General features: G+C 66.0%; 100 protein-coding genes and 1 pseudogene. 60 read left to right on the top strand and 41 right to left on the bottom strand.

Features of this window, described 5'->3' with window-relative positions; translation table 11 throughout:
- Nucleotides 1-126: 126 nt before the first annotated feature.
- The 9 genes from ACZ6YI_RS17750 to ACZ6YI_RS17790 form a co-directional block, all read right to left on the bottom strand.
- Nucleotides 127-825 (bottom strand): response regulator, encoded by a 699-nt coding sequence (locus ACZ6YI_RS17750; RefSeq protein WP_465779820.1) that lies wholly within the window; start codon nt 823-825, stop codon nt 127-129.
- Nucleotides 822-3479 (bottom strand): ATP-binding protein, encoded by a 2658-nt coding sequence (locus tag ACZ6YI_RS17755; RefSeq protein ID WP_465779821.1) that lies wholly within the window; start codon nt 3477-3479, stop codon nt 822-824. The genes ACZ6YI_RS17750 and ACZ6YI_RS17755 overlap by 4 nt, the downstream gene beginning before the upstream one ends.
- 142 nt (nt 3480-3621) lie before the next feature.
- A complete protein-coding gene (kdpC, locus tag ACZ6YI_RS17760; RefSeq protein WP_465779822.1) occupies nt 3622-4197 on the bottom strand; it encodes a potassium-transporting ATPase subunit KdpC in 576 nt (191 codons plus the stop codon).
- A gap of 10 nt (nt 4198-4207) precedes the next feature.
- Nucleotides 4208-5020, bottom strand: a complete 813-nt coding sequence (locus ACZ6YI_RS17765; RefSeq protein ID WP_465779823.1) for a TorF family putative porin — start codon at nt 5018-5020, stop codon at nt 4208-4210.
- A 19-nt stretch (nt 5021-5039) separates the two neighbouring features.
- Nucleotides 5040-5234, bottom strand: a complete 195-nt coding sequence (locus tag ACZ6YI_RS17770) for a hypothetical protein (protein ID WP_465779824.1) — start codon at nt 5232-5234, stop codon at nt 5040-5042.
- A gap of 14 nt (nt 5235-5248) precedes the next feature.
- Nucleotides 5249-7324, bottom strand: a complete 2076-nt coding sequence (gene kdpB, locus ACZ6YI_RS17775) for a potassium-transporting ATPase subunit KdpB (RefSeq protein ID WP_465779825.1) — start codon at nt 7322-7324, stop codon at nt 5249-5251.
- Between the two features lie 3 nt (nt 7325-7327).
- Nucleotides 7328-9049 (bottom strand): potassium-transporting ATPase subunit KdpA, encoded by a 1722-nt coding sequence (gene kdpA / locus ACZ6YI_RS17780; protein WP_465779826.1) that lies wholly within the window; start codon nt 9047-9049, stop codon nt 7328-7330.
- The gene (gene kdpF, locus ACZ6YI_RS17785) at nt 9046-9138 is read right to left on the bottom strand and encodes a K(+)-transporting ATPase subunit F (protein ID WP_465779827.1); all 93 of its coding nucleotides are present in this window, start codon (nt 9136-9138) and stop codon (nt 9046-9048) included. The genes kdpA and kdpF overlap by 4 nt, the downstream gene beginning before the upstream one ends.
- Nucleotides 9139-9425: 287 nt before the next feature.
- On the bottom strand, nt 9426-11831 hold the full coding sequence (locus tag ACZ6YI_RS17790) for a prolyl oligopeptidase family serine peptidase (RefSeq protein WP_465779828.1): 2406 nt from the start codon (nt 11829-11831) through the stop codon (nt 9426-9428).
- Between the two features lie 121 nt (nt 11832-11952).
- On the opposite strand from ACZ6YI_RS17790, the gene ACZ6YI_RS17795 reads away from it, so the two are divergent.
- From ACZ6YI_RS17795 to hemC, 9 genes are all read left to right on the top strand, one after another.
- Entirely contained in the window at nt 11953-14052 is a 2100-nt protein-coding gene (locus tag ACZ6YI_RS17795) for a prolyl oligopeptidase family serine peptidase (protein ID WP_465779829.1), read from the top strand.
- Nucleotides 14053-14119: 67 nt separating this feature from the next.
- Nucleotides 14120-14524, top strand: a complete 405-nt coding sequence (locus ACZ6YI_RS17800; RefSeq protein WP_465779830.1) for a DUF350 domain-containing protein — start codon at nt 14120-14122, stop codon at nt 14522-14524.
- A 10-nt stretch (nt 14525-14534) separates the two neighbouring features.
- A complete protein-coding gene (locus ACZ6YI_RS17805) occupies nt 14535-15074 on the top strand; it encodes a hypothetical protein (protein WP_465779831.1) in 540 nt (179 codons plus the stop codon).
- On the top strand, nt 15074-16174 hold the full coding sequence (locus ACZ6YI_RS17810) for a glutathionylspermidine synthase family protein (protein WP_465779832.1): 1101 nt from the start codon (nt 15074-15076) through the stop codon (nt 16172-16174). The genes ACZ6YI_RS17805 and ACZ6YI_RS17810 overlap by 1 nt, the downstream gene beginning before the upstream one ends.
- Nucleotides 16175-16293: 119 nt before the next feature.
- Nucleotides 16294-16845: a hypothetical protein gene (locus tag ACZ6YI_RS17815; protein ID WP_465779833.1), complete on the top strand. Its 552-nt coding sequence runs from the start codon at nt 16294-16296 to the stop codon at nt 16843-16845.
- A 49-nt stretch (nt 16846-16894) separates the two neighbouring features.
- On the top strand, nt 16895-17563 hold the full coding sequence (locus ACZ6YI_RS17820; RefSeq protein ID WP_465779834.1) for an alpha/beta hydrolase: 669 nt from the start codon (nt 16895-16897) through the stop codon (nt 17561-17563).
- A 44-nt stretch (nt 17564-17607) separates the two neighbouring features.
- Entirely contained in the window at nt 17608-18672 is a 1065-nt protein-coding gene (locus tag ACZ6YI_RS17825; RefSeq protein ID WP_465779835.1) for a sensor histidine kinase, read from the top strand.
- On the top strand, nt 18650-19360 hold the full coding sequence (locus tag ACZ6YI_RS17830) for a LytR/AlgR family response regulator transcription factor (protein ID WP_440323740.1): 711 nt from the start codon (nt 18650-18652) through the stop codon (nt 19358-19360). The genes ACZ6YI_RS17825 and ACZ6YI_RS17830 overlap by 23 nt, the downstream gene beginning before the upstream one ends.
- Nucleotides 19361-19445: 85 nt before the next feature.
- Nucleotides 19446-20366 (top strand): hydroxymethylbilane synthase, encoded by a 921-nt coding sequence (gene hemC / locus ACZ6YI_RS17835; protein WP_465779836.1) that lies wholly within the window; start codon nt 19446-19448, stop codon nt 20364-20366.
- A 110-nt stretch (nt 20367-20476) separates the two neighbouring features.
- Here the strand turns inward: hemC and ACZ6YI_RS17840 are convergent, their stop codons facing one another.
- Together ACZ6YI_RS17840 and ACZ6YI_RS17845 are read right to left on the bottom strand one after the other, a co-directional pair.
- Nucleotides 20477-21334 (bottom strand): DUF481 domain-containing protein, encoded by an 858-nt coding sequence (locus tag ACZ6YI_RS17840; protein ID WP_465779837.1) that lies wholly within the window; start codon nt 21332-21334, stop codon nt 20477-20479.
- An 88-nt stretch (nt 21335-21422) separates the two neighbouring features.
- A complete protein-coding gene (locus ACZ6YI_RS17845; RefSeq protein ID WP_465779838.1) occupies nt 21423-22352 on the bottom strand; it encodes a hypothetical protein in 930 nt (309 codons plus the stop codon).
- Nucleotides 22353-22564: 212 nt separating this feature from the next.
- Here ACZ6YI_RS17845 and ACZ6YI_RS17850 point away from each other — a divergent pair, with 212 nt between their 5' ends.
- Together ACZ6YI_RS17850 and ACZ6YI_RS17855 are read left to right on the top strand one after the other, a co-directional pair.
- A complete protein-coding gene (locus ACZ6YI_RS17850) occupies nt 22565-23557 on the top strand; it encodes a helix-turn-helix transcriptional regulator (RefSeq protein WP_465779839.1) in 993 nt (330 codons plus the stop codon).
- A 16-nt stretch (nt 23558-23573) separates the two neighbouring features.
- A complete protein-coding gene (locus tag ACZ6YI_RS17855) occupies nt 23574-24524 on the top strand; it encodes a patatin-like phospholipase family protein (protein WP_440323750.1) in 951 nt (316 codons plus the stop codon).
- An 85-nt stretch (nt 24525-24609) separates the two neighbouring features.
- Here ACZ6YI_RS17855 and ACZ6YI_RS17860 read toward each other — a convergent pair whose 3' ends face one another.
- The 5 genes from ACZ6YI_RS17860 to ACZ6YI_RS17880 form a co-directional block, all read right to left on the bottom strand.
- Complete coding sequence (locus ACZ6YI_RS17860) at nt 24610-25326, bottom strand: glycosyltransferase (RefSeq protein ID WP_440323752.1); 717 nt, start codon at nt 25324-25326, stop codon at nt 24610-24612.
- A 199-nt stretch (nt 25327-25525) separates the two neighbouring features.
- Nucleotides 25526-26254 carry a DUF3379 family protein gene (locus tag ACZ6YI_RS17865; protein WP_440323754.1) on the bottom strand — a complete coding sequence of 243 codons (729 nt, stop codon included), beginning with the start codon at nt 26252-26254 and terminating at the stop codon, nt 25526-25528.
- Nucleotides 26251-26790 (bottom strand): sigma-70 family RNA polymerase sigma factor, encoded by a 540-nt coding sequence (locus ACZ6YI_RS17870; RefSeq protein ID WP_465779840.1) that lies wholly within the window; start codon nt 26788-26790, stop codon nt 26251-26253. Before ACZ6YI_RS17870 ends, ACZ6YI_RS17865 begins: the two co-directional genes overlap by 4 nt.
- 21 nt (nt 26791-26811) lie before the next feature.
- On the bottom strand, nt 26812-27687 hold the full coding sequence (locus ACZ6YI_RS17875; protein ID WP_465779841.1) for a ParB/RepB/Spo0J family partition protein: 876 nt from the start codon (nt 27685-27687) through the stop codon (nt 26812-26814).
- Between the two features lie 9 nt (nt 27688-27696).
- Nucleotides 27697-28539, bottom strand: a complete 843-nt coding sequence (locus tag ACZ6YI_RS17880; RefSeq protein WP_440323760.1) for a ParA family protein — start codon at nt 28537-28539, stop codon at nt 27697-27699.
- Nucleotides 28540-28736: 197 nt separating this feature from the next.
- On the opposite strand from ACZ6YI_RS17880, the gene ACZ6YI_RS17885 reads away from it, so the two are divergent.
- Entirely contained in the window at nt 28737-29660 is a 924-nt protein-coding gene (locus ACZ6YI_RS17885) for an RHS repeat-associated core domain-containing protein (RefSeq protein WP_465779842.1), read from the top strand.
- The gene (locus tag ACZ6YI_RS17890; protein WP_465779843.1) at nt 29657-30040 is read left to right on the top strand and encodes a hypothetical protein; all 384 of its coding nucleotides are present in this window, start codon (nt 29657-29659) and stop codon (nt 30038-30040) included. Before ACZ6YI_RS17885 ends, ACZ6YI_RS17890 begins: the two co-directional genes overlap by 4 nt.
- Here ACZ6YI_RS17890 and rsmG read toward each other — a convergent pair.
- Nucleotides 30030-30674 carry a 16S rRNA (guanine(527)-N(7))-methyltransferase RsmG gene (rsmG, locus tag ACZ6YI_RS17895; protein ID WP_465779844.1) on the bottom strand — a complete coding sequence of 215 codons (645 nt, stop codon included), beginning with the start codon at nt 30672-30674 and terminating at the stop codon, nt 30030-30032. The two genes, ACZ6YI_RS17890 and rsmG, sit on opposite strands and share 11 nt — an antisense overlap.
- 174 nt (nt 30675-30848) lie before the next feature.
- Here rsmG and ACZ6YI_RS17900 point away from each other — a divergent pair, with 174 nt between their 5' ends.
- Nucleotides 30849-31094: an MbcA/ParS/Xre antitoxin family protein gene (locus tag ACZ6YI_RS17900; RefSeq protein WP_465779845.1), complete on the top strand. Its 246-nt coding sequence runs from the start codon at nt 30849-30851 to the stop codon at nt 31092-31094.
- Nucleotides 31095-31159: 65 nt separating this feature from the next.
- Here the strand turns inward: ACZ6YI_RS17900 and ACZ6YI_RS17905 are convergent, their stop codons facing one another.
- A complete protein-coding gene (locus tag ACZ6YI_RS17905; protein WP_465779846.1) occupies nt 31160-31594 on the bottom strand; it encodes an SPFH domain-containing protein in 435 nt (144 codons plus the stop codon).
- A 291-nt stretch (nt 31595-31885) separates the two neighbouring features.
- Between ACZ6YI_RS17905 and ACZ6YI_RS17910 the strand changes: the two genes are divergently transcribed.
- The 5 genes from ACZ6YI_RS17910 to ACZ6YI_RS17930 are packed head-to-tail and all read left to right on the top strand — an operon-like array spanning nt 31886 to nt 35796.
- Nucleotides 31886-32155: a hypothetical protein gene (locus ACZ6YI_RS17910; protein ID WP_465779847.1), complete on the top strand. Its 270-nt coding sequence runs from the start codon at nt 31886-31888 to the stop codon at nt 32153-32155.
- Complete coding sequence (locus ACZ6YI_RS17915; RefSeq protein WP_465779848.1) at nt 32155-32418, top strand: hypothetical protein; 264 nt, start codon at nt 32155-32157, stop codon at nt 32416-32418. The genes ACZ6YI_RS17910 and ACZ6YI_RS17915 overlap by 1 nt, the downstream gene beginning before the upstream one ends.
- A gap of 3 nt (nt 32419-32421) precedes the next feature.
- Nucleotides 32422-34050, top strand: coding sequence for a PepSY-associated TM helix domain-containing protein (locus ACZ6YI_RS17920; protein WP_465779849.1), 1629 nt, complete (start codon nt 32422-32424; stop codon nt 34048-34050).
- A 19-nt stretch (nt 34051-34069) separates the two neighbouring features.
- On the top strand, nt 34070-34816 hold the full coding sequence (locus ACZ6YI_RS17925) for a GNAT family N-acetyltransferase (RefSeq protein ID WP_465779850.1): 747 nt from the start codon (nt 34070-34072) through the stop codon (nt 34814-34816).
- A 53-nt stretch (nt 34817-34869) separates the two neighbouring features.
- Nucleotides 34870-35796, top strand: coding sequence for a M14 family metallopeptidase (locus ACZ6YI_RS17930; RefSeq protein ID WP_465779851.1), 927 nt, complete (start codon nt 34870-34872; stop codon nt 35794-35796).
- 88 nt (nt 35797-35884) lie between these two features.
- Here the strand turns inward: ACZ6YI_RS17930 and ACZ6YI_RS17935 are convergent, their stop codons facing one another.
- Entirely contained in the window at nt 35885-37072 is a 1188-nt protein-coding gene (locus ACZ6YI_RS17935) for an MFS transporter (protein ID WP_465779852.1), read from the bottom strand.
- Nucleotides 37073-37163: 91 nt separating this feature from the next.
- Between ACZ6YI_RS17935 and ACZ6YI_RS17940 the strand changes: the two genes are divergently transcribed.
- From ACZ6YI_RS17940 to ACZ6YI_RS17975, 8 genes are all read left to right on the top strand, one after another.
- Nucleotides 37164-37751: a TetR/AcrR family transcriptional regulator gene (locus ACZ6YI_RS17940; protein ID WP_465779853.1), complete on the top strand. Its 588-nt coding sequence runs from the start codon at nt 37164-37166 to the stop codon at nt 37749-37751.
- 300 nt (nt 37752-38051) lie between these two features.
- Nucleotides 38052-39044, top strand: a complete 993-nt coding sequence (locus ACZ6YI_RS17945; RefSeq protein ID WP_465779897.1) for a LacI family DNA-binding transcriptional regulator — start codon at nt 38052-38054, stop codon at nt 39042-39044.
- A 232-nt stretch (nt 39045-39276) separates the two neighbouring features.
- Nucleotides 39277-42300 (top strand): TonB-dependent receptor, encoded by a 3024-nt coding sequence (locus ACZ6YI_RS17950; protein WP_465779854.1) that lies wholly within the window; start codon nt 39277-39279, stop codon nt 42298-42300.
- A gap of 220 nt (nt 42301-42520) precedes the next feature.
- Nucleotides 42521-44017, top strand: coding sequence for a glucoamylase family protein (locus ACZ6YI_RS17955; RefSeq protein ID WP_465779855.1), 1497 nt, complete (start codon nt 42521-42523; stop codon nt 44015-44017).
- Nucleotides 44017-45300, top strand: a complete 1284-nt coding sequence (locus tag ACZ6YI_RS17960) for a sugar ABC transporter substrate-binding protein (protein WP_465779898.1) — start codon at nt 44017-44019, stop codon at nt 45298-45300. The genes ACZ6YI_RS17955 and ACZ6YI_RS17960 overlap by 1 nt, the downstream gene beginning before the upstream one ends.
- Nucleotides 45297-46178 (top strand): carbohydrate ABC transporter permease, encoded by an 882-nt coding sequence (locus ACZ6YI_RS17965; protein ID WP_440326184.1) that lies wholly within the window; start codon nt 45297-45299, stop codon nt 46176-46178. The genes ACZ6YI_RS17960 and ACZ6YI_RS17965 overlap by 4 nt, the downstream gene beginning before the upstream one ends.
- On the top strand, nt 46175-46996 hold the full coding sequence (locus ACZ6YI_RS17970) for a carbohydrate ABC transporter permease (protein ID WP_440326186.1): 822 nt from the start codon (nt 46175-46177) through the stop codon (nt 46994-46996). Before ACZ6YI_RS17965 ends, ACZ6YI_RS17970 begins: the two co-directional genes overlap by 4 nt.
- Nucleotides 46997-47087: 91 nt before the next feature.
- On the top strand, nt 47088-49862 hold the full coding sequence (locus tag ACZ6YI_RS17975) for a discoidin domain-containing protein (protein WP_465779856.1): 2775 nt from the start codon (nt 47088-47090) through the stop codon (nt 49860-49862).
- Nucleotides 49863-49954: 92 nt separating this feature from the next.
- Here ACZ6YI_RS17975 and ACZ6YI_RS17980 read toward each other — a convergent pair whose 3' ends face one another.
- The 8 genes from ACZ6YI_RS17980 to ACZ6YI_RS18015 all read right to left on the bottom strand — a co-directional run bounded on the left by ACZ6YI_RS17980 (nt 49955) and on the right by ACZ6YI_RS18015 (nt 56819).
- Nucleotides 49955-50314 carry a hypothetical protein gene (locus tag ACZ6YI_RS17980; RefSeq protein ID WP_465779857.1) on the bottom strand — a complete coding sequence of 120 codons (360 nt, stop codon included), beginning with the start codon at nt 50312-50314 and terminating at the stop codon, nt 49955-49957.
- A gap of 208 nt (nt 50315-50522) precedes the next feature.
- The gene (locus ACZ6YI_RS17985; protein WP_465779858.1) at nt 50523-51353 is read right to left on the bottom strand and encodes a pirin family protein; all 831 of its coding nucleotides are present in this window, start codon (nt 51351-51353) and stop codon (nt 50523-50525) included.
- Between the two features lie 189 nt (nt 51354-51542).
- Complete coding sequence (locus tag ACZ6YI_RS17990) at nt 51543-52214, bottom strand: YecA/YgfB family protein (protein WP_465779859.1); 672 nt, start codon at nt 52212-52214, stop codon at nt 51543-51545.
- A complete protein-coding gene (xth, locus tag ACZ6YI_RS17995) occupies nt 52211-52978 on the bottom strand; it encodes an exodeoxyribonuclease III (protein ID WP_440326298.1) in 768 nt (255 codons plus the stop codon). The genes ACZ6YI_RS17990 and xth overlap by 4 nt, the downstream gene beginning before the upstream one ends.
- A gap of 60 nt (nt 52979-53038) precedes the next feature.
- A complete protein-coding gene (locus tag ACZ6YI_RS18000) occupies nt 53039-55087 on the bottom strand; it encodes a M3 family metallopeptidase (RefSeq protein ID WP_465779860.1) in 2049 nt (682 codons plus the stop codon).
- Nucleotides 55088-55224: 137 nt separating this feature from the next.
- A complete protein-coding gene (locus ACZ6YI_RS18005) occupies nt 55225-55764 on the bottom strand; it encodes a gamma carbonic anhydrase family protein (RefSeq protein WP_465779861.1) in 540 nt (179 codons plus the stop codon).
- A 71-nt stretch (nt 55765-55835) separates the two neighbouring features.
- The gene (locus tag ACZ6YI_RS18010; protein ID WP_440326302.1) at nt 55836-56144 is read right to left on the bottom strand and encodes a hypothetical protein; all 309 of its coding nucleotides are present in this window, start codon (nt 56142-56144) and stop codon (nt 55836-55838) included.
- 141 nt (nt 56145-56285) lie between these two features.
- A complete protein-coding gene (locus ACZ6YI_RS18015) occupies nt 56286-56819 on the bottom strand; it encodes an energy transducer TonB (protein ID WP_465779862.1) in 534 nt (177 codons plus the stop codon).
- A 207-nt stretch (nt 56820-57026) separates the two neighbouring features.
- On the opposite strand from ACZ6YI_RS18015, the gene ACZ6YI_RS18020 reads away from it, so the two are divergent.
- From ACZ6YI_RS18020 to ACZ6YI_RS18030, 3 genes are read left to right on the top strand one after another with little or no spacing between them, the layout of a single operon-like run.
- Nucleotides 57027-57485, top strand: a complete 459-nt coding sequence (locus ACZ6YI_RS18020; RefSeq protein WP_465779863.1) for a DUF4126 family protein — start codon at nt 57027-57029, stop codon at nt 57483-57485.
- A gap of 9 nt (nt 57486-57494) precedes the next feature.
- A complete protein-coding gene (locus ACZ6YI_RS18025; RefSeq protein ID WP_465779864.1) occupies nt 57495-58109 on the top strand; it encodes a LysE family translocator in 615 nt (204 codons plus the stop codon).
- Nucleotides 58110-58140: 31 nt separating this feature from the next.
- A complete protein-coding gene (locus tag ACZ6YI_RS18030; protein ID WP_465779865.1) occupies nt 58141-58506 on the top strand; it encodes a VOC family protein in 366 nt (121 codons plus the stop codon).
- A gap of 2 nt (nt 58507-58508) precedes the next feature.
- Here ACZ6YI_RS18030 and ACZ6YI_RS18035 read toward each other — a convergent pair whose 3' ends face one another.
- Both ACZ6YI_RS18035 and aroE read right to left on the bottom strand, forming a co-directional pair.
- Nucleotides 58509-58769, bottom strand: a complete 261-nt coding sequence (locus tag ACZ6YI_RS18035) for a YkgJ family cysteine cluster protein (protein ID WP_465779866.1) — start codon at nt 58767-58769, stop codon at nt 58509-58511.
- Nucleotides 58769-59605: a shikimate dehydrogenase gene (gene aroE, locus ACZ6YI_RS18040; RefSeq protein WP_465779867.1), complete on the bottom strand. Its 837-nt coding sequence runs from the start codon at nt 59603-59605 to the stop codon at nt 58769-58771. The genes ACZ6YI_RS18035 and aroE overlap by 1 nt, the downstream gene beginning before the upstream one ends.
- Nucleotides 59606-59746: 141 nt before the next feature.
- Here aroE and ACZ6YI_RS18045 point away from each other — a divergent pair, with 141 nt between their 5' ends.
- Nucleotides 59747-59965 (top strand): hypothetical protein, encoded by a 219-nt coding sequence (locus tag ACZ6YI_RS18045; protein ID WP_465779868.1) that lies wholly within the window; start codon nt 59747-59749, stop codon nt 59963-59965.
- 79 nt (nt 59966-60044) lie between these two features.
- Here the strand turns inward: ACZ6YI_RS18045 and ACZ6YI_RS18050 are convergent, their stop codons facing one another.
- Complete coding sequence (locus ACZ6YI_RS18050; RefSeq protein WP_465779869.1) at nt 60045-61529, bottom strand: RimK family protein; 1485 nt, start codon at nt 61527-61529, stop codon at nt 60045-60047.
- A 218-nt stretch (nt 61530-61747) separates the two neighbouring features.
- Between ACZ6YI_RS18050 and ACZ6YI_RS18055 the strand changes: the two genes are divergently transcribed.
- From ACZ6YI_RS18055 to rbsB, 14 genes are all read left to right on the top strand, one after another.
- Nucleotides 61748-62218 carry a GNAT family N-acetyltransferase gene (locus ACZ6YI_RS18055; protein ID WP_465779870.1) on the top strand — a complete coding sequence of 157 codons (471 nt, stop codon included), beginning with the start codon at nt 61748-61750 and terminating at the stop codon, nt 62216-62218.
- Nucleotides 62219-62262: 44 nt separating this feature from the next.
- Entirely contained in the window at nt 62263-62532 is a 270-nt protein-coding gene (gene lptM / locus ACZ6YI_RS18060; RefSeq protein WP_465779871.1) for an LPS translocon maturation chaperone LptM, read from the top strand.
- 7 nt (nt 62533-62539) lie between these two features.
- A complete protein-coding gene (gene dapF, locus ACZ6YI_RS18065) occupies nt 62540-63367 on the top strand; it encodes a diaminopimelate epimerase (protein WP_465779872.1) in 828 nt (275 codons plus the stop codon).
- 58 nt (nt 63368-63425) lie between these two features.
- Entirely contained in the window at nt 63426-64112 is a 687-nt protein-coding gene (locus ACZ6YI_RS18070) for a DUF484 family protein (RefSeq protein WP_440327938.1), read from the top strand.
- A complete protein-coding gene (locus tag ACZ6YI_RS18075) occupies nt 64109-65020 on the top strand; it encodes a tyrosine recombinase XerC (protein ID WP_465779873.1) in 912 nt (303 codons plus the stop codon). The genes ACZ6YI_RS18070 and ACZ6YI_RS18075 overlap by 4 nt, the downstream gene beginning before the upstream one ends.
- A gap of 66 nt (nt 65021-65086) precedes the next feature.
- Complete coding sequence (hslV, locus tag ACZ6YI_RS18080; protein WP_247330809.1) at nt 65087-65620, top strand: ATP-dependent protease subunit HslV; 534 nt, start codon at nt 65087-65089, stop codon at nt 65618-65620.
- A gap of 5 nt (nt 65621-65625) precedes the next feature.
- Nucleotides 65626-66963, top strand: a complete 1338-nt coding sequence (hslU, locus tag ACZ6YI_RS18085) for an ATP-dependent protease ATPase subunit HslU (protein WP_465779874.1) — start codon at nt 65626-65628, stop codon at nt 66961-66963.
- 54 nt (nt 66964-67017) lie between these two features.
- Nucleotides 67018-67635, top strand: coding sequence for a hypothetical protein (locus ACZ6YI_RS18090; RefSeq protein WP_440327941.1), 618 nt, complete (start codon nt 67018-67020; stop codon nt 67633-67635).
- A 99-nt stretch (nt 67636-67734) separates the two neighbouring features.
- On the top strand, nt 67735-68088 hold the full coding sequence (locus tag ACZ6YI_RS18095) for a gamma-butyrobetaine hydroxylase family protein (RefSeq protein ID WP_440327942.1): 354 nt from the start codon (nt 67735-67737) through the stop codon (nt 68086-68088).
- Between the two features lie 90 nt (nt 68089-68178).
- Entirely contained in the window at nt 68179-69075 is an 897-nt protein-coding gene (gene rbsK / locus ACZ6YI_RS18100) for a ribokinase (RefSeq protein ID WP_465779875.1), read from the top strand.
- Entirely contained in the window at nt 69072-69470 is a 399-nt protein-coding gene (gene rbsD, locus ACZ6YI_RS18105) for a D-ribose pyranase (protein WP_440327944.1), read from the top strand. Before rbsK ends, rbsD begins: the two co-directional genes overlap by 4 nt.
- Nucleotides 69470-70951 carry a sugar ABC transporter ATP-binding protein gene (locus ACZ6YI_RS18110; RefSeq protein WP_465779876.1) on the top strand — a complete coding sequence of 494 codons (1482 nt, stop codon included), beginning with the start codon at nt 69470-69472 and terminating at the stop codon, nt 70949-70951. The genes rbsD and ACZ6YI_RS18110 overlap by 1 nt, the downstream gene beginning before the upstream one ends.
- A gap of 1 nt (nt 70952) precedes the next feature.
- Entirely contained in the window at nt 70953-71897 is a 945-nt protein-coding gene (locus tag ACZ6YI_RS18115) for an ABC transporter permease subunit (protein ID WP_440327946.1), read from the top strand.
- A 20-nt stretch (nt 71898-71917) separates the two neighbouring features.
- Nucleotides 71918-72853 carry a ribose ABC transporter substrate-binding protein RbsB gene (gene rbsB / locus ACZ6YI_RS18120; RefSeq protein WP_465779877.1) on the top strand — a complete coding sequence of 312 codons (936 nt, stop codon included), beginning with the start codon at nt 71918-71920 and terminating at the stop codon, nt 72851-72853.
- A gap of 35 nt (nt 72854-72888) precedes the next feature.
- On the opposite strand, the pseudogene ACZ6YI_RS18125 reads toward rbsB, so the two are convergent.
- Both ACZ6YI_RS18125 and ACZ6YI_RS18130 read right to left on the bottom strand, forming a co-directional pair.
- Nucleotides 72889-74499 (bottom strand): annotated as a pseudogene (locus tag ACZ6YI_RS18125) (DNA translocase FtsK); the annotation flags it as partial.
- A gap of 1135 nt (nt 74500-75634) precedes the next feature.
- A complete protein-coding gene (locus ACZ6YI_RS18130; RefSeq protein WP_465779878.1) occupies nt 75635-76429 on the bottom strand; it encodes an SDR family NAD(P)-dependent oxidoreductase in 795 nt (264 codons plus the stop codon).
- Nucleotides 76430-76508: 79 nt separating this feature from the next.
- Between ACZ6YI_RS18130 and ACZ6YI_RS18135 the strand changes: the two genes are divergently transcribed.
- Entirely contained in the window at nt 76509-76946 is a 438-nt protein-coding gene (locus ACZ6YI_RS18135) for a winged helix-turn-helix transcriptional regulator (RefSeq protein WP_465779879.1), read from the top strand.
- Nucleotides 76947-77059: 113 nt separating this feature from the next.
- Here the strand turns inward: ACZ6YI_RS18135 and ACZ6YI_RS18140 are convergent, their stop codons facing one another.
- The 3 genes from ACZ6YI_RS18140 to ACZ6YI_RS18150 form a co-directional block, all read right to left on the bottom strand.
- Nucleotides 77060-77818, bottom strand: coding sequence for a DUF6624 domain-containing protein (locus ACZ6YI_RS18140; RefSeq protein WP_465779880.1), 759 nt, complete (start codon nt 77816-77818; stop codon nt 77060-77062).
- Nucleotides 77819-77851: 33 nt separating this feature from the next.
- Nucleotides 77852-79033: an MBL fold metallo-hydrolase gene (locus ACZ6YI_RS18145; RefSeq protein ID WP_465779881.1), complete on the bottom strand. Its 1182-nt coding sequence runs from the start codon at nt 79031-79033 to the stop codon at nt 77852-77854.
- Between the two features lie 114 nt (nt 79034-79147).
- Nucleotides 79148-80200 (bottom strand): NAD(P)-dependent alcohol dehydrogenase, encoded by a 1053-nt coding sequence (locus tag ACZ6YI_RS18150; protein ID WP_465779882.1) that lies wholly within the window; start codon nt 80198-80200, stop codon nt 79148-79150.
- Nucleotides 80201-80310: 110 nt separating this feature from the next.
- Here ACZ6YI_RS18150 and ACZ6YI_RS18155 point away from each other — a divergent pair, with 110 nt between their 5' ends.
- The 4 genes from ACZ6YI_RS18155 to ACZ6YI_RS18170 all read left to right on the top strand — a co-directional run bounded on the left by ACZ6YI_RS18155 (nt 80311) and on the right by ACZ6YI_RS18170 (nt 83533).
- Complete coding sequence (locus tag ACZ6YI_RS18155) at nt 80311-81201, top strand: LysR family transcriptional regulator (protein ID WP_440327954.1); 891 nt, start codon at nt 80311-80313, stop codon at nt 81199-81201.
- A gap of 157 nt (nt 81202-81358) precedes the next feature.
- Complete coding sequence (locus tag ACZ6YI_RS18160) at nt 81359-82585, top strand: MFS transporter (RefSeq protein ID WP_465779883.1); 1227 nt, start codon at nt 81359-81361, stop codon at nt 82583-82585.
- 94 nt (nt 82586-82679) lie between these two features.
- The gene (locus tag ACZ6YI_RS18165; RefSeq protein ID WP_465779884.1) at nt 82680-82994 is read left to right on the top strand and encodes a hypothetical protein; all 315 of its coding nucleotides are present in this window, start codon (nt 82680-82682) and stop codon (nt 82992-82994) included.
- Nucleotides 82995-83002: 8 nt separating this feature from the next.
- Nucleotides 83003-83533: a PIN domain-containing protein gene (locus tag ACZ6YI_RS18170; protein ID WP_465779885.1), complete on the top strand. Its 531-nt coding sequence runs from the start codon at nt 83003-83005 to the stop codon at nt 83531-83533.
- On the opposite strand, the gene mnmE is transcribed toward ACZ6YI_RS18170, so the two are convergent.
- The 4 genes from mnmE to rpmH form a co-directional block, all read right to left on the bottom strand.
- A complete protein-coding gene (gene mnmE / locus ACZ6YI_RS18175; RefSeq protein ID WP_465779886.1) occupies nt 83476-84819 on the bottom strand; it encodes a tRNA uridine-5-carboxymethylaminomethyl(34) synthesis GTPase MnmE in 1344 nt (447 codons plus the stop codon). The two genes, ACZ6YI_RS18170 and mnmE, sit on opposite strands and share 58 nt — an antisense overlap.
- Nucleotides 84820-84825: 6 nt before the next feature.
- On the bottom strand, nt 84826-86523 hold the full coding sequence (gene yidC / locus ACZ6YI_RS18180) for a membrane protein insertase YidC (protein ID WP_465779887.1): 1698 nt from the start codon (nt 86521-86523) through the stop codon (nt 84826-84828).
- A gap of 66 nt (nt 86524-86589) precedes the next feature.
- A complete protein-coding gene (rnpA, locus tag ACZ6YI_RS18185) occupies nt 86590-86970 on the bottom strand; it encodes a ribonuclease P protein component (protein WP_465779888.1) in 381 nt (126 codons plus the stop codon).
- Between the two features lie 14 nt (nt 86971-86984).
- On the bottom strand, nt 86985-87119 hold the full coding sequence (gene rpmH, locus ACZ6YI_RS18190; RefSeq protein ID WP_008211413.1) for a 50S ribosomal protein L34: 135 nt from the start codon (nt 87117-87119) through the stop codon (nt 86985-86987).
- Nucleotides 87120-87314: 195 nt separating this feature from the next.
- Between rpmH and dnaA the strand changes: the two genes are divergently transcribed.
- The 9 genes from dnaA (at nt 87315) to ACZ6YI_RS18235 (ending at nt 97793) form a co-directional block, all read left to right on the top strand.
- The gene (gene dnaA, locus ACZ6YI_RS18195) at nt 87315-88694 is read left to right on the top strand and encodes a chromosomal replication initiator protein DnaA (RefSeq protein ID WP_465779889.1); all 1380 of its coding nucleotides are present in this window, start codon (nt 87315-87317) and stop codon (nt 88692-88694) included.
- Nucleotides 88695-88907: 213 nt separating this feature from the next.
- Complete coding sequence (gene dnaN, locus ACZ6YI_RS18200) at nt 88908-90008, top strand: DNA polymerase III subunit beta (RefSeq protein WP_465779890.1); 1101 nt, start codon at nt 88908-88910, stop codon at nt 90006-90008.
- Nucleotides 90009-90097: 89 nt separating this feature from the next.
- Nucleotides 90098-91177: a DNA replication/repair protein RecF gene (gene recF / locus ACZ6YI_RS18205; protein WP_465779891.1), complete on the top strand. Its 1080-nt coding sequence runs from the start codon at nt 90098-90100 to the stop codon at nt 91175-91177.
- A gap of 67 nt (nt 91178-91244) precedes the next feature.
- Nucleotides 91245-93686, top strand: coding sequence for a DNA topoisomerase (ATP-hydrolyzing) subunit B (gene gyrB, locus ACZ6YI_RS18210; RefSeq protein ID WP_465779892.1), 2442 nt, complete (start codon nt 91245-91247; stop codon nt 93684-93686).
- Between the two features lie 287 nt (nt 93687-93973).
- Nucleotides 93974-95287, top strand: a complete 1314-nt coding sequence (locus ACZ6YI_RS18215; RefSeq protein ID WP_465779893.1) for a tetratricopeptide repeat protein — start codon at nt 93974-93976, stop codon at nt 95285-95287.
- A 257-nt stretch (nt 95288-95544) separates the two neighbouring features.
- Entirely contained in the window at nt 95545-96147 is a 603-nt protein-coding gene (locus ACZ6YI_RS18220; protein ID WP_465779894.1) for an energy transducer TonB, read from the top strand.
- A 53-nt stretch (nt 96148-96200) separates the two neighbouring features.
- Nucleotides 96201-96947: a MotA/TolQ/ExbB proton channel family protein gene (locus ACZ6YI_RS18225; RefSeq protein WP_440325269.1), complete on the top strand. Its 747-nt coding sequence runs from the start codon at nt 96201-96203 to the stop codon at nt 96945-96947.
- A 19-nt stretch (nt 96948-96966) separates the two neighbouring features.
- Nucleotides 96967-97380 (top strand): ExbD/TolR family protein, encoded by a 414-nt coding sequence (locus ACZ6YI_RS18230; RefSeq protein WP_331641115.1) that lies wholly within the window; start codon nt 96967-96969, stop codon nt 97378-97380.
- A gap of 5 nt (nt 97381-97385) precedes the next feature.
- Nucleotides 97386-97793, top strand: coding sequence for an ExbD/TolR family protein (locus ACZ6YI_RS18235; RefSeq protein ID WP_072323403.1), 408 nt, complete (start codon nt 97386-97388; stop codon nt 97791-97793).
- Between the two features lie 158 nt (nt 97794-97951).
- Here the strand turns inward: ACZ6YI_RS18235 and ACZ6YI_RS18240 are convergent, their stop codons facing one another.
- Both ACZ6YI_RS18240 and ACZ6YI_RS18245 read right to left on the bottom strand, forming a co-directional pair.
- Nucleotides 97952-98695 carry a pyridoxine 5'-phosphate synthase gene (locus ACZ6YI_RS18240; RefSeq protein WP_440325267.1) on the bottom strand — a complete coding sequence of 248 codons (744 nt, stop codon included), beginning with the start codon at nt 98693-98695 and terminating at the stop codon, nt 97952-97954.
- 142 nt (nt 98696-98837) lie between these two features.
- Entirely contained in the window at nt 98838-99464 is a 627-nt protein-coding gene (locus tag ACZ6YI_RS18245) for a 4'-phosphopantetheinyl transferase family protein (protein ID WP_465779895.1), read from the bottom strand.
- A 46-nt stretch (nt 99465-99510) separates the two neighbouring features.
- Between ACZ6YI_RS18245 and ACZ6YI_RS18250 the strand changes: the two genes are divergently transcribed.
- Complete coding sequence (locus ACZ6YI_RS18250) at nt 99511-102990, top strand: hybrid sensor histidine kinase/response regulator (protein ID WP_465779896.1); 3480 nt, start codon at nt 99511-99513, stop codon at nt 102988-102990.
- Nucleotides 102991-103128: the final 138 nt, after the last annotated feature.

Here is a 103128-nt window from a genome sequence, read left to right on the forward strand (position 1 = left end):
TGGCCTGAGTCCGGTTGAATACCGGACCCAGGCCCTAGCCGCCTGACCCCGCTGTCCAACTTTTGGGGGTCACCTCACAAGCGCGCTCCCACAAGGGCATTCCTACAAGGTGCTGGCCGCGGGAGCTTAGTGCGCCGGGAAGCGGTAGCCCACGCCTGGCTCGGTTTTCAGCCAGCGTGGGCTGGTCGCGTCATCGCCGAGCTTCTGGCGCAGCTTGCCCATCACGATGCGCAGGTAATGCGTGTCCTGCACGTGGGTGGGGCCCCAGATATCGCGCAGGATCTGCTGCTGGCTGACCACGCGGCCGGGGTGGCGCACGAGCATGGCGAGCACCGCGAACTCCTTGCGCGTGAGCGCCACGGCGGCGCCATCGAGGAACACCTCGCGGCGCGGCAGGTCGACCACGAGCGCGCCATCGTCGTAGCGCACGGGCGCTTCCGGCTGGCCGGCCTTCGCACTCTGCCGTAGCAGCACGCGCAGGCGCGCCATCAATTCCTGGATACCGAACGGCTTGGTCACGTAGTCGTTGGCGCCGGTATCCAGCGCCTTCACCTTCTCGGTTTCCGCGTCACGGACCGAGAGCATCACGACCGGTACCTGGCTCCACGTCCGCAGTTCGCGCAGCACGTCATGGCCTTCCATGTCGGGCAGGCCGATATCCAGCACGACGATGTCGGGGGATTGCGTCGCGGCCAGCCCCAGGCCTTCCGCGCCCGTCGCAGCGAGGACCACCTGGTAGCCCTCCGCGCGCAGGCCGATATCCAGGAAGCGCCGGATCTGCGCTTCGTCATCGATCACCAGGACACGCGGGGCGGCGGGGTTCATGCGGTTTCTTCAGGGGGTGGCGGCAGCGGCAGCGAGACCCGGATGGTCGTGCCTGGGCCGGCGTGGGGCAAGGCCTCCACGCTACCGCCGTGCGCGCCGACCATGCCGCGGCAGATCGCCAGCCCCAGGCCCGTGCCCTGTTTGCCGCGGTCACCGCGCGATACCGAATAGAACATATCGAAGATCCGCGAGCGCTCTTCTTCGGGGATGCCCGGGCCGCGATCGGCAACGTCGACCAACAGGCGGCCTGCTTCGGTGCGCACGATGACGCGCACCGGTTCACCCGGCGGGGAGAAGCGGGCGGCGTTTTCGAGGATGTTGAACAAGGCCTGCTCGATCAGCGCGGGGTGCACGTGCAGCAGGACGGTGTCGTGCGGGAGGTGCACGTCGACGCGCGTATCGGGAAACAGCTTGCGCAGGCGCGACACGGCCGCCGCGACGATCTCACCGGCGTCCACCCAATCGCGGTTGAGCTTGAGCGTGCCATGGCCCAGCCGGGTCATGTCGAGCAGGTTCTGGATATAGCGGTCGAGGCGCTGGCCTTCGCCGAGGATGGCTTGCAGCAGTTCGTGGCGCTCTTCCGCCGGCAGCTGCGCTTCGTAGCTCAGCAACGTGCCCGCGGAACCGATCATGGAAGCGAGCGGCGAGCGCAGGTCGTGCGAGACCGATGAGAGCAGCGCGCTACGCAGGCGCTCCGTCTCGCCCTGGACGCGGGCGCTCTCCAGCTCCACGGCGAGGCGGGCGCGCTCGAGGGCGAGCGCGATATCTTCGGCCATCGCCAGGGCAAGGCCGCGGCGGTCGGCATCGGGCTCGCGCGCGTTCAACGGGAAGCGCAATGCGGCGACCCCGGCGCGGCGCTGCTCCGTGCCGAGCGGCAACATCCAGCAGGACGCGCCGTTGAGCGTATCGGTGTAGCGGCCGGCGGGTTCGGCGTGTGCCTCGCACCAGTCGGCGGCGGCGCGATCCTGCGTCGACAGCGCGAACGCGTCGGGCATGGAGGCGGCGACCTGCAGATCCGCCCCGGCATCGCGGGCGAGCATGGCCACTTCGGCATCGAGCGCACGGGCGAGGGCGCGCGCGCCGGCGGTGCGGATGCTTTCCGCGTCGGCGCTCGTGGCGAGTTGCTGGCCCAGCGCGACAAGTGCGCGGCCGCGGACCTGCGCCGCACGCAGCGATTGCACCTGGCCCGCCAGGCGCGTCGCCAGCCGGCTGCACACCAGGGCGGCGACGAGGAACAGCGTCACGGCCAGCACGTCGTCGGCATTCGCGATCGCCAGCGTGTAGCGGGGCGGCGCAAAGAAGAAGTTGTAGCCGAAGAAGCAGAGAATGGCCGTGTACACCGCGACCGCCATGCGCGTGCGCGCAGCGACGATCAGCACAGCCGTGAGGAAGATCAGCGAGAGGTTGGCGACCGAGAGATAGCGGTCGGCGACGAACGACAGTGCCATGGCGATCGCTGTCGCGGCCGTGGCGAAGGCGTACTCCCTGCGCGTACCGACATCGCTGATGCGCAGGCGATGGCGCGCGCGGGCCCGCTCGGCGGGCGTGGCGACGATGGTGAGCTCGAGGTGCGCCCCCCGGCGAAGCAGCTGCTGGGTCAGCGAAAAACCCAGGCGGCGCGCGATCGGCCGCTCGCGCGTGCGGCCCACGACGATCTGGCCAACGCCTTCGCGATCGGCCCAGGCGAGCAGTTCATCGGCCACGCCGTGCCCGCGCAGGATCACCGCTTCACCACCCAGGCGGCGGGCAAGCCGCATGGCGGCATCGACACGCGCGCGGCGCTCGCCATCCACGCTACCGGTATCGACGAACAACACGCTCCACGGGCCGCCACGCCGTTCGGCGATCCGGCGGGTCATGCGGACGAGGTATTCGCTCTGCGCGTGGCCGTCGATCGCCGCCATGGTCCGCCGGCGCACCGGCATCGCACCGCCGCGGGCCAGCATGTGCTCGCGCAGGTCGCTGTCCACATGGTGCGCGACCGTCTCCACGGCGAGTTCGCGCAACGCGGCAAGATTGGTCGGGGAGAAGAACGCATCCAGCGCCACGGCCGCCGTTTCCGGCACGTAGACCTTGCCTTGCTTCAGCCGCGTGATCAGCTCGCGTGGCGGCAGGTCGATCAGCACGATATCGCGGGCGCGGTCGAGGAACGCATCCGGCACGGTCTCGCGCACGGCGACGTTGGTGATGCGGCGCACCTGGTCGTTGAGGCTTTCGAGGTGCTGCACGTTCAGCGCCGTGTAGACCTCGATGCCGGCGTCGAGCAGGTCGGCGATGTCCTGCCAGCGGCGGGCGTGGCGACCGCCGGGGAGGTTCGTGTGCGGGAGCTCGTCGACGACCAGCACGGCGGGTTTCCGCGCGAGCGCCGCCTCGAGGTCGAACTCCTGGAAGTCGCGCCCGGCGTACGCCACCGCGCGCGTCGGCAGCACCTCCATGCCCTCGAGCAAGGCCGCGGTCTCCGCGCGGCCATGGGTTTCAACGAAGCCGATCACGACATCCACGCCCTGCCGGCGTAGGTCACGCGCCGCCGAGAGCATGGCGTAGGTCTTGCCCACGCCCGGCGCCGCGCCAAGGAAGATCTTCAGGCGCTGCCCACCCTCGCCGTTGACGGCGTTGAGCAAGGCATCGGCACGCGCATCGCGGGAGTCGGTCATGGGGCGAACGATACAGGGTGGGGGGCGACGATGGCTTGCCACATGCAGACCGCTTTCGTGGGAGCGAGCTTGCGAGCGATGGGGCCGCGGAAGGGCATCGTTCGCAAGCTCACTCCCACGAGGGTACGGCGTGGGCTGGCGGTTAGCGCGAGGCCTGGTCCAGCGCCAGGTTCAACGCCAGCACGTTCACCCGCGGCTCGCCCAGGACGCCAAGCTGCCGCCCCTTCGTATTCGCCGCGACCAGCTCACGCACTTTTCCCGCATCCATGTGCCGCGCGCCGGCCACGCGCCCCACCTGGTACTCCGCGGCCGCGGGGCTGATCTCCGGATCGAGGCCGCTGCCGGAGGCCGTGACCAGGTCGACCGGGACCGGCGCGGTGTTGGTCGGATCCGCCGCGTGCAGCGTCGCGATGCGCTGCTTCGCCGCGTCGGCAAGCGCGGGATTGGTGGGGCCCTGGTTGGAACCGCTGGAGGCCCCGGCGGTATACGGATCGGGCGTGGTCGCCGACGGCCGGCCCCAGAAGTAGCCGGGCGCCGTGAAGTTCTGCCCGATGAGCGTCGAGCCGACGGTCTTGCCGCCGGCCGATACGAGGCTGCCGTTGGCCGCGTGCGGGAAGGCCGCTTGAGCCACGCCGGTGACGAGCAATGGATAGGCCACGCCGGTGACCACGGTGAGGCCGAGGAACAGGACGATGCCCGGGCGAAGAAGGTCTTTCATGGCGGGTTCCTCAGAACGTGCCCTGGAACATGACGAGGCCGCGCAAGCCACCCACGTCGCGGGTCTCGGCGGCATTCGTGTAGCTGGAGACATGGCGGTAATAGCGGTCGTTATCCGCGTACGTCGCGCCGGCACTGACCGACCAGTGTTCGCTCAGCGCGTACTTCAAGGTCGCCGAGTAGTCGCTGTAGCTGACATCGCGAACGCCATACGCGGTCGGGACCGCCAGCGACGCGGTGTAGTGCGTGTGGCCCGCGTGCAGTGCAAGCGACCACGCATCGGCCAGCGGCAGCGTGGCGTCGAGTTGCAGGTAGCCGGTGCCGCGTGTATTGCCGTCGTAGCCCTGTTCGCGGTCCGCACCGAAATAGTCGGTGAGGGCATGGTTGTATTTCAGCGTGAACTGGCGCCACGTGAGGGCGGCATTGGCTTCCACCGTATTGAAGGAACGCCGCTGGTAGCCGCTCGACTGGTCGAGGTTCGCACCCGGGTAGACGTAGCCGTACACGCCCACGCGCCACGACCAGTCGTCGTCGATCGGCTGGCCGAAGCTCGCATAGAGATCCAGCTCCATCGAACCGCCGGCGTAGCTGCGGTCGCTGACGCTCGACGCCCACGTACCGGCGGCAAAGCCACTGGCACTGGTGTAGTCGGCGCCGCCCTGGATGGCAGGATGCCCCCAGGTCTGGGTGAGGCCACGGAACATGTAATCCGACACGATCGCGACGTTGCCGGTAACCGGCGGCGTATCCGCGGCGAAAGCGGCAGGGGCGAAGGTCGAGAGGGTGGTGGCAGCCGCGCACGCGGCCAGCAGAACGGTTTTCATGGGGTCTTCTTGGTGGGGATCAGATGCCGGCGTAGCCGCCGAGCGTGTAGGCGTCATCGGTGTCATGGGTGTCGCGAGGCGCGTGGGCCCGCGGCGCGAGCGGCGTGACGGTGGCGGAGCGCACGGTCGTCGACGCCTCGGGGGCGACGACACGCACCTCCATGTCGATGTCGCCGGGATCGTCGATAAGCACGGTGAGTTTCACGGTATGCATGGGGAAACCTCGGGTCAGGCCAGTCCGCAAAGGACCAGCAACATGTCGATGAGCTTGATGCCGATGAACGGGACCACGACGCCGCCCAGGCCATACACCAGGAGGTTGCGGCGAAGCAGGGCGGCGGCGCCGAGCGCGCGGTACGCGACGCCTTTGAGCGCGAGCGGGATGAGGAAGATGATGATCAGCGCGTTGAAGATCACCGCGGAAAGGATCGCGCTCTGCGGCGTGGCCAGGTGCATCACGTTCAGCGCGTTCAACGCCGGGTAGGTGCTGGCGAACGCCGCAGGGATGATCGCGAAGTACTTGGCGATGTCGTTGGAGATCGAGAACGTGGTGAGCGCACCGCGCGTGATCAGCATCTGCTTGCCGATCGCCACGACCTCGATCAGCTTGGTCGGGTTCGAGTCCAGGTCCACCATGTTGCCGGCTTCCTTGGCCGCCTGGGTGCCGCTGTTCATCGCCACGGCGACGTCGGCTTGCGCGAGTGCCGGCGCATCGTTGGTACCATCGCCGCACATCGCGACCAGGCGGTTCTCCGCCTGCATGTCGCGGATGTACTTCAGCTTGGCTTCCGGCGTGGCTTCGGCAAGGAAATCATCCACGCCCGCTTCGGCGGCAATGGCCGCGGCGGTGAGCGGGTTGTCGCCGGTGATCATCACGGTGCGGATGCCCATGCGGCGCATCTCGGCGAAGCGCTCCTTGATGCCATCCTTCACGATGTCCTTGAGCTCGACGACGCCCAGGGTCAGCGCGCCATCGACCACGATCAGCGGCGTGGCGCCGCGGCGGGCCACGTCTTCCGCCATGCGCTTCACCATCGGCGGCATGTGGCTGTCCTGGCCATCGAGGTAACGCTCCACCGCATCGATCGCGCCCTTGCGGATGTGGCGGGTGCCCACGTCCACGCCGCTCATGCGGGTCTGCGCGGTAAAGGGCACGAACACGGCACGGGCTTCCTCCCGACGCGGACGACCAGCGATGCTGAACATCGATTCCGCGAGTACGACGATGCTGCGGCCTTCCGGCGTCTCGTCGGCACGCGAAGCGAGATCGGCGGCCTCCGCCAGTTCGCGCTCCTCGATGCCCGGCGCCGGATGGAACGCGACGGCCTGGCGGTTGCCCAGCGTGATCGTGCCGGTCTTGTCCAGCAGCAGCACGTCGACGTCGCCGGCGGCTTCCACCGCGCGGCCCGAGGTGGCGATGACGTTGGCGCGGATCATGCGATCCATGCCGGCGATACCAATGGCGGAGAGCAGGGCGCCGATCGTGGTCGGGATCAGGCAGACCAGCAGGGCGACCAGCACCGTCAGGGTGATCGGGTTGCCCGTGCCCGCCGCTTCGACGCTGTAGATCGAATACGGCAGCAGCGTGGAGCACGCGAGCAGGAAGATCAGGGTGAATTTCGCCAGCAGGATGGTCAGCGCGATTTCATTGGGCGTCTTGCGCCGCGAGGCGCCTTCCACCATCGCGATCATGCGGTCGAGGAAGCTCTCGCCCGGATTGCTGGTGATGCGCACCACGAGCCAGTCGGACAGCACGCGGGTGCCGCCGGTAACGGCGCTGCGGTCGCCACCGGCTTCACGGATCACCGGCGCGGACTCACCGGTGATCGCGCTCTCGTCGACGCTGGCGGCGCCGTCGACGATCTCGCCATCGCCGGGCACGATATCGCCCGCTTCGACCAGCACGTGGTGGCCTGTACGCAGTTCGTTCGACGGCGTGAAGACGATCTGTGCATCCCGGCGCGCGGCGAGCAGCTTCTTGGCTGCCACGTCACGGCGCGAGCCGCGCAGGGCATCGGCCTGGGCCTTGCCGCGCCCTTCTGCCAGCGCCTCGGCGAAGTTCGCGAACAGCAGGGTGAACCACAGCCACAGGCAGACCTGGAAGATGAAGCCCGCGGGGGCTTCGCCATGGCCGGCAAGCGCCTGGAACCAGAGCAGGGTGGTGAGGACGCTGCAGACGAACACGACGAACATCACCGGGTTGCGGAACTGCAGGCGCGGATTGAGCTTGGTGAAGGCGTCGCGGAGGGCGCGTGTCACCAGCGCGCGATCGAAACCGCGCGGGGCGTGGGCATGGGAAGTCATGGATCAGTGGCCCGTGAAAGACGTGAGGTGCTCGACGATCGGCCCGAGGGCCAGCGCCGGGAGGAAGGTGAGCGCGCCGACGACGATGACCACGCAGGCAAGCAGCGTGACGAACAGCGGGGTGTGCGTCGGCAGGGTGCCGGCCGAGGGCGGCACGTGGCGCTTCGCTGCCAGCGAGCCGGCCATGGCGAGCATGGCGATGGCGAGCGGGAAGCGCGCCAGGAACATGCAGATACCAAGGAGCACGTTCCAGAACGGCGTGTTGGCGGAGAGGCCAGCGAACGCACTGCCGTTGTTGTTGGCCGCCGAGGTCACCGCGTAGAGCATTTCGCTGAAGCCATGCGCACCGGGGTTGGCGATACCGGCCTTGCCGGCGGGCACCATCACCGCGATCGCCGTGCACACCACTACCAAGGCGCACGGCACCAGCACGGCGAGGCTGGCCATCTTCATCTCGTGCGCCTCGATCTTCTTGCCGAGGTACTCCGGCGTGCGCCCGACCATCAGGCCCGCGATGAACACCGCGACCACGGCGAAGGCCAGCATGCCGTACAGGCCGGAGCCCACGCCGCCGAAGACCACCTCGCCGAGCTGCATCAGCCACATCGGCACCAGGCCACCCAGTGGCGTCAGCGAGTCGTGCATGGCATTCACGGCGCCGCACGAGGCCGCGGTGGTGATGGCGGCGAACAGGCCGGAGGAGGCGATGCCGAAGCGAGTCTCCTTGCCCTCCATGTTGCCGCCGCTCTGCAGTGCCGAGGCCTGCGCATCGACGGCGAGGCCGTGCAGTGCAGGGTTACCGGCCTGCTCCGCGGCGACCAGGCCCAGCGTCAGCGGCACGAAAATGAGCAGCATGGTCGCAAGGATCGCCCAACCCTGGCGGCGGTCGCCGACCATGCTGCCAAACGTGTAGCAAAGCGCCGCCGGGATCACGAGGATCGAGAGCATCTCCACGAAGTTGGCGAACGGCGTGGGGTTCTCGAACGGGTGCGCCGAGTTGGCGTTGAAGAAGCCGCCGCCGTTGGTACCGAGCATCTTGATCGCTTCCTGCGAGGCGACCGGGCCGAGCGGAAGGCTCTGCGTGCCATGCTGCAGCGTGGCCGCATCGACATACGGCGAAAGCGTCTGCACGACGCCCTGCGAGACGAGCACCAGTGCGACGATGATGGCGAGCGGCACCAGCACGTAGAGCGTCGCGCGGGTGACATCGACCCAGAAGTTGCCGACGGCGGAAGCGCCACGGCGCACGAAGCCACGCACCACGGCGATCAGCACCGCGATGCCCGTGGCAGCGGAGAGGAAGTTCTGCACCGCCAGGCCGAGCATCTGGGTGAGATAGCTCATGGTCGATTCGCCCGCGTAGCCTTGCCAGTTGGTGTTGCTGGCGAAGCTGATGGCGGTGTTCATCGCCGAATCCGGCGTAATGGCGCCCAGGTGCTGCGGGTTCAGCGGCAGCCATTGCTGGGTTCGCTGGAGCAGGTAGACCGCGGCAAGGCCGGCTACGTTGAAGATGAGCATGGCGAGCGCGTAGCGCTTCCAGCCCATGTCCTCGTCGCGGCGCACGCCGGCAACGCGGTAAAGCAGGCCCTCGACCGGGCCACCGAAACGGGTGACGCGGTTTGGCTCGTCGGCAAACACGAGGGCCATGTACGCACCCACCGGCTTCACCAGCAGGAGCAGGACAGCGAGGTACAGGCCGATCTGGAGGTAGTCGTTCGCGGTCATTCGAACCACTCCGGCTTCAGGAGGGCGACGAACAGGTAGCCGCAAAGCGCCACCGCGAGCACGGTGGCGATGAGATAGGTAGGTGACATGGCGGCTTCCTCAGCGGCGACCGAGGCGGTCGCAGATCATCAGGAAGCCGATCGTCACCGCCGTGAGCACGACGATGAGAAGGACGTACAGGAATTCCACGGGAGCATTCCGTCATGAAAGGACGGTGCGTATTTTTTGCTCTCGTGGATATTTACGGTGTAAGGCCCAAAGGCGGCACCGTAAAGTCCGCGTAAATTTATATTGCTGCTGTGGGAGCGCGCTTGCGCGCGATGGGTGTCTGGCGCGAGCACCCATCGCGCGCAAGCGCGCTCCCACAGGGCATTGCTTACTGTCCGAGCTTGTCGTGGAACAGCTCGTCGATGCGGCGGTATTCGTCGTGCCAGGAGTCGGGGTGGACGAAGCCGTGGCGCTCCATCGGGTACAGCGACATCCAGAAGTTCTTCTTGTGCAGCTCGATGAAGCGCTGGTACAGGCGGATCGAATCGCTCGCCAGGACGTTATCGTCGATCAGGCCGTGCTCGATCAGCAGCGCATCCTGCAGCTTGTCGGCGTACTGGATCGGCGAGCTGGTGGCATACGACTCGGGGTCGAGCTGCGGGTCGTTGAGGATGGCGGCGGTGTACTCGTGGTTGTACGAGGTCCAGTCGGTGACGGGGCGCAGCGCCGCACCGGCGGCGAACTCACCCGGGGCGCGCAGCAGCGCCATCAGGGTCATGAAGCCGCCATAGCTGCCACCGTAGATACCCACCCGCTTCGGGTCCACGCCCTGGTTCTTCACCAGCCACGCCTTGCCGTCGAGCAGGTCTTCCAGTTCCGGATGACCCATGTTGCGGTAGATGGCGGTGCGCCAGTCGCGGCCGTAACCCTTCGACGCGCGGTAGTCCATGTCGAGCACCACGTAGCCGCGCTGCACCAGCAGGTTGTGGAACATCTGCTCGCGGAAGTACGAGGGGTAAGACAGGTGGACGTTCTGCAGGTAGCCCGCGCCATGCACGAAGATGACCGCCGGGCGCGATGCGGCCTGCGCGGCATCCGCGGGGCCGTAGAACTTCGCATAAACGACGCCGGCACCGTGGCTCGAAGGCACCTGCACGATCTTCGGCGCGATCCACGGATGTGCCGCGAAGCCGGGCTTCACCGTGTTGGTGAGTTCGCGCGGCGTGCCGCCATAGACGCTAACCGTCGAAAGCTGCGACGGCACGTACGGCGACGAATGCAGGACGGCGAGCTGGCGGTCATCCGGCGAAAGTGCGAAGTCATCCAGGCTCTCGTAGTTCGTCACGCGGGAGAGTGCGCCACCGCCCACGGCGACCTTGTAGATGTCGTAGCTGTACGGCGCCACCTGGTTGCTGCGGACGTAGAAGGTCTTGCCGTCCGCGCTGAGCACCGGGTGATCTACTTCGAAGCGGCCCGACGTGAGCGCGCTGGCCTTGCCACCCGGCGCGCGGGTGTAGAGATGCGAGTAGCCCGTCTCCTCGCTCAGGTACCACAGCGTGCGGCCGTCACGCAGCCAGCCGAAATCGTTGTTGTCCCAGTTGATCCAGGCCTTGTCGCTCAGGCGGTGCTGGCTGACGAGCGCGTGGTGGTCGAAGTCGACCGTGGCGATCCAGCGGTCCTTGCTGTCCACCGAGGTCAGCTGCACGGCGACGGCATGCCCGTCATCGCTCCAGACGATGCCCGGGCTGTATTCGGCGTTGACGATGACCGGACGCGTCTTCGGGGCGGCCAGCGCGTCGGCGCGGTCGTCCTTGCCCTCCTTGCGCAGCGCCGCCACGGTCTTCGCGCGGATCGCGGCCAGCGGGTCGTCGTGGATGCCGGGGAGGCCGGCGGTATCGAGGTTGTAGACCGCGTGGCCGCGCAGGTCGATCAGCTTCAGCGCCTGCGGCACCGGATCGTTGCGGCCGACATAGGAGCGCGTGGACTCCGCCTCGGCATAACCGGAGTCGGTCACGTAATGGGTGAGGTCGGCGATCTTGCCGGCGTCGGCGTCCTTCGCCTTCGTCACCACCAGCATGTAGCGGCCATCCGGCGACAGCGAGGTATCGACGATGGCGACATCCTTGCCGAGATAGAACGCCTGCGGCGCATGGCCGGGGTCGGCCGCGGCCAGCGCATCGGCGTCCGCCTTGAGCGCCTTCTCGTCGGCCTTCAGGCCGCGCAGGGTCGAGAACAGCGCTTGCTGCTGGTCCTGAAGGTCGGAGCTCTTCTCGTTCTTCGGATCGTCCTTCGCCTCGACCACGGCGGCCTGCCAGGCCGGGCCGCCCGAGGTCGCATAGGCAAACCAGTCATCGCCCGCGCGCCAGGTGAGCAGGCGGCCATCGGCGGAGAAACGCGGCGAGGTCTCGGACCTGGCCGAGCGCGTGACCTGCACGGTCGAGCCGTTACCGAGGTCGCGCAGGAATACATCCCCGTGGCGGATGAACGCGGCGTGGCGGTGCTCGCGGTCGAAGACCAGCTTCGTACCGTCGGCCGCCGCGACGGCGGCGGGATCCAGCTTCACCCCGGCGCCACCGGCGGCCGGCACGCGGTACAGGTCGCGCACCGGGCTGCCATCGCGCTTCAGCGAGTAATAGACCTGGCTGCCGTCCACGCTCCAGTAGGGGTCCTCCACGGCCTGCCCGATCCAGTCCGGGTCGGCCATGATCGTCTCCATGTCCAGCGCCGGCGGCGGCGCGGCGAGGGCCGGCGTGGCGGCAAGGGCGGCGAGGAGGGCGGTAGCGAGCGTGCGCATGGGTGAATCCGGCAGCGACAAATGCGGCGAGGATAACCGCTGCCGCTACCCAACTGGCGGCAGGGGTGCCAGGCGTCATGGGTTTGCTACGCTCGGGCGATCCCGCCCACGAGGTTGCCCCATGCGTCCCATCGTTCCCCGCCTGCTCGCCCTGAGCCTGGCCGCCGCCTTCTCCGCCCACGCCGCGACCAACCCGCCGCCCACGCCGAAGCACGAGGTCAGCGACACCCTGGGTGGCCAGCCGCGGCCCGATGCGTACCGCTGGCTCGAGAACCCGGACGGCGAAGGCGTCGCCCAGTGGATCGAGGCGCAGAACGCGTACACCGAGGCCACGATCGGCAAGGCGCCGCTCGGCAAGGAACTGAGCGCGCGCATCCGCGAACTGGCGATCACCTCGACCACGCGCTCCTCGCCCGAACTGGCTGGCGGCACGCTGTTCTATTTCGAGAACACCCCGCCGCAGCCGCAGCCGGTGCTCGTGGCCAAGGCCTGGCCGGACGGCCCGGTGCGCACCCTGGTCGACCTCAACAAGGGCGACGGCAACACCGCCATCACCGAGTACTGGCCCTCGCCGAGCGGCCGTTACCTGGCCTACGGCACCGCGGAAGGCGGCAGCGAGCTCACCACGATCCACATCCTCGATACCCAGACCGGCAAGGCCCTGCCCGATAGCCTGGCCTGGGCGGGTGGCGGCACCACGCCGCAGGCGCTCGCATGGGATGCGGACGAGAAGGGCATGACCTACGCCCGCTTCGATGCGCCCGCCAAGGGCAAGGAGCTGCGCGAGTTCGACGCGTACCTGGCCCACCACGTGATCGGGAACGGCCAGGACAAGGACACCGTCGTGTTCGGCAAGGGCTATTCGCCGATCGCCGAATACATCCTGCTGGAAGGCGAGGGCGGCAAGGCCACGGCCCTGCTCGCCAACGAAGGCGATGGCGGTCCGGCGGAAGTGTTCCTGCGCCAGGGCAACGGTGCCTTCAAGAAGGTGCTGGGCCACGAGGCCGACGTGCGCTCGGCGCACTGGGTCGGCGATCGCCTCTATGTCGTGACCTTCGCCGGCGCGCCGCGCGGCAAGGTGATCGCGTTCGACGCAAACGGCAAGCAGAGCGATGTGCTGCCCCAGGGCGAAGGCGCGATCCAGCGCGTGACCCCGATCGGCAACGGCTTCATCGTCGTGCGCAGCGCCGGTCCGGACTGGTGGGCCGACCAGTACGACAGCAAGGCCGCCTTCGTGCGCCGCCTGCCGCTGCCGGCCACCGGCATCACCATCGGCGGCATCGCCGCTGAGAAGGGCCAGGACAAGGCGCTGATCACGTACGGCGGCTGGACGACGCCCACGCACTGGGCCGAGTACGACGGCGCCAGCGGCTCGCTGAAGACGGTCTTCGAAGTGAAGCCGGCCGCCGATTACTCGAAGGTGCACGTCACCCGCATCGATGGCACCTCGAAGGACGGCACGAAGATCCCCGTCACCGTGATCTCGATGGACGGCATCACGCCGAACGGCAAGCGCCCGACCATCCTGTACAGCTACGGCGGTTTCGATATCCCGGTGACGCCGTCCTTCATCGGCCCGAACCTGGCGTGGCTGGAGCGTGGCGGCGTGCTCGCCTACGCGAACATCCGCGGTGGCAACGAATACGGCGAGCAGTGGCACGAGCAGGGCCAGGGCACGCGCAAGCAGAACGTGTTCGACGATTTCTACGCCGCGTCGCAGGCGCTCGTCGATACGAAGTGGACCGACACGAAGCACCTCGGCATCCTCGGCGGCAGCAATGGCGGCCTGCTGATGGGCGCATCGCTCACCCAGCATCCGGAGCAGTTCCGCGCCGTGGTCGCGATGGTCGGCATATACGACATCGCCCGCCACGAGACCGCGTTCGCCAATGGCCCGTACAACCGCAGCGAATACGGCTCGGTGAAGGATCCGGAGATCGCAAAGGCCATGCGCGCGTACGGCCCGCTGTACAACGTGAAGAAGGGCACGGCCTATCCGTCGGTCCTGTTCACCACCGGCGCCAACGATCCTCGCGTTGCCCCGTGGCAGTCGCGCAAGTTCGCCGCCGCCCTGCAGGATGCATCGAGCTCGGGTAACCCGATCCTGCTGCTCACCCGGATGAACGCGGGCCACGGTATCGGCGCGCCCTTCAGCCAGCGCGTCGGCAACGCCGCACTGTCGATGACCTTCTTCGCGAACGAGCTGGGACTGGGCGAGTAATTGATGGCCGCCCCGCCTTATAGTGGCGGGGCGGCCATGGGGAGCCGCCTCTTACAAGGAAGCGTTCGTGCTCATCTCGGATCTGTTTACCCTGCCCGCTTTCGTGGCCTACCTCGGCCTGGGCATCCTCTATTTCATCGCCTTCATCGTCAGCTACATCTGGATCACGCCGCAGCGGGAAATGGCGCTGATCAGCGCGGGCAACCTGGCCGCGGCGATCAGCCTGGCCGGTGCCGCCATCGGCTTCGTGCTCCCGCTCACCAGCGCCATCGCGCATAGCGTCAGCCTGGTGGACCTCGCCCTCTGGGGCCTGGTGGCCTGGGCGGTACAGCTGCTGACCCACCTCGTGCTTCGCCTGATCGTGCGCGACCTGCGCGCCAAGATCGAAGCGAACCTGTGCTCGGTCGCGCTGTTCGTCGCCGTGGTCGCCACCTGCGTGGGTGCGATCAACGCCGCCGCCATGACCTACTGAGGCCGCGGCCATGGCAAACAAGGGCAAGAAGCCGCTGGTTCGCAAACCGGGCGCGCCCGGGCAGAAACCGGACGCGAAGTTCAACCTGCCGCCGGACTACCGGCACCCCTCGTTCTACCCGAACGGCAAGGCCGAGCCACTGTTCAACCTGGGCGAGCGCGGCAAGCGCATGCGCTCGGCCGCCGTGGTCGTCGGCATCATGGGCCTGTTCGGCTATGCCGCGTGGCCGCGCACCGACGTGCAGCGCAACAGCTACAACAGCAAGGAAGACTGCGAGCAGGATTACGTGACCGGCCAGTGCACGTACGAGCAGTCGACGAGCGGCAGCGGTAGCGGGCACTACGGCGGTGCCGGCTACCGCTACTACGGCCCCTGGTACCGCAGCGACTGGCGCACGAATACCGTGGCCGGCGATCCGGGCCCCGGGCGGACGTTCCGCGCTGGCACAAGCACCATGAGCGGCTTCAACAGCCATGGCCCCACCGGATTCGACTTCGGCTCGCGCGGCGGCTTCGGCGCGCACGGCCGGGTCGGCGCGCGGGGTGGCTGATGCGGCGTGAGTCGATCGTCCCACGCCGTGACTGGCAGGCCGAAGTCGAAGCCATCGGTTTCGGGTTCCACACCATCGACGGCCAGCCTTACTGGCGCGAAGACGCGTGCTACGTGTTCGAAGCCGATGCCATCGATGAGGTCGAAGCCGCCACCGGCGAACTCCACGCGTTGTGCCTCGAAGCCGTCGACCGCATCGTCCGCGACGGCCGCTACGAGGCGCTGGGCATCGACAGCCACGCGGCCAGCCTGGCCGAGCGCAGCTGGTTCGATCGCGAGCCTTCGCTGTACGGGCGAATGGACCTGTCGTGGGATGGCGTCTCGCCGCCAAAACTGCTCGAGTACAACGCGGATACGCCGACCTCGCTGTTCGAGGCCGCGGTGGTCCAGTGGTACTGGCTGGAAGCCTGCTACCCCGATGCCGACCAGTTCAACTCGATCCACGAAAAGCTGATCGAGCGCTGGCCGATCGTCGGCGGGGGCGGCCGCGTGCATTTTGCCGCGTGCTACGACAACCCCGAAGACGGCACCACGACGGACTACCTGCTCGACACCTGCATGCAGGCCGGCCACGACGTGCAGGCGCTGGACATCGAGGAGATCGGCTGGAACGGCCGTGCCTTCATCGACCTGGCCGACCGGCCGATCGATCGCCTGTTCAAGCTCTACCCGTGGGAATGGATGCTCGACGAGGCGTTCTCTGCGCACATCGCACCCTCGCGTACGCGCTTCATCGAACCCGCGTGGAAGATGCTGCTGTCGAACAAGGCCATCCTGGCCTTGCTGTGGGAATGGTTTCCGAACCACCCGAACCTGTTGCCGGCGAGCTTGCGGCGCGAGGACATCGCGGGGCCTGCGGTGGCCAAGCCGTTCTGGGGCCGCGAAGGCGAGGGCATCAGCATCCTCGATGCAGGACAAGGCGCGGTCGTCGCAGCGCACCGCGTCTACCAGCAACTGGCGCCGCTGCCGGTGTACGGAGGCCGCCACGCGCTGGTCGGCTCATGGATCGTCGGCGACCGGCCCGCCGGTATCGGCATCCGCGAAGACAACGACCGGATCACCCGGAATACCAGTTGCTTCGTGCCGCACCTGTTCCGCTGAAGGCGTACTGAGCGGGTTATCCACCGTGTGAATTGGAAAAGTGCCGTGCGCTTCGGCAATCGGCCGACCCACGCCGCGCCTAACGTATCCGCATCACACGCCTTGCGGCCCGTCTTCCCATGAACATCGTGCTTGGCTTCCTGCCATTCATCGTTTTCGCGATCGCCAGCGCGCTGGGCTACACGGTCGCGGGCCTGGTCGCGGCCGCCCTGATCGCGGGCGGGATGCTCGCGTGGGACAAGATCGTCACCCACTGCGTAAAGCTGCTGGACGTGGGTACGACGGTGCTCTTCGCGGCACTCGCCATTTACGCGATGGCCTCGGGGGAGGCGCTATCGCTTGGCCTGGTACGCCTGTGCGTCGATGTGGGCCTGCTGGTGATCATCCTTATCAGCGTCATGGTCGGCAGGCCCTTCACCATCGACTACTCGCGCCAGAAGGTCGCCCGCGAACTGTGGTCGACGCCGCGCTTCCTGCGCACCAACCAGGTGATCTCGCTGGTGTGGGCGGGCGCGTTCGCGCTGTTCGCGCTCATCGATATCCTGCTGTGGCGGCACCTCGCCACGCCCGGCCACATCGTGCTGATGAACGCCGCGGTGCTCTATGCCGCCATCAAGTTCACGGCGTGGTACCCGGCACACGTGCGCAAACAGGCCGCCACGCCGTCGTGAGGTGCGCGGGCTGCTAGCATTCCGCAGATTCCCCTGCCGGACCGCGCCCATGCCCCTGCCCACCGTCGAACACGAAACCCGCCCTTCGCCTGAGTGGTCGGTGATCTGGCTGCACGGCCTGGGTGCCGATGGCAACGACTTCGCGCCGATCGTCCCCGAGCTGGTCGACCCGGCATGGCCGGCGATCCGCTTTGTGTTCCCACACGCGCCCGTCCGGCCGGTAACGATCAACAACAGCGTGCCGATGCGCGCGTGGTACGACATCAAGGGCCTGGCGCTGGCGGACAAGCAGGATGCGGAGGGCATCCGCCTTTCCATCGGCGAGGTGGAGGCGCTGATCGCCCAGGAAGAGGCGCGCGGCGTGCCGGCCTCGCGGATCATCCTTGCCGGCTTCTCGCAGGGTGGCGCCATGACCCTGGCGGCGGGCCTGCGCCACAGGCAGGCGCTGGCCGGCCTGCTGGTCCTATCGGCGTACCTGCCCATGCACGAGACGATCGAAGCGGAACGTAGCGGCGCGAACCATGCCACCCCGATGTTCTGGGGCCACGGCGTGGCCGACCCGGTCGTGCCGCTCGCCCTCGGCGAGCAATCGCGCCAGCTGCTGGAGAGCCTCGGCCACCGTATCGACTGGCACACGTACCCGATGGGCCACCAGGTGAGCCTGCCGGAGATTAACGATATCCGTACGTGGATGGGCGGGATCTTCGCCGGGACGTGACGCTTCGCGCGGCGGGCCAGCCGGGTATCCGGCATACTCGCCGCATGGCCAGGGGACCCAACGACCAAACCGCGACGCCGCGCGCGTCGGCACCGCTGCCGGACTTCTGCAGCCTGCCGACGCTGTTCGCGTTGCTGGTGGTGGGCACCATCACCTCGTGCCTGATGTGGCTGGCACCCGGTGGCGAACTCCGGCTCCGCTCGCTCTCGGTGGGCGTGCTCTATACCGCATGGCTCTCGGTGTTGCTGACCGTGGTGCTCTGCAAGGGCCGACCGGCCATGCAGCGCCTGCCCGGCATGCTGCCGTATGCCGCCGTGTGGCTCGTGCTCATGGCGATGGTCGGCGTCACCAGCGTCTCGGTGGCATGGATCGACCATAACCTCGGTTCGGGGCTGACCCCGGCATCGACCGCGCGCTTCGTCCGCGACACGCTGCTGGCGACAGGCCTGCTCGGCGCCGCGCTGCTGCGCTACTTCTACGTGGTGGCGCAATGGCAGGTCCGCGTGGAAGCCGTGGCCCAGGCCCAGGTCGCTGCCTTGCAGGCGCGCATCCGCCCGCATTTCCTCTTCAACAGCATGAACGCGGTGGCGGCGCTGATCCCGGTCGATCCGGAAGCGGCCGAGCGCACCGTGGAAAACCTCGCCGAACTGTTCCGCGCCGCGCTCGGTAGCGAGGGCAGTGCGCAGGGCACGCTGGGCGAGGAGTGGCGGCTGGTCGACCACTACCTCGAGATCGAGACGCTGCGCCTGGGCGAACGCCTGCGCGTGGAGCGCGACATCGATGTTCCGGAGGCCTTGCCCATGCCGCGCCTGCTGCTACAGCCGCTGGTCGAGAACGCGATCCGCCACGGCATCCAGCCATCGCGCCAGGGCGGTGTGTTGCGGCTGGGCGGGAGGCAGGCACCGGGTGGGGTAATGCTGACCGTGGATAACCCGCTTTCCGATGGGCCGACCACGCCGGGCACGGGCCACGGCCTGCGCAGCGTCCGGGAGCGCGTGCGCCTGCATTTCGGTGAGCGCGCTACCGTGAAGGCCGAAGCACGCGATGGCCGTTTCGTTGTCACCCTGTTCCTGCCGGAGGTTGCGAGTGCGCGTCCTGGTCGCCGATGACGAACCGCTGGCCCGCGCGCGCATGGCGACCCTGCTTGCGCGCCGCGCCGACGTGGAACTGGTAGGCAGCGTGGCCGATGGCGAGGCCGTGCTGGCCGCGTGCGCCAGCGAGCGGCCCGATGTGCTGCTGCTGGATGTGGAAATGCCTGGGCTTTCCGGCACCGCGGTGGCGGCGAAGCTCGCGGCGATGCCGACTCGCCCGCAAGTCGTGTTTTGCACCGCGTACGAGCAGCACGCGCTCAGTGCGTTCGACCTCGGGGCCACCGATTACCTGCTGAAACCCGTGCGTGCGGAGCGGCTGGATGAGGCGCTCGACCGCGCCGCCGCCCGCCTGGTCGCGGCACCGTCGGCGCGCGGCAGCTGGCTGCGCGCGCGCAGTGGCGGTGACGAGGTACGCATTCCGCTGGCCGATGTGTTGCTGCTGACCGCAGGCGAGAAGTACGTGACCGTGGAACACACCGGCGGCTCGCGCCTGATCGACGATTCCCTGCGCCAGCTGGAAGTGGCCCTGGGTGAGCGCGTGGTGCGCCTGCACCGCAACTGCCTGGTGCCGCGCGAGCGACTCGTCGGCCTGCGCACCCTGGCCGACGGCCGCGTACTCGCACGCCTGGCCGGCACCGAAAGCGCCCCCGAGGTCAGCCGGCGCAACCTGCCGGCGATCCGCCAGCTGCTGCGCGCCGATACCTGAGCGCTTTGCGGCGGATAGCCGCGCTGCGCCCGGGCGATGTTTTACGGGACAATGGGCGCCTGCCCCACGTGCCTTCGGAATCCCCATGACCGCACCGCTCCGCATCGCCACCCGCAAGAGTGCACTCGCCCTCTGGCAGGCCGAACACGTCGCCGCCCAGCTGCGCCAGGCGCATCCGGGGCTGGTCGTGGAACTGGTGCCGCTATCCACCCGCGGGGACGAGGTGCTCGACCGCTCGCTCGCCACCATCGGCGGCAAGGGGCTGTTCCTCAAGGAACTGGAGGTGGCGATGGCGGAGGGCCGCGCGGACATCGCGGTGCATTCGCTGAAGGATGTGCCGGCCACGCTGGAGCCGGGCTTCGCCCTCTCCGCGATCCTGCCGCGCGCCGATGCCGCCGATGGCTTCATCAGCAACGATTACGCGACGATCGCCGACCTGCCGAACGGCGCGCGGGTCGGTACCTCCTCGCTGCGCCGCCAGTCCCAGTTGCGCGCGTTGCGACCCGATCTGCAGCTACTCGACCTGCGCGGCAACGTGAACACGCGCCTGGCGAAACTGGACGAAGGACACTACGACGCCATCGTGCTGGCATGCGCGGGGGTTGACCGGCTTGGGCTGGGTGGCCGCGTCCGTAGCCGCCTGGCCAGCCCCGACTGGCTTCCGGCACCGGGCCAGGGTGCCATCACCGTCGAGATCCGCGAAGGGGATGTCCGCGTCGCCGAGCTGATGGCCGCGCTGGACGATGCCGACACGCGCCTGGCGATCGACGCGGAGCGTGCATTGAACGAACGGCTGGGCGGAAGCTGCGCCGTGGCGATCGGCGCGATGTGCGTGGTGGCGGAGTACGGCCTGACCCTGCACGGCCTGGTGGGCGATGCGCACACCGGCGAGCTGATCCGCGCGCAGGCGGATATGCGTGACGACAATCCGGTGGCCCTGGGCCACACGGTAGCCGCGATGCTGCTCGAGCAGGGCGCGGACGAGCTGCTGAAGCCGCAGCGCTGAGAGCATCGCGCGCAAGCGCGCTCCCACAAGAGAGCTGGGGATCCCGGCGAGGCAGCCTGGGATCCGGGCTGTTGTGGGAGCGCGCTTGCGCGCGATGGCAGTGCCCGAACTTAGAAGTTGTAAACCAGGTTGGTGGTCATCAGCTTATCGGTGCTGACCGTACCCGGCTGCGTGTCGCTGTTGTAGCGGATCTGGTAGCCGAGCTTCAGCGCCATCTTCTTGGTCATGCTGACCGAGAGGCCGATGTCGTTCTGGTAGTACTGGTTCTTCGAGCCGGCTTCCACCAGGAACGTATCTTCCAGCGCAGTGTTGTCGGTGAGGCGGTACTTGCCGTTGACCAGGCCACGGCCAACCACTTCGCTTTCGGCGTTGGGGGTGGTCGTCACGCTGACCACGGTGCCATCCGGCTGGGTCACGTCCTCGGTGGTCTTGGCCGGCTGGTAGCGCTTGAAACCGGGACCGATTTCGAAGGAGAGCTCGGCACGCTCGTTCTTGAGCGCGATGTAGCCGTAGCCGACCGAGACGATGCCCTGCCAGAGGTTGGCGCCGAAATCGTCATGCTCGTAACGCGCGGCGGTGACCACGTAGCTGCGCGGGTCGAACTTGTAACCGACCGATGCACCGCTGTCATAGCGGTTGGCCGTGGTGCTGAACTTGTCGACTTCGTTGCCGGCCTGGTCCGTCACGGTGACGTCGCCCTTCGAGCGCAGGCCGTTGAGGTAGAAGTTGTTCTTCCACACCTCGTTTTCCTGCGACAGGCCGAGCTTGGCGTTGGCGTTCTCCGTGCGCGAGTTACCGCGGGAGGAGGCGAAGCCGAATTCACCTGAACCGGTCCAGCCGCCGTTCTTGGAGGCGTCGGAGCTCGGGGCGCCGCCCCCGTTGGGGTTGGCGGTGGAGAAGGAGTCCTGGGCCTGGGCTGCAAATGGCAGCGCGGCAAGGACAAGCGAGGCGAGAAGGATCTTTTTCATCGTCTACCCGGATGTGGAAAGAAATTTGAATTGGGGGTGGGCCGGGGGAACGGCCCTTGGCGCACCCACGCGCCGGGGGACTGCTTGCTCAACGGCCGGCCAGCTGTGCCAGGGCACGCCCGAACAGCCGCTGCTCGAGACATTGACCGATAACGCAGCTTAACGCGGCCATACCGGCTGCCACCGCCACCAGCGGCCCCGTCGGGTGCGAGACCAGCAGCACGCACGGCAGGCCCACGGACAGCACCGCGATGCTGAAACACCAGGCCAGCAGCGTTGCCGCGCCCCGGTCAGGGGAAAGAAACGCACTGGCACCGCGTTCATCGGCCAGCTGGCGCAAGGCCCGCCAGCGCATGCCTTCGATCACGCCGAGCGCCAGCCCCATGGCCAGCATGCTCAGCCGCCAGGGATTCAAAGGCCCGACCACCGTCTCACTCTGCAGTGCGACGCATAGCCAGAACCACAGGCCCCCGCCGAATACCGCGGATACCGCACGCCCCAACGGTTGCGCGTTCACCACGGAGGCCAGCGGCGCCGGCATCTCCCGCGCCACGCCGCGCGCTGTGTAAATCAGCGTCGCGAGGCTGCAGATCATGAGTGCCGCGCCAGCCAGCCGGGTGGCCCAGAAATCGTTGTCGCCCCGAGCCAACCCGCCCAGGGCCAGCATCGGGAGGTAGTTCGCCATCGCCACCATCCCTTCCGTGGTCGGCAGCATGCGCCTGAACGGATCCCAGCCATGCCAATCCGGGGCGAACGCCAGGCGCAGGCAGGTCGCCACCAGGCCGAGGCTCACCAGCACCAGCCCAAAGGAAAGCGGCACCAGCACATCCCCACGGCCATCGGGGTAGGAACCCAGCGCCACCGCGGTGCCCAGCACCATCCACAGGCCGTACCCCGTCGCGGTCGCGGTCTGGATGACCACGGCAGGCAGGGAGAACAGGCGTTGGGCACGCGAACCGCCGTTCGGCTGGCCTTGGGGGCCCAGCGCGACGGCCGGTGCGTCGTCGGGTTGCGCCATGGTCGGGGGCTGCGGCGATGGCAAAGGCTCATTTTTGCGCCTATTCGCCCCGGGCGCAAACCTTACAGCCCGTGGCCCCCTTACCTGGCCGTCTGGCGTAGTGCGGCAACCCTTGCGGACGGCCCCCGCCAACGCCATGCTTGTTGGGCGTAGATACGGGCGTCACGCCCGCGCGGACACACTTTGCTTAGCTCCACCTGCCGGCGAGACCCATGGACCGCTACGAGCGCATTCTCACCCTGCACCGACTGCTGAAGTCCGCGCATTATCCGGTCCCGCTTTCGCGGCTCATGGATGAGCTGGAGTGCTCGCGGGCTACCCTCTATCGCGATGTCGCCTTCCTGCGCGACGCCCTGGGCGCCCCCGTGCAGAGCGTGGCCGGCGAACAGGCTTCGTTCCGCTACGAGGCGGGCGAGGGGGACAGCTTCGAACTACCCGGGCTGTGGCTGACCAGCGATGAGCTGGCCGCGCTCATGGCGCTCAACGAACTGATCGGCCGCTCCGATCCCGGTGTGCTCGCCGGCGCGCTGGCGCCGTTCAAGGCACGCATCGAGCGCCTGCTCTCGGACCACGGCAGCGGCAAGGCACTGCCGGTCGATCGCATCCGCGTCATCAGCTGGGGCGCGCGCAAGCTCGACCAGCAGGTGTTCCGGATCGTGGCTGGCGCGGTGCTCGAGCGCCGCCAGGTCACGTTCCGCTACCGCGCGCGCACCACCAACTCGGATACGCGCCGCACGGTGTCGCCGCAGCGCCTGACCCACTACCGCGACAACTGGTACCTCGATGTCTGGGACCACGATCGCGAGGCACTGCGCAGCTTCGCCGTCGATCGCATCGCCGAGCCGCAGGCCCAGGAAGCGCGTGCGAAGGACGTTGAGGAAACCGAACTCAACGAGCTGCTCGCCTCCAGCTACGGCATCTTCGCCGGCAAGCCGAAGGCATGGGCGACCATTCGCTTCTCTTCGCACGCCGCACGCTGGGTCGCGGATGAGCACTGGCATTCGCAGCAGAAGGGCGAGTGGCTGCCCGATGGCCGCTACGAACTGAAAGTGCCGTATTCGAATTCCCGCGAGCTGCTGATGGATGTGCTCAAGTACGGCCCGGACGCGGAAATCGTGTCGCCGCTGCCGCTTCGCGAGGAAATGAAGATCCTGCTGCAACTGGCGCTCTCCGGCTACCAGAACGGCAACGGCAATCACCACTGATCGCGCACAGGGTTCCATGAGCGACCTCGATATCGCCGATCCCGGCGCCCTGCCCGCCACGAGTGGACAACCCCGCAAACCCCGCGTCGCGCTGGCCCTTGGTGCCGGCGCGGCCAAAGGCCTCGCGCATATCGGCGCGATCGAAGCACTGGAGGATCGCGGCTTCGAGATCGTCGCCGTGGCCGGCACGTCGATGGGTGCGCTGGTCGGCGGCATCTATGCGATGGGCAAACTCGATGTGTACCGCGACTGGGTATCCACGCTCGCGCGGTTCGATGTGTTGCGCCTGGTCGACTGGAGCTTCACGGGCGGCGGCTTCATCAAGGGCGACCGGATCATGGCCGCGCTGCGCGAACTCATCGGTGAGGTAAACATCGAGGAGCTGCCCATTGGCTACACGGCCGTGGCCACCGATATCGATCGCGAACGCGAGGTGTGGCTGACCCGCGGCCCCCTGTTCGATGCCATCCGCGCGTCCATCGCGATTCCCACGTTGTTCCGGCCGTATTCGCACGGCGGCCGCCGGCTGGTGGATGGCGCGCTGCTGAACCCGCTGCCCGTGCTGCCGCTGATGCGCGAGGATGCGGACTACGTCGTCGCGGTGAGCGTCGATGGCGCGGCGGAATTGCAGAAGGCGCCCGAGAAGGATGTCGCCGCGGTTCCCGATGAAGGTTACGCGGCGAAGCTGGGCCGGCTGATCGGCAAGGTGTTACCCGGTTCGGCGGAATCGAAACTGCACCGCGACCCAGGCGCGTTCGAACTCATGACCCAGGCGATGGACCTGATGCAGGCCAACCTTTCCCGGTTGCGCCTGGCCGCTTACCAGCCCGACCTGCTGATCGAACTGCCGCGGAATGTCTCGGCGGTGTACGAGTTCTACCGGGCGCGCGAGCTGATCGAGCTGGGCAGGGAGCGCACCGAGGAGATGCTGGATAAGTGGGTGCCGAGAGGGCTGGCCCCGCGCTGAGGCTATCGCGCGCAAGCGCGCTCCCACAAAAGCATCCGTGCCAACTGCTCTTTGTGGGAGCGCGCTTGCGCGCGATGTTCCAGCCTCAGAGCTCTTCAGTCCTAGTAACCTTGGCCCGGCGCATCAGCCAGGCCACGCCGCGCAGGTCGGCCAGGCCGACCCACAGGCGGTCGAGCATGCCGTATTTCGAGGTACCTGCCGTGCGCGGGCGGTGGCCGACCGGCACGCTCTGGCTGGTGTAACCGGCGCGCTTGACCAGCGCCGGCAGGTAGCGGTGCATGTGGTCGAAGTAGGGCAGGCGGAGGAAGGTCTCGCGCTCGAACAGCTTCAGGCCGCAGCCGGTATCCGGGGTGCTGTCCTGGAGCATGCGCGAACGCACCGCGTTGGCCACCTTCGACGAAATGCGCTTGTTGAAGCTGTCGCGACGGGTGACGCGCCAGCCGGCGAAGAGCTTCAGGTCGGGCGCGGCGCTGGCGCGCGCATCGAGCAGCTTGGGGATATCGGCCGGGTCGTTCTGGCCATCGCCATCGAGCGTGGCGATCCACGGCGCACGCGCGGCACGCACGCCGTTCCACACGGCCGTGCTCTGCCCGCTCCGGGTCACGTGGTGGATGATGCGCAGCTCGGGGTAATCCTTCTGTGCCGCCTTGAGCACGGCCACGCTGTCATCGCTGCTGTCGTCGTCGACATAGATGATTTCGAAGTCGATCCGGCCACGCAGGGCCGCGGCGATCTCGGCGAGGAGGGGCGGGATGTTGTCGCGCTCGTTGAAGACAGGCACGACCACGGCGAGGTCAGTCATCGTGGTTCCGGATCGGGTAGCAAAGGTCGGGCGGCATTATCGCCCATGCCGCGTTGCAAAAGCCCGCAGGCGCGGCACGCTCCGTTCAGGTGCCGAAGCGGGGCGGGGGACTTGTGGGAGCGTGCTTGCGCGCGATGGGCCTTGTCGCGAGCACCCATCGCGTGCAAGCACGCTCCCACAGGCGTTCCGACAGGCGTTTTTACAACGAGGCGGTGAGGTTGGTGCCGTCGATCGCGGCGCGCCAGCCGCGCTCGGCGGTGTCCATGGCCTTGTGGCTGGGGCCCTGGGCTAGCAGCAGCAGGGTGCCGCCGCGCAGCTGGACCTCGCGGCCATCCCAGCCATCGCGGTGGAAGGTTCCCGGGGTGCCGTCCATCTTCCCGGGCATGTAGAGGGCCACGACCGGTTCGTCGTCCATGCGCGTCACCGCATGCACCACCGGGTACTGGCCGACGACGCAGTCGTGCACGTACGTGACCATCGCGGGCGCCGGCCCCTTGAGGTTCGTCGCACGGCCGATGAAGCCGGCGGCCACCTCGTCATCGGTCATGGGCCGGGTCAGCGCCAGCGCTTCGATTTCGCCCGGCATGTGCGCCACGGCCATGGCTTCCAGCGAATGCTGGTCGGTGTAGCGCCACAACATGCCGACACCGGCGAAGGCGATCAGGACCGAAGCGGCCATGGCCATCCACGCGCGGCGGCGGCCCATCTGGGTGCGCCGTTCGCCGGTGGCCTGGGCCAGCAGGATGCGATCGGCCAGCCCGTCGGGTACCGGCACCGCCATGGCGACCTCGAGGTCATCCTCGAAGCGCTGCGCGCGCTGCCAGAACGCGGCGCAGCCTTCCTTGCAGCTATCGCGGTGGGCGAGCAGCTCCGGATCGCGCGAACGCGGCTCCGTGCTGATCCGGCGGCGGAAGTCGAGGCAATTCATGTCCGGCCCCCCTCGGCCGCGGCGCGGCCGCCGAGCAGGCGCTTGAGCTGCTGGCGGGCGCGGAACAACTGGGTCATGACAGCGCCAGGCTTCTGCCCGGTGCTGGCGGCGATCTCGTCGGCGCTCATGCCGGCAAGCACCTGCATGGCCAGCGGCTCACGGTACTTGTCGGGCAGGCGGCCGATCGCATCGCGCACCTGAGCGGCATCGCTGCTGCGCTCAGGGCTGGCGAAGGCGGCATCTTCGACGACGTTGTCATCCAGTTCGACGACTTCGAGCCGCTTACGCTCGTACAGCCGGGCGTGCTCGCGACGCAGGATGGTGAACAGCCAGGCCTTCGCCGACTCCGCGTCACGGAGTGCATCGAGGTTCTTCCACGCGCGCAGGAAGGTCTCCTGGACCAGGTCCTGGGCGACGGTTTCGGAGCGCGTCAGCCACCAGGCGAACCGGTAAAGGTCGGCCGAGAGGGCGCGCACCATGGCTTCGTACTGGCGCTGCTTCGGGTTCACATCCTCTTGGACCGGGGGCCTGGCCATTTCCTTACACCTGCCCCGGTCTCAGCGGATCTTGCTGAGGATGCCGTCGAGCTCGTCGTTGCTGTGGTAGTGGATGACGAGCTTGCCCTTGCCGCCACGGCCCTGGGCCAGTTCGACCCGGGTGGCGAAGCGCTCGGCCAGCTCGCGCTCCAGGTTGGCGACGTTCGGATCCACCGGGCCAGCCGACTTGGCCTTGCCCTTGGGTTCCAGCTGCGCCTTGCGCGCCGCTTCTTCCAGCTCGCGCACGGTCCAGCCATTGCGCGCGGCTTCGCGCGCCAGCGGTTCGGCGATCGTGGAGGGCAGGGTGAGCAGGGCGCGGGCGTGGCCCATCTCGAGCTTGCCTTCGTCGAGCAGCTGCTTGATGGAGGCCGGCAGTTCGTTGAGGCGCAGCAGGTTGGACACGGATGCGCGCGAGCGGCCCACGGCATCGGCCGCCTGCTGGTGGGTCAGGTCGAACTCGTCGACCAGGCGCTGCAGGGCCTGCGCCTCTTCGAGCGGCGTCAGCTCCTGGCGCTGGATGTTCTCGATGAGCGCCATGGCGAGCACGGACTGCTCGGGGACGTCCTTCACCAGCGCGGGGATCTCGCTCATCTGCGCGCGCTGTGCGGCGCGCCAGCGGCGTTCGCCGGCGATGAGTTCGTAGCTGTTCTTGCCGATGGCGCGGACCACCACCGGCTGGATCAGGCCCTGGGCCTTGATCGACGCGGCCAGCTCGTCGAGCGCCTCGTCATTCCAGTGGCGACGCGGCTGGTACTTGCCGGCCTGGATGTGGTGGATGGGCAGCGTGCGCAGTTCGCCTTCCTGCTCGATCACCGAGGGGGCGGCTTCGGGGCCGGCACCGCCGCCCAGGAGGGCATCCAGGCCACGGCCGAGTCCACGTTTCTTCGCTGCTGCCATGGGGGCTCCTTAAGGCGTGGTCGGGGTCGCGCCGGTGGCGTCCGTCGCGGTTTCACCCGCTTCGGCGCCGGTGCTGGCTGCGCCCGCCAGGTTACGCTCACGGCGGATGATCTCGCCGGCGAGGCCGATATAGGCGATGGCGCCGCGCGAGCCGCGGTCGTAGAGATGGATCGGCTGGCCGTGGCTGGGTGCCTCGGCGAGGCGCACGTTGCGCGGGATGATCGAACGCAGCACCTTGTCGCCGAAGTGCGTGGTGAGCTGCGCCGAAACCTCGTTGCCGAGGTTGTTGCGCACGTCGTACATGGTACGCAGCAGGCCTTCCACTTCCAGCGCCGGGTTCAGGCGCTGGCGCACGGCCGAAATGGTATCCAGCAGGCTCGAAAGGCCTTCCAGCGCGAAGTATTCGCACTGCACGGGGATCAGCACGCCATCGGCCGCGGTCAGCGCATTGAGCGTCAGCAGGTGCAGCGAAGGCGGGCAATCGATGAGGATGGTGTCGTATCGGTCGGCGACCTTGGCCAGCTGCTCTTTCAGGCGCTGCTCGCGGGCCATGCCGTCCATGAGCTTCAGCTCGGCGGCGGTCAGGTCACCGTTGCCCGGCAGCAGGTCGTAGCCCGCCTCGGTGCGGACCAGCACATCGGTGATGCCGACCTCGCCCAGCAGCACTTCGCAGCCGTTCGGCTTGGCCTCGTGCTTGTCCACGCCCGACGCCATGGTGGCGTTGCCCTGCGGATCGAAGTCGACGAGCAGCACCTTGCGCTTCGCGGCGGCCAGGGCCGCGGCGAGGTTCACGGAAGTGGTGGTCTTGCCGACGCCGCCCTTCTGGTTGGCGACTGCGATGATGCGGGCCATGGAAAGTCGCTAGCTACCGTGCACGGAAGGGGCGCTAGCGTAGCATCTAGCGGCCCTGCCCAAAAACCGCGTCGAAGAAGGCCGATTCGATGAGATCTGGCTTGCGGCGGCGGGCTATTCCGCCGAATACTGGAGCTGCCGTGGCTTTGGTCCCGGCACACATGGATGAGTCAGGGGGGGGACAACCGATGCACACGATGCAGAAAACGCTGCTCTTGTCTTTGATTTCTCTGTCTTTTTCTGCCTCAGCTGGGCAGAAAACCGTCACCTATTACTACACCGACCCCCAGGGCACGCCGCTCGCCGAAGCCGACGCGGCAGGAAATGTGGTTCGGACCATGGACTACCGACCGTACGGTGTCGATACGTCGGCCGGATCAGCAGGCGACGGCAGAACGGTGGGATATACGGGCCACGTCATGGACGACGACTCGGGATTGGTCTACATGCAAGCCAGATACTACGACCCTTTGATTGCACGCTTCATGTCAGAAGATCCACAAGGTCTCCCTGCGGCTATTGGGAGTCTGTTCTTCTTCAATCGATTTGCGTATGCGAACAATTCACCTATGCGCTATTCGGACGCGCATGGTGATAAGCCCGGGGATCATTTTTCCACCCCAGAACGGGCTGCGCTCGATGCCTTGCAGTACATCAACGGACGATCCATCGCTGAGAATGTTGAGTACCAGGGCTACATTGTGGTCCAAGGTCAGGGAGACTTCGTTGCGACCGAGCCTGTCCGCCTGGCGATCGACGGTGGAAGCACGGAAGGGACGCCGTCGCGGGCAATTGGTGACTATCACACGCACGGGCACTGGACGATGGGGACGCGTGACAATCCAGTTCTCACGGATGATCCGTCAAAAGACACGCTGGGGAGCGGGCATTTCTCGGGCGCTGACATCGCGCGCTACCTCAAGCTCGCGGAGATGCTTGGGCATCAATACCGTGGTTACCTGGCAACACCTGGAGGGTCATACTTTTTCTATGACGCTACCACGCAGTCTCGGGGTGATCTTAAGAAGATGGTCGAGGAGCAGGAGCGAATTGAGAAAGCGCAGAAGGACTTCGAAGCTCGACAACGGATGCAAGAATTTGCGGGCCGACCCACAATATGACCACGCGTATTGACACTTACTTGGCCAACTCGGCCGCGGTCGTTTTGCTGATGGCCGCTGGCTCAGCATCGTCGCAATCGATTTACAAACTTCCACCGATCCCACCATCGGCGGTTACTGAGTCGTCGCCGCGCATGGAGTTCTGCGGCAAAATCCAATGTGCCGTCGGCGCTGCTCAGCTAAGCGCACTTTCGAATGCCACGGCACTATATAGCCGCGACGCGAACTCGGCGAAATCGCATTCCGCCATCATCGGCACCGAGGGTGACGAGTTGACGATCACGCTGGTGCCCGAACCTCTGGGCGCGAAAGGGCGAGCCATCAGCTACGTCTTTGATCTTTCGGGCGCCACGTTGAAGCGTAGTTTCGTTAATCGCTAGAACCGCTGTCACGGCGTATCACCACAAGGTGACGCTCACCGTCTACACCCGGAACGGAAAGGCCGTGAATGGCCTCGACCCGGAACCCGGGCGGCACCCCATCCAGCTCATCGGCCGGGTGCTTCCCCTTCATGGCCAGCCAGGTACCGCCCGGCGCCAACAGGTGCCCGCCCCAGCCCAGCATGTCCGCCAGAGAAGCGAACGCCCGTGCCGTGATGCACTCGAACGTGCCTTCGACGTCCTCGACCCGGCTCTGCAGCGCCTTCGCATTGCCCAGCTTGAGCGAACGGATCGCCTCGCGGAGGAACCGGACCTTCTTCCCGTTGGAATCCACCATGAGCACCTCGCGCGCCGGCTCGGCGATGGCCAGCGGGATGCCCGGCAGCCCCGGGCCCGTGCCCAGGTCGGCCAGCGAGCGGCCATGCACATAGGGAAGGATGGCCAGCGAATCGAGCAGGTGCAGGTTGACCTGCGCGCGGTCCTCACGGATCGCGGTGAGGTTATAGGCCGAGTTCCAGCGCTCCAGCAGCTCGCGGTAATCGAGCAGGCGCTCCACGGCGGCCTCCGGCAGGGTCACGTCCAGGCTGGCAATGCCGCGCTCGAGCAGGGATTTGAGGTCGTCGCGTGCGGTCATTGGCTTGGGGAACCTTTCGTGAAGGGCGGAATTATCTCCATATACGCGGGCACTTACCACGCTTGCGTCATCTTTGAAGTCGGAACCTGACGGCCCCTGTCGAAGAAAGATGACAGCGAATGGCTCATACACGAACTATCGTGGAGGCCTGTGTGACTGCCGCGGAAAATGACCATGAGCGAATGTGCCGCCACGCTGGGGGAAGCACGTATCGTGAGCGAAATCGAACGCGTACTCACGGAGAGCGGAGAGCGAGAGCAGCTAGCGACCTTCGACGCCGCGAAATGGGTCAGGGCATGGATAGGTGAGCCTGTTCCTGCGCTAGGCGGCCTGACGCCGCTCCACTTCATGGGAAGCACGACCGGCTTGGAAACCGTGCTGCAACTCGTCAGGCAGATGCAATCAGGGGCATTCGCGTAACCAAAAAAAGGCGGCGTTGCCGCCGCCTTTTAAACAACACACACGCTTTCTTCTTATGCGGCGCCTTAAGCCGCGTCGAGTTCGACGCGGGTAACCAGCATGCCGCGGGCGCGGAGCGACCCATTCACGGCGTGCTTGAGCTGGGTGCCGACCGCGCGGCGGTCGGCGGCGTGGGCCGTGGCGCTATCGCGCAGGGCGGCCACGACGTTGCTGCGAATCAGTTCCGGGGCTTCCTCGATCACCGGATCGGCCGCTTCCGGCTCGAGCACCTGCCAGTAGACGGTGCCACCCTCGAAACGCAGCACCTGGCCGCCGAGGTCGATCTTGTGGGTGATGCGGTCGAGCATGGGCAGCACCACGTGGGTGCCAGCCGACAGCAGCGCGGACGTACGGCCAAGGCGGCGGACGCTGTAGACCTGCCCTTCCGGGACACGCTTGAACGAGGCGACCGCAAGGCCGCTGGCGACAAGAACAATGCTGAGGAGGGCGATGGTCAACATGGCTGTTACATCAAAGAGTTACGTTATATTCCTGTCTCGCGGTGCAACGAGATGACGCACCACGCTGATGGATCGAGGGGTTAACTCTAAACTAACGACAGGGGTTAACGCTAGTTTTACCAAACCCCCATATTCAGTTAGCGGATGGGTTGGTCAAAACTTGAGCAGCCGATGGGAAATGATCAATCGCGCGCCAGCACGCGCCCGGATGACTGGGCAGCGCTGCTAACGGTTTGACCGGGGAGCGGCGAATGATAACAATTATCAATAACTGTCCGACCGGCGCTTTCCATGAATGTCCTTGGCTGCCTGCTGGCGTTTGCCGCCATGGCGCTCGCCTACCTTTCTTCGCGCAACCAGCGCGTCCTGACGCTGCCTTTGCGCCGTGGCGGCAAGCTTGTCGCATGGGTGTTCGCGGCCGGGGCACTGGCCTGCTGGGTCGCCGGTGAAACGACACTTCCAGCAATTTTCTCAACGCTGACCGCCCTGATGCTCGGCGCGGTGGCTTTCCCCTACGTCATCTGGCTCCTCAAGCCGGCAGCCGAAAGGAAGGCCCGTTGATGCTCGCCAAGACCTTCGCCGGGATCCTGCTGGGCTTGCCGCTGTGCATGGCCATCGTCGGGCTGGGTGCCTACCTGTGGCCGGGGCCGACCGAGTCCGTGCTCATCCCGTGGTTCGTGGCGTTCTTCCCCCTATGGACGGTGGTCATCGCGGCGACCTACATGTTCCGGACCGGCGTGCGCGCCTGGGCCTGGCTGGCGGTCGCCAATGTAGGCGCGTTCGCCGCGCTGTTCCTCGCCAAGCACACCCTGCCCGGTATCTGAGCCATGAAGTCCAGCACCATCCGCACTTTCACCACCGTGCACACCTGGACCGGCCTGCTCGCGGGTTTCGCGCTGTTCATCGCGTTCTACGCGGGCGCGATCACCATGTTCCACGACCCGATCGATACCTGGGCGCTGCCGAAGCAGGAGCTCGCCGACGCGCGCGTCATGGACAAGGCCGGCGCCATGATGGCCGACATCGTGGCGAAGCATCCGGCCGCGCGCGAATCGATCGGCGTGACTTACGCGGCGGGCCATCCGTCGCATGAAGTCGCTGCGTACTGGATGGAAAAGGATGGCACCTGGATGACCCAGGCCATCGACGACGCCGGGGCACACGATGCGGAAGACCACGAGCACGGCCTCGCCGACTTCGTCTACGAATTGCATTACGACCTCGGCATCCCCGAGATCGGCATCTACCTCATGGGTATCGTCAGCGTCATCTACGGGCTGGCCTTGCTCACCGGTGTGCTGATCCACCTGCCGAACCTGGTACGCGAGCTGTTCGCGCTGCGTCCCGGCCATAACCTGAAGCGGCTGTGGCAGGACGCGCACAACGTCATCGGCATCCTCAGCCTCCCGTTCCACATCATTTTTGCCGTCACCGGCGCGTTGCTGTGCCTCACCCTGGTCGCATTGATGGCATTCAACGTGGCCATCTTCGATGGCAAGCTGATGAGCGCCTTCGAGCGCATGACCAGCGCGCTGCCCGATACCGCTGCCATGACCGCCGCTGGTCCGGCCGCCGATGCGAAGACCAACGTACCCATGCTGCCCCCGGCCGAACTCGGCGCGATCGCGCGCAAGGCGGCCCTTGGCGCCGGTGCCACGAGCTTCGACCCCGACTACATGCGCTACGTGCATTACGGCCAGCCGGGCGCCGCGGCGGAAGTGCGTGGTACTTCGGAGAAGACGCTGGGTGAGTACGGAATGGTGGCGCTGGATGCCAGCACCGGCCGCATCATCAACATGCAGCTCACGGGTGCGCGCGATGCGAACCATGCCACGTACTCGGCGATCTTCGGCCTGCACTTCGGCACGTTCGGCAGCCTGTCGCTGCGCTGGCTGTACTTCATCCTGGGCCTGGCCGGCGCGTTCCTGTTTTACTCGGGCAACCTGCTCTACATCGAGACCCGCCGCAAACGCCGCAACGCCGAGCAGCCCATGAAGGTGCGTGCGATGGCCACGGCGACGGTGGGTGTCTGCATCGGCACGTGCCTGGCGATTTCCGTGACCTTCATCGCCAACCACCTCGCTCCGTACTTCGGCGCGGAACCCACGCTTGTCGTCCAGCCGGTGTGTTTCATCACGTTCTTCGCCGCTGTCGCCTGGACCTTCTGGCGTCGCCCGGCGAAGGCCGCCGTCGACCTGCTCTGGGCCACGGCCGTGGCGTCGGTGCTGGTAGGCGTCCTGGACATGGCCCTGCACGGCGATCGCCTGGTCCGCACACTCGCCGAAGGCCGCTACGACGTGCTCGGCGTGGACCTTGTCGCGATGGCGATGGGTGTCGGTTTCGGCTGGCTGGCCGTGGCTACGCGCCGGCGGGCTGTCGAGGGCGATCCATGCAGTGTGTGGGCTGCCAGGAGCCCGCGCGTGACAGCAACCACCACTCCGGCCCATGATGGCTGACTAGTCGAGGAGGTGGATGGTGAGCGACCCGGGCAACGAACCGCACGCTGAGCTGTCCTCTCCGATCTGGCAGGCGCTGGGCACGCGGCAGGCCCACCTTGGCGAAGCGAATGTGCTCGCCCGGCGCTACCAGGCCGATGTCGCGCCGTTCGCCGCAGTGGCCGACGAGCTGCCGGAGGCGTTCGATGCGCTCGCCGAGCTCATGCGCCCCGGCGAGATCGCGGCGGTCCTGTCGCGAGAGCCGCTCGATGTGCCGCCGGGCCTGCGTTCTTCGCCGCTCGGCGCCGTGCACCAGATGGTCGCGGAATCGCGCATCGATCCGGGCGCGGGTTTCGACGCCGGGTTCCTCGAACTGGGCGACGCCGATGTCGACGAGATGCTCGCCCTGACCCAGTTGACCCGGCCCGGGCCGTTCGCCCGCCGCACGAATGCCATGGGCCGCTACATCGGCCTGCGCGAGGAGGGCAAGCTCATCGCCATGGCGGGTGAACGCATGCGCGTACCGGGATACACGGAGGTGAGCGCGGTCTGCGTGGATCCCGCCCACCGCGGGCGGGGACTCGCCGCGTTGCTCATCAACGTGCTGCGCGACGAGATCGAGCGCCGGGGCGAGATCCCTTTCCTGCACGTGTTTGGCAGTAACCATTCGGCCATTGCCCTCTACGAGCGCCTCGGCTTCGGTCTCAGTCGCATCTTCACGCTCAACCAGATCACGAAGGCGGGCGACACGCGCGCCGGCCAGACGCCACCACTCCACGCGGCCTGACGTTCGCAAGCCTGTATACAATCGAGGCTTCCGTAGCCGTAGAAGCCAACGCCATGAACCACGCCACGCCTTATCCCATCGGTACCCCCGGCAAGCCCTGGGGCACTGCCGAGCTAGACGCGTGGCGCGCGACGCAGGTGAAGCAGCGCAGCTACAGCGATGAAGTCGAGAAGGCCATCGATGCGCTACGTGGCGCTTACGATGTCGAAGACTACGGCTCGGTGAGCTACGCCGGCGAGGCCTACACCTTCCACGTGCTGCGTACGCGCGAATGGCGCGACGACCTTCCCGTGATGGTCGTGACGGGTGGCGTCCACGGCTACGAGACCAGCGGCGTGCACGGCGCGCTGCAGTTCCTGCGCGAGCACGGCAACGACTACGCCGGCCGCGCGAACGTGCTGGTCGTGCCGTGCGTCAGCCCGTGGGCCTACGAGCGCATCCACCGCTGGAACTACGACGCGATCGACCCGAACCGCAACTTCCGCGAAGGCAGCCCGGCTGCCGAATCGGCGGCACTGGTCCGGCTGCTCGCGCCGCTGGGCGACAAGGTGCTGATGCACATCGACCTGCACGAGACCACCGACACGGACGAGTCCGAGTTCCGCCCTGCGCTCGCCGCGCGTGATGGCAAGGAATACGAACCCGGCGAGATTCCCGACGGTTTCTACCTCGTCGATGATGCGGACAAGCCGCAGCCGGCTTTCCAGAAGGCGGTGATCGACGCCGTGGCGAAGGTGACGCACATCGCGCCGGCCGATGCGAACGGCGAGATCATCGGTTCACCGGAAGTGGCGCACGGCGTGATCGAGTATGCACTGAAGCCGCTCGGACTCTGCGCCGGCATCACCCCGGCACGCTTCTGCACCACCACCGAGGTGTATCCGGACAGCCCGCGCGCCACGCCGCAGCAGTGCAACGACGCGCAGGTCGCAGCGGTTCGCGCTTCGATCGATTACGCATTGGCGCACGCTGGGCATTAACCGCGACGCCTGTGGGAGCGCGCTCGCGCGCGATGGGTGCTCGCGAGAACCCGAATCGCGCGCAAGCGCGCTCCCACAATCCAGTGGCCTACGGCGTGGCAGGCGCATGCACGTGGTGCGCCCGCATCCCGATCCAGGCCAGTGCCGCCACGGTCAGGGCGATGATGATGCCGCCGTAAAGGTTGATCGCGGTGAGCAGGCCGTAGTGCTGCGCAATGGCACCCACGGCGATCGTCGGCACGCTGAAGGCCAGGTAGCTCTGGATGTAGAAAGCCGCCATCAGCCGGCTGCGCTCGTGCGGTTCGGCCAGCGGCATCACGCTGCGCACGGCGCCAAGGAACGATGCGCCAAACCCCGCGCCGGCAATCACCGATGCACCGATCAGCAACGCGCCCGACCCCAGGCTGGCACCGGCGAGGACAAGCACCAGCCCACTGGCGAGCATCACCGCGCCGCGCTTCAGGGAGCGGATGGCCGGGTGGCGAAGCCCCTGGAGCACCGCGCCCGCGCCGCTCAGCATGAGCGCAGTGACCACGATGCCTCCGATCCACGGTGAGCTCGAGTGAGTGGTCTTCGCCACCAGCGATGGCATGAGCGACAGATAGAAGCCGCCGAGCATCCACAACGCGACGTTCAACGGGGTGACCGCCATGAGCGCGGGGCGCGCGCGCTCCGGCACCGCGACCTGCGGGCGCAGGCTGGCGACGGCACCGGGCCTGGCAGCCGCGGTCTCGGGCGCGGTCTTCGTGAGCACCAGCGCCAGCGCGAGCAGCCCGATGAGCACCACGTACACCGTGTGCAGCGGTGCCGGCGCCAATACCACCAGCGCCGTGCTGCCCAGTGCGCCCGCGCCCAGGCCGATCAGGGGCGCGAGGCTGTTGATGGTGGCGCCATGCTGGCGATCGAGGTCCAGGATGGCCGCGGCCAGGGTGGCCATGCCCACGCCGGTGGCGATGCCCTGCAGGGTGCGCGCCACGATCAGCCATGCCGGGCTATCGGCATGGAGGAAGACAAGCATCGCGACGATGTCCAACGCGATGGCCGCCGCGATCACCGGCCGGCGCCCGAGGTGGTCCGACAACCGGCCTCCGAAGAGCAGGGCGGCCAGTAGCGCGAACGCATACACCGCGAAGATCACCGTAAGCAGGGTCGGCGTGAAATGCCAGGCCGCCTGGTAGAGCCGGTACAGCGGCGTCGGCGCCGTGGAGGCGGCGATGAAGCTGATGAGGGTGAACGTGTGGACGGCCATCGGCCGCCGGACAGCGGGGGCATTCATGGGGGGTGCCTAAAGGCAAAGATTGAGCGTTAGTCTACGCCGACTCACCTCTAAAGCAACTATTTAGCGTTTAGGAGTATGCTAGGCAGCCATGAATGCCATTCCACCCTCGCTTCCCCGCGCCACCGGCCCACGCCCGGGCGGTCGCAGCGCGCGCGTGCAGGCCGCTATCCACCAGGCGGTCCGCGAGTTGCTGGCCGAAGGCCCGCGTGAATCCCTGACCGTGCCGGCCGTCGCGACGCGCGCCGGAGTCACCCCTTCGACAATCTATCGCCGTTGGGGCGACCTCTCGCAGTTGCTGGCCGACGTGGCCGTTGAGCAGCTGCGCCCCGAAGGCGAGCCAGCGGATACCGGGAGCTACCGTGGCGACCTGGCCAGCTGGCTGGAGCAGTACCGCGACGAGATGTCTTCGGGCCCCGGCCGGACGATGCTGCGCGATGTGTTGAGTGCGCCGCGCGCGGAGAACACGGGCAAGTGCCTGCTGTACTGCACGACCCAGATCGACCTGATCCACGACCGTGCGCTGGGTCGCGGGGAGAGCCCGCTGCCGACCGCCGTGATCATCGACGGCATCGTCGCGCCGATGATGTACCACCTGCTCTTCGCCGCCCGCACACCCACGCCTGACGATGTGGTTGGCTGGCTCGACGAGCTGCTGGCCAGGCATCCCAGAGGGTGATTTTTCGGCCCTTTACCTGCCGAGACAGCCATTCAAAAAGGTGAACGTTTTGCAAAGATGCGTGCTGCACCGCAAAATTCTAGGCAAGACCACCCAACAATCTGAATAATCGCAACTTTTTTCGCCACCACCCCAAGTGGTATTGCACGTAATAACGTTTACTCGTGCAGTGCAACAACCCCTTGATTTAACAAGCTTTACACGGCTGGTGAAAACGTTTACGTTCCGCGCCGTCGAACCCCGGGGGTCGGGGCGCAGGGCGAAGACCACGTGAGTGTGACGATCAAAGACGTCGCGAGGATGGCCAACGTGTCGGTGGCATCCGTGTCGCGCGCACTGAATGGCCATGGCGGTGTGACCGCTGAAACCCAGAAGCGGATTCGCGAAGTCGCCGCGCGCCTGCGCTACGTGCCGCACAGCGCGGCGCGCAGCCTCATCACCCGCCGTACCCAGACCATTGGCGCGCTGCTGCCCGACCTGCACGGCGCGTTCTTCTCCGAGCTGATCCGCGGTATCGACCTCGCCGCGCGCGCTCGCGGCCTCTACCTCCTGGTTTCCAGCTCGCACGGTGATGCCACCGAGGCGGCCATCGCGCTGCGCGCCATGCAGGGTCGCGTCGATGGCCTGCTGGTGATGTCACCGCATGCCGACGCGGCGTTCCTCGACGAGAACCTGCCGATCGTCCTCCCCACCGTACTGATCAACAGCCATGTGCGCTCCGAGCGCCATGCGGCGCTGGACGTCGATGACTTCGGCGGCGCGAAGGCCATGGTGGAGCACCTGCTTGGAAACGGCAGGAAACGCATCGCTTTCATCGCCGGCCCGGCGGTGAACCACGACGTGCAGGAGCGCCTGCGCGGTTACCTCGAAGGCCTCGCCGCGGCGGGCCTCGGCGAAAACGCCATCGTGCTGCAGGGCGATTTCACCGAGGAATCCGGCTACCGCAAGGCCCAGGAGGCGCTGGCGATGTCGCCGCGCCCCGATGCGATCTTCGCCGCGAACGACATGATGGCCTTTGGCGCGCTTTCGGCACTGGCCGAAGCAGGGGTGCGCACGCCCGAAGACATCGCCGTCACCGGCTTTGACGATATTCCGATGGCGCGATACGTATCGCCGCCGCTCACGACGGTGCGCGTGCGCATCGCGGAGCTTGGGGAGGCCGCGCTGGAGCGCCTGGCCGGAATGATCGAAGCGCCTGATGACGCCGTGCCCGAGCCGCGCGCCGTGATCGGTACCGAACTCGTCGTACGCGCCTCCTGTGGCGCCAGCGACAAGACAGGACGCCGGCACTAAGCCGTCGGCGGGCATTACACGGCTTGCCGGGCCGTGGCTGGAACCCAGGACGGCGTCATTGATGGATAGCGAGAACCATCCGGTCCGCACGCGGGACGGGCGGGGTACGAGGTAGATCGCCTTTGCAAAGGTGGCGATGACCACCGCGACACGACCGCAAGGTCGACCGTCGTATCCAGGCCCAGCCGGACCGGATCACACACACAGAACAGGATTGGGAGAGAGGGGTACCATGAAAGCTTCGAAGCACATGAAGAAGAAGCTGCTGTGCGGCATCATCGCCGCGAGCATCGCCGCAGTCGTCGCACCCACCGCCACCATGGCGCAGTCGGCCAATGCCACGCTGCGTGGCAAGGCCACGCCGGGTGCGCAGGTCACCGCGTTCAACCCGCAGACCGGCCTGACCCGCAAGGCCACCGCCGGTGCGGATGGCTCTTACACGATCAACGGCCTGCCGCCGGCGACCTACCAGGTCGACGCGGGCCCGGGCACGCAGCAGAACGTGACGCTCACTGTCGCTTCCACCGGCACCCTGAACCTGCAAGCGCCCGCCACGACTGGCGGCGCGGCCAATGCAGCGAACGCGACCTCGCTTGAAGGCGTCAGCGTCGCCGCCACCACGCTGCAGGAAGTCCGCACCCCGGAAGTCGGCCAGACGATCTCGCTGCACCAGATCGCCACCATTCCCCAGGCCTCGCGTAACTTCCTCGAGTTCGCCGATACCGTGCCGGGCATGGTGTTCAACGTCGATTCCAAGGGCAACACGTCGCTGCGCGGCGGTGCCATGAACAACAGCTCCACGAACGTCTACATCGACGGCGTGAGCCAGAAGAGCTACGTGAAGGAAGGCGGCGTCTCCGGCCAGAACAACAGCCAGGGCAACCCGTTCCCGCAGCTCGCGATCGGTGAATACAAGGTCATCACCAACAACTACAAGGCGGAGTACGACCAGGTGTCGTCCGCCGCGATCACGGCTGAAACGAAGTCGGGTACCAACGAGTTCCACGGCGAAGTGTTCGGCACGTACACCAACGATGCGTTCCGCAACCGCACGCCGATCGAGAAGACCTCGGGCAAGGTGGATTCCGAATCCAAGGAATACGGCTTCGCGCTGGGCGGTCCGATCATCAAGGACAAGATGCACTTCTTCATCGCCTTCGAGCAGAAGAAGTTCGATACGCCGATCTCGGTGGTCCCGAACAGCATCAACTACGCGGGTGACGTGTCGACGCTGCTGCCCGCCAACGTGCAGTCGGAACTCGGCTCGGCCAACCTGAACTTCGACGAGAAGCTGTACTTCGGCAAGATCGACTGGGAACTGACCGACCGCGACCGCATCGAGATCAGCACCCAGGTACGCCGCGAGACGCAGATCTCGGGCATCGGTACCGGCACCGCACCGTCGGCGGGCGTCAACAACGAGAACCACGACACCCGCGCCACCTTCAAGTGGGCGCACAGCGCGGACAGCTGGTACAACGAGCTGATCTTCGCTTACGAGAATGCCTATATCCAGGCAAACCCGATGTTCGCCGGCAATGGCTACACGTACTCGTGGCAGCCGGACGTCAATAACCCGACCATCATCACCACCGGCTCGGCTGACCCGCGTGCGACGCAGAACAAGAGCCAGGAAGGTCCGATGGTGTCGGATACCTTCACCTTCAACGACCTTGAATGGCAGGGCGACCATGTCGTCAAGTTCGGCTACAAGTTCAAGCAGATCGAACTGAAGGCGGCCGACGCCGCGGCGCAGAGCCCGCAGTTCTTCTACGACGTCAACCCGACCGGCGTTTCGGCGGAGCCGTGGCAGGTGTTCTATGCGTCGGCGCTTCCGGGCACCGACGGTGTCGCCAAGACGCACACCCGCCAGTACGGCGTGTTCGCGCAGGACGACTGGTCGGTGAACGACCACCTGACGCTGAACCTCGGCGTTCGCTGGGATTACGAGGTGAACCCCTCGTACACCAACTTCGTCACCTCGCAGCGCGTGATCGATGCGCTTAACTCGCAGAACCCGTACGTCGGCGCCCTGCCGGGCCAGACCTATGCCGATTCGCTGGCAGCGGGTGGTGTCAACCTCAACGACTACGTCAGCAACGGTCACAACCGTAAGTCGTTCAAGGGGCAGTGGCAGCCGCGCCTGGGCTTCTCGTACGACATCTTCGGCGACGAAGAGCATGTGATCCACGGTGGTGCGGGCCGCGCTTACGACCGTAACCTGTACGACTACCTGCAGACCGAGGTCACCAAGCAGTCGCTGCCGCAGACGACGTTGCGCTTCAACATCCCGACGCATCCGTGCGACACGACGTCGTCCACCTGTGTACCCTGGAACCCGGCCTTCCTGGGTGGCCAGAACGTGTTGCAGAACTTCCTTATCGGCGGTAACTCCGGCCAGGAAGTCGACCTGCTCAACAACAAGCTGAAGGCGCCTTACAGCGACCAGTTCAGCCTGGGTATGTCGAACACGATCGGCGACTGGCAGACCGATGCCACCGTGACCCGCGTGCTCAGCAAGGATGGCTTTGCCTTCACCCTCGGCAACCGCTACCCGGATGGCTCGTTCTGGAAGAACAAGAGCCAGCCGTGGGATTACCCGATCCCGAACGTGGGTGGGCTGATCCTGGGTGACAACGGCATCCAGACCCGCACCACCCAGGTCCTGCTGTCGGCGCAGAAGCCCTACACGAAGGAATCGGGCTGGAGCACGAGCCTCGCGTACACGTTCTCGCACGCCAAGCAGAACCGTGACATCAACGAGCACTACTCGTTCGACGAGGCGACGATCGGCGATTACCCGTTCATCACCTCGAACGCGGTTGCCAAGCATCGCTTCGTCGCGACCGGTGCGGTCGACCTGCCGTGGGGCATCAGCGGTTCGCTGAAGCTGACCCTGGCCACGCCGCTGCCGAAGAACGATGCGGCCTGCTACGGCCAGCTCGAACCGAACGGCTCGGGCTGCGTCCCGACGGCGGCGACGCCGAGCGGTGCGAAGTTCCTGGTGGGTGGCGATATCTGGGGTTACCGCGATATCGACATGCAGCTGACCAAGGACTTCATCCTCAGCGGCGATACCAAGATCTACGCCCGTTTCGACATCCTCAACCTGTTCAACTGGAAGAACTACGCCGACTACAACGTCAACTGGGGTGCGGACGGCGTCATGAACAGCAATCCGGTGACGTACAACAAGAAGGGCAACATCGTTTACCTGCCGCGTACGGCCCGCTTCACCGTCGGCCTGAAGTTCTAAAGCTGCAACCCGCCTGGGGGAGAGCCCCCCTTTCCCCCAGGCCATGCCTTGGCGTCCGCGAGTCTCCCCGCGGGCGCCTCTTTTGTTCGATGAGTCCTTTCGGGGACTTTTATTTGGTCCAGCGCCGTAAACGTTTACGCTAGGCGGGCCGCCCGGCACCCGCGAACCGTCCCCACGCCGTTCGCGCTAGCCTCGATGACATCCAAGGACCCTCCCCGCGATGAAGCCGACCACCACCAAGCGCCTCACCCTCGCCCTTGCCGCCCTGATGGCCTGCGCCGCCCCCCTGGCCATGGCCCGCGAGACCCCGAAGGCCGCCACCAAGGCGAAGCCGGCCGCTACCGCGCCGCGCCTCGAGAAGGACCTGCACCCCGTCCCGCCGATGATCGCCGACCTGGAGAAGCGCACCTTCCAGTGGTTCTGGGACAGCGCGAACCCTGAGAACGGGCTGATCCCCGACCATTACCCGACCGACTCCTTCGCCTCGATCGCCTCGGTGGGCTTCGGCCTCACCGCGTATGGCGTCGGCGTGGAGCGCGGTTACATCACCCGCGAGCAGGCGATCGACCGCACGCTGGCGACGCTGAAGTTCTTCAACGAGTCGGCGCAGAACGATTCCGAGGACGACGCCACCGGTTTCCACGGCTTCTACTACCACTTCCTCGACATGAAGACCGGCAAGCGCTTCGCGCGCTGGGTGGAAGTGTCGTCGGTGGATACCACGCTGCTGCTGGGCGGCGTGCTGTTCTCGCAGAGCTACTTCGACCACGACACGCCGAAGGAAAAGGAAATCCGCGACCTGGCCGACCAGATCTACCGCCGCGTGGACTGGACCTGGCTGCAGCACAACGCGCCGCTGATCAGCATGGGCTGGACGCCGGGCGGCAAGATGATCCCGCACGACTGGGCCGGCTATAACGAAGGCATGCTCGTTTACATCCTGGCGCTGGGTTCGCCGACCCACCCGGTGGGCGACGATGCGTGGGCTGCCTGGACGAAGACGTACGACAGGACCTGGGGTGAGTTCCACGGCCAGACCTTCCTCAACTTTGCACCGTTGTTCGGCCACCAGTTCACCCACACCTGGGTCGATTTCCGCGGCATCAAGGATGCGTGGAACCGCGAGAAGGGCCTGGATTACTTCGAGAACAGCCGCCGCGCCACGTACTCGCAGCAGGCCTATGCCGTCGCCAACCCGGGCGGCTGGAAGGGCTATGGGAAGAACATCTGGGGCCTCTCCGCATCGAACGGCCCCGGCGGCCTGATCATCAAGCAGGGTGACAAGGAGCGGACGTTCCAGGGCTATACCGCCCGTGGCGCCGGCCTCGATTACATCTCCGACGACGGCACCATCGTTCCGATGGCGGCCGGCGGCTCCATCGCCTTCGCGCCCGAGATCGTCATCCCCGCTCTTGAGGAGATGAAGAAGAAGTACGGCCAGTACATCTACACCAAGTACGGCTTCGTCGATGCGTTCAACCAGAGCTTCGATACGCACACCGACCTACGCACCGGCCAGCTGGTGCCGGGCTTCGGCTGGGCCGATACCGTGCACCTCGGCATCGACCAGGGTCCGATCGTGCTGATGATCGAGAACTATCGCAGCGAGTTCATCTGGAACGTGATGAAGAAGAACCCGTACATCCGCAAGGGCCTGCAGCGCGCCGGCTTCACCGGTGGCTGGCTGGATGCCGAGACGGCTTCCGCCCTGTGGTGATGCGCACCGCCCGCCTTGGCCTCGTCGCTGCGCTGGTGTTCGCCAGCGCGGCACTGTCGTCGTGCGCGAAGGAAGAGGCGGGCACGCGTACGCTGGAGTTCTGGACGATCGGCCGTGAAGGCGAGGCCGTACTCAAGCTGCTGCCTGAGTTCGAGCGTGAGCACCCCGGCCTGCACGTGTCGGTACAGCAGTTGCCGCTGACGGCGGCGCACCAGAAGCTGCTCACGGCGTATGCGGGCGACTCCACGCCGGATATCACCCAGCTCGGCAACACGTGGATCCCCGAGATGGTGGCGCTGGATGCGCTCGAACCGCTCGACGCGCGCGTCGCGGCGTCGAAGGTGGTCGACAAGGCTGATTACTTCCCGGCGATCTGGTCGACCAACGTGATCGACGGCACGTTGTACGGCGTGCCCTGGTATGTCGATACCCGCCTGCTGTTCTACCGCAAGGACCTGCTGGCGAAAGTCGGCTACGACCACCCGCCGCGTGACTGGGCGGAGTGGCAGGCGATGATGGTGAAGCTGGCCCAGCCGAAGGGCAAGACGTTCGGCGTGCTGCTGCCGACCAACGAGTTCGAGCAGCTGCTTGCGTTCGCGCTGCAGCAGCCCGACCCGCTGCTGCGCGATGGCGGCCGCTACGGCAACTTCCAGAGCCCGGGCTTCAAGAAGGCGCTCGCCTTTTATGTCTCGCTGTTCAAGGAACAACAGGCGCCGATGATGACCAATGTCGGCATCGGTAACCCGTGGGCTGCGTTTGGCCAGGGCTTCTACGCGTTCTACTTCTCCGGTCCATGGAACATCGGCGAGTTCCGCAAGCGCCTGCCGCCGGAGCAGCAGGGCGACTGGGGCACCGCGCCGTTGCCGGGTCCTGATGGCCCTGGTGCATCGAACGCCGGCGGATCCAGCCTGGTGATCTACCGCAAATCGAAGCACAAGGAGGATGCGTGGGCGCTCATCGAGTTCCTGTCGCGTCCCGAGATCCAGGAGCGCTTCTACCAGATCCTCGGCGACATGCCCCCACGTCGCACGTCGTGGCAGGCCGCTGCGCTGCGCGACGATGACAAGGCCGCGGCCTTCCGCGACCAGCTCGAGCGCGTGAAGGCGACGCCGCCGGTGGCGGAGTGGGAACGCATCGTCACCGAGATGCAGCTCGTCGCGGCCCAGGCTGCGCATGGCGATCTCACGATCGACCAGGCGGCGGCGGAGATCGACCGCCGCGCCGATCGCCTCCTCGAGAAGCGCCGCTGGATGCTCGACCACGGCCACAAGGCAACGCCATGAACACGACCACCCGCGCCGCCTGGCTCTTCATCACGCCCGCGATGATCATCCTTGGGCTGTTCTTCCTGCTGCCGGTCGTCGCGGCGCTGGTGCTGTCGGTCACGGATTTCGACCTGTATGCGCTGGCCGATATCCGCAACCTGCGCTTCGTGGCGCTGGAGAATTACTGGACCCTGCTGCAGCGGCCGCTGTTCTGGTCGGCGCTGGGCCACACCGTGTACTTCGTGGTGGTGGGTGTCCCGCTTTCGCTGATGGCGTCGCTCGGCGCGGCCATGCTGCTGAATTCGCCGCTGGCACGGTTCAAGCCGTTCTTCCGCACGGCGTTGTTTGCGCCGGTGGTGACCACGGTCGTCGCCGTCGCGGTGATCTGGCGTTATCTGTTCAACACCAAGTACGGCCTGATCAACTACGTGCTCGACTCGATGCACATGCCGACGGTGGACTGGCTGGGCGACCCGCACTGGGCGATGCCGACGATCATCCTGTTCGCGGTGTGGAAGAACTTTGGCTACAACATGATCATCTTCATGGCCGGCCTGCAGGCCATTCCGGCCGATCTGTACGAAGCCGCCCGCATCGACGGCGCATCCCCCTGGGCGCAGTTCCGCCATATCACGCTGCCGATGCTCAAGCCGACCATGCTGATGGTGAGCATCCTCACCGTCTCGGGTTACTTCCAGCTGTTTGCCGAACCGTACGTGATGACCGAAGGCGGCCCGCTGCAGAGCACGACCTCGGTGCTGTACCTGATGTACGAAGAAGGCTTCAAGTGGTGGAACTTGGGCTCGGCTTCGGCCGTGGCCTTCATCCTGTTCGTCATCATGTTCGCGGTGACCGCCGCGATGCTTCGCCTGTCGAAGCGGGGAGAGCCGGCATGAGCCCGCGCGTTGCCAAGGCCATCATCAATGGCCTGTTGTTCGCCGCGGCGGCCATCGCGATCGCGCCGCTGCTGTACATGGTGTCGGTCTCGTTCATGACCCCGGGTGAGGCGAGCGCCTTGCCGCCACCGGTGCTGCCCACGCATGCGACGCTGGCGAACTACCGGCAGCTGTTCATGAACGCGGGCATGGGCCGTTACCTGTTCAACAGCCTGCTGATCTCCACGTCGATCACCGTGGTGTCGCTGGCGTTCAACCTGATGGCGGGCTACGCGTTCGCCAAGCTGGAGTTCCGCGGGCGCGCGCGGCTGTTCCAGGTGTTGCTGGGCGCGCTGGTGATCCCGGCGCAGGTGGCCATGCTGCCGTTGTTCCTGCTGCTGAAGTACATGGGGCTCGTGAACACCTACGGCGCGGTCATCGTGCCGGCGCTGGCCACGATCTTCGGCGTGTTCCTCGTGCGCCAGTACGCCAGCGGGATCCCGGATGACCTGATGGAGGCTGCGCGCATCGACGGCGCGGGTGAGTTCCGGATTTTCGCGACGATCATCATGCCGCTGCTGAAGCCGATCATGGTGACGCTGGCGATCTTCACCTTCCTCGCTGCGTGGAACGATTTCATGTGGCCGTTGATCGCGCTGACCGGGCAGGAGCATTACACGTTGCCGATCGCACTGGCCTCGCTCTCCCGCGAGCACGTGCAGGATAGCGAGCTGATGATGGCCGGCTCGGTGGTGACGATCCTGCCGGTGCTCGTACTGTTCCTCGCGCTGCAGCGCTACTACCTCGAAGGCCTGCTCCTGGGCAGCGTCAAAGGCTAACCCCATGAGTGCGAAAGCATCCTGTAGGAGCGCGCTTGCGCGCGACATCTTTCGCGAAAGAGCGACAGGGCCTGCTGCGGTGAGGCGAAAGATGTCGCGCGCAAGCGCGCTCCTACAGGGGGTGCTGTTGCTCTTTGGCGGTGGTGCTTCGGCTGCAACGCTTGACGCCTTCGACACCACGAATGGCTGGCATGCGACGCACACGGACGATGTGTCGGCATCGCTGCATGCCGTGACGGGCAAGACGGGCCAGGGCGTGTGCCTTGCCTTCGATTTCAACGGCGTTTCCGGTGCCGCTTCTATCAGGAAGACGCTGCCGATCGACTTTCCCGCGGGCTTTGCGCTCAGCTTCGACGTGCGCGGTTCGATGCCGGCCAATACGCTGCAGCTGAAGCTCATCGATGATAGCGGCGATAACGTCTGGTGGTACCAGAAGCCCGGTTTCGTGCCGTCGGCCGCGTGGCAGACGATCGACGCCTCCAGCCGCGAGGTCGAGTTCGCCTGGGGCCCGATCAAGGACCGCACCTTGCGCCACACGCGCGAGGTGGAGTTCATGGTTTACAAGGAAGCGCAGCCTGGCATGGGGCCGGACAAGGGTGAGGTCTGCTTCGACAATCTCGCGCTCGTGCCGCGCAAGCCCGAAGCCGTGCCCGTCCCTCCGCCCACGCCGAATGCGGTGTTCGAGCAGCGGGCCAAGACCGTGCGTCGCGGTCTCTATCCGCGTGGCTTCTCCGGTGAGCAGTCGTACTGGACGATCGTCGGCGTCGATGGCGGCAGCCGTGATTCCGCGTTGATTTCCGAAGACGGCGCTGTCGAGGTTGCGCGTGGCGGCTTCTCGATCGAGCCGTTCCTGATCGACCAGGGCAAGCTGGTGACCTGGGCTGACGTCACGACGACGCAGGCGCTGCGCGATCGCTACCTGCCGATGCCATCGGTCGCGTGGAAGAAGGGCGATGTCACGCTCACCACTACCGCGTTCGCGCAGGGCGCGCCGGGCGCGTCACAACTCGTGCTTGCATACCGTGTCGGCAATGACGGCGATACGCCGCGTGACCTGACCCTGATGCTCGCCGCGCGGCCGTTCCAGGTGAATCCGCCGACGCAGTTCCTCAATGCGCCGGGTGGTATCGCGACGATTCGCGACCTGCACTGGGATGGCTCGGCGTTGGTGGTGAATGGGACGCGGAAGGTCGTGCCGTTGCAGAAGCCGGGCGAGGTCATCGGGTCGGCGAATATGCCGAGGATGTTGACTGAGCGGGTGGATGGCGGTGAGGCGGTCGAGGGGCTGTCGTTAGGGCCTATCGCACGCAAGCGCGCTCCCACTGGAGCTGGCGGCGCTTTGCGTGATGAGTCCGGGTTTGCGCAGGGGGCGTTGTTGTATCCGGTGCGTGTGCCGGCGCATGGGCATGTGGATCTCGGGCTGGTTGTCCCGGTGCGCCAGGATGACGTCATCGAGGCGCCGCGCGATGTAGCGGCGTGGCTGGCTTCGCATGCCGATGCGGTGGCGGCCGACTGGCGCGCGAAACTTGATCGCGTTGATATACGCGTGCCTGCGGTGGCCCAGCCGATCGTCGATACGATGAAGAGCGGCGTCGCGCAGATTCTTATCTCGCGTGACGGCCCGGCGCTGCAGCCGGGCACGCGTTCGTACTCGCGCACTTGGGTGCGCGATGGCGCGATGATGCTTGAGGGCTTGCTGCGTACTGGCCACGACGACGTGGCGCGTGACTTCATCCGCTGGTATGCGCCGCACCAGTTCAGTAACGGCAAGGTGCCGTGCTGCGTCGATGCGCGCGGTTCCGATCCGGTGCCAGAGAACGATAGCCACGGTGAGCTGGTTTTCAGCGTTGCCGAGCTCTGGCGTTACACGCACGATCGGGCGACGGTGGAGTCGCTCTATCCGCATGTGCGCAAGGCCGTTGCCTACATGGATACGCTGCGTGCCAGCGAGCGCCAGCACTCGCGCCTCCAGGGCCCCGATCGCGCGCTGTACGGGCTGATGCCGGCGTCGATCAGCCACGAAGGCTATTCCGCGAAGCCGATGCACTCGTACTGGGACGATTTCTGGGCGTTGAAGGGCTACGAGGATGCCGCTGACCTGGCCGCGGCACTGGGTCACTCCGACGACCAGGCGGCGTTCGGTGCATCGCGTGATCAGTTCCGCGACGACCTGCACGCGTCGATCGATGCGGCGGTGAAGGCGAAGGGCCTCACCTTTATTCCCGGCTCGGCGGAGCTCGGTGACTTCGATGCGACGTCGACCACGATCGCGCTGTCGCCGGGCGGCGAGGGCGCGCGGCTTCCAAAGGCGCTGGTCGATGGCACGTTCGAGAAGTACTGGCAGGCGTTCGTCGCCCGCCGTGATGGCAAGATCGCATGGGAGGATTACACCCCCTACGAACTTCGCACCATCGCCACGTTCGTCCGCCTGGGCTGGCGGGACCGGGTCAACGACCTGATCGCGTTCTTCTTCGCCGACCGCCGCCCGGCGGCGTGGAACCAGTGGGCCGAGGTCGTCGGCCATGATCCGCGCAAGCCACGCTTCGTCGGCGACATGCCGCACGCATGGATCGCCTCCGACTACGTCCGCTCGGCGCTGGATCTGTTCGCGTACGACCGCGACGCAGACCAGGCGATGGTCCTCGCCGCCGGCGTGCAGCCAGGCTGGCTGGAAGGCGAAGGCATTGCCATCCGCGACCTGCGTACGCCGTACGGCCGCCTGGGCTACACGCTGAAAGCGCACGACGGGAAGGCCGTGCTGACGATCACCCAGCCGATCGACCCGCCCGGCGGGCTGGTCCTCTCGCTGCCTTCCGGTGAGATGAGGATTCCCAAGGGCCAGACCAAGGCGACCGGCCGGCTGTAACGACTTCTGTTGTGGGAGCGCGCTTGCGCGCGATGAACTTGCGGCAAGCACCCATCGCGCGCAAGCGCGCTCCCACAAGACAGCGTTTGCGGCTAGTGCGTCGCGACGCGCGTGCGTAGCAACGCGTCCACCGCCTGCTGCCATTCCGTCGAGCCGGGCGCCGCCTGCGGCGCCTCCTGGCCTAGCTTGGCGTTCACGGCCTGGTTCCACGCGGGGGTGTTGGGCTGCGGCCCGTGGCCGTCATCGCTGACGGCGAGGGTCTTGTCGACCCACGTGTACCACTCGGGCGTGCCGAGCGCCGCCGAGGCGGGCGAGGTACGGCCGGGTGCGGGAGAGGCGGCGGTGCTGGCTGCCGCCGGCGCCGACGCGGCCGGAGCCATCGGCTCGGAGGGCGAGCAGGCCGCGATGATGAACGCGGCGGTGAGCGGTATGACGGTGAGGAAAAGGCGCATGGGCGATGAAGACCTGGCGAACGCGAATGCTGCCAAGCCTACAAACCCTTTCTGGTCCTGCACTTAAACGGCGCAGGGAACTTCCCGGCGCCGTTCAGGTTGGCCCCAATGCCGTTGTGGGAGCGGGGGGGGGGGGGGGGGGGGGGGGCCCCCCCCCCCCCCCCCCGGCCCCCCCCCCCCGCTCCCACAGTTACAGCGACCGGCTCTTTCAGAACTTGCCGGCGCGGAAGTCGGCGATGGCCTGGTGGATCTGGTCGGGGCTGTTCATGACGAACGGGCCGTAGCGGGCCACGGGTTCGGCCAGCGGGCGGCCAGCAACCAGCAGGATCCGGGCTCCGTCCGTGGCCGCGAGGGCCACCTTGTCGCCCTTCGAGAGCACCGCCAGTTCACCGCGTGCCAGCGATTGTCCGGCCACTGTCGCCGCGGTGCCGTCGAACACATAGGCGAACGCGCTATGGCCCTCGGGGAGCGCCAGTTCCAGCTCGGCACCCGGATCCAGGGCGATGTCGAGGTACACCGGATCGGTGGCCACGCCGGAGACGGGGCCCCGGGCGCCAGCCAGCTCGCCGGCCACGACCTTCACGATGACGCCAGCCGCCGGATGCACCACCGGGATCTCGCCCGGCGGAATGTCCTGGTAACGCGGGGCTGTCATCTTGTCCGCGGCGGGCAGGTTCACCCACAGCTGGAAGCCCCACATGAGGCCTTCTTCCTGCTGCGGCATCTCCGAGTGGATCAGGCCGCTGCCGGCGGTCATCCACTGCACGCTGCCCGGACCGAGGTCGCCGGTGTTGCCCTTGTTGTCGCCATGGCGCATGCGCCCGGCGAGCATGTAGGTCACGGTCTCGAAGCCGCGGTGCGGGTGGTCGGGGAAGCCTTCGATGTAGTCGCCGGCCTGGTCCGAACGGAATTCGTCGAGCATGAGGAACGGATCCAGCATGTCGAGGGCCGGCTGGCCGATCACGCGCTTGAGCTTTACACCGGCGCCGTCGGCGGTATCCATGCCGCGGACGCGGCGGATGATGCTGCGGTAAGTCATGGTGGGCTCCGGGGTGGTCGTGGAATGCGCACAAGATGGCGCTTCCGCCGGCTGCCGGGAAGGCTCTTGGCGTGAACGATGCGTTCCGGCGGGCCCATCGCGCGCGAGCGCGCTCCCACAAGAGCGCGACGGCCGCTTTCATCGGCGTTGTGGGAGCGCGCTTGCGCGCGATCCCGACCCCTCAGGGTGTCAATGCACCCAATGCCCCGCCCGGTGGCGTGGTGGGTGTTCCTCGCCTTCGCGGTTCGGCCGGGCCATGGCCGCGATTTCCGCGTCCTTTGGCGGGTTGTCGAGCCAGTATTGCCCCACGGCGGTCAGCACGGTGGGCAGCTGGCCGAGGCACTCGTCGTATTCCTCGTCCGTCAGCTTCTCGAACTCGGCATCCGCCTGGAGCACGCCTTCGTCGACGGCGAGCGCCATGACCGGCCCCAGCAGCTGCATGAGCTCCGGGTCTTCGGCCAGGCGGCTTTCCCACAGCGCCGCGCGCATGTCGATGCCACGGCTGAAGCCCTCGCACCAGCCTGCGGCCGACAGCATCGGGCCTTCCTCGGTATCGATTTCGCCGAGGATCGGTTCATAAGCGTCGACGTCGAGCTCGGCGCTGACCGAGTCGTTCAACTTGGCCAGCAGGGCGAGCACGCGGTTGCCCTGGTCCTCATCCTCGAACGCGTCGTGGAGCACCTCGTGCAGCCACTCTTCCGGCTTGACCTCGAGCGGCCCCACGGCCACCGCGGAGAGCAGCCCATGCACGCCATCGAGCATGAGGTCGCCATCGCCACCGTGCGTGCGCAGGTAGGTATCGAGTTCTTCCAGTTCCTTGTCGTCCAGGGAGCTGGGCCATTCGGATTTGGGTACGTTCAAAGCGTTAACTCCAGCGCGACAGGCGCGTGGTCGGACGGTTGCTCCCACTTCCGGGGCGCCTTGTCGATGATCGACGAAGTGGCCACGGCCTTGAGTGCATCGCTGATCAGGATGAGGTCGATCCGCAGCCCCATGTTGCGCCGGAAAGCAGCCTGGCGGTAGTCCCACCAGCTGAAGAGACCGGCCTCTTCCGAGAACATGCGGAAGCTGTCGTGAAGGCCTGTATCGAAGATGGCCTGCAACGCGGCGCGTTCCGGCGGCGAGCAGAAGATATCCTCGCCCCATGCGACGGGATCGTAAACATCGCGGTCGTCGCGGCAGATGTTGAAATCGCCGAGCACCACCAGCTTCGGGTGCTTCGCCAGCTCCTTCTCGATGAAGTTACGTACCTGCGCCAGCCAGTGCAGCTTGTACGTGTACTTCTCGTCGCCGAGCGCCTTGCCGTTCACCACATAGAGGTTGATGACGCGCACGTCGCCCACGGTGGCGGCGAGGATGCGGCGCTGGGGATCGTCGAGGCCCTCGATGTCGGTCACGACATCGGTTAGCTCCTCTTTCGCGAGGATGGCCACGCCGTTGTAGGTCTTCTGCCCCGAAAACACGGAGCGGTAGCCCATCGCGGCGATCTCATCGACGGGAAACTTGTCGTCGGTGAGCTTGGTTTCCTGCAGCGCGATGATGTCCGGCGCCGCCTCGCCCAGCCACTGCTGGAGGTGGGGCAGGCGGACCTTCAGCGAATTGACGTTCCACGAGGCGATCTTCATCGCCCCATTGTAAAGGAAACCCGCGTGACGGCCCGGCGTCAGGCGGGTTTCCGGCTGCCGTCAGGCCAGGCCGTAGCTCTTCAGCAGGGCCTCGGGCTGTGGCTCACGGCCGCGGAAGGCCGTGAACGAGGCGAGGGCGGGGCGGGTGGCGCCCACGGCCAGGATTTCCCTGCGGAAACGCTCGCCCGTGGCGCGGTCCAGCACGCCGGCGGCCTCAAACGGCTCGAACGCGTCGGCCGAAAGCACTTCCGCCCACAGGTAGCTGTAGTAACCGGCCGAATAACCGCCGGCGAAGATGTGGGTGAAGGCGTGCGGGAAGCGCTGCCACACCGGCGGGTGCAGCACCGAGACTTCCTTGCGGACCTCCTCCAGCACCTCCATCGGGCGGGCGCCACGCACCGGGTCGTATTCCAGGTGCAGGCGGAAATCGAACAGGCCGAATTCGAGCTGGCGGACGAGGAACATGCCGGTGTGGAAATGACGCGCCTTGAGCATGCGCTCATACAGCTCATCGGGCAGCGGCTCGCCGGTCTGGTAGTGCTTCGCGAACAGGCGCAGCGCCTCGCGATCCCACGCGAAGTTCTCCATGAACTGGCTCGGCAGTTCCACCGCATCCCACTCCACGCCATCGATGCCGCCGACCGAAGGGATATCCACCTCGGTAAGCATGTGGTGCAGGCCGTGGCCGAATTCGTGGAACAGCGTCAGCACGTCATCGTGGGTGAGCAGTGCGGGCGCGCCATCGGTCGGCGGCGGGAAGTTGCAGGTGAGGAACGCCACCGGCAGTTGCAGGTGCTCGCCATCGCGGAAGCGCGCTTCGCACACATCCATCCACGCGCCACCGCGCTTGCCGGAGCGCGCGTACAGGTCGACGTATGCGCCGGCGAACACCGTGCCATCGGCGTTGCTGAGGTCGTAGTAGGTGACGTCCTTGTTCCAGGTGTCCACGTCCTTGCGCTGGGTGAACGTCACCCCGTAGAGGCGCTCGACGACGTCGAACAGGCCCTGCACCACCTGCAGTGCCGGGAAGTACGGCTTGAGCTGTTCTTCGTCCAGCGCGTAGCGCTCCTGGCGCAGGCGCTCGGCGGCGAAGGCGACGTCCCAGGGCTCGAGGTTGTCGATCTTCAGCGTCTCGGTGGCGAAGCGGCGCAGCTCGGCCAGTTCCTCACGGGCACGCGGGCGCGCCTTCGCGGCGAGATCGCGCAGGAAATCGAGCACCGCCTGCGGCGAGGTCGCCATCTTGGTAGCCAGCGACTCTTCGGCGGCATTCGCGAAGCCAAGCAGTTGCGCGGCTTCGTGGCGCAGCGCGACGATCTTTTCAATGCGCTCGGAGTTGTCGAACTTGCCCTTGTTCGGACCCTGGTCCGAGGCGCGGGTCTGGTAGGCGTAATACACGTCGAAGCGCAGGTCGCGATTCTCCGCATAGGTAAGCACGGCCTGCACGCTCGGCTGCTTCAGCGTCACCAGGAAACCGTCGAGCTTTTCCTCGCGGGCGTATTCGCGCAGCACGGCGCGGCCCGAAGCGGGGATACCCGCCAGGTCGCGCTCGTCGGTGATGTGCTTGTGCCAGGCCTCGGTCGCATCGAGCACGGCATTCGAGAATTCCGTGGTCAGCTTCGAAAGCTCGACGCCGATCTCGCGGAAGCGCGTGCGCGCCGGTTCTTCCAGCGCGACGCCGGAAAGGCGGAAATCGCGCAAGGCGTGATCGACCGCGGCGCGCGCGGCGACGGGCAGCGCGCCGAAACCGGCGCTATCGGCCACGGCCTGGGTGGCCGCATACAGTTCGCGGTTCTGGCCTACCTCGATCCCGTGGTCGGTCAGCTTTTCCTCGGCGGCGCCGTGCACTTTGCGCAGGGCTTCGCTATCGGCCACCGAGTGGAGGTGGCTCACCGGCGACCAGGCGCGCGAAAGGGCCTGGTCCAGGCGTTCCTGCGCCAGCATCACGTGCTCGAAGTCGCGCGTGGCGCCCGCGGCGGTGATCTGGTCGATGCCGGCGCGCTGGTTGGCGATCAGGCGGTCGATGGCCGGTTCGACGTGTTCCGGGCGGATGGCCGAAAACGCCGGCAGTTCGCCGCTGGGGTCCAGAAGGGGGTTCGTGGTGCTGTCCATGGTGTCTCCTCGTTCGACACCCAGCGTGGTGCTGTCGCGAGGCCAAATCAAGCAGTGCGATGTAAAGGCGCTAAGCCCCTGTTTTGGAAGGCCAGCCCCCCTTTTGTGGGAGCGCGCTTGCGCGCGATCCCGGCGCCTCACCCCTCCAGCAGGTAACTATCCTTCAACTTCACATAGTTAGCCGCCGAGTAATAAAGCTGCTCCACCTGGGCATCGCTGAGCACCCGCACCAATTTGGCCGGGTTCCCCACCCACAGCTCACGCTCACCCACCACCTTGCCCGGCGGCACGACCGCACCGGCGGCAATGAAGGCGTTCTTCTTCACCACGGTGCCATCGAGCACCGTCGCGTGCATGCCGATCAGGCACGCATCCTCGATCGTGCAGGCGTGGATCACCGCACCGTGGCCGATGGTGACGTCGGCGCCAATGATCGTGGGGAAGCCACCCGGGGTGTACGGACCGTCGTGGGTCACGTGGATAATGGCGCCATCCTGCAGGTTGCTGCGGGCGCCGATCCGGATGTGGTGGACATCACCACGGGCGACCGCGCCGGGCCAGATCGAGACATCGTCGGCCAGTTCGACATCGCCGATGACGGTGGCGGCAGGGTCGACGTAAACGCGCTGGCCGAGGCGGGGGAGGATGCCCTTGAAGGGGCGCAGGTTATTAGGCATGGGGGGATTTTAGTCCCCCCTTCCCGATCCTGTGGCGATATCGCGAAGGATGTCGCGCACAGGGTGCGCTCCTACTGGAACTTGCCGCCGGTGATGTGGCCGGATTCATCCCACTGGGGGAAGTAGCGGCTGTTGTTCATGCGGATTTCCATGGTGGTGGGCGTGTTAGGCATCACCAGCAGGACATCGGGGTAGGCGGCCTTGAACTGTTCGGCGGTCGGCTTCGTGGCGATGAAGGCGTCGAAGGCCTTTTCATCAGTGACGAAGCCCTTGACCGGCGCAGGCGCCGAGGCGGGGGAGGTGGCCGGTGCGGTCTGGCACGCGCTGAGGGCGGCGCCGCCGAGGACGGCCATGAACAACAGGGTTCCGATGCGGTACATGGGGCTAGGCTCCTTGCCTGGGGGGAGGAGCCATCATAGGCCAGTGCCCCGCGACGGACCATGAACCAGTCCCCGGCCCGAAGGTTCCGCCGGGCCAGGGGGTTACCCAGTGGGGCTAACGCCAAAGGCGGGCTGACGGCCTCAGCCGCCGTTTCGCCTGCGGATCGCGTCGGCCTTGGCTTCGTCTTCCGCCGTGACCACCTGCTGCTGGGCGTCCAGCTTGGCGCCCAGGATGATCAGCGTGTAGTTGGTCGGATCGAAGTCGCGAAGCAGGGCGATCTCGCGGCGCGCTTCTTCCAGGTCGCGGCGGTTGATCTGCCGCTCGATGGTCTGCGAGGCGAACGGCAGGGTTTCGCGCAGGGCATCGGTGGCGGTGGCGTTCTTCGCATCCAGCTGCAGGATGGAAAGGTAGTACTCGTAGGCGTTGTTACCCTGCGGGGCGACCAGGCGGCCCTCCTTGGTCGCATCGCGGGCCAGGCCCAGCAGGATGTCGATTTCGGGGGAGGCGCCGGCGGTGACCGCGGGTTCGGGCAGCTTTGCCGGGGCGTCGGCCTCGGCCAGCTCATGCTGCTGGCGAACGCCCAGCACAAGGGCGGCCACGACCAGCACGGCCGTGACGACAACGACGATGATCGCGCGGCGGGGTACCGCGGCGATGCGAGAGGCGGAGATCATTGGGGGAATTCCGTAACGCTGCCCGCAACCAGGCCGGCCCCCTGTCGGACGGCCCCTGCGGGCGGGCCATCTTCCCTGCCGATTGTTGCAACGAGGCGACAAGGGTGCGCCCCATCACACTCCCGCGGCGCCTGGCACGGTGATTTCCCCCAAGCCACGGCGTGCCTCCGGGGCTTCGAATGCCAGCACACCCCAGGGAGCCCCGCCATGATCCTGTTGCTCGCCCTGCTCATCGGTATCGTCGCCGGCCTGCGCGCCATGCTGGCCCCGGCCGCAGTCGCCATCGCCGCCCGGTTTGGCGGCCTGGCCCTGGCCGGCACACCGCTGGCCTTCATGGGCTACGCGTGGACGCCGTGGATCTTCGGCATCGCCGCCCTGGCGGAACTGGTGACCGACCAGCTGCCTTCGACGCCGAGCCGCAAGATCCCCGTGCAGTTCGGCACCCGCATCATCACGGGCGCCCTGAGCGGTGCCTGTGTAGGCGCGGCCCACGGCATGCTGCTGGGCGGGCTCATCGCCGGCATCGTCGGCGCGGTGATCGGCACATACGGCGGTTCCGCTCTGCGTAGCGCCATGGCGCGGTCGTTCAAGTCGGACCGGCCGGGTGCCTTGATCGAAGACGTGGTCGCCATCGTGCTGGCGTGGATCGCGGTGAGCATGGCGTAAGATCGCCGGATGCTCGACATCCACGCCATCGCCGTCGTCTTCTCCGTCTATATCGTCGGCGTGGTGATCCCGGGGCCGAACTTCGTGGCGGTCGCGCATAAGGCGGCTTCGACCAACACCGCCGACGCGCTGGCCCTGGTGGCCGGCATCGTCGTGGTGAACCTGTTCTGGGCCACCTGCTCGATCCTCGGCGTCGGCATCGTGTTCGCGACGTTCCCGTGGATTGCGCTGGCGGTGAAGATCGCCGGTGCCGCGTACCTGATCTGGTTCGGCGGGCGGCTGATCGTCAAGGCCGGCTCAGCCGGCGCCGCCCGGCTCGACGAGGGCGGCCCGACCATCTGGCAGTCGTTCCGCGCGGGCGTCGCCACCAACATCGCCAACCCGAAGTCCATGGCCTTCTTCGCCGCCGTGTTCGCGGCAGCCGCCCCGGCCCACGTGAATCCACCAACCTTCCTCGGCATGCTCGCCACCGTCGCCGTGGTGTCGTCCACCTGGTACGCCATGGTCGCCGTGCTGTTCGCCACGCCACGCGTCGCCGCGCGCTACCGGCATTGGAAGAAGGGTATCGATCGCGTGTGCGGGTCGGTGATTGTTGCGCTTGGGGTTCGGCAGTTGGTTCGCTAAGGTCGCTGCTTCACCTTTTAAGGAAGGCAACATGATCCTCGGTCTACGTACGGCCATCTATCCGGTCACCGACCTATCCAGGGGCAAGCAATGGTATGCGGACGTGCTCGAGGTCGCGCCTTACTTCGATGAGCCGTTCTACGTCGGCTTCAATGTCGGCGGATTCGAACTCGGGCTAATTCCCGACGGCACGCCGGGTACGGATGGTTCGCAGGCGCTGTGGGGCGTGTCCGATATCGACGCGGTGTTTGCGCGGTTGATCGCTGCCGGCGCGACCTCGCTCGACCCCGTCACCGAAGTCGGTGGCGGCATCAAGGTCGCCGCGGTCACGGATCCGTTTGGCAATCGCTTTGCGATCATCGAGAACCCGCACTTTGATCCTGCCGCCGTGAAGTGAGCTCAGGCGGCGGTCGCGTGTTCCAGCGCGGCCAGCCAGGCCATCGCGTGTTCGCGGTTCGGGCCGCACATGACGGCTTCAGGCTGAAGGCCCCCGCAGACCTTCGGCCGGTCGGGGTGGCCGAAGATCTTGCAGCGGTTGTCGTCGCTGAGCTGGATGCAGCGGATGCCTGCCGGTTTGCCGTTGGGCATGCCGGGGATGGGCGAGCTGATCGACGGGGCGATGCAGCACGCCCCGCAGCCCGGGCGGCAGGCGAGGGCCATCAGTAGCGCTGACGCAACTCCCGGTACACCGGGTCGGTGTCCGGGCGCTGGCCGTGCCAGCGTTCGAAGGCGTCGGCGGCCTGCTCGACCAGCATACCCAGGCCGTCGCGGAACCAGTCCGGGCGCACGCCGGCTGCCAGGGCCCAGCCCTTGAAGCCGGCTGCAGCGGCGCCGTAGCAGAGGTCGTAGGCGGTGGAATGCTCCTGGACGATGGACATCGGCAGGTCGAAATCGCCGCCGGTGACGCCGATGGAGGTGGCGTTGACCACCAGGTCGAAGCATTCGCCGTCCAGGCCATCCCAATAGCGGGTGTGGCAACGGGCGGGCTCGCCGATGGCGTCGGCGATCTCGTCGGCGCGCTCCGGGGTGCGGTTCACGATGGTCAGCGTCTGCACGCCGGCATCCATCAGGGCCCAGGCGACGGCCTTGGCCGCGCCGCCGGCGCCGAGCAGCAGGGCGTCATGGCCGCGCAGGTCGAAGCCGTGGCGCTCGGTGATGTCACGCACGAAACCGCCGCCATCGGTGTTGTGGGCGGCGATACCACCGCCGGGCAGGCGGGAGAGGGTGTTGGCTGCGCCGGTGCGCTGGGCGGCCTCGCTACGCTCGTGGGCCAGGGCGAACGCGGCATGCTTGTGCGGCAGGGTCACGTTGGCGCCCACGCCACCATCGGCAAAGAAGCGGCGCACCTCGGCCTCGAAATCGGCCGGGGCGGCATCGATCGTCGTGTATTCGAGGCGGATGCCCAGCTGTTTCGCGAACGCCGCATGGATCTCCGGCGACAGCGAATGCGCGATGGGGTGGCCGAATACGGCGAAACGTTGCGCTTCAGCGCTCATGGAGGCTCCTGGCTCATGGCCGGGCCGCGTGCCCGGTAGGCCGATTCTACCAACTGCCACGGCCGACCGGCCCGGTCGCGGTCCGTGAGACACCGGCGGCGGAGGATCCACCCACCGACCACCACGGAAGTGACCGCCGCCATGCACGAGAGCCTGACCCCGCGCCGTACCGTTGCCCTGATCGCCCTGGCCTGGCTGGCCGGCGGGATGTTGCTGCTGTTGCTCACGCCGCTTTCGGGGCGCAGCGAGCTGCTGGGCTGGACGCCGTCGTTCTGGTTGATGCTCGCGCCGATGAGCGTGCTGGTGGTGTTGCAGCCGCGGCTGCCGTTGGAGTTGATTGCGGCTTTGTGGCGGCGTTGAGCTGACGCATCGCGCGCAAGCGCGCTCCCACAACAGCCGGGTACCGGGCTCTTGTGGGAGCGCGCTTGCGCGCGATGCCTTACGGCTGGATACCCAGGCGCTTCAGCTCCAGCCGGCGCAGGAACTCCTGCATGATGCGCAGGTAGAGGTCTTCGCCCAGGTAGGCGTCTTCCACGCCGGCATCGATCGAGGGGTTGTCGTTCACCTCGATCACCACGGCACGGTCGTTCACCTGCTTCAGGTCGACACCGTATAGCCCGTCACCGATGGTCTGCGTGGCCTTCAGCGCCAGCTTCACCACATCGGAAGGCGCCTCGCGCACGGGCACCGTGCGGAAGCCGCCGGATTTGGCCGTGCCCTTCGCGCCGTGGTTGTAGATCTGCCAGTGGCCGCGCGACATGAAGTACTGGCACGCGTAGAGCGGCTCGTGGTTGAGCACGCCGATGCGCCAGTCGAACTCGGTGTAAAGGTATTCCTGGGCGATGAGCAGGGCGCTGTGCGAGAACAGCTCCGCAGCCGCCTTCTCCAGCGCCTCGGGGGATTCCACCTTGACGACGCCACGCGAGAAGGAACCATCCGGGATCTTCAGCACGATGGGCAGGCCCAGCCGCTCGGGCAGGTCGCGCATCCGGCGCAGGTCGTCGCGGTAAAGGATTTCGGTCTTCGGCGTCGCGAGCTTGCGCGCCACCATCAGGTCGTTAAGGAAGATCTTGTTCGTGCAGCGCAGGATCGAGGTCGGGTCATCCATCACCACCATGCCTTCGCGTTCGGCGCGATGGGCGAAGCGGTAGGTGTGGTTGTCGCTCGCCGTCGTCTCGCGAATGAACAGGCCATCGTATTCGGCGAGGCGCTGGTAATCGTTCTTGCCGATCGGATCCACCTCGATGCCGAGGTGCTTGCCCGCTTCGATGAACTGCTTCAGCGCCTTCTTGTTCGACGGTGGCATCGATTCATTCGGATCCACCAGCATGGCGATGTCGTAGCGGTATTGCTTGCGCGCGCGCGGGCGGCGCCAGATCTTGCGCGAGAACTTCTCCAGCGCCGCGGCGAACGCATCCTCCTGGGCATCATCCAGCGTGTGCAGGCCCACGGGCTTCACCGACGAAATCTGCCAGATGCGCTCGCGCTCGAACTCGATGCGCATGAGCGGGCACGGGAACAGATCGAAGATCTGCCTCGCAAGATCCTGCAGGTCGGGGAAGGCGGTCTCGCCGAAATAGACCAGCACGCCGAAGTCGGTGGCGTCGCGGCCACCCTCCGGCAGGAAGGTGTCGAGCTTCTCGTTGAGGTCTTCGATGTGCAGGCCGTACAGCGAGCGGCGACGCAGGTCGTTCACCGTGCGCACCGAGGGAATCACCTTGTGCCCGCGCGCCTCGGCGAGCAGCGACACGTAGTAACCGGTGCCCAGGTACTTGTAGCTACGGCACAAATTGATGACGTGGGTGCGCTCGTCATCGCTGCCGACAGGCTCGCGGAGGTAGTCCATGGCGCTGACGACATCGGCGGACGGGTAGTACGAGCCCCAGTCCGAGGCCTTTTCCACGACGATGACGAGCCGGCTCATGTGACCTCGATTCCACGGCGGATACCTTGCATCGACCCCGCCCGGGGCCGGATGTTCGCCGGTGGCGCAGTGTGTTCCGCGGCGTGCCTCCATACAAGGCGGGCGAGGGGGCCGCATGCAGGGGGTTTAGGGAAAAGTCATTGATCCGTCGCGCCCACGGGTCTACAGTGCCGCGCTTGCCCCGCCCCCCCCACTTTCGCGCCGGAGTCTCCAAGCGCATGCGTCCACCCCCGGTAACCGCCGCGGTACGCGTCCGTCGCGCCGAGGTCAGTGATCTCGACGACCTGGTCGCTCTCGAAGATGCGACCTTCGACACCGACCGCCTGAGCCGCGCCCAGTACCGCAAACACCTCGACAGCGAAACGGCGCAGGTGCTCGTCGCCAGTGCGAACCACCGGCGCTTCCTCGGCACCGCGGTCGTGTTCTACCGCAAGGGCACGACGATCGCGCGCCTGTATTCGATCGCCACGAAACCCCAGGCCCGCGGCAAGGGCGTGGGTTCGGCGCTGATCGAGGCGGCCGAAGACGCCGCGCGCGGTCGCGGCTGCCGTGCGCTACGCCTGGAGGTCCGCAAGGACAACGGCGTCGCCATCCGCCTGTACGAGCGCATGGGTTACCACCGGATCGGCGAGTACGCGAAGTACTACGGCGACGGCGCCGATGCCCTGCGCCTCGAGAAGGCGCTTTGACGGCACCGGGGGCTATACTGGCCGCCGTTTCCGGGAAGACGCCCATGCGCCGACTGATCCTGCCCCTCGTCCTCGTTTGCGCCGCCGTGGCCAGCCTCGAAGGCTGTGGCAACAAGGGTGACCTGTACCTGCCGCCGCCACCCGCGCCGGGCACGACCGCGAAGCCAGCCGCCGCGCCGCCCCAGGGGCACCAGGGCCAGACGCTGCAGGAGGCGACGAATCCCGCGGTACAGCCCGCCCGCGCATCCACGGTTGATGTGCCGGCGCCGGTAAGCACCTCGCTGTCGCCGTACAACCCCATCATCCACCAGTAACGCCGCCATGCCTTCCCGCTTCACCAAGATGCACGGGATCGGGAACGACTTCGTGATCGTGGACTGGCGCGAGGATGCCGGCCGCGTCCCCCATGCCGACCGCATCAGGGCGTTGGCCGACAGGCACACCGGGATCGGCTTCGACCAGCTCATCAGCATCGAGCCGGCGCGCGATCCGGGCTGCGAGTTCTATTACGGCCTGTGGAACGCCGATGGCTCGCCCGCCAGCCAGTGCGGCAACGGCGTGCGCTGCGTGGCGGCGTGGCTTTACCGCGATGGCGTGATCGAGCGCGATGTACCCGTCCGCCTGGAGAGCCCGTCAGGCCCGGTCACCGTAAGGGTGCTGGACGGCTCGACCGTCACCGTCGACATGGGTGAGCCCGATTTCGACCCCGCCCATATCCCGCTCGACCACGCGCCGCACGCGACGTACACGCTGCACGTCGAGGGCGAAGAGGTGAGCTTTGGCGCAGTCTCCATGGGCAACCCGCACGGCGTCGTGTTCGTCGATGACGTGAACGATCCGCGCGTCGACCGCCTTGGCCCCGCGCTGACGAACCACCCCATTTTCCCGGACGGCGCCAACATCGGCTTCGCCCAGCGCGTGGCCCCGGACCGGCTGAAGCTGCGCGTGCACGAGCGTGGCAGTGGCTGGACCCAGGCCTGCGGAACGGGCGCCTGTGCCGCTGCGGCTGTATCGCACGCGCTCGGCCTGGCCGCGCCCGTCGTATCGGTGGAACTGCCCGGCGGCACGCTCAGCATCGCATGGCAGGGCCCGGGCCACACCCTGTGGATGACCGGCCCCGCCGCGTTCGTTTTTGAAGGCGAAGTGTGACGCGGAGGCGCGAAAGCGGCACACTCGGCGCCAGAGCATTACGAAGGACACCCGCGCCATGACCGACACCGCGATCGACGGCGACATCAAGCCAGCCACCGTGGCGTCGTACCTGCGGCGGCACCCGACGTTCCTCGCCGATTATCCGGAACTCGCCAACGAGCTGACCCTCCCGAGCGCGAACGGCCCCGCCGCGTCGCTCGCCGTGCACCAGCTGCGTACGCTGCGCGAGAAGAACGCCGAACTCGAGACGCGCCTGCGCGAACTTTCGGCGATCGCCGGCGATAACGAAGGCCTGATGCGCCGCGTGCACGGCCTGATGCTGGCCCTGCTCAGCGCCGGTGATGTGGAAGAGACCGTGCGAAGCGTCGTCCGCCGCCTTACCGATGATTTCCAGTCCGAGCGGGTCCGCCTCGTGTTCTTCGGCGACCTGGGCGGCCTGCCCGACGAGCCGTGGCTGCTGCGCGAGCCGCGTGGCACCGCGGGCCTGCCGGAGTTCGCCTCGTTCCTGGAGCACAGCGACCCAGTGGCCGGGCGCCTCGCACCCGACAAGCTGCACCGGCTGTTCGGCGACGCGGCACCCGACGTGCGCTCGGCCGCGCTGATGCGGATCGGCCCGGATGCCCTGCTGGCGATCGGCAGCGCCGATGCCAACCGGTTCCACCCCGGCATGGGCACGCTGTTCCTCGACATGATTTCAACCACGGTAGGCTCGGCGATCGAACGGGCCCGGAAGGCTGCGTGAGCCCGCGCGAGGCCGTCGAGGCCTTCCTGCGCCACTTCTCCGCCGAACGTGCGCCCTCCGCGCACACCCTGGCTGCGTACCGTCGCGACCTGGACAAGCTGCTCGTGTTCATGGAGGCCGAGGGGCTCAGCTCGTTCGATGCGCTGAGCCCGGAGCGCCTGCGCATGATGATCGCGCGTGCGCACCGGGGCAGCGGCAAGGGCAAGGACGACGGCCTGCAGCCGGCGAGCATCCAGCGACTGCTCTCCGCCTGCCGCACGCTGTTCCGCTACCTAAGCCGTGAGGGCCTGCTGGCCCACGACCCCGCCGCAGCGGTCCGCGGCCCCAAGGTGCGCCGCAAGCTGCCGGATGTGCTCGACGCCGACGAGGCCAAGGCGCTCGTCGAGACCAACCTCGGCGGCAGCCTCGCGCCACGCGATAGCGCCATGATGGAGCTGTTCTATTCCAGCGGCCTGCGTCTCTCGGAGTTGTGCGGCCTGCACTGGAGCGACCTGGATCTCGAGGAAGGGCTGGTCCGCGTGCTCGGCAAGGGCAGCAAGACCCGCATCCTTCCCGTCGGCCGCTTTGCGATCAAGGCGTTACAGGATCTCGCCGCCGCGGGCGGCAATGGTCCCGACCAGGCCGTATTCAAGGGCCGCGACGGCGGCACGATCAGCCCGCGCACGGTACAGGCGCGGCTGGCCAAGCTCTCGCTGGGCCATACCAAGCGGGTCCACCCGCACATGCTTCGTCACACGTTCGCGAGCCACATGCTGGAATCCTCCGGGGATCTCCGCTCCGTGCAGGAGTTGCTGGGCCATGCGGATATCGCCACCACCCAGATCTACACCCACCTCGATTTCCAGCACCTGGCGAAGGTGTACGACGCCGCCCACCCACGGGCGACGCGGAAGGGCAGCCGGTCCTAGCCGGGCCCGGGGTTGGTTGGGGCACGGAGCGGCCCCATTTCTGCGGTCTCGTACAAGGAATCCCCCATGGAATCGATGCACGCAACGACCATCGTCTGCGTCCGCCGCGGCGACAAGGTCGTCATCGGCAGCGACGGCCAGGTCACCCTAGGCAACACCGTGATGAAGGCGAACGCCCGCAAGGTGCGCCGCCTTGGCCGTGGCGATGTCCTCGCCGGGTTCGCCGGTGCCACCGCTGACGCGTTCACGCTCTTCGAGCTGTTCGAAGAGAAGCTGGTGAAGCACGGCTACAACCTCACCCGCGCCGCCGTCGAGATGGCCAAGGAATGGCGCACCGACCGCCGCCTGGGCCGGCTCGAAGCCATGCTGGCCGTGGCCGACAAGGACGCTTCGCTGATTATTTCCGGCAATGGCGACGTGCTCGAGCCTGAGCATGGCCTCATCGCCATCGGCTCGGGTGGCCCCTACGCGCAGTCCGCCGCGCTGGCCCTGCTCGAGAACACCGAGATGGATGCACGCACGATCGCCGAAAAAGCGCTGAAGATCGCTGGCGATATCTGCATCTACACCAACCACAACGTTTCGATCGAAGAGCTCTGAGCCCGATGTCCGAACTGACCCCCCGCGAAATCGTCAACGAACTGGACCGGTTCATCGTCGGCCAGCACGACGCCAAGCGTGCCGTGGCCATCGCGCTGCGCAACCGTTGGCGCCGCATGCAGCTCGAGCCGGGCATGCGCGATGAAGTGACCCCCAAGAACATCCTGATGATCGGCCCGACCGGCGTCGGCAAGACCGAGATCGCCCGCCGGCTGGCAACCCTGGCCAACGCGCCCTTCGTGAAAGTCGAAGCCACCAAGTTCACCGAAGTGGGCTATGTCGGCAAGGATGTGGAGTCGATCGTCCGCGATCTTGCCGATGTCTCGTACAAGCTGGTCCGCGAGCAGGCCAAGACCCGGGTGAAGAGTCAGGCCGAGGATGCGGCGGAGGATCGCCTCCTCGACGCCCTGCTGCCGCGCCGCCAGTCCTCGGGCTGGGACGACACCGGCGCCAGCGCGCCCGCGATCGACAGCGATACCCGGCAGAAGATGCGCAAGCAGCTGCGCGAAGGCGCGCTGGATGACCGCGAGATCGAGCTGGATTTCGCCATGAACGTGGGCGTGGAGATCATGACCCCGCCCGGCATGGAGGAAATGAGCCAGCAGTTGGGCAAGATGTTCCAGAACCTGGGCGGCCAGAAGTCGCAGAAGCGGAAGATGACCATCCGCCAGGCCCGGCCGCTGCTGGTCGAGGAAGAGGCCGGCAAGCTGATGAACGACGACGAGCTGCGTGCCCGCGCGGTCGACAGCGCCGAGCAGAACGGCATCGTCTTCATCGACGAGATCGATAAGGTCGCCCAGCGCTCCGAGTGGGGCGGTGCCGGCGTCAGTCGCGAAGGCGTGCAGCGCGACCTGCTGCCGCTGGTCGAGGGCTCCACCGTCTCGACCAAGTACGGCCCGATCAAGACCGACCACGTGCTGTTCATCGCCTCGGGTGCGTTCTCGCTGGCCAAGCCGTCGGACCTGATCCCGGAACTGCAGGGCCGCCTGCCCATCCGTGTGGAGCTGAACGCCCTGTCGGTCGACGACTTCAAGCGGATCCTGCGCGAGCCGAACAATGCGCTGACCAAGCAATATGTTGCGCTGCTCCATACCGAGGGCGTCACCCTGGACTTCACCGAGACCGGCATCGACCGGCTGGCCGACGTGGCCTTCCAGGTGAACGAGCGGACCGAAAACATCGGCGCCCGCCGCCTGCACACGGTCATGGAGCGGCTGCTGGAGCGGATCTCGTTCGAGGCGGCTGACAAATCCGGCGAAAAGTACGTGATCGACGCCGATTATGTCGATAAAAACCTGTCTTCGCTCGTCAAGGACGAGGACCTGAGCCGTTACATTCTCTGAACTTACATCCTCTAAACACCGGAGGGCCCTCCCTCCGGTAAACTATTGACCACTATGGGCAAGGTTATCCAACTCAAAACGAACGGCCAGCGTGCGTCCCTGCGTGAAGCGCAGGACAGCGGCCAGCTCGTTCGTATCTGGCGCGGCGAACTCGAACACGGCAGCTTTTGCGGCTACGTGGGCGGAGTCGGCCGCGAATTTTTCCTGCTGTGGGTCATCGGCGACGGTGTCAGCTACGACGGCATGTACATCATGCGGCACCGCGACATCTCCGAATTCGAGGCACCGGACAAGCACGCCGGCTTCCTCGAGAAGGCGCTCGCCCTCAAGGGCATCGCGCCGACGCCGCCTGCCGACTTCCCCCTGGACGAGATCAGCCAGGTCGTGAAGGCCGCCGCCGCGCATGCGCCGGTGATCGGTGTGCACGTCGATAGCGAGGACGAGGCGGAGGTCTGCTACATCGGCCGCCTTGTCAGCGTCGAAGACGACGGCTTCAACATGCAGGAGATCACCCCCGATGCGGAATGGCTGCGCGAGCCGTCGTTCTTTAGCTGGGACGAGGTCTCCACGGTGAGCATGGAAGACGCTTACGCCACCTCGCTCCTGGCGGTGGCGGGCGACCCGCCGCCGCTGGAACAGGGCACCGGCGGCGGCTTCGGCCACGCTCCCTAAAAGCAGATCTCTGTGGGAGCGCGCTTGCGCGCGATGGGTGTTGCGGCACCCCCCATCGCGCGCAAGCGCGCTCCCACAGTTCAATGCACCAAGGCTCCAATGAACCGCCCGCGCCCCCTCGACATCACCCTGCACCAGGCCTCGCGCGTCCTCGAGGTCAGCTTCGACAACGGTGAGCAGTTCCGCCTGCCCTATGAGTACCTGCGGGTGAATTCACCCAGCGCCGAGGTGCAAGGCCACGGCAAGGGTCAGAAAGTTCTTGTTGCGGGCAAGCAGAACGTGGGCGTCGAGGCCATCGAGCCCACCGGCCATTACGGCATCCTCATCCGCTTCGACGATGGCCACGCCAGCGGCATCTTCGGCTGGGACATCCTGTACGACCTTGGCCGCGCCTACGACACCGCCTGGCCGGCCTACCTCGCCGAGCTCGAGGCCAAGGGCCTTTCCCGCTGATGAAAGCATGCGCATGAAAGCATCGTGCGCAGGCTGGGCGTATATTTGCGCGCCATCCCCCTTCCGGTCCACCCTTCGGAGCTTCGTGGCATGACGCGAATCGTTGTCGTCGGCAGCATCAACATGGATCTCGTGACCCTTGCCCCGCGCTTCGCGGGCCCGGGCGAGACCATCACCGGTGACCGCTTCCTCACCATCCCCGGCGGCAAGGGCGCGAACCAGGCGGTAGCCGCGGCACGGCTGGGCGCGCAGGTCGCCATGGTCGGCAGCGTGGGCGACGATGCGTTCGGGCAATCGCTGTACGACGGCCTGAAGGCCGAAGGCGTCGATGTCAGCCACGTCACGCGGGTGGAGGGCATCGGCAGCGGTACCGCCAGCATCACCGTCGCCGGTGGCGAGAACGCCATCGTGGTGATCCCGGCCGCGAACGGTCGCGTGACACCCGCTCAGGTCGAAGCCGCGCGCGGCGTGATCCGCGGTGCGGACGCCGTCCTCGTCCAGCTCGAAATTCCGCTCGATGCGGTCGATGCCACGCTGCGCATCGCGCAGGAAGAGGGCGTCCCGGTCATCCTGAATCCCGCGCCCGCGCAGAAGCTGCCGCTCGCGTGGCTCGAGCGCGTTCGTTTCATCACGCCGAACCAGCACGAGCTCGCCATGGTGCTCGGTGCGCCGGCGGCTACCGATTTCCGTGAGCTCATGCGTCAGGCTCCCTGCCCGGTCGTGCTGACCCGTGGCGAGGATGGCGCGTGGTTCCGCGACAAGGATGAAGAGCCGCGCCACCAGGCCGGTTTCAAGGTCGACGCGGTGGATAGCACCGGCGCCGGAGATACCTTCAATGCCGCCCTCGCGGTGTACCTGGCCGAGGGCCTCGACGTGGCCGTGCGCAAAGCCTGCGCGACGGCCGCGATCGCCGTCTCGCGCCTGGGTGCGCAGGGTGGTATGCCGCGCGCCGACGAGGTCGCGGCATTCCTGGAGAGCCACCCGTGAAACGCAACGGCCTGCTACACGCCGACCTGAACCGCATCATCGCCGCGATGGGCCACACCGATACCCTGGTCATCGGTGACGTCGGCCTGCCGGTACCGCACGGCGTCCCGTGCATCGATCTAGCCGTGCTGCCCGGCACGCCGGCGTTCGCTACCGTGTTCGAGGCGATCTTCGCCGAGCTCGCGGTGGAGCGCGCGACCGTGGCCAGCGAGATCCACGCGCACAACCCGTCGATGGCCGCGCTGAAAGAGCGCCTCGAGGCCGGCGGCCTGCCGGTCGACGAGCTCTACCACGAAGACTTCAAGGCGGCGACGCGCCGCGCCGTGGCCGTTGTCCGCACCGGTGAAACCTCGCCCTACGCGAACATCATCCTGCATGCCGGCGTGACCTTCTGATGGCCGCGCCGCTCGTCAGGATGCGGAACATCCACAAGGCCTTCGGCCCGGTGAAGGTGCTCGAAGGCGTCGATTTCGAACTGCTCGCCGGCGAAGTCCACGCGCTGATGGGTGAGAACGGCGCCGGCAAGTCCACCTTGATGAAGATCCTCACGGGCATCTATGCGCCCGATGAAGGCTCGATCGAAGTCGACGGCCAGCCGGTTTCCATCACGTCGCCCGCCGATGCCGAGAAGTACGGCATCGCGATCATCCACCAGGAGCTCAACCTCATCCCCTCGCTGAGCATCGCGGACAACCTGTTCCTCGGTCGCGAAGTGCATCGCTTCGGCCTGCTCAACCGCAAGGCCATGGATACGCGCGCGAAGGAATGGCTGACCCGCGTCGGCATGACCAGGCTCGACCCGACGACGCTGGTCGAACGGCTATCCGTCGGCCAGCAGCAGATGGTGGAAATCGCCCGCGCGCTCGGCCAGAAGGCCCGCGTGCTGATCATGGATGAGCCAACCGCCGCGCTCACCGAAAGCGAAACCACCACGCTGTTCAAGCTCATCCGCGAACTGCGCGAGCAGGGCACCGGCATCGTCTATGTCTCGCACCGCATGGAAGAGATCTTCGCGCTGTGCGATCGCATCTCGATCCTGCGCGATGGCCAGTTTGTCGGCACGCGTGATGTACCGGGCCTGGCGTTCGATGAGGTGGTGAAGATGATGGTGGGGCGCACGCTCGATGCGCGCTACCCGACACGCACCCCGAAGATCGGCGACGTGCGCCTGAAGGTGGAACACATCACCGGCGGCATGGTGCAGGACATCAGCTTCGACCTGCATGCGGGCGAAGTGCTCGGCGTAGCTGGCCTGCTGGGCGCGGGCCGCACCGAAATGGCACGCCTGCTGTTCGGCCTGGACAAGCTCGAGAGCGGCAAGGTCACGCTGGATGGCCAGGCGGTGACGCCGAAGACACCGACGGAGGCGATCCACGCCGGCTTCGGCTTCGTCACCGAGGACCGCAAGGCCCAAGGCCTCGTGCTCGACCTCAGCCTGCGCGAGAACGTCAGCCTGCCGCGCGTTCCCGCGCATGCGGGCCTGGTCGACCGCGGCGCGGAAAAGAAGCAGACGTCCGGCCTCATCGATGCGCTGAAGATCCGCACGCGCGACATGGAGCTGGACGTACGCGCGCTTTCAGGCGGCAACCAGCAAAAGGTCGTGCTGGCCAAATGGCTCGCCCTCAAGCCGCGCGTGCTCATCCTCGACGAACCGACCCGCGGCGTGGACGTGGGTGGCAAGGCCGAGATCTACCACATCATCAACCAACTCGCGGAAACGGGCGTGGCCATCCTCATGATCTCGTCGGAATTGCCGGAGGTGCTCGCCATGAGCGATCGCATCCTGGTGATGCACGAGGGCCATGCGACGGCCCTGCTCGATGCCCACGGCGCCACCCAGGAAGCCGTGATGACCGCCGCGACCGGAGGCAAGTGACATGACGCTGCAAATGAACTGGAGCCGGGCGAGCACGCTGCTCCAGCGGCTTGGCTCGGTAATCGGCCTGGTGCTGCTCTTCATCGTCCTCTCGGTGATGAGCCCCGACTTCCTCACCACGGGTAACCTGCTCACGGTGTTGCGCCAGGTCTCGATCAACGCGCTCATCGCGTTCGGCATGACCTTCGTGATCCTCGCCGGCGGCATCGATCTTTCCGTCGGCGCGATCCTCGCTTTCACCGGTGCGATCACCGCGGGCCTCATGGCGTCGGGGCATGGCATGGTGCTGAGTGTCGGCGCCGGCCTCGGGCTGGGTCTTATCCTCGGCATGGTCAACGGCGTGCTGGTCTCCTGGGGCAAGGTCGCTCCCTTCATCGCGACCCTGGGTACGCTGACCCTGCTACGTGGCCTCACGCTCTCGTACACCCAGGGCAGCCCGATCCCGGTGACGAACCAGGGCTTCGCGCTGGTCGGCGGCGGTTATGTCGCCAACCTGGTCCCGCTCCCGGTGATCTGGATGTTCATCGCCTTCATCGTTTGCGGGTTCCTGCTGCGCGGCACGGTGTTCGGCCGCCACGTCGTGGCGATCGGCGGCAACGAGGAAGCAGCACGGCTCTCCGGCGTCCGCATCGCACCTATGAAGGTCGCCATCTACGGACTCTCCGGTCTTCTCTCGGCCTTCGCCGGCATCGTGCTCACCTCGCGCCTGTACTCCGCGCAGGCCACGGCGGGCCAGGGTTACGAGCTGGATGCGATCGCTGCCGTGGTGCTCGGCGGCACCAGCCTGGCCGGCGGCCGCGGCTGGCTGTTCGGCACGCTGATTGGCGCGCTGCTCATCGGTTTCCTGAACAACGGCCTTAACCTGCTGGGCGTAAGCTCTTTCTACCAACAGGTGGTTAAAGGCATCGTTATCCTGATCGCCGTCCTGCTCGACAGGCGGCAGTGAACACCACGAGGAAACACACCATGCGCAAACTCACCTTCCTCGCCGCGGCAGCGGCCACCCTCCTTGCCGCGTGCTCGCAGCAGGGTCCGGGCGAATCCTCGCCGGCGGCTGCATCCACTGCCGGCGGCGCCGCCGCGGGTGGCAAGCCGGTGATCGGCCTTGCGCTCTCGACGCAGAACAACCCGTTCTTCGTGGAACTGAAGGATGGCGCGCAGAAAGCCGCCGACTCCGCCGGCGTGCAGCTGGTCGTGGTCGATGCGCAGGATGATCCGGCGCGCCAGATCTCCAGCGTCGAAGACCTGATCCAGAAGCGCGTCTCGGTGATCCTGCTCAACCCGACGGATTCCTCGGCGCTCGCCGGTGCGGTGCAGTCCGCGCAGCGCGCGAACATCCCGGTGATCACGCTCGATCGGGGCGTCGATGGCGCCGAAGTCGCCTCGCATATCGCTTCGGACAACATCGCCGGCGGCAAGATGGCGGCCGACTTCCTCGCGAAGCAGCTCAACGGCAAGGGCAACATCATCGAACTGCAGGGCGTGGCCGGCACCTCCGCGGCGCGTGAGCGCGGTAAGGGCTTCGACGACGAGATCGCCACCACGGGCATGAAGGTTGTGGCACAGCAGCCGGCGAACTTCGACCGCGCGCAGGGCCTTTCGGTGTCCGAGAACCTGCTGCAGGGTAACAGCGACGTCCAGGCGATCTTCGCGCAGAACGATGAAATGGCGCTTGGCGCCGTGCAGGCACTCGCCGGCAAGAACAAGAAGGTGCTCGTCGTCGGCTTCGACGGTACGCCGGATGGCAAGAAGGCCGTGCAGGATGGCCAGATGGCCGCCACCGTCGCGCAGCAGCCGGAAGAGATCGGCCGCCTCGGCGTGGAGACCGCGAAGAAGCTGGTCGACAAGCAGCCGGTGGATAAGTCGATTGCGGTGCCGCTTAAGTTGCTTACCAAGGAATAAAAAGAACGGGCCGAAAGGCCCGTTTTTTTTTGCGATCAATCCTGCGGGGCGGGCGCTATGACGTCGCGCTGTCCGTTGATGCCCATCGGCGACACGATACCCGCGCTTTCCATCGCTTCGACCAGGCGTGCCGCGCGGTTGTAGCCGATGCGGAACTGACGCTGCACGAACGAGATGGAAGCACGACGTGTGCGTAGCACGAATGCCGCGGCTTCGTCGTAGAGCGGGTCCAGCTCCGCATCGCCACCGTCTTCGCCTGGCTCGACGTCGCTGGCTTCGCTCGGCGGGCCCTGCAGGATTTCATCCTTGTAGTCGGGCTCACCAAACTGCTTGAGCCACGCGACGATGCGGTGCACTTCTTCATCGCCAACGAACGCGCCGTGGATGCGCTGTGGATAACCGGTGCCAGGCGGCAGGAACAGCATGTCGCCCTGGCCGAGCAGGCTTTCCGCACCCATCTGGTCGAGGATCGTGCGTGAGTCGATTTTCGACGAGACCTGGAATGCAACGCGCGTAGGAATGTTCGCCTTGATCAAGCCGGTGATGACATCCACCGACGGACGCTGCGTAGCCAGGATCAGATGGATGCCAGCCGCTCGCGCTTTCTGCGCGAGACGCGCGATCAACTCTTCGATCTTCTTGCCGGCGACCATCATCAGGTCGGCCAGCTCGTCGATGACGACGACGATCAACGGCATCGTGTCGAGGTGCTCGGGCACCTCCGGATGCTTGGGGAACGGGTTGAACAGCGGCTTGCCCGCGGCGCGCGCTTCGCGCACTTTCTGGTTGAAGCCCGCAAGGTTACGCACGCGAAGGTCGGACATGACCTTGTAGCGGTTTTCCATCTCCGCCACGCACCAGTTCAGCGCGTTTGCCGCGAGCTTCATGTCGGTGACCACGGGCGCCAGCAGGTGCGGGATGCCCTCGTAGACCGAGAGCTCCAGCATCTTCGGGTCGATCATGATCATGCGCACGTCTTCCGGCGTGGCCTTGTAAAGCATGGACAGGATCATGGCGTTCACCGCCACCGATTTACCCGAGCCCGTCGTACCCGCGACCAGCATGTGCGGCGCCTTCGCGAGGTCGGCGACGACTGGATCACCGGTGATGCCCTTACCCATCGCAAGCGTAAGCAGGGAGTCACTTTCGCGGTACTCGCTGGAATCCAGGATCTCCGACAACGCGATCATCTGGCGCTGCTCGTTCGGCAACTCCAGACCCATGCACGTCTTGCCTGGAATCGTTTCGACCACGCGGATCGTGGTGCGGCCGAGGCCGCGCGCGAGGTCCTTCATCAACGCCACGATCTGGTTGCCACGCACGCCCGTTGCCGGCTCGATCTCGTAGCGCGTGATGACCGGGCCAGCCGACGCACCGACCACCTGTACGGGCACCTTGAACTCGGCGAGGCGCTGCTCGATCAGCTCTCCGGTTTCCGCGAGTTCGTGCTCGCTGATGGCCAGCGCGTTCTGTGCCGCCGCCGCGAGCAAGGTCAGCGGCGGCAGGCTGATCGCGCCATGGTTCACCGTACGCAGCGGCCACGGCGACGGAATGTGGGTGATCGGCAGCTGCTCGGTCGGCGAGGGATCGTTGGCCGCGATCGCAAAGCGCGACACCGGGCGTGGCGGTACGGGCACAGGCGAGGGCGGCCCTGAAGACGACGACGGCGACGGCGACGACGGCGGTGTGTGCGAGGGTGACAGGGACGACGAGGACGCCGGCGCGCTCGTCGGCGCGGCGGTCTCTTCGCGCGACGCTGAAGGCAATCTCGTATCGCCCGCCGCCTGCACGGGTGCGGCCTCAAAGGACCGCAGTGTGTCCGCGCCACGCGACCCCATGTGGGAGCGCGCTTGCGCGCGATCCGTCATCGCCACCAACGGCGGCAGCACCTCGATGACCGGCTCTTGGCTAACGACCGGCGGCTGTACCGCCAGCGTGGGACGCTCGACCGATACAGGCGACTCAGTCTTCGGACCTTCGGCACCGTCCTGCACCTGCATCGCCCGCGGCGCCAGCCAAGGCTCGCGAATGACCGTATCCGCTTGGGTGCGGTGGCGCGGCGGAACGGGCGTCGTCACCGACGGACGCACCGGGTCCGGAGGTAGCGGCGCAGCGCGCGACAACGTCGCGGTGGCGACCGGCGCGGATGTCACTTTGCCGGCAGGCTTCGTCGCTGGCTTGGCGGCACGGCGGCGTGGCGGCGTACGGTCAGCACGACGCACGGCCGCAGAAGGCTTACGCCCCGTGGCACGCGAGGCACCACGCCGGAACAGCCGGCCGGTCCCTTCGATGGCCAGCGCACCCATCGGTTCGAGGATGCCGTTGAGGCCGACGATCGCCTGCGACCACGGCACGCCCGTGTACCAGGGCAGCGCCACGATGATCAGTGCAAGGGAAACGGCGGCAGCGATGGGCGCCGCAGGCCCAGCCATGCTGCCGAGCCATCGGCACACGGCACCGCCCACGGACGGGTCATCCGTGAAGTGGGTGATGACCAGGCCTTCGAGCAGGCTGCTCGCGAGCAGCACAAGGACGAAGCCCGACCAGAAACGAATGGCGCCGGGACCTACCGTAGGCGGACGCCGCCGCCGGACAAGGGCAGCGACGACACGCCAGAGCAGGGGAAGCAGCCAGAGAGTGGAGAGCCCGAAGGCGCCGAACACGAACGAGAGCATGCCTGACCGCAAGTAACGTAACGAATGCCGCAGTTTAGCGTGCATTCGTACGTTCCGTGAGTGAAAGGTCTTCTAAGCCCCTGTCCGGGTTACCTGCCAGCCATGCTTACGCGCGGTAGCGCGGGGCGACTTCCTTGCGCGAAAGGTTCGGGCCCATCGCGTGGCGGGCCGCTTCATAGGCAAGGAACTGCGCCTCATCGTGCAGCGGCGGGATCGTGACCACTTCACCACGGTCGAAGCCGAGGAGGGCGGCGTCCACCAGATCGGCGGTTTCCATGACCATGCCGGGAAGCAGGGCGTCCACATCCTTGCCGGAATTTTCCCAGATTTCCGAGCGGGTAGCGCCCGGCAGCACGGCCTGCACGCGGACGTTCGTATCCTTCACCTTGGCGGCCAGGCTCTGCGAAACGTTGATCAGGTGGGCCTTGGTACCGCTGTAGATGCCGTCGAACATCTCCGGCGCGAAGGCCAGCACCGACGCGATGTTGATGATGCCGCCGTTGTTGCGCGCGACGAACTGCTTCGCGGCTGCGGCGGTCAGCACAGTCGGGGCCACGGTGTTGATCGCGATGATCTGCTCGATCTTCGCGGTGTCGTTCTCGAGCGCGCTGCCGTCCAGCGAGATGCCGGCGTTGTTGACCAGCAGGGTGATCGCCGGGTCGCTGGCAAGGCGGGCTTCCACTTTCGCCACGCCTTCGCGCTGGGTCAGGTCGGCCTGGATCGCCTCGACCTTCCGTCCGGTTTCGGCGGTGATCTTCTCGCCCAGCGCCTCAAGGCGCTCGAGGCGGCGGGCGACCAGGATCAGGTCGTAGCCGCGAGCGGCGAGGCGCTCGGCGTAGACCTGGCCGATGCCCGACGAAGCGCCCGTGACAATGGCGGTGCCTTTGGATTCAGTGCTCATGACGTCTCTCCGGATGGGTGGATAGCATAGTGAAAGTAACTAGGTTGCCATACGATAGTGACGCTACTATCATTTTGCAATGGACATCGAAAAACTTTCTTCGGGCACCTGCCCCATCTCCCGTGCGCTGGCCCTGGTCGGGGATGCGTGGAGTGCGTTGATCCTGCGCGATGCCAGCCGCGGCATGACCCAGTTCGACCAGTTCCGGACAAGCCTCGGCATCGCCCCGAATATTCTTTCGCGGCGGCTCAAGGCCCTTACGGAGGCTGGCGTGCTGGAGAAGCGGCGTTACAGCGAGCGGCCGCCGCGCGATGAATACATCCTCACCCCGGCGGGCGTGGACTTCTTGCCGATCCTCGCCGCCATGGGCGAATGGGGCCGGCGCCACAATGGCGCAGGCCGGCTGAGCGTGCTGGTGAACCCGAAAACGGGGGAGCGGGTGGAACCGGTCGTTATCGACCGGGTGACCGGCCAGCCGCTGACGCCGGCCACGATGCGGCTCGAAATGCCCGCCTGATCCCTGCAGTTGTGGGAGCGCGCTTGCGCGCGATGGGTGGTGGGCGATGGGCGGTGGCGCTAGCACCCATCGCGTGCAAGCACGCTCCCACAGCGCGCTTTCACAACGGCGGCTTACTTTCCGGCTGTGGAGGACGCAGCGGGCGCGGCCGGCGCGGGCGCGTAGTAGATGCGCAAGCCGCACTCATAGTCGGCGTGTGGCATGAGGTCCATCGTCGCGCGGCGTTCGTCGAGGTGTGCCGGGTCTTCGACAGGATCCATCTTCATGTCGGACAGATCCTTCATGTTCTTGCCCAGGTACTGCGTGCCATAGCGCTGCGGCTTTCCCTGCTGGCGGAGCAGGCGATCGATAAGCATGGCGACATCGCTCTTCTTGAGTTCACCCGCTTCGCCGCGCGCGATCACCTGCGGGAGCATCGATTCCATGAACGGCACATCCGCGACCGCGTGCTGGACGAGGAGGAAGGCAGCGTTGACGCCGGCCAGGCCCACCGCGTTGGCGTGCGGGAATCCCCCCTTGGTGAACTGCGTTTTCATCCAGGCGAGGTTATCCGTGTCCACCTTGTTCATGGCCGCATAGCGCGCCTTGTCGTCCGGTGAGGCGATCCACTCGTTGCGCGTACGCTGGTCGAGCTCGACACGGGTGCGCAGTTCGTTGCGCAGGTCGGGATCGGAGAAGCCGCCGGCGTTGTTGTCGCGCTCGATGCCGGCCTCGGAAAGGGCCGGGTGCGCTTTCGCCATCTTCTCCGTCCACGCCGCCACCCCAGGGCACTTCGCCATGACCGCGTCATCCTTCGCATCGGCGAAGGCGGTGCCCGTCATCGCGAGGCAGAGGGCAGCGAGGGCGGCGCGGCGGAAGAGCGGCTGAGGCATGGGAGATTTCCTGCTTGGGTCGATTGGGGCCGGTTAACGGCAGGCCTGAGGGGTATACAGATGGCGCGGGTCGCCATCCTTCGATGCGATGATCGGCGTCTGCGCGTCCGTCGACCAGGTCTGGGCGGGCCACCAGCGTGGGACCACCGGATGGGTCGTCGGTTCCACCGCCTGGCCGGGCTCCGGGATGAGAACGTCGGCGCCAACGCAATGCGCGGCCGCCAGGATCCGTTCCGGCGGCTCCGTCCATGCGTGGTGGGCCAGCTTCACCAGCCCCCAGTGCACCGGGATCATCGTGCGCGCGCGCACTTCCTGGTGAACCTTCACCGCCTGCTCGGGGCCGAGGTGCCAGTCGGGCCACTGCGCGTCGTACTGGCCGGATTCGATCAGGCTCAGGTCGAACGGGCCGTACTTCTCGCCGACCTCTGGGAAGCTGTCATTGAGGCCGGTGTCACCGGAATAAAACACGCGGTGATGCGGGCCAACCACGGCGTACCCGGTCCACAGCGTCTGGTCGCTGCGTGCGCTCAGCCGCCCGGACGCATGGCGCGAGGGCGTGGAAACGATAGTGACGGCGCCGACCTTCGCTTGCTGCCACCAGTCGAGCTGGGTGATCCGGTCGGCGGGAATGCCCCAACCCACCAGATGCGATGCGACGCCGAGCGGAACGATGAAACGCGCGCCGCGTGCGTAGAGCGCCTGTACGGAAGCCCGATCGAGGTGGTCGTAATGGTCGTGCGAGATCACGACGACATCGACGCGCGGCAGGTGGTCGATCGATACCGGCGGCGGATACCAGCGCTTCGGCCCAAGCCAACCGAACGGGGAAGTGCGCTCACTCCAGAACGGATCGATCACGATGTTCGTGCCGTCGATTTCGAGCAGCATCGATGAGTGGCCGAACCAGGTGATGCGCAGGCCGCTGGCGGGCGGTGTTTTATAGAGGGGCGAGGAATCGACCGTGGGAACGGGCTTGTCCGGCTCTTCGCCAGGCTTCGATTCAAAGATCTGCAGGATGCCGCCGCGCAGGTTCGAGAACATGGCCTGCGGGTTCTGGAACTGGTCGCCACGCCATTCGGGCGATTGCTCGTTGCGAGCGAGGAATTCACCTTTGGGAAGCGTGCCGATGTTTGGCCACGCGGAGACGGCGACGAAGGCCAGGAAGACGACGAGCAGCGCGGCAACATAGCCGAGGTAGCGGAAGAAGCGCTTCAATACACGGGTCCTTTGTGCTTGCCGCGCCACCTTAGCATGTGATGGCCCGGGAACTGTGGGAGCGCGCTTGCGCGCGATCGCGCGCAAGCGCGCTCCCACATCCCACGGTGTCGCTTAGTTCTTCGGCATCGATGCCATGTCGATCACGAAGCGGTAGCGCACGTCGTTCTTCGCCAGGCGCACGTAGACCTCGTTGATGTCGGCCATGTTGACCATCTCAACGTCGGACACGATGTTGTGCTCGGCGCAGAAGTCCATCATCTCCTGGGTCTCGGCCATGCCGCCGATGGCGGAACCGGCGACGGTGCGACGCGGAAGCATCAGAGCGCCACCCGGGAACGCATCCAGCGGGGTGAGGGCGCCGACGAGGACCATCGTGCCATCCAGCTTCAGCAGCGAGAGGTAGGGCAGGATGTCGTGGCTGACCGGCACGGTGTTGAGCAGGAAATCGAACTTCGACGCCGCGGCTTCCATCTGCTTCGGGTCGGTCGAAACGAGGACATCATCCGCGCCGAGACGCTTCGCGTCGGCACCCTTCGCCTCCGAGGTGGTGATCATGGTCACGTGCGCGCCCATGGCCTTGGCGAACTTCACGCCCATGTGGCCGAGGCCGCCGAGGCCGATCACGCCCACCTTCTGGCCCGGGCCCACCTTCCAGTGGCGCAGCGGGGAGTAGGTGGTGATGCCGGCGCAGAGCAGCGGGGCAGCCGCCTTGAGGTCGAGCTTGTCGGAGACCTTCACCACGAAGCGCTCCTCCGTGACGATGTCGGTCGAGTAGCCGCCCTGGGTCACGGTCTTCTTGTCCTGCTCGGTACCGTTGTAGGTAAAGCTGGTGTGGACCGTGCAGTACTGCTCGAGATCCTTCTTGCAGGACTCACAGGTGCGGCACGAGTCGACCATGCAGCCGACACCGGCGTAGTCGCCGACCTTCAGCTTCTTCACTTCCGAGCCGACGGCCTTCACGCGGCCGATGATTTCGTGGCCCGGGACCATCGGGAAGGTGGAGTTACCCCAGTCGCCCTTGGCCTGGTGGAGATCGGAGTGGCAGACGCCGCTGTAGAGGATCTCGATATGCACGTCGTGCGGACCGACGTCGCGGCGGTCGAACTTGAACGGGACGAGGGGCGACGTGGCGTCTTTGGCAGCAAAACCATGGACTTCGAACATGGGTGTCATCCTCTGCAGGGGTAAACAGGAAAGCGGGGAACGATAACCCTCAACAATCCGGCGCGCCAACGCGATTATTCGGACGTATCGTTGAGGTATTCTTGATAATCATGCGTCCGGATAATCTCTCTCATCTCGCCGCCTTCGCGGCGGTCGCCCGCCACGCCAGCTTTCGGAAGGCGGGTGCTGAACTGACCTTGTCGACCTCGGCGATCAGCTACGCCATCCGTGGGCTGGAGGAACGACTCGGCGTCACCTTGTTCCACCGCACGACGCGCAGCGTCTCCCTGACCGAGGCGGGCCAGAGGCTGCTCGAGCGCCTGCAGCCTGCCCTGCGCGATGTCGGTGATGCCCTGGAAGAAATGAACGACTTCCGGGCCCACCCCGCGGGAACGCTCCGCCTGAACATGCCACGCTCGGCCGGCCAACTCTTGTTGCCACCGCTCCTTCCGGGCTTCCTCGCCACCTACCCGGATATCCATTTCGAGGCCGTGGACGACGATGGGTTGATCGATATCGTCGCCGGGGGATATGACGCGGGTATCCGATTCCACGAGGCCGTGCCCGAGGACATGATCGCCGTCCCCTTTGGCGGCATGCAGAAGGGCGCCTGCGTCGCCTCGCCCGATTACCTGGCCCGGCGCGGCGTACCGCTGCATCCCTACGACCTGATGCAGCACGACTGCATCCGTTTCCGCTTCTCCAGCGGCCGGCTCTATAAATGGGAGTTCGAGCAGGGCGAGACCAAGCTGGAGCTGGACGTCCGCGGCCGCTGCACGTTCGGCGACCTCTGCGTCTCGATCGATGCCGCGCTAGCCGGCGTCGGCCTGACCCTGGTCCTGGACGACCAGATCGACGAGTACGTCCGCGAAGGCAAGCTGGTACGCGTCCTCGAGGATTGGTGCCCGCCGTACCCCGGCTTCATGCTCTATTACCCCCGCCAGCGCCGGGTCACCTCCGCCCTCCGCGCCTTCATCGAATACCTCCGCGAACACACCTGAAAGTCAGTATTTTCAACCAGTTGTGGGAGCGCGCTTGCGCGCGATTAGCCCCGCGTCACGGCCGCAACCGCTAGCACCCAACCACCCCGAGGCGTAAACTGACCCGATTGCTGCGCCGCACAACGGCGCCCGCCCACGTCCCAGGCCGCCTCTCCCAATGACTTCCGCCGCCCCCGCACTCGATCCGGGCACCCCGCCCGTCCGCGCGCCCCATGTCGGGCTCGTCATCCTCGCCCTGGCTGTCGGCGGTTTCGCCATCGGCACGACCGAATTCGCCTCGATGAGCATGCTGCCGCTATTCGCGCAGGGCCTCGGCATCGACGCGCCGACCGCAGGCCATGCGATCAGCGCCTACGCACTCGGCGTGGTCGTCGGTGCGCCGATCATCACCGTGCTGGGCGCGCGCATGCCGCGCCGCCGCCTGTTGTTGCTGCTGATGGCCATGTTCACCGTGTTCAACGGCCTGACCGGCCTCTCCCCGAGCTACCACTGGATGCTCGTGTTCCGCTTCCTCGCCGGCCTGCCGCATGGCGCCTACTTCGGGGTCGCAGCGCTGGTGGCGAGTTCGCTCGTCCCGGCCAACCGGCGTACGCGCGCGGTGGGTCAGATGTTCCTCGGCCTTACGGTTGCAACCATCGCCGGCGTGCCGCTGGCGAGCTGGCTCGGCCAGGTCGTCGGATGGCGCTGGAGTTTCGCGCTGGTCGCATTGCTTGGCGTCGCGACGATGAGCGCCGTGTTCGCGTTCGCACCCAATACACGGGCCGATACGAAGGCGAGCCCGCTGCGCGAACTCGGCGCGCTGAAGCGACCGCAGGTGTGGATTACCCTCGGCATTGGCGCGATCGGCTTCGGCGGCATGTTCGCGGTCTACACCTACCTCGCCGACATCCTGCTCAGCGTGACGCACATGCCGCTCTCCACCGTGCCGTGGATCATGGGCGTGTTCGGCGTCGGCATGACGCTTGGCAACGTGGTCATACCGGTATTCGCTGATCGCGCGCTGATGCGCACGGCCGGCGTGCTGTTGCTCTGGGCACTGGTCGTCCTCGCCATCTTCCCGTTCACCGCGGGTAACGTCTGGACGCTCGGCATTGCCGTGTTCTTCATCGGCATTGGTGGCGCGCTTGGCACCGTCCTTCAGACACGTCTCATGGATGTCGCCGGCGATGCGCAGGCGCTGGCTGCCGCGTTGAATCATTCTGCGTTCAACACAGCGAATGCGCTAGGGCCGTTTCTTGGTGGTCTGGCGATCGCGCATGGGTACGGGTGGACGTCGCCGGGTTGGGTTGGAAGTGGCCTGGCGCTTGGTGGGTTGTTGCTTTGGGCGGTGTCGGTGGCTGTTGAGCGGAGCGGTGATTCGCGCGAGACGGCGCCTGCTTGCTGATCTGACAGGTGAGACGACTACACGCGTCTGGCATGCTTTCCTACAAAACCTAGCGGGCGGCGCCTAATATGCGACGCTTGGCATAGGAGTCACCATGGAAAGCATGACTATCCAAATCAACGATCAGTTCGTGATGACAGAGCTTGCCGCGCGGGCTGCCAAGGCAGGACGGACACCTGAGACTGAGGCGCTATACATTCTGCAGTGCGTACTCCATTCCGTGGGCATGACCTCAACCTGCCCGAGATGCGCGGGTGGCTTCGCCGATAATGAGGACAACACGTGGCTCATGGAGCTATGGAACTCCTGGAGCTTCGTCGATGAACTTCCTGAAAGCGAAGTACGTAAGAAGATCGCTGAGAAGGAAGCGTTCTTCGAAAATCTCTTCCGACGCGAAGAGCGTGCGTAGGGGCGAGCGTGATAGTTCTCGATACCAATATCATTTCCGAGCTGGTCAAGCCCGAACCGATGTCTTCCGTCGTATCGTGGTTTCAGAACTTGCCCAATGGTGAAGCGTTCATCACGGCAGTGACTCGCGCGGAGGCCCTTGCCGGTATCTACTGCATGCTGCCCAGCATGCGTCGGACCAATCTCGAAGCCGCGACGAGAAAGCTCATCGATGATGAATTCGGTCCAAGGACCTTGATGTTTGACGCCTGGGCCGCGCACCATTGCGCCGAGATCGTCGCGCTTAGAAAAAGTCTCGGTCGTACCGTGGGCAAGCCAGACGCGATGATTGCTGGCATTGCGCGTTCTTACGGAGCAGTCATGGCAACCCGGAATGTCCGCGACTTCGACGATTGTGGTCTCGAACTCATCAACCCGTTCGATGACATACGGCTTCCTGGCGGCGTCGTACGAGATCAGCGTGCATCGTATGACGTGTCGCGCTACTTCCCAATACAGAACGAACTAAAGATCGCCCCAAGCAGATCGTCTGAAGAGTAGGCGCCCGTTACCTCGCCGAGCGCATGCTGCGCATGCCGGAGTTCTTCGGCCGCGAGTTCACCCGCATGCGTGCCATGCAACGCCTCGGCCGTTCGCATCAGATGCGCTTCCACCTGTTCGAGCGCGACCACATGGCGGCGGCGCGCGCTGAATGCGCCATCACCTGCACCGGCCGTGGCGAGTGTGCGGAGGATCTCGCGGAGCGTGTCGAGACCTTCGCCTGTGCGGGCGGAAAGCCACACCTTCTCGTAACCGGCAACCTGGGCCCGATGGGCGCGATCACTGCCGAGATCAATCTTGTTCACGACGACGATTCGCGTAGCGTGCGCGGGTGTGCCTTCGAAGAAAGCCAGATCGACATCAGCGTGAGCTTCATCGCTCACCATGATCGCTACATCACAGCGCTCGAGCTGCGCGCGCGCACGGCGGATACCCTCGCGCTCAACGATGTCGTCGGATTCACGAAGACCGGCTGTGTCGGCAAGCTCCAACGTGACACCGTCGATGTTGATCGCCTCGCGCAGGACGTCCCGCGTCGTGCCAGCGATGTCGGTGACGATGGCGCGTTCCGCACCGGCCAGGGCATTTAGCAGGCTCGACTTTCCCGCATTCGGCCGTCCGACAATCGCGACGGTGATTCCATCGTTCAAGCGAACCCCGCGACGCGTCTCGACAAGCAACGCATCAAGATTCGCGCGCAGTGCGGCGAGCTGCTCGCCAATCACCGGATCAGCAAGGAAGTCGATCTCGTCTTCAGGGAAGTCGATGGCCGCTTCGATATGCACGCGCAACGCAATGAGCTCGGCAAGCAGGTCATCCACGCGCACCGAGAACACACCTTCCATCGAGCGCAGCGCGGCGCGTGCACCCGCTTCGGATGTCGCGCTGACAACATCGGCCACCGCTTCCGCCTGCGCGAGATCGAGCTTGCCGTTGAGGAACGCGCGCTCGGTGAATTCGCCCGGCCGCGCGAGGCGTGCACCGAGCGAGATGCATCGACGGAGGAGGGCGTCGAGCAGGACCGCACTGCCGTGGCCCTGCAACTCCAGCACATGCTCACCGGTGTAAGACGCCGGACCCGGGAAGGACAGCAGGATGCCGCGATCGATCAGCTCGCCCTGCGCATCGCGAAACGCAGCGAAGTGCGCGTGGCGTGGCTTGGGCTCTCGGCCGAGCAAGGTCGACGCGATCGACGGTGCGAGGGGCCCGGAAACGCGAACGGCACCGACACCGGCCGCGCCGGCGCCGGTGGCGATGGCTGCGATGGTGTCGGTGCCGTGGCTCATGGCGAATTAGGCGGTGCGTGCCTTTTCGTGGGCTTTATCAACGCTGCGGTTGATATACCACTGCTGCAACAGGCTGGTCGCGCCGTTGACGGTCCAGTAAAGCACCAGGCCCGCCGGGAAGAACGCGAAGAAGACACCGAAGATCAGCGGCATCACCTTCATCATCTTCGCCTGGGTCGGATCCATGCCCGCCGTCGGCATCATGCGCTGGGTGAGCAGCGTGACCAGGAAGTACAGCACCGGCAGCACGTAGAACGGATCCGGAGCGGAAAGATCGTGGATCCAGCCGAAGAACGGCGCATGGCGCAGCTCGATGGATTCCGACAGCACGCGGAGCAGGCCGATGAAGATCGGGAAGGTGATCAGGATGGGCAGGCAACCTGCCATCGGGTTCACCTTCTCCTTCTTGTACAGCTCCATCATGGCCTGCTGCATCTTCATGCGGTCATCGCCATAGCGCTCCTTGAGCGCCTGGACCCGCGGCTGCAGCTTGCGCATGCGCGCGCCCGAACGGAACTGGGCATCGGTTAGCTTGTACAGCGCCGCCTTGATCAGCAGCACGAGCAGGATGATCGCGACGCCCCAGTTGCCGCTGATGGCATGCAGCTGCGAAAGCAGCCAGTGGAGCGGGGTGGCGATGATCTTCAGCCAGCCGTAGTTCGCCGTGAGGTCCAGGCCCGGGGCGATCGCATCGAGCGTGCCCTGCAGGCGCGGGCCGACGTACAGGCGGGCAACGCTATCCACGGCCTGGCCGGGCGCGACCGAAATCGCCGGGCCGAACGCGCGCACGAGATAACGCGGCGTCGCCGAGGTCGGGTCGACGATGTTGGTGCTGTACGACACGTTCTGGTCGGCCGGCGGGATCCAGGCCACCAGGAAGTAATGCTGGAGCATGCTGATCCAGCCGCCGGTGATCGGGCGGTTCAGCGGGCTCTTCTGGAAGTCGGCGAAGTTCAGCGATTCGAACTTCGTCTCCGGGCTATACCAGCCGGCGCCGAAGAAGCTGTGCTGTGCCGGGTCGGTGTAGCTCTGGAACCAGCTGGCCTTCTCGGCCGGCGCGCGCTGCAGCTGCTGGTAGGCGTTGCCGGTCCAGGTGGACTGGGTGCCGTTATCAATACGCTGGTCCAGGTCGACCACGTAATCCATGCGCTTCAGCGTGTAGCGCTTGGTGACCTTCACGCCCGACGGATCGGCCCAGGTCATGTCAAGGCTGACCGACTTCTCGCCATCGGCGAGCTTGGCCACGGTCTTTTCCGCATGGAAGAGGGCGCGATGGTCCGGCGCGGCACCGGTGCTGCTGACCAGGCCATCCTGCGCGGCGAAGAAGGTTTTCGCGTCGTCATCCAGCAGGCGGACCGGCGGTGGGGTCGGATCCTTCCGGGTCACCGGCTTGTTCGGGTAATAGAGCAGTTCCGAACGCACGATGCTGCCACCACGCGTATCGATGGTCAGGCGGAGGACGTCGTTCTCGAGGGTGACCAGCTCGGCCTTGCCGGCCGGGACGGCCGAGGTATCCGCGGGGACGTTGGCCGTGCCGGAGGCGCCAGGCACGCTGCCATCGGCAGCCGGCTTGCCATCCACCTGGGCGGCGGCGGCAGGCTGGGCGGCGGGCGGCTTCGGGCCGTAATCCTGCTCCCACTGCGTCCACAGCACGTACGCCACGAACATGAGCGCAAAGAAGAGAAGCGTACGCGTTTGATTCATCAGCTTAAGCCAGATCCGTTAGGCACCGCGGCCGATATGAGGACGGGCAGGCGGGCGGGAAAGAGGTCAACGCGAGATTGTGCCGTCGGCACCCTCGCGCTTCAACGGCTTGATGCGCCGGAGGAGGGAATCCAGTTCCGCCAGGAGGGCGGCGCCGGGCACCTCGACCGCACTGTCGCGGGCCATCACGAGGATATCGACGGGCGGCAGGTCAGGCCGGGCACGGCGAAACGCCTCACGCGCCAGGCGCTTGATGCGGTTGCGGTCCACGGCACGCTTGGAGCAACGCTTGGAGATCGCCAGGCCGAGCCGGGCGGTGCCTGCCGCGTTGTTTCCGAAGCGCAAAAGAAAACAGCGGCCGCCGAGGCGACCGCTGACATTTCGCAAGGCTGCGAAGTCGGCGGCGCGGCGTAGCCGCGCATCGCGCGGCAGGGCTGCGGCACGCACGACCAGCGTACCGCTTACGGGATCAGGCGCTTGCGACCCTTCGCACGACGGGCGTTCAGGATCTTGCGGCCATCGGCCGTGGCCATACGGGCGCGGAAGCCGTGGGTACGGGCGCGCTTGAGCTTGCTGGGCTGGAAAGTACGCTTCATGGCGCTTGCATCCGGGTGAAGATAAAAATTGGCCCAAAAGTATGCGGGACATTCCCGAAGGATGTCAAGCGCTTGGCCAATGGATGACAAGACGCCCCGGGCGAGGGAGGCGCCGAGAGGGGAGCGGAAGGCTGGTAGACTTCATCGTCCACCCCGCGCGCAAGCGCCCCTTCACGCTGTGGCAAAAAATACCCGATGAGTGATCTCTGGAGGCGCTGTCTCGAGCGTCTTGATGGCGAATTGAGCCCCGAAGACGTCCATACCTGGCTCATGCCCTTGCAGGCCAGGGAGGACGGCACGGGCCTGTACCTGTATGCGCCGAACCCGTACTCGCTCGATACCGTGCGCAGCCAGTTCCTGGTCCGGATCGAAGCGATCATCGAACACCTGGCGGGCCACCCCCTGCCCGTGCGCCTGGAAGTCGGTTCGCATGGCGGGCGCCCCGCGCCTGCGCGCCCGGCTTCGGCCGTGGCGGCCAGTGCACCCGTGGCGAGCCATATGGCGCCTGCCTCCGCGGCCGCCGTCCATGCGCCGGCTGCGCCCGAACCGCCGCACCAGCACAACCTGGATCCGCACTACACGTTCGAAACGTTCGTCGAAGGCAAGTCGAACCAGCTGGGCAAGGCCGCGGCGATGCAGGTCGCGATGAATCCCGGCCGCGCCTACAACCCGCTCCTTCTGTATGGCGGCACCGGCCTCGGTAAGACGCATCTCATGCATGCCGCAGGCAACCTGCTGCTGCAGAACAATCCGGAGGCGAAGGTGCTTTACCTGCGCTCGGAACAGTTCGTCAGCGGCATGGTGAAGGCGCTGCAGCAGAAGAATATGGATGACTTCAAGCGCCGCTTCCGCTCAGTGGATGCGCTGCTGATCGACGACATCCAGTTCTTCGCCGGCAAGGACACCACGCAGGAAGAGTTCTTCCACACCTTCAATGCGCTGTTCGAAGCGAAGCAGCAGATCATCCTGACCTGCGATCGTTATCCGAAGGAACTGGACAAGCTCGAGCCACGCCTGAAGTCGCGCCTGGGCTGGGGTCTGTCGGTGGCCATCGAGCCGCCGGACTTCGAGACGCGCGCGGCCATCCTGCTCTCCAAGGCGGCGGACAAGGAGATGTCGCTGTCGGAGGACGTGGCGATGCTGCTCGCGCGGCGCATCCGTTCCAACGTGCGCGACCTCGAGGGCGCGCTCAACACGCTTGCCGCGCGTGCGAACTTCTACCGTCGCGACATCACCACCGATTTCGCCGAAGAGACCCTGCGCGACCTGCTCAACACGCATGCGCAGGCCGTCACGGTGCCGAACATCCAGAAGACGGTCGCGGACTATTACCAGGTGCGCCTGTCCGACCTGCTCTCCAAGCGCCGTGTGCGCTCCCTGGCGCGCCCGCGACAGGTGGCCATGGCCCTGTCCAAGGAACTCACCGAGCACAGCCTGCCGGAGATCGGAGAGGCCTTCGGTGGCCGCGACCATACGACCGTGCTCCACGCGTGCCGGACGATCCGCGGTTTCTGTGAGAAAGACGTACGTATGCGACAGGATTGGGAACAGCTCATCCGTATCTTGACGGGCTGAGAACCTGTGGATAATAGGTGGGTGAACTGAGGACGGTTTCAGGCGCCGAAGTTATCCACAATGGACCCACATGAAACCGTCAGCTAGAGCCATTGGATATCAGCAAGCAAAGCATTGAAAAATAAGACGAAATCTTAGTTTTCAAGATATCCACCGGCCTAACTACAACCACTATAAAATCTTTAAAACCTTAAAAGCAGGAGTAGGGGACGCATGCAATTCAGCATCCAGAGGGAAGTACTGCTCAAACCCCTGCAGCAAGTCGTGGGCGTCGTAGAACGTCGACAGACGCTTCCCGTGTTGGCGAACCTCCTGGTGCGCGCCTCCGGTAGCGACGTCTCCTTTACCGGCACGGACCTTGAAGTCGAGATGGTGGCCACCACGGCTGCCGACGGCGTGCAGGAAGGCGAGATCACGATTCCCGCCCGCAAACTGTTCGATATCGTTCGCGCACTGCCCGATGGCGCGAAGATCGACCTGAAGCTCAATGGCGATCGGATCGCGCTGAACGCGGGGCGTAGCCGCTTCACGCTCGCGACGCTGCCGGCGACGGAGTTCCCGACCGTCGACGAGATCGAGCTGGTCGAGCGGGTGACGCTGCCGGAAGAAGTCCTTCGCGACCTGATGGAGCGGACGGCGTTCGCGATGGCGAACCAGGACGTGCGCTACTACCTCAACGGCATGCTGCTGGATCTCCAGGAGCACACGCTGCGTTGCGTAGCCACCGACGGCCATCGCCTGGCACTCAAGGAAACCCGGCTCGAGAGCTCCGTGCAGGCTCGCCGCCAGATCATCATCCCGCGCAAGGGCGTGAACGAGCTGATCGGCCTGTTCGAGTCCGGCGAGGGCACGGTGGAACTCGAGTTCGGTCGCAACCACCTGCGTGTTCGCCGCGGCGGTGTGCAGTTCACCTCGAAGCTGATCGACGGCCGCTTCCCGGACTACGAGGCGGTGATCCCGCTTGGTGCCGACAAGAGCGCCACGATCGAGCGTGACGTGCTGCGTAGCGCCCTGCAGCGCGCCGCGATTCTCTCGAACGAGAAGTACCGCGGCGTGAAGCTGGAACTGCAGCCGGGTTCGATCAAGATCGTCGCCCACAATCCGGAGCAGGAAGAAGCCCAGGAAGAAGTGGAAGCCGAGACCAGCGTCAGCGACCTGGCCGTGGGCTTTAACGTTGGGTATCTGCTGGACGCCCTGGGCGCCCTTCGCGGCGATAAGGTTCGCCTGAACCTCCGCGATGCCCAGTCCAGCTGCCTGCTGCAGGAAGAGGGCAACGATGAAGCTCGCCATGTGGTGATGCCGCTTCGCCTCTGACCTTCCGACAAGGTAAAGTTCGGCCACGACGCCGGGGATGTCTTCGACACCCCGGCGTTGTTCGTTCTGGCATGGGATAAAGGCAGGGAATGAAGTTCGAGTCACTCCGGATTGCCGGCCTGCGTTGCCTGGATGGGGTTTCCATCACGCCCGCGCCTGGGATCAGCGTTTTTGTCGGCGCTAACGGCGCCGGCAAGACGAGCGTGCTCGAGGCGGCCTACCTGCTCTCGCATGGCCGTTCGTTCCGATCCGGCTCGCGGGATGTCCTGCTGAAGCGGGGCAGCACTGCGCTCTCAGTGTTCGCCGAGGTCAGTTCGGCAGAGGGCCGTACGAGGCGTCTCGGCCTGGGCCGCGAGGGTGGCCGCTGGCAGGCCCGGATCGATGGGGATGCCGCCTCGCTCGGGGCCCTGGTGCAGGAGTGTGCCGTGGTCTGCTTCGAGCCCGGTTCCCATGATCTGATTGCTGGCGGGTCGGAGGAGCGTCGACAGTTCCTCGACTGGGGTTTGTTCCACGTGGAACATGGCTTCGTCAGCCAGTGGCGCCGGTATCAACGGGCGCTGAAACAGCGCAATGCCGTGCTGAGGAGTGGCGGGCCGCTGGATCCCGGTCTCATCGAGCCGTGGGAATCAGAACTGTCGTCCTCAGGCGAGGCCCTATCCGGCTACCGCCAGGGCTATCTCGAGCGCCTGCTGCCTCACATCCGCTCATTCATGGGCAATGTCCTGCCCGAGCTCGGCGAGTTTACGATCCGCTACAAAGCCGGCTGGGACGAGACGACCGACCTCGCCACGACCCTCATGGAACGTCGCCACCGCGATCTGGCTCGGGCCCACACTACCGCTGGACCCCACCGGGCGGACTTCTCGGTCGCGTTCGAGCAGGCCCCGCTACGCGAGCACCTGTCGCGCGGCCAGGAGAAGCTCTGCGCCCTGGCATGCCTACTGGGCCAGGCGGCGTTGCATGCGGAAGTCCGGGGGGAATGGCCCGTGGTCTGCCTCGACGACCTTGCTTCTGAGCTCGATCGTACCCATCAAGAGTGGGTGGTAGCCCAGCTCATGGGCCGCGATGTCCAGGTGCTGGTGACCGGCACCGAGGTTCCGCACGCCCTCACGGACCGATCCGTCACTGTGTTCCACGTGGAACAGGGTTCCGTGGCGGCTTTGCTATAATCGACCGACTGTCCCGGCGCTGCGCCTTACGCGCGCCGGGGCCTCCTGCGTCATCACCAGGCCTCGCATGAACGAACCTCTCGATCCGACCAATTCGAACGCCTACGATTCCGGCAGCATCAAGGTCCTGAAGGGCCTCGAGGCGGTCCGTAAGCGCCCCGGTATGTACATCGGCGATACGGATGACGGCACCGGCCTGCACCACATGGTCTTCGAGGTGGTGGATAACGCCATCGACGAGGCCCTTGCCGGCTATTGCGACTACGTCACCGTGACGATCCACGACGACGGCACCGCCAGCGTGGCCGATAACGGCCGCGGCATCCCGGTGGATACCCACCCGGAAGAGGGCAGGTCCACGGCAGAAGTCGTCATGACCGTCCTTCACGCCGGCGGCAAGTTCGATGCGAACTCGTACAAGGTGTCCGGCGGCCTGCACGGCGTGGGCGTCTCCGTCGTGAACGCGCTCAGCGAGAAGCTGTGGCTGACGATCTGGCGTGATGGCAAGGCCTGGAACCAGGAATATGCCCATGGCGAGCCGGTCGCCCCGATCGCGCCCACCGCCGACACGACTCGTCGCGGCACGATGGTTCGCTTCCTGCCCAGCAAGCTCACCTTCACCAACAACAACGAATTCCACTACGACATCCTCGCGAAGCGCCTCCGCGAGCTGGCGTTCCTGAATTCGGGTGTCACGATCGAGCTCGTCGACGAGCGCAACGATCGCAAGGACATCTTTGCCTACGAGGGCGGCATCAAGTCCTTCGTGCAGCATCTGGCCCAGCTCAAGACGGCCCTGCATCCCACGGTCATCAGCTTCAGCTCGGCGACCGACGGCATCACGGTCGAACTGGCCATGCAGTGGACGGATGCATACCAGGAAACGATGTTCTGCTTCACCAACAACATCCCGCAGCGCGATGGCGGCACCCACCTCACGGGTTTCCGTGCGGCGCTGACCCGTACGCTGCAGAACTACATCGAGAAGGAAGGCATCGCCAAGAACGCCAAGGTCGCGCTTTCGGGCGATGACATGCGCGAAGGCATGATCGCCGTGCTCTCGGTGAAGGTACCGGATCCGAAGTTCTCGTCGCAGACCAAGGACAAGCTGGTTTCCAGCGAGGTCAAGACCGCGGTGGAGCAGGTCGTCAACGACAAGCTCGCCGAGTTCCTCCTCGAGAACCCGACCGAAGCCAAGAACATCGCTTCGAAGGCCGTCGACGCGGCTCGCGCTCGCGAGGCGGCCCGCAAGGCCCGCGAAATGACCCGCCGCAAGGGCGCGCTGGATATCGCTGGCCTGCCGGGCAAGCTGGCGGATTGCCAGGAGAAGGATCCCGCGCTCTCCGAACTGTTCCTGGTCGAGGGTGACTCCGCAGGTGGCTCGGCCAAGCAGGGCCGTAACCGCCGTACCCAGGCCGTCCTGCCGCTCAAGGGCAAGATCCTCAACGTCGAGAAGGCTCGCTTCGACAAGATGATCTCGTCGGCGGAAGTCGGCACGCTGATCACGGCGCTGGGCACCGGTATCGGCAAGGAGGAGTACAACCCCGACAAGCTGCGCTACCACCGCATCATCATCATGACCGACGCGGACGTGGACGGCTCGCACATCCGTACGCTGCTGCTGACCTTCTTCTACCGGCAGATGCCGGAGCTGATCGAGCGCGGCCACGTGTATATCGGCCTGCCGCCGCTCTACAAGGTGAAGCAGGGCAAGCAGGAGCTCTATATCAAGGATGACAGCGTCCTGAACGACTTCCTGATTTCGAGTGCCGTCGACAACGCCTCGCTGGAGCCGGAAGAGGGTGCGCCGGGCATCGGCGGCGAAACGCTCGAGAAGCTGCTGCGCGATTACCAGTCGGCCCTGGACCAGATCGAACGCATGTCGCACCGCTTCGATACCTCGGTGCTCACCGCGATGATCGAGCACAAGCCGCTGCAGGAAGGCTTCTGGAACGACGCCACCGCCATGCAGGCCTGGCTCGACGGGATCGCCACGCGCCTCAGCGCGAGCGGCCTCGGCAAGCCGACCTACGCGCTGCGTTTCCGCCCGGCACTGAACGAGCAGGGTGCGGCGGTTGAAGTCGAGCGCATGCAGCACGGCCTCAGCCACACCTGGATCATGACCCAGGCGTTCTTCAGCGGCAGCGACTACCGGGCTATCGCCACGATCGCGGGCGCGCTCGCCGAGCTCAGCCTGAAGCCGGGCGCCGTGGTCCGCCGCGGCAACGGTTCGCGTGGCGTCACCAGCTTCGCCGATGTGCGCACCTGGCTGCTCGACGAAGCCAAGAAGGGTCGTACGATCCAGCGCTTCAAGGGCCTCGGCGAAATGAATCCGGAGCAGCTGTGGGAAACCACGGTGAACCCGGAGACGCGCCGCATGCTCCAGGTCGGCATTGAAGATGCCGTGGCCGCCGACCAGATGTTCTCGATGCTGATGGGCGAAGCGGTGGAACCGCGCCGCGACTTCATCGAATCGAATGCGCTGAAGGTTGCCAACCTGGATATCTGATTCCGTCCAATAACATGGCGAATCCGATCGAAAAGCCCGGCTGTCGAAGGACAGCCGGGCTTTTTCATATCCACTACGTTCGCCGGCGTAGGGTGGTTTCAAATGGCAATTTCAAGGGCCAAAAAGCACCCCAATTTCGTCAGTGCCAACGCTAATCTAACAAGTGATTGTTTTAGCTGAAATTTTTTGTCGCGCTGCGACTTGTTCTTAGGAATCAAATCAGGGTAACCTCTGTAGTCCCCCGGAGCACCGCCGAGTGCGACGACTCCTTCAATCGAGGTCAGTCAATGAAACAGGGTTTCTTCAGCAAGATGGCGCTCGCAACCGCGATCGCACTTTCTCTCGCCAGCGGCGCTGTCGTTGCCAAAGACAAGCCGGCTGACGTCAAGAAGGAAGTGCTGTATCCGAACGCCACCCGTACTGAACCCAAGTCCGATCTGAAGGACCAGAAGGACGTCGACGCGCTGAACGCCGGCCAGGAAGCTGCGACCGATGGCGACCTCGCCAAGGCGAACGAGATCCTCGGCCCGCTGGCCGATGGTTCGAAGACCAAGAGCAAGTACGCCCAGGCCATCGCGCTGCAGGCGCTCGCCACGCTCAACTTCAACAGCGGCAGCGACGAAGGCAAGAAGAAGGGTCTCGAGCAGCTGAAGCAGGCGCTGGATGTTGGCGCGCCGGTGGTGCCGAACGACACCTACTACCAGCTGAAGTACATGTACGCGCAGCTCCTCGCAGGTGACGAACAGTACGCACCTGCGCTGCAGGCCCTGCAGCAGTGGCGCGCCGAAGGCAAGCGCGAGACGGCTGAGTCGTACGGTCTCGAAGGCTCGATCGATTACCGCCTCGAGAAGTACCCGGAAGCGATCGCCGCGATCACCAAGGCGAAGTCCATGCCGGATGCGAAGCCGCAGCCGCAGTGGGACCAGATCCTGATGGCCAGCTACTCGGAAACCGGCCAGGGTGACAAGGCCGCCCAGATGGCTTCCGATGAACTCGCCAAGAACCCCAGCGATGCGACCGCGCTGAACAACGCGACGTCCTCGCTCATCCAGGCACAGAAGTATCCGGAAGCGATCGCCCTGATGGAGAAGGCACACACCGCCGGCGCCATCAAGGACGAGAAGCAGTACGTGAACTTCGCCAAGATCTACCTGATCGACGGCCAGAACAATGATTCGCGTCAGAAGGGTAATGCCCAGAAGGCCGCTGCCATCCTCAAGGAAGGCATGGACAAGGGCGTGGTGCAGAAGACGGGCGACAACTACAACCTGCTCGCCGATTCGTACATCACCGCTGACGACATGAACAACGCGATCACGACGCTCAATGAAGCGGTCAAGGTTGCGACCAATGGCGAACCGGCCCTCAAGCTGGCTCGCGTGAATCTCCAGGAAAACAAATACGCCGCTGCCGAAAAGGCAGCGACGGACGCCATCAGCAAGGGCGTGCAGCATAAAGGCCAGGCCTATATGGTGCGCGCGGAAGCCAAGCGTGGTCAGAAGAACAAGCAGGGTGCTATCGCGGACATGAAGCTCGCGGCGCAGGATCCTGAAACGTCTGCCAAGGCCAACGCCTGGTTGAAAACCGCAGGTAACCAGTAAGGCGACCTTGTAAAGTGCCGGAAGGGGGGCCTTGTGGCCTGCCATAAATCTTCCCTTCAGGCGCTATACAAACGCCATATGCTGGTGTAACTTGCTTCTTTTCCGCTTGCATAAACCTGCGTTCAGGCAATGTGAAACTGCCGGGCGTCGGGAAGCAGCGGGCCCACTTCCGCTTGATTAGCTCTTGATAGTGACTGATGGCCTCAAGTAACGAATCAACCGGCCAAGCGCCGTTTAGTTGGGGGCGCACAAGTGCGTTGGCAGTAGCCATAGCGCTGCATTCGTTCGCCTTCCTGCTGCTGGTCGCGCCCATGGCGCCGCCCAAGTCGCAGGAAAAGCAGAAGGAAAAGGTGGTCCAGGTCGACTTTATCGAACCGCCGCCGCCGCCCCCGCCGCCGCCGCCGCCGCCTCCGGAACCTCCGAAGCAGCCGCCGCCGAAAATCATTCAGCAGGTGAAGCCGCCGCCGACACCGCCGCCGCCGGCTCCGCCGCCGCCGGCTGTTGAAGAGGCGAGCACGAATGCCGTTCCGGCACCGCCGCCGGCGCCTCCCGCGCCTCCGGCACCGCCGGCGGATATCGCGCCGAGCGAAAATCTGTCGTACCGTCAGCGTAACCCGCCAAAGTATCCGCCGCAGGCGGTTCGCCAGCGGCATGAAGGTACGGTGGTACTTCTGGTTCTCGTGGCTGTCGACGGTACGCCGAAAGACATCCAGGTCGACCAGTCGAGCGGTTTCCGCGAACTGGACAAGGCAGCGCAGGATGCGGCCAGGAACTGGCGATTCAACCCGGGCAAGCGAGGCGGTCAGGCCGTCGAAGGCTATGCACGTGTCCCCGTTACGTTCAACCTAAACCAGCTGTAAGCCCCCACGCTTACAACTTTTAAGTTCACGCTTGACTTCCCAAGGGTAGCGTTATGTTGCAAGACACCTCCGCTCAGCCTGCTACGCCAGGTAACTCCAATGCCGACGCCCTCAAGCAGATGGGCTTCGACCACCTCATTCACAACTTCGACTTCCTCGGTTGGATTGTGTTCGTGGTGCTGGTCCTGATGTCGTTCCTCTCCTGGTACTTCATCATCGCCAACTTCGTCCGTAACAGCCTGGTGCGTTCGCGCGCCGACAAGGTGATCCAGGGCTTCTGGAACACCGCGTCGACCCAGGAAGCCATTCGTATGCTCGAAGAGCAGCCGAAGGGCGAACCGTTCTCGAAGATCGCGCTCGACGCCGCTTCGGCCGTGGCTCACCACCAGCAGGCTGCTGGCGGTCGTCTCGCCGAGTCGCTGTCGCGTTCGGAATTCATCGATCGCGCCCTTCGCCAGGCCGTGGCTCGCGAGAGCCTGCGTCTCGAAGGCGGCCTGACCCTGCTTGCCACGGTCGGCTCGTCGGCTCCGTTCATCGGTCTGCTCGGTACGGTGTGGGGTATTTACCACGCGCTGATCGGCATCGCCGCTTCGGGTTCGGCTTCGATGGATAAGGTCGCTGGCCCCGTCGGTGAAGCTCTGATCATGACCGCGTTCGGTCTGTTCACCGCTATCCCGGCCGTGCTTGCGTACAACTTCTTCATGCGCTCGAACCGCCTGACCTACGCCCAGTTCGACGAATTCGCGCACGACCTGCACGACTTCTTCGCCACTGGCGCCCGTGTCGAAGGCACGAAGTAATCGTTAGAGGAATTGACCCATGGCTATGAGCAGCGGGGGCAACTCCGGTGGGCCGATGTCGGAAATCAACGTCACGCCGCTGGTCGACGTGATGCTGGTTCTGCTGATCATCTTCATGATCACGGCACCACTGATGTCCCATAAGGTCCAGATCGATCTGCCGAAGGCTAATCCGAATGTTAAGGATGACACCCCGGTAGAGCCGCTGGATCTCGCGGTCAAGCCGGACGGTACGTACTTCCTCAATGACAACGAAGTCACTGAGGCTGAGTTGAAGGGTCAGTTCGCGGTTGCGGCGGCGAAGTCGCCGCAGCCGGAGCTCCAGATCCGTGCCGACCGCACCACCGAATATAAGGTGGTGAAGAAGATCCTTGGCGACGCCAAGGATGCCGGCATGGTCCACGTCGGCTTCATGTCGACCGGCAAGGAGTAACGAACATGGCTTTCAGCTCAGGCAATTCCGGTGGCCCGATGTCGGACATCAACGTCACGCCGCTCGTCGACGTGATGCTGGTGCTCCTGATCATCTTCATGATCACGGCTCCGATGCTGTCGCATAAGATCAAGATCGATCTGCCGCAGCCGAATCCGAACATCGTCAATCCAGAAAATCCGCCGGATCCCGTCCGGCTGCAGATCCGCCAGGATGGTTCGCTGTACTGGAACGATACGCCGGTTGACGAGCTGGGCCTCCGCGCCCAGATCGCGGTGATCGCCCAGCAGTCCAACCAGCCGGAACTGCAGATCGACGCGGATGACGCGGTTCAGTACGAGGTCGTGGCTCGCGTGCTTTCCGACGCGAAGGGCCAGGGCCTGACCAAGATCGGCTTCGTTAACGCGCAGTAATCGATCAGGTCTGTCCGGTAAGACTGAAAACCCCGCCTTACGGCGGGGTTTTTTTATGCGTGCCGGATGCCGCGCACTCGCAGACGCGAATCGCGCGCAAGCGCGCTCCCACAAGAGCGACCTAGCCGTTGTGGGAGCGCGCTTGCGCGCGATAGCTGTTACTTCAGAATATCGAGATACGCGCGAACGGTGTTCGAAAGCCCCTGATACAAGGCCTCACCGATAAGCGCGTGCCCGATCGACACTTCTGCCAGACCAGGAATCGCAGCCTTGAACGTCCCGAGGTTCGCCTGGCTAAGGTCATGCCCCGCATTCACCGCGAGTCCCGCCTGCTGCGCACGACGAGCCGTGTCGGCGAAGGTCGCGAGTTGCGCACGTGCATCGCCATGGTGGAAGGCTTCGGCGTACGGCCCGGTGTAGAGCTCGATACGTTGGATACCGATCGCCACGGCATCGGCGAAACCATTGGCACCGGCATCGACGAACACACTTACGCGGCAGCCGATTTCGCGGAACGCAGCCACGACCGGCTTGAGCGTTTCGATGTCCTTCGTCAGGTCGAATCCATGGTCCGAGGTGATCTGGCCATCGCCATCCGGCACGAGCGTCACCTGGGTCGGCTTCACTTCGCGGCACAGCTCGATAAGGCCGGGATAAGCGCCGCGCGCACCGGCAAACGGATTGCCTTCGATGTTGTATTCGACACGACCACGCAGCAAGCCCGCCAACGTGCGAACGTCGGCAGGTGTCACATGGCGCATATCGGGTCGGGGATGAACCGTGAGGCCGCCGGCACCTGCATCGATGCAGGTATTGGCCGCGGTGGCGATATCCGGTTCGCTGCCGCCGCGCGAGTTGCGCAGTACGGCGATCTTGTTCAGGTTAACGCTGAGTAGGGTCATCGACGGTCCAAAAAAATGCGCACGTCACAAGCGCGACGTGCGCAATGACTGTCGTCCCAGCATAACGCGCCACATCCCTGTGGCGCACTCCACGGCTCACACACACACACGTAAAGTCAGACACGCCCCGGACCAAAAAGGTTCAAAGCGGAAATGTGAAGACCCGAACCGTGCGGGGCTCGCCGCGCCAGGCGACGGTGGACACCAGGCCATCGCCCAGCCCGAGCGGCTGGACCTGCCAGGCGCTGGCGGGCGCAACCTCGCCTTCGAAGGCGTCGGCAACCAGCGGTAGGCCCGGGACCCGGCGGAAGGCTACCCGGTGCAGCCCATACGAGAGCCCGCCGCCCTGCGCCTTGAGCACCGCCTCCTTGGCCGTCCATAGCTCGAGGAAGCCCATCAGCAGCTGCTCCGGGGCGAGTTCGGCCAGCCACGCCGTCTCGGAGGGCGCGAAGAATCGCCGCGCCAGTTCCAGCGATCGCGCGCGCGGACGAACCCGCTCGACGTCCACCCCGAGCTCGAACCCGGGAGCCCCATGACCGATGGCGAACAGGGCGACATCGCGGCTGTGCGACCAGCTGAAACCGAAGCGGCTGAACGGCCCTGGGAAATGCGGCTTACCGTGCTCTCCCCGAGCGACCTCGGGCGCGCCCGCGCCGGCATACGCCACGAGCAGCGCGCGGAACAACGGCGCGTCGGCGGCATCGCCGCCCCACGGCATCCGCCATACGTGGATCTCATCGTCGGGTAGGTGCGGAACGTCCAGGCTCATCCGCCCATGCTAGCCTGAGCGCGTACCACACAGGGACCTTATCTACGTGATCGCAGGCTGGCTCCTGCTGCTCGTGGCCTTGCTGTACGTCGGCCTGTTGTTCGGGATCGCGTACCTCGGCGACCGCCGCCCGCTCTACCCTCGCCAGCCGCGCCTGCGCCCGCTGGTCTACAGCCTTGCCCTCGCGGTGTACTGCTCGTCGTGGACGTTCTATGGCGCGGTCGGCACCGCGGCGCGCTCCGGCCTGGCCTACCTGCCGATCTACCTCGGCCCGCTGCTGCTTTTCGTGTTCGGCTTCGGCCTGCTCGAGCGGCTCGTGCTCGTGGCCCGCGAGCGGAACATCACGTCCATCGCCGACTTCATCGCCGCGCGCTTCGGCAAGTCGCATGGCCTGGCGGCGCTGGTCGCCATCATCGCCGTGCTCGCGATCATTCCGTACATCGCGCTCCAGTTCAAAGCTGTCGCCATGTCATTCAGCGTGCTCGGCGAAGGCTCGAGCTGGTGGTTCGGCGATACCGCGTTATGGTGCGCCGCCCTCCTCGCCGTTTTCGCGATCCTCTTCGGCACGCGCAACATCGATGCGACCGAACACCACCACGGCATGATGCTCGCGGTGGCCGTCGAGTCGCTGGTCAAGCTGCTGGCCTTCGTGGGCATCGCCGTCTACGCGTACCTGCATGGTCCCGGCATCGTCGAGACCGTACGTGCACCCGTGATGCAGATCGAGGAAGGCAGCATGCCGCCGGGCTTCGTCGCGCAGACCCTGCTGGCATTCTGCGCGATGTTCTGCCTGCCACGCCAGTTCCAGATCGGCGTCGTCGAATGCGAGGATCCCCGCGACCTGCGCAAAGCGCGCTGGTTGTTCCCGGCGTACATGGTCCTGATCTCGATCGGCGTGCTGCCCATCGTGAGCGCTGGGCTCGGGCTCGACTCCGTCACCAGCCGGCACGTCGACGCCTGGGTCCTCAACCTGCCCATCGCACACGGCAACCACGCCATGGCGCTCATCGCCTTCATCGGCGGGTTCTCCGCGGCAACTGGCATGGTGATCGTCGCCGCGGTGGCGCTGGCCACCATGATCAGCAACGACCTGGTGATGCCGGCATTGCTGCGCATCCGCCGGCTCGGCCTCGAGCAACGCGGCGATGTCTCGCATCTCGTCCTCGCCATTCGTCGCATCGCGATCGTCGGCCTCGCCGCGATGGCTTACGTCTACTACCGCATCATCGCCGACGCGGAGAACCTCGCCGCGACCGGCCTGCTCTCCTTCGCCGCCGTGGCCCAGTTCGCGCCGGCGATCGTCTCCGCGTTGTACTGGCGCGGGGCGAGCCGCGTCGGTGTCTACGTCGGCCTGATCGCCGGGTTCGGCATGTGGGCGTACACCCTGCTATTCCCGGCGATGACCCGCGCCGGCTGGCTGCCGGGTGCGTGGCTCAATGATGGCCCGCTGGGCATCGCGTGGCTCAAGCCGAACGAGCTGTTCCACCTGAGCGGCTGGGACCCCGTCACCCACGGCACGTTCTGGTCACTGCTAATCAACGTGTCCTGCCTCATCTTCATCTCACTCCGCTTCCGCCCCAGCGTCGCGGAACGACTCCACGCGGCACTCTTCGTCGACCCCTTCGTCCGCAGTGTCACCGGCGCCGGTGACTGGCGCGGCCGTGTCACCGTGCGTGATCTCGGGACTATCGCCGGGCGCATCGTTGGCGATCGCGTCACCGTGCGCGCCTTCCATGAGTACGGCCAGCGCCACGGCGTGACGCTCTCCCCTACCGACTCCGCCGACCGCCCGCTCATCCAGTTCACGGAACGCCTGCTGGCGAGCGCCGTCGGCGCGGCGAGTGCGCGGCGCATCCTCATGGGTGCGCTGAGTGGCACGGGCCTCGATATCGCTGAAGCCATGGCGTTGATGGACGAGGCGTCGCAGGAATTGCGCTTCAACCGCGAACTGCTTTCGACCACGCTCGAGAACGTGTCGCAGGGTATCAGCGTCGTCGATGGTGACATGCGCCTCGTCGCATGGAATCGCCGCTATCTCGAATTGTTCGACTATCCGGAAGGCATGGTCTACGTCGGACTGCCCGTCGCCGACCTGATTCGCTGGAACGCCGAACATGGCGAATGCGGGCCGGGTGAAGTCGATGAGCACGTAGGCAAGCGCATCCGCTACATGCGCGCCGGCTCGCCGCATCTGTTCCAGCGCATTCGCCCGGATGGCACGGTGATCGAGATGCGTGGCCGCGCCCTGCCGGGTGGCGGTTTCGTCACGACGTTCACCGACGTCACCGCGTACAAGCACGCCGAGCAAGCCCTGATCGAAGCGAACGAAACACTGGAACAACGCGTCGACGACCGCACGGCGGAACTCTCCGAAGCGCTTGATGCCACGGCCATCGCACGACGCGAAGCCGAGGCCGCCAACGCTTCAAAGACACGCTTCCTTGCCGCGGCGAGCCACGATTTGCTGCAACCGTTGAACGCTGCACGGTTGTTTACTTCGGCGCTGCGTCAGCACCCCGGCCTGGACGGCGAAGCTACGCAACTCGCCGAGCGCATCGATGCTTCGTTCCGTGCGGCGGAAGATCTGCTTGATGCGCTGCTGGATGTATCGCGACTCGATGCTGGTAGCTATCGACCAGAGGTCGCGCCGTTCGCACTTGCCGATCTGTTCGATTCACTGAAGCAACAATTCGCCGTCGTTGCCGAGCAACGCGGCCTCAGCCTGCACGTCGTGCCAACGACGGTGGCCGTGCGTTCCGATGCGCAGTTGCTACGGCGCATCGTCGCCAACTTCCTCTCCAACGCGTTGCGTTATACGCGTGCTGGTGGCGTCGTGCTGGGCGTGCGCCGCAGCGGCAAGGATGTGCGCATCGAGGTGTGGGATAGCGGCCCCGGCATCGCCGACGAGCAGCAGGCGCGCATCTTCGGTGAGTTCCAGCGCATCGACCGGCCATCGCCATGGGGCGAGAAAGGCCTCGGCCTGGGCTTGTCTATCTGCGACCGTCTTTCCGGCATCCTCGGCCATCGCCTCGGCCTGCGTTCGCGCGTGAGCCACGGCAGCTGTTTCAGCATCACCGTACCGCGCGCCGAAGCCACGGCACGCAAGCGCGTCGCCGCCGTGGCGCGACCTGGCGGTGAACAACTGCCGCTCACGGTGCTGTGCCTCGACAACGACGAAGCCATCCTCGATGGCATGAAAGCGCTGCTAGGCCGTTGGGGTGTCGACTGCCGCGTCGCGATGGATGTCGAAGCAGCACTAGCCATCCTCAGCGATACGCGTGTGGACCTGATCCTCGCGGATTACCATCTGACTGAAACCCTGGATGGCCTTGCGGCACTGCAGATCATCGCGAACCACGTCTCACCGATGCCGCCTGCAGCGATGGTTACCGCGGATGGAAGCACCGAGCTGAAGCAACGTGCGCGCGAGCTTGGTTATCCCTTGCTGCATAAGCCGGTGAAGCCGGCGGCGCTTCGCGCGATGCTGGTGGCCCTGGCGAAACGCGCCGGCACCAACGCCGCTTAGCAGCTCTTGTGGGAGCGGGGGGGGGCGCGGGGGGGGGGGGGGGGGGGGCCCCCCCCGCGCCCCCCCGCGCCCCCCCCCCCCCCCGGGGCGGAGGGTGGGGGGGCGGGTATATAGTTGGGCGTGGGATTAGTAGGTGTT

This window comes from Luteibacter sp. NPDC104163 (assembly GCF_055584245.1).

What these genes read in the sequence shown, in the direction of transcription:
- ACZ6YI_RS17750 (WP_465779820.1), bottom strand. Translation starts at nt 825, where the DNA reads ATGAACCCCGCCGCCCCGCGTGTCCTGGTGATCGATGACGAAGCGCAG.
- ACZ6YI_RS17755 (WP_465779821.1), bottom strand. Translation starts at nt 3,479, where the DNA reads ATGACCGACTCCCGCGATGCGCGTGCCGATGCCTTGCTCAACGCCGTC.
- kdpC (WP_465779822.1), bottom strand. Translation starts at nt 4,197, where the DNA reads ATGAAAGACCTTCTTCGCCCGGGCATCGTCCTGTTCCTCGGCCTCACC.
- ACZ6YI_RS17765 (WP_465779823.1), bottom strand. Translation starts at nt 5,020, where the DNA reads ATGAAAACCGTTCTGCTGGCCGCGTGCGCGGCTGCCACCACCCTCTCG.
- ACZ6YI_RS17770 (WP_465779824.1), bottom strand. Translation starts at nt 5,234, where the DNA reads ATGCATACCGTGAAACTCACCGTGCTTATCGACGATCCCGGCGACATC.
- kdpB (WP_465779825.1), bottom strand. Translation starts at nt 7,324, where the DNA reads ATGACTTCCCATGCCCACGCCCCGCGCGGTTTCGATCGCGCGCTGGTG.
- kdpA (WP_465779826.1), bottom strand. Translation starts at nt 9,049, where the DNA reads ATGACCGCGAACGACTACCTCCAGATCGGCCTGTACCTCGCTGTCCTG.
- kdpF (WP_465779827.1), bottom strand. Translation starts at nt 9,138, where the DNA reads ATGTCACCTACCTATCTCATCGCCACCGTGCTCGCGGTGGCGCTTTGC.
- ACZ6YI_RS17790 (WP_465779828.1), bottom strand. Translation starts at nt 11,831, where the DNA reads ATGCGCACGCTCGCTACCGCCCTCCTCGCCGCCCTTGCCGCCACGCCG.
- ACZ6YI_RS17795 (WP_465779829.1), top strand. Translation starts at nt 11,953, where the DNA reads ATGCGTCCCATCGTTCCCCGCCTGCTCGCCCTGAGCCTGGCCGCCGCC.
- ACZ6YI_RS17805 (WP_465779831.1), top strand. Translation starts at nt 14,535, where the DNA reads ATGGCAAACAAGGGCAAGAAGCCGCTGGTTCGCAAACCGGGCGCGCCC.
- ACZ6YI_RS17810 (WP_465779832.1), top strand. Translation starts at nt 15,074, where the DNA reads ATGCGGCGTGAGTCGATCGTCCCACGCCGTGACTGGCAGGCCGAAGTC.
- ACZ6YI_RS17815 (WP_465779833.1), top strand. Translation starts at nt 16,294, where the DNA reads ATGAACATCGTGCTTGGCTTCCTGCCATTCATCGTTTTCGCGATCGCC.
- ACZ6YI_RS17820 (WP_465779834.1), top strand. Translation starts at nt 16,895, where the DNA reads ATGCCCCTGCCCACCGTCGAACACGAAACCCGCCCTTCGCCTGAGTGG.
- ACZ6YI_RS17825 (WP_465779835.1), top strand. Translation starts at nt 17,608, where the DNA reads ATGGCCAGGGGACCCAACGACCAAACCGCGACGCCGCGCGCGTCGGCA.
- hemC (WP_465779836.1), top strand. Translation starts at nt 19,446, where the DNA reads ATGACCGCACCGCTCCGCATCGCCACCCGCAAGAGTGCACTCGCCCTC.
- ACZ6YI_RS17840 (WP_465779837.1), bottom strand. Translation starts at nt 21,334, where the DNA reads ATGAAAAAGATCCTTCTCGCCTCGCTTGTCCTTGCCGCGCTGCCATTT.
- ACZ6YI_RS17845 (WP_465779838.1), bottom strand. Translation starts at nt 22,352, where the DNA reads ATGGCGCAACCCGACGACGCACCGGCCGTCGCGCTGGGCCCCCAAGGC.
- ACZ6YI_RS17850 (WP_465779839.1), top strand. Translation starts at nt 22,565, where the DNA reads ATGGACCGCTACGAGCGCATTCTCACCCTGCACCGACTGCTGAAGTCC.
- ACZ6YI_RS17855 (WP_440323750.1), top strand. Translation starts at nt 23,574, where the DNA reads ATGAGCGACCTCGATATCGCCGATCCCGGCGCCCTGCCCGCCACGAGT.
- ACZ6YI_RS17860 (WP_440323752.1), bottom strand. Translation starts at nt 25,326, where the DNA reads ATGACTGACCTCGCCGTGGTCGTGCCTGTCTTCAACGAGCGCGACAAC.
- ACZ6YI_RS17865 (WP_440323754.1), bottom strand. Translation starts at nt 26,254, where the DNA reads ATGAATTGCCTCGACTTCCGCCGCCGGATCAGCACGGAGCCGCGTTCG.
- ACZ6YI_RS17870 (WP_465779840.1), bottom strand. Translation starts at nt 26,790, where the DNA reads ATGGCCAGGCCCCCGGTCCAAGAGGATGTGAACCCGAAGCAGCGCCAG.
- ACZ6YI_RS17875 (WP_465779841.1), bottom strand. Translation starts at nt 27,687, where the DNA reads ATGGCAGCAGCGAAGAAACGTGGACTCGGCCGTGGCCTGGATGCCCTC.
- ACZ6YI_RS17880 (WP_440323760.1), bottom strand. Translation starts at nt 28,539, where the DNA reads ATGGCCCGCATCATCGCAGTCGCCAACCAGAAGGGCGGCGTCGGCAAG.
- ACZ6YI_RS17885 (WP_465779842.1), top strand. Translation starts at nt 28,737, where the DNA reads ATGCAGAAAACGCTGCTCTTGTCTTTGATTTCTCTGTCTTTTTCTGCC.
- ACZ6YI_RS17890 (WP_465779843.1), top strand. Translation starts at nt 29,657, where the DNA reads ATGACCACGCGTATTGACACTTACTTGGCCAACTCGGCCGCGGTCGTT.
- rsmG (WP_465779844.1), bottom strand. Translation starts at nt 30,674, where the DNA reads ATGACCGCACGCGACGACCTCAAATCCCTGCTCGAGCGCGGCATTGCC.
- ACZ6YI_RS17900 (WP_465779845.1), top strand. Translation starts at nt 30,849, where the DNA reads ATGAGCGAATGTGCCGCCACGCTGGGGGAAGCACGTATCGTGAGCGAA.
- ACZ6YI_RS17905 (WP_465779846.1), bottom strand. Translation starts at nt 31,594, where the DNA reads ATGTTGACCATCGCCCTCCTCAGCATTGTTCTTGTCGCCAGCGGCCTT.
- ACZ6YI_RS17910 (WP_465779847.1), top strand. Translation starts at nt 31,886, where the DNA reads ATGAATGTCCTTGGCTGCCTGCTGGCGTTTGCCGCCATGGCGCTCGCC.
- ACZ6YI_RS17915 (WP_465779848.1), top strand. Translation starts at nt 32,155, where the DNA reads ATGCTCGCCAAGACCTTCGCCGGGATCCTGCTGGGCTTGCCGCTGTGC.
- ACZ6YI_RS17920 (WP_465779849.1), top strand. Translation starts at nt 32,422, where the DNA reads ATGAAGTCCAGCACCATCCGCACTTTCACCACCGTGCACACCTGGACC.
- ACZ6YI_RS17930 (WP_465779851.1), top strand. Translation starts at nt 34,870, where the DNA reads ATGAACCACGCCACGCCTTATCCCATCGGTACCCCCGGCAAGCCCTGG.
- ACZ6YI_RS17935 (WP_465779852.1), bottom strand. Translation starts at nt 37,072, where the DNA reads ATGAATGCCCCCGCTGTCCGGCGGCCGATGGCCGTCCACACGTTCACC.
- ACZ6YI_RS17940 (WP_465779853.1), top strand. Translation starts at nt 37,164, where the DNA reads ATGAATGCCATTCCACCCTCGCTTCCCCGCGCCACCGGCCCACGCCCG.
- ACZ6YI_RS17945 (WP_465779897.1), top strand. Translation starts at nt 38,052, where the DNA reads ATGGCCAACGTGTCGGTGGCATCCGTGTCGCGCGCACTGAATGGCCAT.
- ACZ6YI_RS17950 (WP_465779854.1), top strand. Translation starts at nt 39,277, where the DNA reads ATGAAAGCTTCGAAGCACATGAAGAAGAAGCTGCTGTGCGGCATCATC.
- ACZ6YI_RS17955 (WP_465779855.1), top strand. Translation starts at nt 42,521, where the DNA reads ATGAAGCCGACCACCACCAAGCGCCTCACCCTCGCCCTTGCCGCCCTG.
- ACZ6YI_RS17960 (WP_465779898.1), top strand. Translation starts at nt 44,017, where the DNA reads ATGCGCACCGCCCGCCTTGGCCTCGTCGCTGCGCTGGTGTTCGCCAGC.
- ACZ6YI_RS17965 (WP_440326184.1), top strand. Translation starts at nt 45,297, where the DNA reads ATGAACACGACCACCCGCGCCGCCTGGCTCTTCATCACGCCCGCGATG.
- ACZ6YI_RS17970 (WP_440326186.1), top strand. Translation starts at nt 46,175, where the DNA reads ATGAGCCCGCGCGTTGCCAAGGCCATCATCAATGGCCTGTTGTTCGCC.
- ACZ6YI_RS17975 (WP_465779856.1), top strand. Translation starts at nt 47,088, where the DNA reads ATGTCGCGCGCAAGCGCGCTCCTACAGGGGGTGCTGTTGCTCTTTGGC.
- ACZ6YI_RS17980 (WP_465779857.1), bottom strand. Translation starts at nt 50,314, where the DNA reads ATGCGCCTTTTCCTCACCGTCATACCGCTCACCGCCGCGTTCATCATC.
- ACZ6YI_RS17985 (WP_465779858.1), bottom strand. Translation starts at nt 51,353, where the DNA reads ATGACTTACCGCAGCATCATCCGCCGCGTCCGCGGCATGGATACCGCC.
- xth (WP_440326298.1), bottom strand. Translation starts at nt 52,978, where the DNA reads ATGAAGATCGCCTCGTGGAACGTCAATTCGCTGAAGGTCCGCCTGCCC.
- ACZ6YI_RS18000 (WP_465779860.1), bottom strand. Translation starts at nt 55,087, where the DNA reads ATGGACAGCACCACGAACCCCCTTCTGGACCCCAGCGGCGAACTGCCG.
- ACZ6YI_RS18005 (WP_465779861.1), bottom strand. Translation starts at nt 55,764, where the DNA reads ATGCCTAATAACCTGCGCCCCTTCAAGGGCATCCTCCCCCGCCTCGGC.
- ACZ6YI_RS18010 (WP_440326302.1), bottom strand. Translation starts at nt 56,144, where the DNA reads ATGTACCGCATCGGAACCCTGTTGTTCATGGCCGTCCTCGGCGGCGCC.
- ACZ6YI_RS18015 (WP_465779862.1), bottom strand. Translation starts at nt 56,819, where the DNA reads ATGATCTCCGCCTCTCGCATCGCCGCGGTACCCCGCCGCGCGATCATC.
- ACZ6YI_RS18020 (WP_465779863.1), top strand. Translation starts at nt 57,027, where the DNA reads ATGATCCTGTTGCTCGCCCTGCTCATCGGTATCGTCGCCGGCCTGCGC.
- ACZ6YI_RS18025 (WP_465779864.1), top strand. Translation starts at nt 57,495, where the DNA reads ATGCTCGACATCCACGCCATCGCCGTCGTCTTCTCCGTCTATATCGTC.
- ACZ6YI_RS18030 (WP_465779865.1), top strand. Translation starts at nt 58,141, where the DNA reads ATGATCCTCGGTCTACGTACGGCCATCTATCCGGTCACCGACCTATCC.
- ACZ6YI_RS18035 (WP_465779866.1), bottom strand. Translation starts at nt 58,769, where the DNA reads ATGGCCCTCGCCTGCCGCCCGGGCTGCGGGGCGTGCTGCATCGCCCCG.
- aroE (WP_465779867.1), bottom strand. Translation starts at nt 59,605, where the DNA reads ATGAGCGCTGAAGCGCAACGTTTCGCCGTATTCGGCCACCCCATCGCG.
- ACZ6YI_RS18045 (WP_465779868.1), top strand. Translation starts at nt 59,747, where the DNA reads ATGCACGAGAGCCTGACCCCGCGCCGTACCGTTGCCCTGATCGCCCTG.
- ACZ6YI_RS18050 (WP_465779869.1), bottom strand. Translation starts at nt 61,529, where the DNA reads ATGAGCCGGCTCGTCATCGTCGTGGAAAAGGCCTCGGACTGGGGCTCG.
- ACZ6YI_RS18055 (WP_465779870.1), top strand. Translation starts at nt 61,748, where the DNA reads ATGCGTCCACCCCCGGTAACCGCCGCGGTACGCGTCCGTCGCGCCGAG.
- lptM (WP_465779871.1), top strand. Translation starts at nt 62,263, where the DNA reads ATGCGCCGACTGATCCTGCCCCTCGTCCTCGTTTGCGCCGCCGTGGCC.
- dapF (WP_465779872.1), top strand. Translation starts at nt 62,540, where the DNA reads ATGCCTTCCCGCTTCACCAAGATGCACGGGATCGGGAACGACTTCGTG.
- ACZ6YI_RS18070 (WP_440327938.1), top strand. Translation starts at nt 63,426, where the DNA reads ATGACCGACACCGCGATCGACGGCGACATCAAGCCAGCCACCGTGGCG.
- hslV (WP_247330809.1), top strand. Translation starts at nt 65,087, where the DNA reads ATGGAATCGATGCACGCAACGACCATCGTCTGCGTCCGCCGCGGCGAC.
- hslU (WP_465779874.1), top strand. Translation starts at nt 65,626, where the DNA reads ATGTCCGAACTGACCCCCCGCGAAATCGTCAACGAACTGGACCGGTTC.
- ACZ6YI_RS18090 (WP_440327941.1), top strand. Translation starts at nt 67,018, where the DNA reads ATGGGCAAGGTTATCCAACTCAAAACGAACGGCCAGCGTGCGTCCCTG.
- ACZ6YI_RS18095 (WP_440327942.1), top strand. Translation starts at nt 67,735, where the DNA reads ATGAACCGCCCGCGCCCCCTCGACATCACCCTGCACCAGGCCTCGCGC.
- rbsK (WP_465779875.1), top strand. Translation starts at nt 68,179, where the DNA reads ATGACGCGAATCGTTGTCGTCGGCAGCATCAACATGGATCTCGTGACC.
- ACZ6YI_RS18110 (WP_465779876.1), top strand. Translation starts at nt 69,470, where the DNA reads ATGGCCGCGCCGCTCGTCAGGATGCGGAACATCCACAAGGCCTTCGGC.
- ACZ6YI_RS18115 (WP_440327946.1), top strand. Translation starts at nt 70,953, where the DNA reads ATGACGCTGCAAATGAACTGGAGCCGGGCGAGCACGCTGCTCCAGCGG.
- rbsB (WP_465779877.1), top strand. Translation starts at nt 71,918, where the DNA reads ATGCGCAAACTCACCTTCCTCGCCGCGGCAGCGGCCACCCTCCTTGCC.
- ACZ6YI_RS18130 (WP_465779878.1), bottom strand. Translation starts at nt 76,429, where the DNA reads ATGAGCACTGAATCCAAAGGCACCGCCATTGTCACGGGCGCTTCGTCG.
- ACZ6YI_RS18135 (WP_465779879.1), top strand. Translation starts at nt 76,509, where the DNA reads ATGGACATCGAAAAACTTTCTTCGGGCACCTGCCCCATCTCCCGTGCG.
- ACZ6YI_RS18140 (WP_465779880.1), bottom strand. Translation starts at nt 77,818, where the DNA reads ATGCCTCAGCCGCTCTTCCGCCGCGCCGCCCTCGCTGCCCTCTGCCTC.
- ACZ6YI_RS18150 (WP_465779882.1), bottom strand. Translation starts at nt 80,200, where the DNA reads ATGTTCGAAGTCCATGGTTTTGCTGCCAAAGACGCCACGTCGCCCCTC.
- ACZ6YI_RS18155 (WP_440327954.1), top strand. Translation starts at nt 80,311, where the DNA reads ATGCGTCCGGATAATCTCTCTCATCTCGCCGCCTTCGCGGCGGTCGCC.
- ACZ6YI_RS18160 (WP_465779883.1), top strand. Translation starts at nt 81,359, where the DNA reads ATGACTTCCGCCGCCCCCGCACTCGATCCGGGCACCCCGCCCGTCCGC.
- ACZ6YI_RS18165 (WP_465779884.1), top strand. Translation starts at nt 82,680, where the DNA reads ATGGAAAGCATGACTATCCAAATCAACGATCAGTTCGTGATGACAGAG.
- mnmE (WP_465779886.1), bottom strand. Translation starts at nt 84,819, where the DNA reads ATGAGCCACGGCACCGACACCATCGCAGCCATCGCCACCGGCGCCGGC.
- yidC (WP_465779887.1), bottom strand. Translation starts at nt 86,523, where the DNA reads ATGAATCAAACGCGTACGCTTCTCTTCTTTGCGCTCATGTTCGTGGCG.
- rpmH (WP_008211413.1), bottom strand. Translation starts at nt 87,119, where the DNA reads ATGAAGCGTACTTTCCAGCCCAGCAAGCTCAAGCGCGCCCGTACCCAC.
- dnaA (WP_465779889.1), top strand. Translation starts at nt 87,315, where the DNA reads ATGAGTGATCTCTGGAGGCGCTGTCTCGAGCGTCTTGATGGCGAATTG.
- dnaN (WP_465779890.1), top strand. Translation starts at nt 88,908, where the DNA reads ATGCAATTCAGCATCCAGAGGGAAGTACTGCTCAAACCCCTGCAGCAA.
- recF (WP_465779891.1), top strand. Translation starts at nt 90,098, where the DNA reads ATGAAGTTCGAGTCACTCCGGATTGCCGGCCTGCGTTGCCTGGATGGG.
- gyrB (WP_465779892.1), top strand. Translation starts at nt 91,245, where the DNA reads ATGAACGAACCTCTCGATCCGACCAATTCGAACGCCTACGATTCCGGC.
- ACZ6YI_RS18215 (WP_465779893.1), top strand. Translation starts at nt 93,974, where the DNA reads ATGAAACAGGGTTTCTTCAGCAAGATGGCGCTCGCAACCGCGATCGCA.
- ACZ6YI_RS18225 (WP_440325269.1), top strand. Translation starts at nt 96,201, where the DNA reads ATGTTGCAAGACACCTCCGCTCAGCCTGCTACGCCAGGTAACTCCAAT.
- ACZ6YI_RS18230 (WP_331641115.1), top strand. Translation starts at nt 96,967, where the DNA reads ATGGCTATGAGCAGCGGGGGCAACTCCGGTGGGCCGATGTCGGAAATC.
- ACZ6YI_RS18235 (WP_072323403.1), top strand. Translation starts at nt 97,386, where the DNA reads ATGGCTTTCAGCTCAGGCAATTCCGGTGGCCCGATGTCGGACATCAAC.
- ACZ6YI_RS18240 (WP_440325267.1), bottom strand. Translation starts at nt 98,695, where the DNA reads ATGACCCTACTCAGCGTTAACCTGAACAAGATCGCCGTACTGCGCAAC.
- ACZ6YI_RS18245 (WP_465779895.1), bottom strand. Translation starts at nt 99,464, where the DNA reads ATGAGCCTGGACGTTCCGCACCTACCCGACGATGAGATCCACGTATGG.